Annotated in this window: 99 protein-coding genes and 3 pseudogenes (1 of these 102 running past the window's edge); 34 read left to right on the forward strand and 68 right to left on the reverse strand. The window is 70.0% G+C overall.

Going from position 1 to position 115,343, the window contains the following annotated elements:
- Positions 1-320: 320 nt before the first annotated feature.
- The 3 genes from ACZ3H8_RS30140 to thyX all read right to left on the reverse strand — a co-directional run bounded on the left by ACZ3H8_RS30140 (position 321) and on the right by thyX (position 4,047).
- Positions 321-2,006, reverse strand: a complete 1,686-nt coding sequence (locus ACZ3H8_RS30140) for a ribonuclease J (RefSeq protein WP_467407314.1) — start codon at positions 2,004-2,006, stop codon at positions 321-323.
- 168 nt (positions 2,007-2,174) lie between these two features.
- The gene (gene dapA, locus ACZ3H8_RS30145) at positions 2,175-3,074 is read right to left on the reverse strand and encodes a 4-hydroxy-tetrahydrodipicolinate synthase (protein WP_467407315.1); all 900 of its coding nucleotides are present in this window, start codon (positions 3,072-3,074) and stop codon (positions 2,175-2,177) included.
- A 232-nt stretch (positions 3,075-3,306) separates the two neighbouring features.
- On the reverse strand, positions 3,307-4,047 hold the full coding sequence (gene thyX, locus ACZ3H8_RS30150; protein ID WP_467407317.1) for an FAD-dependent thymidylate synthase: 741 nt from the start codon (positions 4,045-4,047) through the stop codon (positions 3,307-3,309).
- Positions 4,048-4,228: 181 nt separating this feature from the next.
- Here thyX and ACZ3H8_RS30155 point away from each other — a divergent pair, with 181 nt between their 5' ends.
- Complete coding sequence (locus tag ACZ3H8_RS30155; RefSeq protein WP_398993124.1) at positions 4,229-4,468, forward strand: hypothetical protein; 240 nt, start codon at positions 4,229-4,231, stop codon at positions 4,466-4,468.
- Between the two features lie 94 nt (positions 4,469-4,562).
- Positions 4,563-5,111, forward strand: coding sequence for a hypothetical protein (locus ACZ3H8_RS30160; protein ID WP_467407318.1), 549 nt, complete (start codon positions 4,563-4,565; stop codon positions 5,109-5,111).
- On the opposite strand, the gene ACZ3H8_RS30165 is transcribed toward ACZ3H8_RS30160, so the two are convergent.
- From ACZ3H8_RS30165 to eccD, 6 genes are all read right to left on the reverse strand, one after another.
- Complete coding sequence (locus ACZ3H8_RS30165) at positions 5,108-5,566, reverse strand: tetratricopeptide repeat protein (protein ID WP_467407319.1); 459 nt, start codon at positions 5,564-5,566, stop codon at positions 5,108-5,110. The two genes, ACZ3H8_RS30160 and ACZ3H8_RS30165, sit on opposite strands and share 4 nt — an antisense overlap.
- 5 nt (positions 5,567-5,571) lie before the next feature.
- Entirely contained in the window at positions 5,572-6,324 is a 753-nt protein-coding gene (gene dapB, locus ACZ3H8_RS30170) for a 4-hydroxy-tetrahydrodipicolinate reductase (RefSeq protein ID WP_467407321.1), read from the reverse strand.
- Between the two features lie 31 nt (positions 6,325-6,355).
- Complete coding sequence (locus ACZ3H8_RS30175; RefSeq protein WP_467407322.1) at positions 6,356-7,735, reverse strand: M16 family metallopeptidase; 1,380 nt, start codon at positions 7,733-7,735, stop codon at positions 6,356-6,358.
- On the reverse strand, positions 7,732-9,948 hold the full coding sequence (locus ACZ3H8_RS30180) for a polyribonucleotide nucleotidyltransferase (RefSeq protein ID WP_398993117.1): 2,217 nt from the start codon (positions 9,946-9,948) through the stop codon (positions 7,732-7,734). The genes ACZ3H8_RS30175 and ACZ3H8_RS30180 overlap by 4 nt, the downstream gene beginning before the upstream one ends.
- A 281-nt stretch (positions 9,949-10,229) precedes the next feature.
- On the reverse strand, positions 10,230-10,520 hold the full coding sequence (gene rpsO / locus ACZ3H8_RS30185) for a 30S ribosomal protein S15 (protein ID WP_003958228.1): 291 nt from the start codon (positions 10,518-10,520) through the stop codon (positions 10,230-10,232).
- Positions 10,521-10,699: 179 nt separating this feature from the next.
- Positions 10,700-12,172 (reverse strand): type VII secretion integral membrane protein EccD, encoded by a 1,473-nt coding sequence (gene eccD / locus ACZ3H8_RS30190; protein WP_467407324.1) that lies wholly within the window; start codon positions 12,170-12,172, stop codon positions 10,700-10,702.
- Between the two features lie 174 nt (positions 12,173-12,346).
- Here eccD and eccCa point away from each other — a divergent pair, with 174 nt between their 5' ends.
- Genes eccCa through ACZ3H8_RS30220 form a run of 6 tightly spaced genes read left to right on the forward strand, consistent with a single transcriptional unit; the run spans position 12,347 to position 20,094 of the window.
- Positions 12,347-16,300, forward strand: coding sequence for a type VII secretion protein EccCa (gene eccCa, locus ACZ3H8_RS30195; RefSeq protein ID WP_467407325.1), 3,954 nt, complete (start codon positions 12,347-12,349; stop codon positions 16,298-16,300).
- A gap of 21 nt (positions 16,301-16,321) precedes the next feature.
- Positions 16,322-16,849, forward strand: a complete 528-nt coding sequence (locus ACZ3H8_RS30200; protein ID WP_467407326.1) for a hypothetical protein — start codon at positions 16,322-16,324, stop codon at positions 16,847-16,849.
- The gene (locus ACZ3H8_RS30205) at positions 16,846-17,490 is read left to right on the forward strand and encodes a hypothetical protein (RefSeq protein WP_467407328.1); all 645 of its coding nucleotides are present in this window, start codon (positions 16,846-16,848) and stop codon (positions 17,488-17,490) included. Before ACZ3H8_RS30200 ends, ACZ3H8_RS30205 begins: the two co-directional genes overlap by 4 nt.
- The gene (locus ACZ3H8_RS30210) at positions 17,490-19,214 is read left to right on the forward strand and encodes a putative T7SS-secreted protein (RefSeq protein ID WP_467407329.1); all 1,725 of its coding nucleotides are present in this window, start codon (positions 17,490-17,492) and stop codon (positions 19,212-19,214) included. Before ACZ3H8_RS30205 ends, ACZ3H8_RS30210 begins: the two co-directional genes overlap by 1 nt.
- Positions 19,211-19,801: a type VII secretion system-associated protein gene (locus tag ACZ3H8_RS30215; protein ID WP_467407330.1), complete on the forward strand. Its 591-nt coding sequence runs from the start codon at positions 19,211-19,213 to the stop codon at positions 19,799-19,801. Before ACZ3H8_RS30210 ends, ACZ3H8_RS30215 begins: the two co-directional genes overlap by 4 nt.
- A 47-nt stretch (positions 19,802-19,848) precedes the next feature.
- Complete coding sequence (locus tag ACZ3H8_RS30220; protein ID WP_362687401.1) at positions 19,849-20,094, forward strand: DUF397 domain-containing protein; 246 nt, start codon at positions 19,849-19,851, stop codon at positions 20,092-20,094.
- Between the two features lie 75 nt (positions 20,095-20,169).
- On the opposite strand, the gene ACZ3H8_RS30225 is transcribed toward ACZ3H8_RS30220, so the two are convergent.
- The 4 genes from ACZ3H8_RS30225 to eccB form a co-directional block, all read right to left on the reverse strand.
- A complete protein-coding gene (locus ACZ3H8_RS30225; RefSeq protein ID WP_398993103.1) occupies positions 20,170-20,463 on the reverse strand; it encodes a WXG100 family type VII secretion target in 294 nt (97 codons plus the stop codon).
- Between the two features lie 44 nt (positions 20,464-20,507).
- Entirely contained in the window at positions 20,508-20,846 is a 339-nt protein-coding gene (locus ACZ3H8_RS30230) for a WXG100 family type VII secretion target (RefSeq protein ID WP_467407332.1), read from the reverse strand.
- A 148-nt stretch (positions 20,847-20,994) separates the two neighbouring features.
- Positions 20,995-22,251, reverse strand: coding sequence for a type VII secretion-associated serine protease mycosin (mycP, locus tag ACZ3H8_RS30235; protein ID WP_467407334.1), 1,257 nt, complete (start codon positions 22,249-22,251; stop codon positions 20,995-20,997).
- A 14-nt stretch (positions 22,252-22,265) separates the two neighbouring features.
- On the reverse strand, positions 22,266-23,807 hold the full coding sequence (eccB, locus tag ACZ3H8_RS30240) for a type VII secretion protein EccB (RefSeq protein ID WP_467407335.1): 1,542 nt from the start codon (positions 23,805-23,807) through the stop codon (positions 22,266-22,268).
- Between the two features lie 220 nt (positions 23,808-24,027).
- Here eccB and eccE point away from each other — a divergent pair, with 220 nt between their 5' ends.
- From eccE to ACZ3H8_RS30280, 8 genes are all read left to right on the forward strand, one after another.
- Entirely contained in the window at positions 24,028-25,323 is a 1,296-nt protein-coding gene (gene eccE, locus ACZ3H8_RS30245) for a type VII secretion protein EccE (RefSeq protein ID WP_467407336.1), read from the forward strand.
- Complete coding sequence (locus ACZ3H8_RS30250; protein WP_467407338.1) at positions 25,323-26,042, forward strand: hypothetical protein; 720 nt, start codon at positions 25,323-25,325, stop codon at positions 26,040-26,042. Before eccE ends, ACZ3H8_RS30250 begins: the two co-directional genes overlap by 1 nt.
- A 293-nt stretch (positions 26,043-26,335) precedes the next feature.
- Entirely contained in the window at positions 26,336-29,365 is a 3,030-nt protein-coding gene (locus ACZ3H8_RS30255) for an SCO5717 family growth-regulating ATPase (protein WP_467407339.1), read from the forward strand.
- Between the two features lie 196 nt (positions 29,366-29,561).
- Positions 29,562-31,385, forward strand: a complete 1,824-nt coding sequence (locus ACZ3H8_RS30260) for an ABC transporter substrate-binding protein (protein WP_467407341.1) — start codon at positions 29,562-29,564, stop codon at positions 31,383-31,385.
- A 3-nt stretch (positions 31,386-31,388) separates the two neighbouring features.
- Positions 31,389-32,438, forward strand: a complete 1,050-nt coding sequence (locus ACZ3H8_RS30265) for an ABC transporter permease (protein WP_467407342.1) — start codon at positions 31,389-31,391, stop codon at positions 32,436-32,438.
- On the forward strand, positions 32,435-33,364 hold the full coding sequence (locus ACZ3H8_RS30270) for an ABC transporter permease (RefSeq protein ID WP_467407344.1): 930 nt from the start codon (positions 32,435-32,437) through the stop codon (positions 33,362-33,364). Before ACZ3H8_RS30265 ends, ACZ3H8_RS30270 begins: the two co-directional genes overlap by 4 nt.
- Positions 33,310-34,329, forward strand: a complete 1,020-nt coding sequence (locus ACZ3H8_RS30275) for an ABC transporter ATP-binding protein (RefSeq protein WP_467407345.1) — start codon at positions 33,310-33,312, stop codon at positions 34,327-34,329. Before ACZ3H8_RS30270 ends, ACZ3H8_RS30275 begins: the two co-directional genes overlap by 55 nt.
- Before the next feature lie 73 nt (positions 34,330-34,402).
- Entirely contained in the window at positions 34,403-35,362 is a 960-nt protein-coding gene (locus tag ACZ3H8_RS30280; RefSeq protein WP_467407347.1) for an ABC transporter ATP-binding protein, read from the forward strand.
- Between the two features lie 99 nt (positions 35,363-35,461).
- Here the strand turns inward: ACZ3H8_RS30280 and ACZ3H8_RS30285 are convergent, their stop codons facing one another.
- From ACZ3H8_RS30285 to rimP, 9 genes are all read right to left on the reverse strand, one after another.
- Entirely contained in the window at positions 35,462-36,406 is a 945-nt protein-coding gene (locus ACZ3H8_RS30285) for a bifunctional riboflavin kinase/FAD synthetase (protein WP_467407348.1), read from the reverse strand.
- 41 nt (positions 36,407-36,447) lie between these two features.
- Positions 36,448-40,008, reverse strand: a complete 3,561-nt coding sequence (locus ACZ3H8_RS30290) for a trypsin-like peptidase domain-containing protein (protein ID WP_467407350.1) — start codon at positions 40,006-40,008, stop codon at positions 36,448-36,450.
- A gap of 204 nt (positions 40,009-40,212) precedes the next feature.
- Positions 40,213-41,139, reverse strand: a complete 927-nt coding sequence (gene truB, locus ACZ3H8_RS30295) for a tRNA pseudouridine(55) synthase TruB (RefSeq protein ID WP_467407351.1) — start codon at positions 41,137-41,139, stop codon at positions 40,213-40,215.
- Positions 41,136-41,579 (reverse strand): 30S ribosome-binding factor RbfA, encoded by a 444-nt coding sequence (gene rbfA, locus ACZ3H8_RS30300; RefSeq protein WP_467407353.1) that lies wholly within the window; start codon positions 41,577-41,579, stop codon positions 41,136-41,138. The genes truB and rbfA overlap by 4 nt, the downstream gene beginning before the upstream one ends.
- 29 nt (positions 41,580-41,608) lie before the next feature.
- Positions 41,609-41,902 (reverse strand): DUF503 domain-containing protein, encoded by a 294-nt coding sequence (locus ACZ3H8_RS30305; RefSeq protein WP_467407354.1) that lies wholly within the window; start codon positions 41,900-41,902, stop codon positions 41,609-41,611.
- Between the two features lie 162 nt (positions 41,903-42,064).
- Positions 42,065-45,169 (reverse strand): translation initiation factor IF-2, encoded by a 3,105-nt coding sequence (gene infB / locus ACZ3H8_RS30310; RefSeq protein ID WP_467407355.1) that lies wholly within the window; start codon positions 45,167-45,169, stop codon positions 42,065-42,067.
- 147 nt (positions 45,170-45,316) lie between these two features.
- Positions 45,317-45,595: a YlxR family protein gene (locus ACZ3H8_RS30315; protein WP_307660792.1), complete on the reverse strand. Its 279-nt coding sequence runs from the start codon at positions 45,593-45,595 to the stop codon at positions 45,317-45,319.
- A 91-nt stretch (positions 45,596-45,686) separates the two neighbouring features.
- Positions 45,687-46,706, reverse strand: coding sequence for a transcription termination factor NusA (gene nusA, locus ACZ3H8_RS30320; RefSeq protein ID WP_467407357.1), 1,020 nt, complete (start codon positions 46,704-46,706; stop codon positions 45,687-45,689).
- Positions 46,707-46,708: 2 nt separating this feature from the next.
- Positions 46,709-47,206, reverse strand: coding sequence for a ribosome maturation factor RimP (gene rimP / locus ACZ3H8_RS30325; protein WP_467407358.1), 498 nt, complete (start codon positions 47,204-47,206; stop codon positions 46,709-46,711).
- Positions 47,207-47,361: 155 nt separating this feature from the next.
- Here rimP and ACZ3H8_RS30330 point away from each other — a divergent pair, with 155 nt between their 5' ends.
- Genes ACZ3H8_RS30330 through ACZ3H8_RS30340 form a run of 3 tightly spaced genes read left to right on the forward strand, consistent with a single transcriptional unit; the run spans position 47,362 to position 49,189 of the window.
- A complete protein-coding gene (locus tag ACZ3H8_RS30330) occupies positions 47,362-47,859 on the forward strand; it encodes a hypothetical protein (protein ID WP_467407360.1) in 498 nt (165 codons plus the stop codon).
- Complete coding sequence (locus ACZ3H8_RS30335; protein ID WP_467407361.1) at positions 47,859-48,290, forward strand: ferritin-like domain-containing protein; 432 nt, start codon at positions 47,859-47,861, stop codon at positions 48,288-48,290. The genes ACZ3H8_RS30330 and ACZ3H8_RS30335 overlap by 1 nt, the downstream gene beginning before the upstream one ends.
- A gap of 23 nt (positions 48,291-48,313) precedes the next feature.
- Complete coding sequence (locus tag ACZ3H8_RS30340; protein WP_467407362.1) at positions 48,314-49,189, forward strand: aminoglycoside phosphotransferase family protein; 876 nt, start codon at positions 48,314-48,316, stop codon at positions 49,187-49,189.
- Positions 49,190-49,461: 272 nt separating this feature from the next.
- On the opposite strand, the gene ACZ3H8_RS30345 is transcribed toward ACZ3H8_RS30340, so the two are convergent.
- The 11 genes from ACZ3H8_RS30345 to ACZ3H8_RS30395 form a co-directional block, all read right to left on the reverse strand.
- Complete coding sequence (locus ACZ3H8_RS30345) at positions 49,462-51,156, reverse strand: proline--tRNA ligase (protein ID WP_467407364.1); 1,695 nt, start codon at positions 51,154-51,156, stop codon at positions 49,462-49,464.
- Between the two features lie 69 nt (positions 51,157-51,225).
- Positions 51,226-51,795, reverse strand: coding sequence for a GNAT family N-acetyltransferase (locus tag ACZ3H8_RS30350; RefSeq protein ID WP_467407365.1), 570 nt, complete (start codon positions 51,793-51,795; stop codon positions 51,226-51,228).
- Positions 51,796-51,825: 30 nt separating this feature from the next.
- Positions 51,826-52,668 carry a GNAT family N-acetyltransferase gene (locus ACZ3H8_RS30355; protein WP_467407635.1) on the reverse strand — a complete coding sequence of 281 codons (843 nt, stop codon included), beginning with the start codon at positions 52,666-52,668 and terminating at the stop codon, positions 51,826-51,828.
- Positions 52,669-52,841: 173 nt separating this feature from the next.
- Positions 52,842-53,999 (reverse strand): flavodoxin-dependent (E)-4-hydroxy-3-methylbut-2-enyl-diphosphate synthase, encoded by a 1,158-nt coding sequence (gene ispG / locus ACZ3H8_RS30360; protein WP_307660800.1) that lies wholly within the window; start codon positions 53,997-53,999, stop codon positions 52,842-52,844.
- 187 nt (positions 54,000-54,186) lie between these two features.
- Positions 54,187-55,488 carry a M50 family metallopeptidase gene (locus ACZ3H8_RS30365; protein ID WP_467407366.1) on the reverse strand — a complete coding sequence of 434 codons (1,302 nt, stop codon included), beginning with the start codon at positions 55,486-55,488 and terminating at the stop codon, positions 54,187-54,189.
- Entirely contained in the window at positions 55,485-56,735 is a 1,251-nt protein-coding gene (gene dxr, locus ACZ3H8_RS30370; RefSeq protein WP_467407368.1) for a 1-deoxy-D-xylulose-5-phosphate reductoisomerase, read from the reverse strand. Before dxr ends, ACZ3H8_RS30365 begins: the two co-directional genes overlap by 4 nt.
- A gap of 81 nt (positions 56,736-56,816) precedes the next feature.
- A complete protein-coding gene (locus ACZ3H8_RS30375) occupies positions 56,817-57,566 on the reverse strand; it encodes a hypothetical protein (RefSeq protein ID WP_467407369.1) in 750 nt (249 codons plus the stop codon).
- 72 nt (positions 57,567-57,638) lie between these two features.
- Positions 57,639-59,585, reverse strand: coding sequence for an acyl-CoA dehydrogenase family protein (locus ACZ3H8_RS30380; RefSeq protein ID WP_467407370.1), 1,947 nt, complete (start codon positions 59,583-59,585; stop codon positions 57,639-57,641).
- 211 nt (positions 59,586-59,796) lie between these two features.
- Positions 59,797-61,242, reverse strand: coding sequence for an aldehyde dehydrogenase family protein (locus tag ACZ3H8_RS30385; RefSeq protein WP_467407372.1), 1,446 nt, complete (start codon positions 61,240-61,242; stop codon positions 59,797-59,799).
- A gap of 310 nt (positions 61,243-61,552) precedes the next feature.
- Positions 61,553-63,118, reverse strand: a complete 1,566-nt coding sequence (locus ACZ3H8_RS30390) for a PucR family transcriptional regulator (protein WP_467407373.1) — start codon at positions 63,116-63,118, stop codon at positions 61,553-61,555.
- 107 nt (positions 63,119-63,225) lie between these two features.
- Positions 63,226-65,331, reverse strand: coding sequence for a type IV secretory system conjugative DNA transfer family protein (locus tag ACZ3H8_RS30395; RefSeq protein ID WP_467407374.1), 2,106 nt, complete (start codon positions 65,329-65,331; stop codon positions 63,226-63,228).
- Positions 65,332-65,625: 294 nt separating this feature from the next.
- Between ACZ3H8_RS30395 and gabT the strand changes: the two genes are divergently transcribed.
- Together gabT and ACZ3H8_RS30405 are read left to right on the forward strand one after the other, a co-directional pair.
- Positions 65,626-66,960, forward strand: coding sequence for a 4-aminobutyrate--2-oxoglutarate transaminase (gene gabT, locus ACZ3H8_RS30400; RefSeq protein ID WP_467407376.1), 1,335 nt, complete (start codon positions 65,626-65,628; stop codon positions 66,958-66,960).
- A gap of 158 nt (positions 66,961-67,118) precedes the next feature.
- Complete coding sequence (locus tag ACZ3H8_RS30405; protein WP_467407377.1) at positions 67,119-67,928, forward strand: phosphatase PAP2 family protein; 810 nt, start codon at positions 67,119-67,121, stop codon at positions 67,926-67,928.
- On the opposite strand, the gene ACZ3H8_RS30410 is transcribed toward ACZ3H8_RS30405, so the two are convergent.
- From ACZ3H8_RS30410 to ACZ3H8_RS30445, 8 genes are all read right to left on the reverse strand, one after another.
- Complete coding sequence (locus tag ACZ3H8_RS30410) at positions 67,879-69,681, reverse strand: chitinase (RefSeq protein ID WP_467407379.1); 1,803 nt, start codon at positions 69,679-69,681, stop codon at positions 67,879-67,881. The two genes, ACZ3H8_RS30405 and ACZ3H8_RS30410, sit on opposite strands and share 50 nt — an antisense overlap.
- 100 nt (positions 69,682-69,781) lie before the next feature.
- Positions 69,782-70,210, reverse strand: a complete 429-nt coding sequence (locus ACZ3H8_RS30415) for a hypothetical protein (protein WP_467407636.1) — start codon at positions 70,208-70,210, stop codon at positions 69,782-69,784.
- A 141-nt stretch (positions 70,211-70,351) separates the two neighbouring features.
- Positions 70,352-71,773, reverse strand: a complete 1,422-nt coding sequence (locus ACZ3H8_RS30420) for an NAD(P)/FAD-dependent oxidoreductase (RefSeq protein WP_467407380.1) — start codon at positions 71,771-71,773, stop codon at positions 70,352-70,354.
- A 20-nt stretch (positions 71,774-71,793) separates the two neighbouring features.
- Positions 71,794-72,591 carry an ABC transporter permease gene (locus ACZ3H8_RS30425; protein ID WP_467407382.1) on the reverse strand — a complete coding sequence of 266 codons (798 nt, stop codon included), beginning with the start codon at positions 72,589-72,591 and terminating at the stop codon, positions 71,794-71,796.
- Complete coding sequence (locus tag ACZ3H8_RS30430) at positions 72,591-73,526, reverse strand: ABC transporter permease (RefSeq protein WP_467407383.1); 936 nt, start codon at positions 73,524-73,526, stop codon at positions 72,591-72,593. The genes ACZ3H8_RS30425 and ACZ3H8_RS30430 overlap by 1 nt, the downstream gene beginning before the upstream one ends.
- The gene (locus tag ACZ3H8_RS30435) at positions 73,523-74,674 is read right to left on the reverse strand and encodes an ABC transporter ATP-binding protein (RefSeq protein ID WP_467407385.1); all 1,152 of its coding nucleotides are present in this window, start codon (positions 74,672-74,674) and stop codon (positions 73,523-73,525) included. The genes ACZ3H8_RS30430 and ACZ3H8_RS30435 overlap by 4 nt, the downstream gene beginning before the upstream one ends.
- A 38-nt stretch (positions 74,675-74,712) precedes the next feature.
- A complete protein-coding gene (locus ACZ3H8_RS30440) occupies positions 74,713-75,960 on the reverse strand; it encodes an ABC transporter substrate-binding protein (protein WP_467407386.1) in 1,248 nt (415 codons plus the stop codon).
- Positions 75,961-76,032: 72 nt separating this feature from the next.
- Entirely contained in the window at positions 76,033-77,547 is a 1,515-nt protein-coding gene (locus ACZ3H8_RS30445; protein ID WP_467407387.1) for a gamma-aminobutyraldehyde dehydrogenase, read from the reverse strand.
- 175 nt (positions 77,548-77,722) lie between these two features.
- On the opposite strand from ACZ3H8_RS30445, the gene ACZ3H8_RS30450 reads away from it, so the two are divergent.
- Positions 77,723-78,274: an NADAR family protein gene (locus tag ACZ3H8_RS30450; protein ID WP_467407389.1), complete on the forward strand. Its 552-nt coding sequence runs from the start codon at positions 77,723-77,725 to the stop codon at positions 78,272-78,274.
- Here the strand turns inward: ACZ3H8_RS30450 and ACZ3H8_RS30455 are convergent.
- Positions 78,271-78,987: a DUF4190 domain-containing protein gene (locus ACZ3H8_RS30455; RefSeq protein ID WP_467407390.1), complete on the reverse strand. Its 717-nt coding sequence runs from the start codon at positions 78,985-78,987 to the stop codon at positions 78,271-78,273. The genes ACZ3H8_RS30450 and ACZ3H8_RS30455 overlap by 4 nt on opposite strands.
- 178 nt (positions 78,988-79,165) lie before the next feature.
- On the opposite strand from ACZ3H8_RS30455, the gene ACZ3H8_RS30460 reads away from it, so the two are divergent.
- From ACZ3H8_RS30460 to ACZ3H8_RS30470, 3 genes are read left to right on the forward strand one after another with little or no spacing between them, the layout of a single operon-like run.
- Positions 79,166-80,191, forward strand: coding sequence for an adenosine deaminase (locus tag ACZ3H8_RS30460; protein ID WP_467407392.1), 1,026 nt, complete (start codon positions 79,166-79,168; stop codon positions 80,189-80,191).
- Between the two features lie 20 nt (positions 80,192-80,211).
- Positions 80,212-80,916: a glycerophosphodiester phosphodiesterase gene (locus ACZ3H8_RS30465; RefSeq protein ID WP_467407394.1), complete on the forward strand. Its 705-nt coding sequence runs from the start codon at positions 80,212-80,214 to the stop codon at positions 80,914-80,916.
- A 13-nt stretch (positions 80,917-80,929) separates the two neighbouring features.
- Positions 80,930-81,751 carry an SAM-dependent methyltransferase gene (locus tag ACZ3H8_RS30470; protein ID WP_467407637.1) on the forward strand — a complete coding sequence of 274 codons (822 nt, stop codon included), beginning with the start codon at positions 80,930-80,932 and terminating at the stop codon, positions 81,749-81,751.
- Between the two features lie 90 nt (positions 81,752-81,841).
- On the opposite strand, the gene ACZ3H8_RS30475 is transcribed toward ACZ3H8_RS30470, so the two are convergent.
- Positions 81,842-82,996, reverse strand: coding sequence for an ABC transporter substrate-binding protein (locus tag ACZ3H8_RS30475; protein ID WP_467407395.1), 1,155 nt, complete (start codon positions 82,994-82,996; stop codon positions 81,842-81,844).
- A gap of 162 nt (positions 82,997-83,158) precedes the next feature.
- Here ACZ3H8_RS30475 and ACZ3H8_RS30480 point away from each other — a divergent pair, with 162 nt between their 5' ends.
- Both ACZ3H8_RS30480 and ACZ3H8_RS30485 read left to right on the forward strand, forming a co-directional pair.
- A complete protein-coding gene (locus ACZ3H8_RS30480; RefSeq protein ID WP_467407639.1) occupies positions 83,159-83,521 on the forward strand; it encodes a DUF1304 domain-containing protein in 363 nt (120 codons plus the stop codon).
- Positions 83,518-84,087, forward strand: coding sequence for a TetR/AcrR family transcriptional regulator (locus ACZ3H8_RS30485; protein ID WP_467407397.1), 570 nt, complete (start codon positions 83,518-83,520; stop codon positions 84,085-84,087). The genes ACZ3H8_RS30480 and ACZ3H8_RS30485 overlap by 4 nt, the downstream gene beginning before the upstream one ends.
- A gap of 115 nt (positions 84,088-84,202) precedes the next feature.
- Here the strand turns inward: ACZ3H8_RS30485 and ACZ3H8_RS30490 are convergent, their stop codons facing one another.
- Complete coding sequence (locus ACZ3H8_RS30490) at positions 84,203-85,642, reverse strand: gamma-aminobutyraldehyde dehydrogenase (protein WP_467407640.1); 1,440 nt, start codon at positions 85,640-85,642, stop codon at positions 84,203-84,205.
- A gap of 180 nt (positions 85,643-85,822) precedes the next feature.
- Here ACZ3H8_RS30490 and ACZ3H8_RS30495 point away from each other — a divergent pair, with 180 nt between their 5' ends.
- The 6 genes and pseudogenes from ACZ3H8_RS30495 (at position 85,823) to ACZ3H8_RS30520 (ending at position 91,951) form a co-directional block, all read left to right on the forward strand.
- On the forward strand, positions 85,823-86,314 hold the full coding sequence (locus tag ACZ3H8_RS30495; protein WP_398993017.1) for an Lrp/AsnC family transcriptional regulator: 492 nt from the start codon (positions 85,823-85,825) through the stop codon (positions 86,312-86,314).
- Positions 86,299-87,678: an aspartate aminotransferase family protein gene (locus ACZ3H8_RS30500; RefSeq protein WP_467407399.1), complete on the forward strand. Its 1,380-nt coding sequence runs from the start codon at positions 86,299-86,301 to the stop codon at positions 87,676-87,678. The genes ACZ3H8_RS30495 and ACZ3H8_RS30500 overlap by 16 nt, the downstream gene beginning before the upstream one ends.
- A 280-nt stretch (positions 87,679-87,958) precedes the next feature.
- Positions 87,959-88,603 (forward strand): annotated as a pseudogene (locus ACZ3H8_RS30505) (ABC transporter ATP-binding protein); the annotation flags it as partial.
- Entirely contained in the window at positions 88,585-89,730 is a 1,146-nt protein-coding gene (locus tag ACZ3H8_RS30510; protein ID WP_467407400.1) for a hypothetical protein, read from the forward strand. The pseudogene ACZ3H8_RS30505 and the gene ACZ3H8_RS30510, both read left to right, overlap by 19 nt.
- An 89-nt stretch (positions 89,731-89,819) precedes the next feature.
- Positions 89,820-90,947 carry an LOG family protein gene (locus tag ACZ3H8_RS30515; RefSeq protein ID WP_467407402.1) on the forward strand — a complete coding sequence of 376 codons (1,128 nt, stop codon included), beginning with the start codon at positions 89,820-89,822 and terminating at the stop codon, positions 90,945-90,947.
- An 83-nt stretch (positions 90,948-91,030) separates the two neighbouring features.
- The gene (locus tag ACZ3H8_RS30520; protein ID WP_467407403.1) at positions 91,031-91,951 is read left to right on the forward strand and encodes a DMT family protein; all 921 of its coding nucleotides are present in this window, start codon (positions 91,031-91,033) and stop codon (positions 91,949-91,951) included.
- Between the two features lie 58 nt (positions 91,952-92,009).
- Here the strand turns inward: ACZ3H8_RS30520 and ACZ3H8_RS30525 are convergent, their stop codons facing one another.
- The 10 genes from ACZ3H8_RS30525 to rpsB all read right to left on the reverse strand — a co-directional run bounded on the left by ACZ3H8_RS30525 (position 92,010) and on the right by rpsB (position 103,005).
- The gene (locus ACZ3H8_RS30525; RefSeq protein ID WP_467407404.1) at positions 92,010-93,041 is read right to left on the reverse strand and encodes an ABC transporter ATP-binding protein; all 1,032 of its coding nucleotides are present in this window, start codon (positions 93,039-93,041) and stop codon (positions 92,010-92,012) included.
- Positions 93,041-94,657 (reverse strand): ABC transporter permease, encoded by a 1,617-nt coding sequence (locus ACZ3H8_RS30530; protein WP_467407406.1) that lies wholly within the window; start codon positions 94,655-94,657, stop codon positions 93,041-93,043. Before ACZ3H8_RS30530 ends, ACZ3H8_RS30525 begins: the two co-directional genes overlap by 1 nt.
- 38 nt (positions 94,658-94,695) lie before the next feature.
- Positions 94,696-95,787: a thiamine ABC transporter substrate-binding protein gene (locus ACZ3H8_RS30535; protein ID WP_467407407.1), complete on the reverse strand. Its 1,092-nt coding sequence runs from the start codon at positions 95,785-95,787 to the stop codon at positions 94,696-94,698.
- Positions 95,788-95,998: 211 nt separating this feature from the next.
- The gene (gene rlmN / locus ACZ3H8_RS30540; protein WP_467407409.1) at positions 95,999-97,135 is read right to left on the reverse strand and encodes a dual-specificity RNA methyltransferase RlmN; all 1,137 of its coding nucleotides are present in this window, start codon (positions 97,133-97,135) and stop codon (positions 95,999-96,001) included.
- Between the two features lie 555 nt (positions 97,136-97,690).
- Positions 97,691-98,155: an SRPBCC family protein gene (locus ACZ3H8_RS30545; protein ID WP_467407411.1), complete on the reverse strand. Its 465-nt coding sequence runs from the start codon at positions 98,153-98,155 to the stop codon at positions 97,691-97,693.
- A gap of 195 nt (positions 98,156-98,350) precedes the next feature.
- Positions 98,351-99,469 carry a phosphatidate cytidylyltransferase gene (locus tag ACZ3H8_RS30550; protein ID WP_467407413.1) on the reverse strand — a complete coding sequence of 373 codons (1,119 nt, stop codon included), beginning with the start codon at positions 99,467-99,469 and terminating at the stop codon, positions 98,351-98,353.
- Positions 99,469-100,026, reverse strand: coding sequence for a ribosome recycling factor (gene frr, locus ACZ3H8_RS30555; RefSeq protein ID WP_307660835.1), 558 nt, complete (start codon positions 100,024-100,026; stop codon positions 99,469-99,471). Before frr ends, ACZ3H8_RS30550 begins: the two co-directional genes overlap by 1 nt.
- Before the next feature lie 142 nt (positions 100,027-100,168).
- Positions 100,169-100,951, reverse strand: a complete 783-nt coding sequence (pyrH, locus tag ACZ3H8_RS30560; protein ID WP_307660836.1) for a UMP kinase — start codon at positions 100,949-100,951, stop codon at positions 100,169-100,171.
- Between the two features lie 160 nt (positions 100,952-101,111).
- Positions 101,112-101,948, reverse strand: coding sequence for a translation elongation factor Ts (gene tsf / locus ACZ3H8_RS30565; protein WP_398984758.1), 837 nt, complete (start codon positions 101,946-101,948; stop codon positions 101,112-101,114).
- A 106-nt stretch (positions 101,949-102,054) separates the two neighbouring features.
- Complete coding sequence (rpsB, locus tag ACZ3H8_RS30570) at positions 102,055-103,005, reverse strand: 30S ribosomal protein S2 (protein WP_467407415.1); 951 nt, start codon at positions 103,003-103,005, stop codon at positions 102,055-102,057.
- A 258-nt stretch (positions 103,006-103,263) separates the two neighbouring features.
- On the opposite strand from rpsB, the pseudogene ACZ3H8_RS30575 reads away from it, so the two are divergent.
- Positions 103,264-103,878 (forward strand): annotated as a pseudogene (locus tag ACZ3H8_RS30575) (M23 family metallopeptidase); the annotation flags it as partial.
- Positions 103,879-103,996: 118 nt separating this feature from the next.
- Here ACZ3H8_RS30575 and ACZ3H8_RS30580 read toward each other — a convergent pair.
- From ACZ3H8_RS30580 to rimM, 14 genes and pseudogenes are all read right to left on the reverse strand, one after another.
- The gene (locus ACZ3H8_RS30580; protein WP_467407641.1) at positions 103,997-104,554 is read right to left on the reverse strand and encodes a TetR/AcrR family transcriptional regulator; all 558 of its coding nucleotides are present in this window, start codon (positions 104,552-104,554) and stop codon (positions 103,997-103,999) included.
- Positions 104,555-104,615: 61 nt separating this feature from the next.
- The gene (gene whiG / locus ACZ3H8_RS30585; protein WP_307660839.1) at positions 104,616-105,452 is read right to left on the reverse strand and encodes an RNA polymerase sigma factor WhiG; all 837 of its coding nucleotides are present in this window, start codon (positions 105,450-105,452) and stop codon (positions 104,616-104,618) included.
- A 242-nt stretch (positions 105,453-105,694) separates the two neighbouring features.
- Positions 105,695-106,870 (reverse strand): DNA-processing protein DprA, encoded by a 1,176-nt coding sequence (dprA, locus tag ACZ3H8_RS30590; protein ID WP_467407416.1) that lies wholly within the window; start codon positions 106,868-106,870, stop codon positions 105,695-105,697.
- A complete protein-coding gene (locus tag ACZ3H8_RS30595; protein ID WP_467407418.1) occupies positions 106,870-108,486 on the reverse strand; it encodes a YifB family Mg chelatase-like AAA ATPase in 1,617 nt (538 codons plus the stop codon). Before ACZ3H8_RS30595 ends, dprA begins: the two co-directional genes overlap by 1 nt.
- Entirely contained in the window at positions 108,486-108,857 is a 372-nt protein-coding gene (locus tag ACZ3H8_RS30600; protein WP_467407419.1) for a YraN family protein, read from the reverse strand. The genes ACZ3H8_RS30595 and ACZ3H8_RS30600 overlap by 1 nt, the downstream gene beginning before the upstream one ends.
- Before the next feature lie 99 nt (positions 108,858-108,956).
- Positions 108,957-109,265: a DUF2469 domain-containing protein gene (locus tag ACZ3H8_RS30605; RefSeq protein ID WP_003965949.1), complete on the reverse strand. Its 309-nt coding sequence runs from the start codon at positions 109,263-109,265 to the stop codon at positions 108,957-108,959.
- A 55-nt stretch (positions 109,266-109,320) separates the two neighbouring features.
- Positions 109,321-109,818, reverse strand: a complete 498-nt coding sequence (locus ACZ3H8_RS30610; RefSeq protein WP_467407643.1) for an NUDIX hydrolase — start codon at positions 109,816-109,818, stop codon at positions 109,321-109,323.
- Between the two features lie 91 nt (positions 109,819-109,909).
- Entirely contained in the window at positions 109,910-110,698 is a 789-nt protein-coding gene (lepB, locus tag ACZ3H8_RS30615; protein WP_398984747.1) for a signal peptidase I, read from the reverse strand.
- Positions 110,699-110,770: 72 nt separating this feature from the next.
- Positions 110,771-111,700, reverse strand: a complete 930-nt coding sequence (lepB, locus tag ACZ3H8_RS30620) for a signal peptidase I (RefSeq protein WP_467407421.1) — start codon at positions 111,698-111,700, stop codon at positions 110,771-110,773.
- Positions 111,663-112,668 (reverse strand): annotated as a pseudogene (gene lepB / locus ACZ3H8_RS30625) (signal peptidase I); the annotation flags it as partial. The pseudogene lepB (ACZ3H8_RS30625) and the gene lepB (ACZ3H8_RS30620), both read right to left, overlap by 38 nt.
- Positions 112,661-113,464, reverse strand: a complete 804-nt coding sequence (gene lepB, locus ACZ3H8_RS30630; protein ID WP_467407422.1) for a signal peptidase I — start codon at positions 113,462-113,464, stop codon at positions 112,661-112,663. The pseudogene lepB (ACZ3H8_RS30625) and the gene lepB (ACZ3H8_RS30630), both read right to left, overlap by 8 nt.
- Positions 113,465-113,545: 81 nt before the next feature.
- Complete coding sequence (rplS, locus tag ACZ3H8_RS30635; protein ID WP_307660845.1) at positions 113,546-113,896, reverse strand: 50S ribosomal protein L19; 351 nt, start codon at positions 113,894-113,896, stop codon at positions 113,546-113,548.
- Positions 113,897-114,027: 131 nt separating this feature from the next.
- Complete coding sequence (trmD, locus tag ACZ3H8_RS30640) at positions 114,028-114,849, reverse strand: tRNA (guanosine(37)-N1)-methyltransferase TrmD (protein ID WP_467407424.1); 822 nt, start codon at positions 114,847-114,849, stop codon at positions 114,028-114,030.
- A protein-coding gene (gene rimM / locus ACZ3H8_RS30645; protein ID WP_467407425.1) for a ribosome maturation factor RimM crosses the window boundary here: on the reverse strand, positions 114,849-115,343 show its 3' portion. 60 nt of this gene lie beyond the right edge of the window; the window shows 495 of its 555 coding nt (coding positions 61-555); its start codon lies off the right edge, out of view; it ends in the stop codon at positions 114,849-114,851. Before rimM ends, trmD begins: the two co-directional genes overlap by 1 nt.

The raw sequence follows: 115,343 nt of genomic DNA on the forward strand, positions 1-115,343 counted from the left end.
TTCTCAAGGAACGGACGCTTCCTTCAGACCCTTTTCATGGGGCCCTCCGGGCGCTTCCCTTCGGTCTTGCGTTTCCAACCCTACCAGACTCTTTTCCCGTTCCGTTTCCGGTGAGGAATTCGAATCCAGTGACCGCTGGAGAGGTCTTTTGCCTTTCGGCTGGCCCGACTTTATCAGAGATTCTGAGTCGGAATTCCCGCTCCGTTCGGGAGAACCTTCCGGGCGCACAAGTACGCCGGGTTCCCGTTGGGCGGAGCCGTAAACGTACTGGAGCGGGGCGCCCCGATGCAAATCGAGGGCCCCGCTCCAGGTCGACGGCGTCAGACCTCGACGACGACGGGGAGGATCATCGGGCGTCGGCGGTAGGTGTCCGAGACCCACTTGCCCACCGAGCGGCGGATCAGCTGCTGGAGTTGGTGGGGCTCCACCACGCCGTCCTGGGCGGACTTGTTCAGGGCTTCCTCGATCTTCGGGATGACGGCGTTGAGGGCCGAGTCCTCGATGCCGGAGCCGCGGGCATGGATGTGCGGGCCGGCGGTGATCTTGCCGGTGGTGCTGTCCACGACCACAAAGACCGAGATGATGCCCTCGTCGCCGAGGATGCGGCGGTCCTTGAGGGAGGTCTCGGTGACATCGCCGACCGAGAGGCCGTCGACGTAGACATAGCCCGCCTGGACCTTGCCGACGATCTTGGCCTTGCCATCGACGAGGTCGACGACGACACCGTCCTCGGCGATGACGATGTGGTCCTTCGGGACGCCCGTCAGCGCGCCGAGTTCGGCATTGGCGCGCAGGTGGCGCCATTCGCCGTGGACCGGCATCAGGTTCTTCGGCTTGCAGATGTTGTAGAAGTACAACAGCTCGCCGGCCGAGGCGTGGCCCGAGACGTGGACCTTGGCGTTGCCCTTGTGGACGACGTTGGCGCCCCACCGGGTCAGGCCGTTGATCACGCGGTAGACCGCATTCTCGTTGCCCGGGATGAGGGACGAGGCCAGGATCACCGTGTCGCCCTGGACGATGCGGATCTGGTGGTCGCGGTTGGCCATCCGGGAGAGCGCGGCCATCGGCTCGCCCTGGGATCCCGTGCAGACCAGCACGATCTCGTGGTCCGGGAGGTCGTCGAGGGTCTTGACGTCCACGACCAGACCGGCCGGAACCCGCAGATAGCCGAGATCGCGGGCGATGCCCATGTTGCGGACCATCGAGCGGCCGACGAAGGCCACGCGGCGGCCGTATTCGTGGGCCGCGTCGAGGATCTGCTGGATGCGGTGCACGTGGCTGGCGAAGCTCGCCACGATGATGCGCTTCTGGGCGTTCGCGAAGACCGTGCGCAGGACATTGGAGATGTCCTTCTCCGGCGGGACGAAGCCCGGGACCTCGGCGTTCGTCGAGTCGGAGAGGAGAATGTCGATGCCCTCCTCGCTGAGCCGCGCGAAGGCATGCAGGTCGGTCAGGCGGCCGTCCAGCGGGAGCTGGTCCATCTTGAAGTCGCCGGTGTGGACCGCCATGCCCGCGGGGGTGCGGATGGCGACCGCAAGGGCGTCCGGGATGGAGTGGTTGACCGCGATGAACTCGCAGTCGAAGGGACCGATGCGCTCGCGGTGGCCCTCGGTGACTTCGAGGGTGTACGGGCGGATTCGGTGCTCCTGGAGCTTTGCCTCGATCAGGGCGAGGGTCAGCTTGGAGCCGATCAGCGGGATGTCCGGCTTCAGGCGGAGCAGGTACGGGACGGCGCCGATGTGGTCCTCGTGGCCGTGCGTGAGCACGATGCCGTCGACGTCGTCGAGACGGTCCCGGATGGTGGTGAAGTCCGGCAGGATCAGGTCGATACCGGGCTGCTCCTCCTCGGGGAAGAGGACGCCGCAGTCGACGATGAGCAGCCGGCCGTCGTACTCGAAGACCGTCATGTTTCGGCCGATCTCGCCGAGACCGCCGAGTGGGGTGATGCGCAGGCCGCCCTTGGGGAGCTTCGGCGGGGCGCCGAGTTCAGGATGCGGATGACTCAAAAGACTCTCCTCACCACGCACGCCACGTACCGCTGCGGCACGTGGCGTACATGACATTCGTGCACTTGCTGTTGTCTGTGTCCGGCCGTTTTGGTCGGATTACTTCGCGTATTCAGTTGTGAAGTCTGGGTTTGAAGCCGTTCAGGCCGTTGCGGCCATTCGGGATGTTCAGAGCTGTACCCCACCGGCAGCGAGGTCGATCTTGAGCTGCGCGGTTTCCTCCGGGGAGAGCTCCACCAGGGGGAGCCGGAGCGGTCCGGCCGGGAGGCCCTGGAGGGCCAGTGCCGCCTTGGTGGTGATGACGCCCTGGGTGCGGAACATTCCGGTGAAGACCGGGAGCAGCTGCTGGTGGATCTCGGTGGCCTTCTGGACGTCACCGGTGATGTGGGCGTCGAGGAGGGCGCGGAGCTCGGGGGTGACCACATGGCCGACGACCGAGACGAAGCCGACGGCGCCGACCGAGAGCAGCGGGAGGTTGAGCATGTCGTCGCCGGAATACCAGGCGAGACCGCTGCGGGCGATGGCCCAGCTGGCGCGGCCGAGGTCGCCCTTGGCGTCCTTGTTGGCCACTATGCGCGGGTGGTCGGCAAGGCGTACGAGCGTCTCGGTGTCGATCGGGACGCCGCTGCGGCCGGGAATGTCGTAGAGCATCACGGGCAGTTCCGTCGCGTCGGCGATGGCCGAGAAGTGACGGTACAGGCCCTCCTGCGGGGGCTTGTTGTAATACGGCGTCACGGCGAGCAGGCCGTGCGCGCCGGCGCGCTCGGCGGTGCGGGCGAGCTCGATGCTGTGGCGGGTGTCGTTGGTGCCGATGCCGGCGACGACATGGGCCCGGTCTCCGACCGCTTCCAGCACGGCCCGTACGAGCTGGTCTTTCTCCGCGTCGCTGGTGGTCGGCGACTCACCGGTGGTGCCGTTGATGATCAGGCCGTCATTGCCTGCGTCCGCCAGATGGGCGGCCAGTCGCTGGGCACCGGCGAGGTCAAGTGCGCCGTCCGCCGTGAAGGGCGTGACCATAGCGGTGAGGACCCGCCCGAAGGGGGTCTGCGGAGTGGAGATCGGAGCCATGGGTAACACGCTACTCGCTGCTCAGTACGCAGTGTCCCCTCGGGGGACGTGATGTACAAGGTGGCATGAGGAGCCCGGCACTGCCTGCTCGGGGGTTCAAGCAGTGCCGGGTCCGTTTGATCAGCCTAGATGAACTTCATGAAACACCGCAATGCGGACACTTCGCCGGGCTGTCCGTACATCTGTGCTCTACGGGTGCTCGGCGGGTACACGGCGGGTCCTCTGCGGGCGCCTACGGAGCCACGCGGCCGTTCGCATTGAAGGCGGCGTACGTGAGCGGCATGAGCTTCGCCCAGTGCTGCTCCATCTTCTCGCCGACCATTTCGATCTCCCGCTGCGGGAAGGACCCGACCTTCGCCAGCTCATGCTGGGTGCGCAGGCCGAGGAAGTGCATGAGTGAACGGGCGTTGCAGGTCGCGTACATGGAGGAGAACAGGCCGACCGGGAGGACGGCACGGGCGACCTCGCGGGCAATGCCCTCGGCCAGCATCTCCTGGTACGTCTCGTACGAGCGACGATACGAGTCGATCATGGCTTCGGACACGACCTTGTGCTGCTCCGGGGAGCCATCGATGAAGACGTACTTTCCGGGGCGGCCCTCCTGTACGAGCTTGCGGTCCTGGCCGGGGACGTAGAAGACCGGCTGCAGCTCGCGGTAGCGGCCGGACTCCTCGTTGTAGGACCAGCCGACCCGGTGCCGCATGAACTCGCGGAAGACGAAGATCGGGGCGCTGATGAAGAAGGTCATCGAGTTGTGCTCGAAGGGGCTGCCGTGGCGGTCGCGCATCAGGTAGTTGATGAGCCCCTTGGAGCGCTCGGGGTCCTTGTGGAGCTCCTCCAGAGACTGCTCGCCTGCCGTGGAGACTCGGGCGGCCCACAGCACGTCGGAGTCGCCGGCGGTGTGCTTCACCAGCTCGACGGTGACATCGCTGCGGAAGCTCGGCGTGGCTGTCTCGATGGGGGTGTCGGGCACCAGGGGTCCTTCCGGTTGAACGCTTCGGCGCCCACTTTAACGAGGGAACGCCGTGGCAGTATCTCGGCCCCCTTTGAACATTTCAGGTAACTCGGGCACCAAATGACAGTTTTTGACGTCAGTACCAGTAGAAGTGTCCTGTCACTAGATTCCAACCCCAGATTCCAAGGAGAGTGCCCTGATGTTCCGCCGGGGAGAGGCCGTCCCGTTCGCTTTCGTCGCCGAGGCCGACCGCTTCCGCAGTAACGTCACTCAGCCGCCCCGTGAGCGGCTGAGCGTCTCTGACCTCGCGGGCCGTACGCTGGTCGGGCTGACCATCGTCTCCGGACTCGTTGGCTCCCTGCTTTTCGGGCTTCCCGCGCTGGATTCCGGCCAGGCGCCGGGGCATTCGCAGCAGTCCGAGGCGTCCGAGAGGCGCTGACTCGTACGGCCCCCTGGGGTGGTCGGTCAGATGCCTCCTCGGTAGCCTCACCGGGCACAGCCCAACCGAGTGTGCTGGTGAGTGAGGATCAGTCGTGCCCCTGCCTTTTCTGACGGCCGACCGTGCATTTGGCACGACCGATGACGACGTCGCGCTGCCCTTCGACGACCACGACCACTGGCGGCGTCCGTACCGTCCGGGGCCCTGGCGGGTCGCCGCGGCGGCGTTGCTGCTGCTGCTCGCCTCGTTCGTCCTCATCGCAGCGATGATCATCGCGTTTGCCGGTGCGCTGCCGGGCGCGGGCGCGTGCCTCGGTCTGGGTCTCATACTGATCTTCGCGGCGCTGCGGCTGCTGCGCGCGGGCGTCTGGGTCAGCCGCCACGGAGTGCGGCGCGTGAACTTCTTCTCGACCACCACGGTGCCGTGGAACCACGCTGCCGCGCTGCGTACCGTTCAGCAGCCGGTCCGCTGGCTCGGGCTGCCGCGAACCGTGCAGGGGCAGGCGCTCGTCGTCGTACGGCAGAGCGGTGAGCCACTGCCCCTGCTGACCGATCACAACGCGGACTTCCTGTCGCGTCCCGAGGCCTTCGACCGGGCTGCGGACACGGTCGAGGCCTGGGGCGCGGAGTACCGGACCGCCTAGGTCTGGGCCGGGGCCGGCCTGCCGTCGTGCAGTGCGATCGCCCGCTGCATCGCCTTACGGGCGCGCGGGGTGTCCCGGGCGTCGTGGTAGGCAACGGCAAGACGGAACCAGCAGCGCCAGTCGTCCGGTGAATCCTCGGTCTCCGCTCGACGCCTGGCGAAGACCTCGTCGGCCGAGTCGCGGTCGATGCGCCCGCCTGCCGTACGCCTCGACTCGTCGACCGGCAGGCCGCCTTCGGCCTCCAACTCGCGGGCCAGCCGATGAGCATTGCGCGCGAACCGCGTGTTGTGCCAGAGGAACCACACGCCGACGCACGGCAGCAGGAAGGCCACCGCGCCCATCCCCATCGCGGCCGGCTCGCCGGTCAGCATGAGGAGCACACCCTCCAGCGCCACCACGCCGAAGACGATGACCAGCACGGTGGCGAAGAAGAAGTACGTGATCTTTCCGCCCATGGCCGTCAGCCCAGGTCGAGGAAGTGTTCCAGGCCGAAGGTGAGGCCTGGGGTGGACACCACGCGGCGGACGCCGAGCAGGATGCCCGGCATGAAGCTGCTGTGGTGCAGGGAGTCGTGCCGGATCGTGAGCGTCTCGCCCTCGCCGCCGAGCAGGACTTCCTGGTGGGCGAGCAGGCCGCGCAGGCGGATGGCGTGCACCGGGACACCGTCCACGTCAGCGCCGCGGGCGCCGTCCAGGGCGGTCACGGTGGCGTCGGGCTGCGGGGCGCAGCCAGCCTCCGCGCGGGCCGCCGCGATGAGTTGGGCGGTGCGGGTGGCGGTGCCGGAGGGCGCGTCGGCCTTGTTCGGGTGGTGCAGTTCCACGACCTCGACGGACTCGAAGTAACGCGCCGCCTGCTGCGCGAACTTCATGGTGAGGACCGCGCCGATGGAGAAGTTCGGCGCGATGAGCACACCGGTCTGTGGGGATGCGGCGAGCGAGGTGTTCAGCTGCGCGAGGCGTTCGTCGGTCCAGCCGGTGGTGCCGACGACCGCGTGAATGCCATGGCGTACGCAGAAGTCGAGATTGCCCATCACCGAGGCCGGGGTGGTCAGTTCGACCACGACCTGGGCGCCGGCCTCCACGAGGGCTTCCAGCTTGTCGCCCCGGCCGAGGGTCGCGACCAGTTCCATGTCGTCGGCGGCTTCGACGGCTCGTACCGCTTCCGAGCCGATACGTCCCTTGGCGCCGAGAACGGCCACGCGCAGCTTGCTCATTGCTCTTTCCTTAGGGGTTGGGAGACCGCTTCTAGGAGACCGCTTCATGGAGGCGGTCCGCCTGCTTGTCCTTGAGCGGGCCGATCACCGACAGCGAGGGGCGGTGTCCCAGCACCTCGCCGGCCACCGCACGTACCTCGTCGGGGGTGACGGCGGCTATCCGGGCGAGCATGTCGTCGACCGACATCTGCGCTCCCCAGCACAGTTCGCTCTTGCCGATTCGGTTCATCAGCGCGCCGGTGTCCTCCAGGCCCAGCACGGTGGAGCCGGAGAGCTGGCCCACGGCGCGGCCGATCTCCTCGTCCGACAGACCGTCCGAGGCGACCCGGTCGAGCTCGTCGCGGCAGATCTTCAGGACGTCGTGGACCTGGCTGGGGCGGCAGCCCGCGTAGACGCCGAAGAGGCCGGTGTCGGCGAAGCCCGAGGTGTACGAGTACACGCTGTAGGCGAGGCCCCGCTTCTCCCGCACCTCCTGGAACAGGCGCGACGACATGCCTCCGCCGAGGGCGGTGTTGAGCACGCCGAGCGCCCAGCGGCGCTCGTCGGTGCGGGCCAGGCCCGGCGTGCCGAGGACGACATGGGCCTGCTCGGTCTTGCGGTTCAGGAGCTCGACGCGGCCGGCGGTGCGGATGCTCCGCGAACCGTCGCGGGGAGGGGTCGGGGCCGCGTCCGTACGGGACAGGGCGCCGGCCTTCTCGAAGGCCTTGCGGACCTGGCGTACGACCGTGGCGTGATCGACGTTGCCCGCGGCGGCGACGACCAGGTGCGTCGGGTCGTAGTGCTTCTTGTAGAAGCGCCGGATGCGGTCGGCGGTCAGCGCGTTGATGGTGTCGACAGTGCCGAGGACCGGGCGGCCGAGGGGGGTGTCGCCGAGCATGGTGTGCGCGAACAGATCGTGCACACAGTCGCCCGGGTCGTCCTCGGTCATCGCGATCTCTTCGAGGATGACGCCGCGCTCGGCGTCGACGTCCTCCTGCAGAATCAGCGAGCCGGTGAGCATGTCGCAGACCACGTCGATGGCGAGCGGCAGATCGGTGTCGAGCACCCGCGCGTAGTAGCAGGTGTACTCCTTCGCCGTGAAGGCGTTCATCTCGCCGCCGACGGCGTCGAGGGCGGAGGAGATGTCGAGGGCGGAGCGCTTGTGCGTGCCCTTGAACAGGAGGTGCTCGAGGTAGTGCGTGGCGCCGTTCAGGGACGGCGTCTCGTCGCGGGAGCCGACGTTCGCCCAGATCCCGAAGGTGGCGGAGCGTACGGACGGCAGGGTCTCGGTGACGACGCGGAGGCCGCCGGGGAGGACGGTGCAGCGGACCGTGCCGATGCCGTTCTCGCCCTTGAGAAGCGTTTGGGTACGGGCGACGGCCCGCGCCTCCGAAGAGGTGCGGGCCGTCGTCCTGGAACTACGGGACGTCACTTGTCGGTGTCGTCCTTCTGGTCGTCGCCCTCTTCACCCTCGATGACCGGGATGAGGGAGAGCTTGCCGCGGGAGTCGATCTCGGCGATCTCGACCTGGACCTTGGAGCCCACCGCAAGCACGTCCTCGACGTTCTCCACGCGCTTGCCACCGGCGAGCTTGCGGATCTGCGAGATGTGCAGCAGGCCGTCCTTGCCCGGGAGCAGGGACACGAACGCACCGAAGGTGGTCGTCTTGACGACCGTGCCCAGGTAGCGCTCGCCGACCTCCGGCATGGTCGGGTTGGCGATGCCGTTGATCGTGGCGCGGGCGGCCTCGGCGGCCGGTCCGTCGGCGGCACCGATGTAGATGGTGCCGTCGTCCTCGATCGTGATGTCGGCGCCGGTGTCCTCCTGGATCTGGTTGATCATCTTGCCCTTGGGGCCGATGACCTCACCGATCTTGTCCACCGGGATCTTGACGGTGATGATCCGCGGGGCGTTCGGGGACATCTCGTCCGGGACGTCGATGGCCTCGTTCATCACATCGAGGATGTGGAGGCGGGCGTCGCGGGCCTGCTTCAGCGCGGCGGCCAGGACCGAGGCGGGGATGCCGTCGAGCTTGGTGTCGAGCTGGAGCGCGGTGACGAAGGTCTTCGTACCGGCGACCTTGAAGTCCATGTCACCGAAGGCGTCCTCCGCACCGAGGATGTCGGTGAGGGTGACGTAGTGGGTCTCGCCCTCGATCTCCTGGGAGATCAGGCCCATGGCGATACCGGCGACGGGGGCCTTGAGCGGCACACCGGCGTTCAGCAGCGACATGGTGGAGGCGCAGACCGAGCCCATCGACGTGGAGCCGTTGGAGCTCAGCGCCTCGGAGACCTGGCGGATGGCGTACGGGAACTCCTCGCGCGTCGGCAGCACCGGCACGAGCGCGCGCTCGGCCAGGGCGCCGTGGCCGATCTCGCGGCGCTTCGGCGAACCGACGCGGCCGGTCTCACCGGTGGAGTACGGCGGGAAGTTGTAGTTGTGCATGTAGCGCTTGCGGGTCACCGGGGAAAGGGTGTCCAGCTGCTGCTCCATGCGGAGCATGTTGAGGGTGGTGACGCCCAGGATCTGGGTCTCGCCACGCTCGAACAGCGCCGAGCCGTGCACGCGCGGGATGGCCTCGACCTCGGCGGCGAGCGTACGGATGTCCGTGACGCCACGGCCGTCGATGCGGACCTTCTCCTTGATGACGCGCTCGCGCACCAGGGTCTTGGTCAGCGAGCGGTAGGCGGCGGAGATCTCCTTCTCGCGGCCCTCGAACTGCGGGAGCAGCTTCTCGCCGGCCAGCGCCTTGACGCGGTCCAGCTCGGCCTCGCGCTCCTGCTTGCCGGCGATGGTGAGCGCCTGGGCGAGCTCGCTCTTGACCGCGGCGGTCAGCGCCTCGAGGACGTCGTCCTCGTAGTCGAGGAAGATCGGGAACTCGCCGGTCGGCTTGGCGGCCTTGGCGGCGAGGTCCGACTGCGCCTTGCAGAGGACCTTGATGAAGGGCTTCGCGGCCTCGAGACCGGCGGCCACGATCTCCTCGGTCGGCGCCTCGGCGCCGCCCTTGACGAGCTCGATGGTCTTCTCGGTGGCCTCGGCCTCGACCATCATGATCGCGACGTCGCCGTCCTCCAGGACGCGACCGGCGACCACCATGTCGAAGACGGCGTCCTCGAGCTCGGTGTGCGTCGGGAAGGCGACCCACTGGCCCTTGATCAGGGCGACACGGGTGCCGCCGATCGGGCCGGAGAAGGGCAGGCCGGCCAGCTGCGTGGAGCAGGAGGCGGCGTTGATCGCGACCACGTCGTACAGGTGGTCGGGGTTGAGCGCCATGATCGTCTCGACGACCTGGATCTCATTGCGCAGGCCCTTCTTGAAGGACGGGCGCAGGGGGCGGTCGATCAGGCGGCAGGTGAGGATCGCGTCCTCGGAGGGCCGGCCCTCACGACGGAAGAAGGAGCCGGGGATCTTGCCGGCTGCGTACATCCGCTCCTCGACGTCCACCGTCAGGGGGAAGAAGTCGAGCTGGTCCTTGGGCTTCTTGGAAGCGGTGGTGGCCGACAGCACCATGGTGTCGTCGTCCAGGTAGGCGACGGCGGAGCCGGCGGCCTGACGGGCCAGTCGGCCCGTCTCGAAGCGGATGGTGCGGGTGCCGAAGGAACCGTTGTCAATGACGGCCTCGGCGTAGTGGGTCTCGTTCTCCACTAGCGTTTTCTCCTCGTCTTCGTCCCCTCGCCCGTGTGGCGGGGGACGGTGGCCGAGAAGCTCTCGTTCTGCGGGCCGGTCTTCGATCGAAGCACCCGGGGCTTGGTTCTCCGGGGGCCACTACCGAGGACCGGCGGCGGGGAGGCAGCTTCTCGTTCGTTCGGTATTGCGTTGTTCCGGTATTGCGTTGTGCGACCAGACTAAATGCCGTCCGGTACGTCGCGCACGTACAGCAAAGGGAGCGGCCCCCTAAGAGTGGGAACCGCTCCCTTCACGGCGTCTTACTTGGCACCGCCGGCCGCACCGCGGCGGATGCCGAGGCGGTCGACCAGCGCACGGAAGCGCTGGATGTCCTTCTTGGCCAGGTACTGCAGCAGGCGGCGGCGCTGGCCCACCAGGATCAGCAGACCACGGCGGGAGTGGTGGTCGTGCTTGTGGGTCTTGAGGTGCTCGGTCAGGTCCGAGATACGGCGGGACAGCATCGCGACCTGGACCTCGGGGGAGCCGGTGTCGCCCTCCTTGGTGCCGAACTCGGCCATGATCTGCTTCTTCGTAGCGGCGTCGAGAGACACTCGGTACTCCTTTTTAGTGTTCGATGCGCCCACGAGTGCCCCTGGTCTTGATCTCAGGGGAGCTTCCGTTACTCGGAGGCGAAGGTCCGATGAGCGCAGACCGCAGAGCCCTGAGAGAGCTCCGGAGGTCGCGTACACAAACGGCCGTCACACAGCGTACCAGCCCCCGGGAGCGCTTCTTACTTGCTGGTCAGCGAGCGGGCCGCGTTGAAGACGTCGAGTACGGCCAGGCAGAGCGGGACCAGCGACAGCAGCACCGCGCTCTCGGCGAGGTCGAGCAGGCGGCCCCAGAAGGGCGAGAGGCCCTTCTTCGGGATGACCAGGCCGATCGCGGTGATCAGGGCGGCGCCGGCGGCGACGGCCGCGGTCAGCCAGATCGTACGGATGTCCAGGCCGCCCCGGTCGCTGTACATCAGGAGGTCCTTGACCAGGTCCACCGGCGGGTTCAGGGACAGGCCGAGGACCAGCAGCGCGATCGCGGCGATGCCGGCGACCAGGGTGCATGCGACCTGCGAGGTGTAGCGGAAGAGTCGGGCGCGCAGCAGCATCGCGAGGCCTGCGGCGAGAGCGAGGAGCTGGCCCCACAGGCTGCTGGAGAAGCCGAGTACGGCGGCGCAGCCGACGACGACCGCGGCGCAGCCGCCGACCAGGCCGAGAAGCATCTCGTGGCCGCGGCGGGCCTGGGCGGCGATCCGCTCGGCATCGACGGGCTGGGCGTCCGGGGTCTCGCTGAGGTCGGCGTCGAAATCGTCGTCGGCAGCGCTGCGCGGGGACGCGTAGCCGATGGGGAGGCGCGCGAAGCGGGCCGAGAGGCCGGGCAGGAAGGCGACCAGGGCGATGGCGACCGGGGCGACGACGGAGGCGGTCTCGGTTGCCGTGGACTCGGTGAGGATCGCCATGAAGGTGGCGAGGGTGCCGGTGGCGCCCAGGAAGGTGGCCGCGACGAAGGGGGCGTCGCCGCTCGGGGTGAGCGCGACGAGGGTGACCGAGGCGACCAGCACGGTCACGCAGCCGAGCAGGAACTGCAGACGCCCGGGACCGTCGCCGGCGTCCGGGCCGATGATCCCGGAGCCCGCGATGAGCAGCAGCGGCAGCGCGCCGAGTCCGAGGGCGACGGCGGTGGCCCGGTCCCCGTACACCCGGGCCCGGACGCCCGCGAAGGCGGTGAGCAGCAGTCCGGCCGCGCCCGCGATGATGCCGGGCAGGCTGTGCATGTCGTGGCGGACCGGGTCGGCGAACCAGAGCACGAAGCCCATCAGGACCAGCAGCAGGACACCGCCCACGAGGCCTGCGCCGCGCAGCAGTTCGTCGCTCCACAGATGCCGGTCGCGCGTCACGGCGGAGGCGACGGCATCGGAGACGTCGTCGAAGACGGCGGGCGGCAGCGACTCGGCGAAGGGGCGCAGGCTGAGCACTTCGCCGTCGAGGACCTGTTGGGCGGCGAGTGAGCGGGCGCCGTCGAGTACGGTGCCGTCGCGGCGCACCAGGTGATAGCCCGTCGGAGTGCCCGCGGACTGGGTCTGGCCGGTGAGGCGGAGTATTTCCGGGTAGACGTCGGCGACGGCGATGTCCTCCGGGAGGGCGACATCTATACGGCTGTCCGGCGCCACGACTGTGACGCGGCAGAAGCCGGTCGCTGCGGTCGTACTCACGTTCTGGACCCCCTGATTCGCGGTTGCGCACGGTGCGCGCGCCACCCTACCGGGACACGCCGGGTCGGTCTGCAAGTAGGATCACCGTCGCGCGGAGGGAGGCCGTCGCCACGGGGGCGTCGGTGCGGAACCTGCCCGTCCGTCTTGGGTCCGTATCGAGGGATTGATGCTCCGGTGAGCCAGATCGTCGTTAAACGCCCGCCGAGGTCACTGCCGCCTGAAGTGCCCACGGAGGAACTGGCTCTGGAGGCTCCTCCGGAGCTGCCGAGGGGTCAGCAGGAGGGCATGCTGATGCAGATCCTGCCGGTCCTCGGCATGGGCTCGTCAGTGGTCTTCTTCTTCTCGCCGCAGGCACCTCCGTTCATGCGGATCATGGGTGTCCTGATGCTGGTCTCGACTGTTGGCATGGTCGTCGCACAGGTCGTCAGATTCCGCCGCGGTACGCAGGGGCAAATGGCCGATGTCCGCCGCGACTACCTCAAATACCTCGCGCAGACACGGCGTACTGTGCGCAAGACCGCGCGCAAGCAGCGTGACGCCCAGCTGTATATGCACCCCTCCCCCGAGCAGTTGTGGTCGGTGGTGGCCGAGGGCTCGCGGGTGTGGGAACGCCGCGTGGGCGACAAGGACTTCGGGCAGGTGCGCGTCGGGCTCGGCGCACAGCAGCTGGCGACGCCGCTGATCGCGCCGGACACCGCGCCGGTTGACGAGCTGGAGCCGCTGTCGGCCGGTGCGATGCAGCAGTTCCTGGCTGTGCACGGCTCGTTGGACGGGCTGCCGATGGCGGTCTCGATACGCGCCTTCTACCACGTGACGGTCTCCGGTGAGCCGGAGTCGGCGCAGTCCGCGGCGCGGGCGCTGGTCTCCCAGCTGGTGACGCTGCACTCGCCCGAGGACCTGATGGTCGCGGTGGTGGCGGCACCGGGCGCGGTCGCGCGCTGGGACTGGACGAAGTGGCTGCCGCACACGCAGGTTCCGGGGCAGGTGGACGGCGCCGGTACGAAGCGGCTGTTCGGCGACGACCTCGGTGAGCTGGAGCAGCTGCTGCACAGCAGGCTCGACGGGCGGCCGCGGTTCAGCCGGGACAACCAGCCGGTGATGGACCAGCCGCACGTCGTCGTCGTACTGGACGGCGGGATGGTGCCGCCGGACTCGCTGTTCGCGGCGGCCGAGGGGCTGCAGGGCGTCACCATCGTCGAGGTCGTCTCCGGCGATCTGGATGAGCCGCGCGGCGGTCTTTCGGTGGTCGTCCGTCCCGGGCGGCTGCGTCTGGAGTCCGGGCACCGGGTGGCGTACGAGGGTGTGCCGGACGGGATTTCGCTGCCGGCCGCCGAGGCGCTGGCGCGTCAGCTGGCGCCGCTGCGGATGGGTGGGGGCGACGACGACGAACCGCTGCTCGCCAACCTGGACTTCACCGATCTGCTGAACCTGGGCGACGCCGCATCCATCGATGTGGCCCGCACGTGGCGGCCGCGGTCGGTGGCCGAGCGGCTGCGGGTGCCGATCGGCGTCGGCGAGGACGGTCAGCCGGTGATGCTCGACCTCAAGGAGGCCGCGCAGGAGGGCATGGGACCGCACGGTCTGTGTGTCGGCGCGACCGGTTCCGGCAAGTCGGAGCTGCTGCGCACCCTGGTGCTCGGTCTCGCGGTCACGCATACGTCGGAGACCCTGAACTTCGTCCTCGCGGACTTCAAGGGCGGTGCGACCTTCACGGGAATGTCGCAGATGCCGCATGTCGCCGCCGTCATCACCAACCTGGCGGACGACCTCACCCTGGTCGACCGTATGGGTGACGCGATCCGCGGTGAACTGCAGCGCCGGCAGGAGCTGCTGCGCTCGGCGGGCAACTACGCCAACATCCACGACTACGAGAAGGCGCGCGCCGCGGGCGCACCGCTGGAGCCGCTCGCCTCGCTCGTCCTCGTCATCGACGAGTTCTCCGAACTCCTCACCGCCAAGCCCGACTTCATCGACATGTTCATCCAGATCGGCCGGATCGGCCGTTCGCTGGGTGTGCATCTGCTGCTCGCCTCGCAGCGCCTGGAGGAGGGCAAGCTGCGCGGCCTGGACACCTATCTCTCGTACCGGATCGGTCTGCGGACCTTCTCGGCGGCCGAGTCGCGTACGGCGATCGGTGTGCCCGACGCGTACCACCTGCCGTCGGTGCCCGGCTCCGGCTACCTGAAGTTCGGCACGGATGAGATGACCCGCTTCAAGGCGGCGTACGTCTCCGGCACGTACCGCACCGGCGGTCCGGATCTGTCGGTGGGTCAGCTGCCGATCGAGCGGCGGCCCGCGGTCTTCACCGCGGCGCCGGTGCCCGTGGTGTACGCGGCTCCCGATCCGGCGGCCGTGGCCGCTGCCCGTACCGCCGAGGACGAGGCGCTCGCGGACACCGTGCTGGATGTGATCGTGCGCAGGCTGGAGGGGCAGGGCGTGCCCGCCCACCAGGTGTGGCTGCCGCCGCTGGACCAGGCGCCGACGCTGGACCAGCTGCTGCCGGGTCTCGCGCCGACCGCGGAGCGCGGTCTCACCGCGACCGAGTACACGCGCCCCGGCGGACTCACCGTCCCGCTCGGTCTGATCGACAAGCCCTTCGAACAGCGCCGCGAGGTGCTGTACCGGGACTTCTCCGGCGCAGCGGGCCACATGATGGTCGTCGGCGGTCCGCAGTCCGGCAAGTCGACGCTGATGCGGACGCTGATCTCGTCGTTCGCGCTCACCCACACCCCGAGCGAAGTGCAGTTCTACGCGCTGGACTTCGGCGGTGGCGGCCTGTCCTCGCTCTCCGACCTGCCGCATGTGGGCGGTGTCGCCTCCCGCCTCGACCCGGAGCGGGTGCGCCGAGCGGTCGCCGAGGTGATGGGCGTACTGAACCGGCGCGAGGAGTTCTTCCGCGCCAACAACATCGACTCCATCGCCACCTACCGGCGCAAGCGTGCCGCGGGCGAACTGCCCGGAGAGGCATGGGGAGACGTCTTCCTGGTCATCGACGGCTGGGGCGGTTTCAAGAACGACTACGAGATGCTGGAGCCGGTCGTCGCCGACCTCACGGCGCGCGGTCTGGGCTACGGCATCCATGTCGTCATCACCGCCGCCCGCTATATGGAGGTGCGTGCGGCGCTCAAGGACCAGATGCTGGGGCGGCTCGAGCTGCGCCTCGGTGATGTCATGGACTCCGAGTTCGACCGCAAGGTCGCGGCGAACGTCCCGCCCGGTGTGCCGGGTCGTGGCCAGGTCCCGGAGAAGCTGCACTTCATGACGGCTCTGCCGCGTATCGACTCGATCAGCAGCTCCGGCGATCTGTCGGAGGGCACGGCGGCCTTCGTGCAGGCGGTCAAGGGGAATTGGTCGGGCGCCCCGGCGCCGGCCATCCGGCTGCTGCCACGCCGGCTGCCGGCCGAGCAGCTGCCGAAGGGCTTCGAGTACCCGCAGCACGGCATCGCGATCGGCATCGACGAGACAAACCTGGAGCCGGTGTTCGTCGACTTCGAGTCCGACCCGTTCCTCCTCATCTTCGGTGAGAGCGAGTCCGGCAAGACGGCGCTGCTGCGTCTGATCGCCAAGCAGATCTCCGAGCGCTACACCCCGGAGCAGGCGCGGATCGTGGTCGGCGACTACCGCCGCACGATGCTGGAGGCCGTGCCGTCGTCGCATCTCCTGGAGTACGCGCCGATGACATCGGCGATGCAGATGCACATGGACGCGATCAACACGGTCATGGGCAAGCGCGCGCCGAAGCCGGACATCACTCCGCAGCAGCTGCGCGACCGCAGCTGGTGGACGGGACCGCAGCTGTTCGTGCTCATCGACGACTACGAGCTGGTCGCCACCAACTCCGGCAACCCGCTCTCGGTGCTGGTGGAGAATCTGCCGTTCGCCCGTGACGTCGGCATCCGCTTCATCATCGCGCGCAGCGCCGCAGGAGCTTCACGAGCCATGTACGAATCATTCATGCAGCGGATCAAGGAGCTTGGCGCGCAAGGCGTTATTCTCTCCGGCGACCCGGGCGAGGGCGACATCCTCGGCAACGTCCGGGCGCGTCCGATGCCTCCGGGCCGTGGCACCTTCGTGTCGCGCAAGCGGGGCGCACCGCTGGTCCAGGTGGGCTGGCTGCCGGATCAGTAAGACGGAAGGCACGGCACAGCGATGAACTTCGACGAGCTGTGGGGCGAGGTACGGGCGGAGTCGACCGGTCGCGTGGTACGCGGCGAGGCTCCTCCCGGAAGACGCGGTGACGCGGGTGCGGCCGGCCAGGCCGCCCCGCCGGGCCCGGACGTCCTGAACGGGATGACGGAGCAGGCCGTCGAGGAGGCGAGAGAAGCCGTCCTGGAGCGGATCGCCCACTTCCGCAGTTCCGTCGTGCTGGTGCCGCTGGACAGTGAAGGCGGCCTGTGGACCACCGATCTCGGCGGTATCAGCTGGATCTGCGCATTCTCCGACGACGCGGCGCTGGCCCGGTTCGCCGAGGCGCGTGCGGACGCGTCCCGGGAGTGGACGTACCGCAAAGTGCTCGGCTCCCGGCTGCTCGACGAGGTGGTCCCTGCCGTCGACTTCCCCTGCGGGGTGGCGCTGGACGCGGGCAGCGCGGGCGGGACGCTCTTCCCGCCGGTGACCGGGATCGTGCCGGACGCGGCTGCGGTCGACAACAGTGCTTACGGGGAGGGTGAGGCATGACCGGCAATGATCCGGACCTCGCGGCGGGCAAGGATGCCCTCGATCTGATAACCAAGGGCATCACCGGGGCTCTGGGCGAGCTCAAGGAGCTCGGTATGGTCGGTGAGGCGAGCATGGGCCGCGGCTTCTCCGACCTGGCGCTGACCGGCATGGAGACCGGGCACGACGGGCTGACGTCGACCCTCAGGACGTACTGCGAGCGCTGGGAGTGGGGGGTTCGCTCGCTGGTGCAGCAGGGCAACAGCTTCGCCCAGCAGGTCGGCCTGTCGGCCGGTGTCTTCCACGAGCAGGAGCAGTACATCGGCGGCGCCTTCAAGGTGCTGACCAACTCGGCCATGGGCAATCCGTATGCGTCCGAGGAAGAGATCATCAACAAGGACTGGGGCGAGGTGCTCTCCAGCAACTCCTACACCCACATCCGCGACGCCGACTACAGCGCCGAGTCGTTCCAGAAGTCCGGCGAGAACAGCATGCAGGCGTGGAAGGACACCGCCTGGGACGTCAGTACGTCCAAGGTGTCACTCAGCAACAACATCATCGACGCGGCCGGCCTGCGCGACGAGGTGGACGAGGGGATGCGGGAGACCCTGGGGCCGCCGCCGGAGGAGCGCGCCAAGCAGCAGCAGGCCGGGGGGAACTGATGGGCCTCGGGGATCTCGTCGACGGTGGCAAGGACCTGCTCAACAGCGGTCTGTCCAAGGTCGAGGAAGGCATAGACGCCGGCAAGAAGGCGCTCGGCGAGGGCGTCGACTGGACCACCGACCGGGTCGGCGACGGCCTGGAGTACGTCGGCGCCGAGGGCCTCGCGGACACCGTGGAGGACTGGGGCGACGACGTCGCGTCCGACCTCGGCGCCTCTGTCGGCGAGCAGCAGCTCGGCCAGACCGAGCAGGCCAATGAGCTGGTGCACGGCAAGCCGGACAAGATTCGGGAGAGCGCCAAGCATCTGAAGGACTTCCACACGGCCTTCGACCGCGTCGGCCAGGGCATGAAGAAGCTCGACTCCTCGCACTGGAAGGGCGCGTCCGCGGACGCCTTCCGGGAGAAGTTCGCGATGCACCCGGCCGACTGGCTGCACGCCGCGGACGCCTGTGAATCGGCGGGCAAGGCTCTGGACACATACGCCGACACGGTCAAGTGGGCGCAGGACAAGGCCCAGGAGGCGATCGACCTCTACAAGAAGGGCAAGGACGCCTCGGACAAGGCCGTCGAGACGTACAACCAGAGGGCCGAGGAGTACAACGCCAAGGGCAGGGCCGGACAGGAACAGGGCCCCAGGCCCGAGTTCAGCGACCCGGGCAAGGCCCAGCGCGAGCGGGCGCAGGAGATCCTGAACGAGGCTCGCAGGCAGCGCAACGAAGCCGCGGACACGGCGAAGAAAACCATCGACACGGCGATGGCGCACGCGCCGAAGGAGCCGCCGCCGCTGGACCGTGCGGCCGCGCTGGCGATCGACGGCTACGGCGCGCTGAATGTCGAGGCGGCCCACGTCGTGGGCGGCGTGGTCAAGGGCACCGCGGGACTGCTCAACTTCGCCCGCGGCCTCAACCCGCTGGACATCTACAACATCACGCACCCGGCGCAGTACATGCAGAACGTCAATATGACGCTCGCCGGTCTGGTCTCCACCGCCGCGCACCCCGAGCGCATTCCCGGCGCGCTCATCGACAGCTTCAAGAAGGACCCGAGCGAGGGCGTCGGCCGGCTGCTGCCAGAGCTCCTCGGTACGAAGGGTCTGGGCACCGCCCGCACCGGTCTGCGGGTGGCCGCCAAGGAGGGCCTGGAGAACGCCGCGGAGAACGCGATCCGCAGGGGCGCCGACGACATTCCGCCGACGCGGCACGTGCCGGATCCGCCGACGACGAACGACCCGCTGCACGCCGCGGCCGACCGCTCGGTGGATGCGTCGAAGCTCCCCGACGACGCGGTGTGGCGCACGACGGACGAACCGCTGTGGCGCAACGACGACCGTGGCCCGTCCGAGATCTTCCGGGACGGCTTCCAGCCGTGGAACAACTCGAACACGGACCTCAGCGGCTATGTGCGCAACAACGACCATTCCGTGTACGTCGGCACCACCCGCGACCCGGACCTGGGCTGGGGCTCGAAGTACCGGTACGACGTGGACGCGCCCGGCGGCATCGACGTCAACAAGTCGATACCTGACAACATCTTCGCCCGCGAGCAGGAGATCGCCTTCCCCGGCGGTGTGCGCACGGAGAACATCAAGGGAGCGTGGGAGCGGCTGCCCGACGGCTCGTTCGACAACTACATCCCGAACCCGCACTACAACCCGTCCGCGACGCCGGGCGGACCACCGGCGGCACCTCCCAGTAGCGTGTTGCCGCCCGGATGGACGAAATGACTGGAACCCCTGTGACCGAACAGAACAGCAACCGCCCGGAGCCCGAGCTCACCCAGGAGCTCAGGGACCAGGCCCTGCGCGCTCCGGGGAGCTGGCTCTACTCCATCGATCCGGCATACGACCCGGCGGGCGCGGTACCGCCCTTCGCGATCATCGGGGCCTGGCCGGTCGACGACAAGGGCGAGCCGGGACCGTTCACGCACAACCCCGACTACCGTCCGTCCCCGGTGACTCTGGGGCTTCCCGAGCCGACCGATCCGGTGGACGCGGCGCTGCAGCTCGCGGCCACGGGCCACGGCCCGGACCAGGCGGTGGTGGACGCGCTCGCCGTCGCCACGGTCTGTCTGCCGGCGGACGAGGGCGACGACATCGCGGTCTACACCGACGCGGAGGGCCGCTTCGTTCCCGTACTGACGGATCCTCGGCACGCTCCGCCGACGGTCGAGCGGCTGCGCTCCGTTCCGTGCGCCGAACTGCTGCGGCTGCTGCCCGCCGACATGACCCTGAAGCTCAATCCGGGATCCCGGGTCTCCGTACGCATTCCGGCCGCCGATGTGCGCGCCACGCTGGACCGTCTTGCCCAGTAGGGTAGTTGCGCACCTCGTTCGTCACACCTGTGGGAGGGACCGCGCCGATGGCTGACGCAAGCGAGAAGGAACGCCAGAAGGAAGAGCTGTACGCCCTCGACATCTCCGGTGTGGAGTGGCTCAGCGCGCCCGGCACGAGCAAGGACGAGGAGCGGGTCGAGATCGCGCATCTGCCGGGCGGGGCGGTGGCGATGCGCTCGTCGCTGGAGCCGGAGACGGTGCTGCGGTACACGGAGGCAGAGTGGCGTGCGTTCGTCCTCGGCGCGCGCGACGGCGAGTTCGACCTCAGGTAGGCGACACGGCAGTACGGATACGACGGAGGGGTTGCCCGCTCAGGCGGGCAACCCCTCTGTCTTGAACAGGGCTCGTCACATCATCATGCGGAAGCGAGCGGCGTTGCCCTTGTCCGTGTCCTGGTAGCCGACGACGGACTCGCCGAGCAGACGCGCGATCGAGTGCAGGTCCTGGGTCAGCCCGTCCATGTCGGTGGCGAGCTGGCTCTGGATGGCGACGTAGGCCTCCTTGGCCTCACCCTTCCACTTGCCCGCGGTCTCGTTGACGTGGTTCAGCAGGACCCGGAGCTGCTCATTCAGGTCCGTGGCGGTCTTGTTGGTGTCGCGGGCCGCCTGGGTCACCGTGTCGTAATTGACGGCAGTGGTCATCTTTTGCTCCTAGTGACGAAGTTCAGCGGAGGGATACGGACGGCTCACACGTCGAGAATGGCGCTGGCCTTGCCGTTCGACGTCTCCATGCCGGCGAAGGAGGACATGCGCCTCCGCTCCTCCTCGTCGAAGCCCTCGGCGCTCATCTTGACGAGCCTCTCGAGGTTCTCGAGGTCGCGCTGCACCGAGGCGAGCCTCCTGTTCAGGCGAGTCTGAACCTCGTCGTACTGCTGGCTCGCCGCGCCCTTCCAGCCACCCTGGATGAGGTCGACCACACGGTTCAGGTCGCCGATGCGGTCGCGCAGCGTGTTCTGAAACGTCTGGATCTTGCCAGAGAGGTCCGAAATTTCGGAACTGGTTACATTCAGGTCTTGACCCGACATCTGTGCCCCTTCTCCTACGACGGCGCTGTAGACGGAAGCCGAGTGGATGCCGCCCCCGTGCCGGACACCAGTCCTCACTGGGTCCTGCCGTCACTCTATCCACTTGATACGACAGTTCCAACTGCAAAGCCCCGTATGGAGACTTGGCTCACTGGGCCCTATTGCGCCGGGTGTCCCGGATGACCGTTGCCGCGCCGGCGACGACTGCCACCAGTACGACGCCAATCCCGAGCCCGTAGGTTGCGTACCGCTCCTTGCGTTCCTGAACGGTCTCGGTCATCGCCAGATGGGCGGGCTCCGGCGCGGGCGGCTTCGGCGGGCCCGGGTCCGCGCGCGGGGCCTCCGGCGGGCCGTCGTCGCCGTCCAGCGCGCGCACCGGGTCGATGACGCCCCAGCCGACGAAGCTGTCCTTGCCGTTGATGCTGCGCTCGGCCGTCTGCTCGATCTGCGCGATGATCTGCGGCACGGTCCACTTGGGGTACTTGGCCTTCAGCAGCGCGGCCACGCCCGCGACGTACGGCGCGGAGAAGCTGGTGCCGTTGTCGACGCACTGCCCGTTGCCGGGGACGGTGGAGACGACGTCGACGCCCGGGGCCGCGATGCCGACGAAATCACCCGCCTGCGAGAAGACCGCCCGCTCGTTGTTGCGGTCGGAGGAGGCGACGGCGAGAACGCCCGGGAAGGCCGCGGGATAGGTGTTCTTGAGTTTGCCGTCCATGCCGTCGTTGCCCGCGGAGGCGACCACGACGATGTCCTTCTGGATTGCCCGCTGTACGGCCAGGCCCAGCACCGAGTCGGGCGACAGGGGCTTCGTCGTGTCCTGGGAGATGTTGATGACGCCGGCGCCCTTGGCGATGGCGTGGTCGATGGCCGTGGCCATCGTCTTGTCGTTGCCGCTGTTCTTCTCGTCGTTCTGGCGGATCGGGATGATCGTGGCCTCGGGTGCCAGGCCGACGAAGCCGGTGCCCTTGCGGGGGCGCGCGGCGATGATCCCGGCGACCTTGGTGCCGTGGCCGACCTCGTCGACCGTGCCGTCGGTCTTGCCGCGCTTGTCGTCCGTTCCGGCCTCCTTGTCGGGCTTGAGGAGGTCCTTGCCCGCGGACGCGTCAACCGCCGACTTGAGCTGGACGTTGTCGTTGTCCACGCCGGTGTCGATGACCGCGACCCGTACGCCCTTGCCCTTGGTGTCCTGCCACAACTCGTCGAGCAGGACTCGCTGGAGCGGCCAGGGGATCCCCGCGATCTGCTCCTTCATCGGGAAGGTGCACTCGCCGCTGCCGTCGATGCCGAGTTCGTACGGGACGTCGTGGCCCTCGTCGGCGTACGCGGCCGGGGGCGCGGCCGCCAGGCCCGTCAGCGCCGCGGCGGCGGCCAGCACGGCAGTCTTTCTGCGCAGGTGCAGCATCGGTCGCACTCCCCTTACGAACCCTGCGGCTGACGCGCGCTGTTGGTGTCGAGCCGGGGTCCCTTGGACAGGAATTCCGACCAGGTGATCGGGACGAGGGTCGGGGTGACCTTCCCGTAGCCGAGCCGGATCTGCGCCTGGCTGGCCTCGGGGCGGCCGTCCTGCTGCTTCTCCTGGTCGCCCGTGCCGATGTCGGAGCGGTCCGCGTCGCTGTCGCCGTTCGCCTGGACCGCGTACCGCAGTCCGGTGTCGGTCACCAGGAAGAGCGAACCGTCGGGCTTGGTCTGCTTGCCCTGCACCTGGGTGTAGAGCAGTCCGGTGCCGGGGGTGACATAGGTGCTGGTGCCGCCCGCGGTGATCTCGGCGGGGTACTCGGAACCGGCCCAGGTCGACAGGGTCGTACGGCCCTTGTCATCGACCTCGCGCAGCACGCTGCAGACGGTGTCGCGGTCGCCGCTCGCGGAGTTGACCTGCTCGGCCTTCCGTGCGGGCCAGCGGTTCTCGGCGCCGAAGAAGTCGCTCTCCGGGGCGAAGGACGCCGCGTCGACGACGGTCGCCTTGCCGCCCATGTCGAGCCTGTCGGTCTGCGGGGAGTTGATCAGCAGCCAGGCGGTGAAGTCGGAGACCGGCTGGACCTTGCCGGGCAGGACCACGTAGTGCACAGGACCGGAGCCGGTCTGCGCCTGCAGGACCATGCCGACCCGGTCCTGTTCGGGCGTAAGACCGCTGCCGGCACCGGCCTTGGCCTGGACCTGGCCGGGGATCACAGGGAAGTCGACCGGGCTGCCGACGTGCAGCGTCGCCAGCCAGTCGTCGGTGACGGACTGCGGCTCCTTGCTGCCGACCAGGGCGCGGGTGAGGATCGCGGAATGGGTCTGGGTGCCGCGCACCAGGTACTTGGTGCCGCCGGCGTCCACGAGGTAGCGCAGACCGTTCTGCCCCTTGACGTAAAGGACTTGGCCGCCGCTCAGCTTCTGCTTGCCCTCTGTGCGGTTGAGATCGCGGTCGCCGAAGACGAAAGTCGCCTTCTGCACGGTGTTGCCCTTGCCGCCGCCGGGCTGCTCGCAGACCGCCCAGCGCTTGGACTTGGCGGCCTCCTTGTGGGTGGGCAGCCGGTCGGGGGCGTACGGAATGCCGAGGATCGGCCCGCGCGGGGGCTTGCCGGAGTCCAGGATGTCGTCGCTGACCGTGATCACCTTGAACTGGTCGGGGGTGAGCAGCAGTCGCGCGGAGGCGAGGTTCAGCACGGGGTGCAGCAGGGTCTTCTTGTTCTTGCCCTTGCCGGTCGACAGCACCACGTAGCGGGTGGTGGAGTCCTTGCCGACGATCACCTTCGTGCCGGGCGCCGCCCAGTCCTTGGGTGCCTTCGGCTTGAACATGCCGAAGGCGCCGAAACCCGCGAGGATCAGCGCCCCGACGATGATGCTGGGGAGGACGGCGCGCATCGGGCGCGGCGCCCCCTCCTCCGTACCCGTGGAAGAGGGTTGGAGGAATGCCGCCACCGTGCGCTTCTTCGCAAAGGTGTACGCGTTGAGCTCATCCCGCCGTGATGCCATGAGTCCCCATTGGTAAAGAAGGCACTGTCTCCCCGCGGGGCCTTGTGGTGAGCACGGTCCCCGGGCCCAGATTGTCGGACCGGCCCCCTACTATGCCTGTTGATCGATGGTGCTTGTGGGGCGGGTAGGGTGATCCAGCCGCCAAAGGCCTTGCTGGGCAGGGCCGGACAGGGGTGATCGGGATGAATTGGGGCCTAATGAACTGGGGGGTGCCGGAATAATGGCTTCCGCGACGCGCGTTCGGCCCACGGCCCACGGGCAGACCTCCGCACGGCCCCAACCGCCGTCCCACTCACCGGCCGCACCCCGACTCAAGGCACGACCCGGACACTTCGGTTCGTTCCGACTGCAACAACTCGTGCTGATCGAGATCGCCGCCGCGGTGCTCCTGGTCAGCTGGGTGATCGACCCCCTGATGCTGGTTCCGGCGTTTGTGGTGGCCGCGGTGCTGGTGCTGCTTGCGCTGCTGCGCAGGCACCGGCGCTCCCTGCCCGAATGGCTGGCCACCGTCTTCGCGCTGCGAGCGCGCAGGCGCAAGGCCGCGTCCCTGATCCTCCCGCCCGATACCGAACCGGGCCTGGCGCCCGCCGTCGAGTGCGACCCCGCCCTGCGGACGTACACCTACAGCGACCGCGACCGCCGCCCGGTCGGCATGATCGGCGACGGGACCTTCCTGACCGCGGTGCTGCAGGTCGAGGCCGACGCGACGGCCCTGCGGCCGGACCGCACCGCCAGGCCCCTGCCGATGGCTCTCGTACGGGACGTGCTGGACGTCGACGGCATCCGGCTGGAGTCCGCGCAGATAGTCCAGCACACCCAGCCCGCACCCGCCCCGCATCTGCCGCATCAGTCGGTGGCCGCGCGCAACTACGCACCTCTGCAGGCCCAGACCGGGTCCCCGGCGATACGGATCACCTGGATCGCGCTCAAGCTCGACCCTGAGCTCTGCCCCGAGGCGGTGGCGGCGCGCGGCGGCGGACTCGAAGGCGCGCAGAAGTGCCTGGTGCGTACGGCAGACCAGCTGGCGAGCCGGCTGACCGGCGCCGGCTTCCGGGCGACCGTACTGACCGAGCAGGAGCTGACGGCGGCCGTCGCCACCTCCTCCTGTGCCAGCCCCATGGCCATCGCCCAGGCAGGCCGAGCGGAGGCGCCCGCGCGGCGCACCCAGGAGACCTCGCGCACCTGGCGCGTCGACGACCGCCGCCACACCACGTACTGGGTGGGCCGCTGGCCCCAACTGGGCGGCGGCGGGGCTCCGATGCCGCAGCTCGTCGCGCTGCTCACCTCGATCCCCGCGCTGGCCACGACGTTCAGCCTGACGCTGGGCCACGGCGAACGGCAGGGCGTGTCGGTCACCGGACATGTCCGCATCACCGGACGCAGCGACGAGGAACTGGTCGCCGCGCGCCATGAACTGGAGCGAGCGGCCCGCGGGGTCAAGACCGGGCTCGTACGGCTCGACCGTGAACAGCTGCCCGGGATGCTCGCCACACTGCCGCTCGGGGGAGCCCGCTGATGCCTTCGTCTGTCACCAAGCCTCGTATCGGCTTCGGACTGATCGGACCCCGCCGCGACCGTCATGCGCTGTCGGTGGACCAACTGGCCGCGCTCGCGCTGCCGGTCGGCGACGACGGCGTGGTCATCGGCGTGGACGCCGATGGCCGGCCCGGGGTGCTCGGCATCAACCGGCCCACGCCGTACGACGTCACGCTCATCGGCGGCCTCTGGACCGCGCAGGTGCTCGCGCTGCGCGCCGCCGCGACAGGAGCGCGGGTCACCGTCGAGACGGGCCGGGCGCACGCCTGGACGACGCTCGCCCAGGCGGCGGGCGGTGGGACACAGGTCATCTCGCTGCACGACGTGGGGCGGGTGCCGCCGCAGGGCGCGTCGGCCGGCAGCCCGGTGGTCGTGGTGCGCGACTGCGGAATGCGGCCGCCGCGCGGCCGGGTGGTCTCGGGCCCCTGGCAGTCGGTGCTGACGCTGCTGCCGTATCTGAGCCCGGTGGCGCCGCGGCTGATGGAGAAGTCGGGCCTGGTCGGCATCCAGCGCGTCTCGCCCGACGAGGCCGCGCAGATCGGCCGCATCATGCATCTTCCGCGGCCCGAGACGGAGGCGCTGTCCACGCTCGCGGACGGCGTCACACTTTGGTGCACGGCGCGGGACCGGCAGTTCGTCATGACACAGGCCACGGATGCCGAGACCGGATTGTTGGGCAGCGCCCGCCGGATGGACTGACGGGCCGGCAGCCCTTCCGTACGTACGCAGTTGTACGGTTTTGACCCGTCGACTTCCTTACGCTGCGCCCCACCCGGACCACGTGGGGGCAGGCCGTGACGTACGGGACAGCAGCCGACGGGCGGTCGGCCCTGCCGGTCCGGCATTGTTGACGATTAGGGTGGGACAGGGCGCGGCAGAAGAACCTGCGGGCGTGTTGACCGCGTCCCTAGGGGGAGAGCCGGGCCGATCGGACGAAGAGGTCGCCCCCACCCACCACGGCACAAGGGTGCTCGACCACACCAGGAGGCAAAGTGAACGGCGATCGGGACGAGATCCACGGGGGCTGGAACATTCCCGTCGATGATCAGTCCGACGCGGATCCCGCCGAGCTGACGGGTGAGTTCACCATCGACTACACCCCGCCGGCCTGGTACACGCAGAACGCGTCGGGCGACATCTCGGGCGGGGGCTCGGGCCAGCAGGGGCACACGCCGCCTCCACCGCCGCCGAACGGGGCGCCGGTGGCCGTGCCGGGGCTGCCCGCGGGCAGCGGTTTCGAGCCCAACTGGGCGCCTGCGCCGACGCCTCCTCCGGCACAGGTTCAGGCGCCTGCGCCGACGCCCGCGCCTGCGCCCGTCCCAGCGCCCGTCCCAGCGCCAGCTCCCGCTCCTGTGCAGACGCCTCCTGCGGCTCCCGTTCCGGCTCCGGCTCCGGTTGCCGAGTCGGCCGCCGAGCCCGCGTCGCAGCCCTTCGGGGGCGGCGATGTGGAGAGCGGGGCGACCATGCGGTTCTCCCCGGCCGCGCTGAAGCGCGAGATGGAGGAGCGGGCGGCTGCCAAGGAGACCGACGAGAGCACCGCTGAGGGTTCCGGCGATCCCGGGGCCCCGGTCGCGGCCGGGTCGGACGAGGTCGCCGAGGCCTCGGCCGAGGACTCCGCTGACGAGTCCGCAGAGCCCGCGGACACCGACGGCCCCGAAGACTCCTCGGACGTACCGGACGTGGAGGTCCAGGACTCCGAGGTGCGGGACTCCGAGGCGCGGGACTCCGAGGTCCAGGACTCCGAGGTCCAGGACTCCGAGGTCCAGGACTCCGACGGCGGCGACGCCGAGCCGCGCGACGAGAGCGCCCCGCAGAGCGCGGGAGAGGTGACGGCCGACGAGCCGGCCGACTCCGTGCCCCAGGACACTCCGCCCGCGCCCGTACCGGCTCAGCCCTGGTCCCCGGCAGCGCCCCCGCATGGACAGGGGCAAGGACAGAGCGCCCCATTGCCGCCGCTGCCGCCCGCCTTCCAGCCCGCCGCGCCGCCGTCCGCGCCGCAATGGCCCGTGTCGCCGCAGACCGCGGAGCAGTCCGCCCCACCGCAGCCGCAGCAGCCGGTGCAGGGCGGCCCCCAGACCCCGCCCGCCTGGCAGACGCCCACACCTCAGCAGCAGGGCGGTTACGGCTTCCCGCAGCCCGGCCAGCCGGGGCACCCCGCCGCCCAGCAAGGCGGTTACGGTTTCCCGCAACCGGGACAGCCGGGTCAGCCGGCACCCGCCGCACCACTGCCGCCCGCCGTACCGGGCCCCAACACCCCGGCACCGCAGAGCGGTTACGGCTTCCCCCAGCCGGGGCAGCCCGGTCAGCCGGGGCACCCCGCCGCCCAGCAGGGCGGTTACGGCTTCCCGCAGCCGGGTCAGCCCGCACCCGCCGCACCACTGCCGCCCGCTGTACCGGACCCCAACACCCCGGCACCGCAGACCGGTTACGGCTTCCCCCAGCCGGGTCAGCCGGGCCAGCTGCCCGGCGCGAACGCGCCCGTACCGCTGCCGCCGCAGACGCCCAACCTGCCCGCGCCCGCCACACCCCATCTGCCCGCGCAGCAGTCCCACCCGCAGGCGCACCCCCAGGGCCCCCAGGGCCCGCCGCACCCCCAGACTCCGGTCGGTCCCACAGACCCGCGCACCGGTGCCGGCTGGCCGACACCGGTGACGCACGACCAGCGCGAGCGTTCCGTGCCGGGCGCCCCGCTCGGATACACCGCGGCCGTCGAGCTCTCCTCCGACCGCCTCCTGCGCAACAACAAGCAGAAGGCCAAGAGCAGCCGCAACCCCTCCAGCGCCGCCCGCTTCAAGCTCGGGGGCAAGAAGGAGGAGGCCGAGCGGCAGCGCAAGCTTGACCTGATCCGTACGCCGGTGCTGTCCTGCTACCGGATCGCGGTCATCAGCCTCAAGGGCGGCGTCGGCAAGACCACGACGACCACCGCGCTGGGCTCGACGCTGGCCACCGAGCGGCAGGACAAGATCCTGGCGATCGACGCCAACCCTGACGCCGGCACGCTCGGCCGCCGGGTGCGCCGCGAGACCGGGGCCACCATCCGCGACCTGGTGCAGGCGATCCCGTACCTCAACTCGTACATGGACATCCGCCGGTTCACCTCGCAGGCGCCCTCCGGTCTGGAGATCATCGCCAACGACGTGGACCCGGCAGTCTCCACGACCTTCAACGACGAGGACTACCGGCGCGCGATCGACGTACTGGGCAAGCAGTACCCGATCATCCTCACCGACTCCGGCACCGGTCTGCTCTACAGCGCGATGCGTGGAGTGCTTGATCTGGCCGACCAGTTGATCATTATTTCGACGCCGTCCGTGGACGGTGCAAGCAGCGCGTCGACGACGCTCGACTGGCTGTCCGCGCACGGGTACGCCGAGTTGGTGCAGCGTTCCATCACGGTCATCTCCGGGGTACGCGAGACCGGCAAGATGATCAAGGTCGACGACATTGTGCAGCACTTCCAGACGCGCTGCCGCGGTGTGATCGTGGTGCCCTTCGACGAGCACCTGTCGGCGGGCGCCGAGGTCGACCTGGACATGATGCGCCCGAAGACCCGTGAGGCGTACTTCAATCTCTCCGCGCTGATCGCCGAGGACTTCGTCCGGGCTCAGCAGCAGCAGGGGCTGTGGACGGCGGACGGCAACCCGCCGCCGCACCTGGCCCCGCCGATGCCGGGCCAGCAGCAGATGCCGGGCCAGCCGATGCCCGGTCAGCCGTACGTGCCTCAACAGCCGCAGCCCCCGCAGCAGCCCTACCCGCCGCAGGGCCAGCCGCAGCAGCCGTACGGAGGCCAGCCGCCCCACCAGCCGTACCCGCCGCAGGGTTGGCAGCAGTCGCTGCCCTCCCAGGCCCAGTCCCCCGGGAGCCCCGCCGGACCGCCGCCCGGACCGCCGGGACAGCCGGGTCACCCCGGGCAGCAGGGCCAGCCGGGTGGCCCCGGACAACCCGAGTTGCAGGGGCCCGTACCACCTGCCGGATGGCCGCAGCAGCAGCCCCCGCAGGCACCGCCAGCCCCTCAGCAGTAACGCGACAGAGGTCTGAACCAATGAGGGCCCGCACCGTCTCCACGGTGCGGGCCCTCAGTGTATTCCCGCAGCCCACACGGGGTTTGACGGCCCGTTGACGCAATCGACCGCCGCTGATAAACCTCGCTTCACCAATTGGCGAACCAGAGCTCAACCTGCCTTCTCCGAGCGAGTGATGACGCGAGGTCCCCGTCCTATGGTCACAAAGGTTCCAGCCCGCATCCGACTGCTTCTGGCCTCCAGCGCCGCCGCCGCACTGGTGGCCGGAACAGCAACCCCCTCGGCCCAGGCCGCCGACAACGGCAAGGACGACGGCGGCAAGAAGGTTCTCACCGTCGCCGTCTCGCAGAGCGTGGACTCCCTCAGCCCGTTCCTGGCGCAGAAGCTGGTCAGCACCACCATCCACCGACTGGCCTATGAGTACCTGACGAATTACGACGTCAAGGACGCTCACACGGTCCCGGGCCTGGCCACCGAGTGGAAGACGTCCCCGGACAAGCTGACGTGGACGTACACCATCCGGAAGAACTCCAAGTGGTCCGACGGGAAGCAGGCAACCGCCGAGGACGCCGCCTGGACCTTCAACAAGATGATGACGGACGAGAACGCCGCCACCGCCAACGGCAGCTTCACCGCCAACTTCAAGAAGGTCACGGCCCCGGACCCCGAGACGCTGGTCATAGAGCTGAAGAAGCCTCAGGCCACCATGACGGCGCTGGATGTGCCGATCGTGCCCAAGCACGTCTGGGAGAAGGTCGGCGACTTCTCGAAGTTCAACAACGACAAGCAGTTCCCGATCGTCGGCAACGGCCCGTTCGTCATCACCGACTTCAAGGTCGACCAGTTCGTCAAGCTCAAGCCCAACATGGACTTCTGGCGCGGCGCGCCCAAGTTCGACGAGCTGGTGCTCAAGTACTACAAGGACGGTGACGCGGCCGTCGCGGCGCTGCAGAAGGGCGAGGTCTCCTTCGTCCAGGGCCTCACCCCCGCCCAGGCCACGGCCCTGAAGAGCGCCGAGAACATCAAGGTCAACGACGCTCCGGGCCGCCGCTTCTTTGCTCTCGCCACCAATCCGGGGGCGAGGTCCAAGGACGGCAAGACGTTCGGCAGCGGCCACAAGGCCCTGCTCGACCCGGCCGTGCGCAGGGCGCTCTTCCACGCCACCGACCGCAAGACCATCGTCGACAAGGTCTTCCAGGGCCACGCCGTCGAGGGCGAGGGCTACATCCCGCCGCGCTTCGACTCGTACTTCTGGAAGCCCGGGGCGAGCCAGAAGATCGCGTACGACCCGGCGAAGGCCGCCGCCCTCCTCGACCAGGCCGGCTACAAGAAGAACGGCAGCGGCAAGCGCGTCGGCAAGGACGGCAAGGCCCTCGATCTGCGCATCCTCTGTCACGCCACCGACCCCAACGACAAGGCGATCGGCAAGTATCTGCAGGAGTGGTGGGGCGAGCTCGGCATCGGGCTCAAGGTGGACTGTCTCGACAATGTCTCCGACCCCTGGGTCAAGGGCGACTACGACCTGGCCTTCGACGGCTGGTCGGTCAACCCGGACCCGGACTTCGTCCTGTCCATCCACACCTGCGCCGCGCTGCCGGCCACGCCCAAGGACACCGGCGCGACCGACAACTTCATCTGCGACAAGCCGTTCGACGAGCTGTACACGCAGCAGACCGCGGAGTACGACGCGGCCAAGCGGGCCGGACTCGTCAAGCAGATGCAATCTCGCCTGTACGACACCGGATACATGAATGTCATCGCGTATCCGAACGCCGTCGAGGCGTACCGTACCGACCAGATCAAGTCCATCAAGACGATGCCGGAGGCCGCGGGCAATCTCTGGGGCCAGGACGGCTACTGGAGCTGGTGGTCGGCCGAGCCGGCCGCGGGCGACGGCAGCTCCGACAGCGGCTCCTCGACAGGTGTCGTGATCGGCATCGGCGCGGCTGTCGTCCTCGCCGCCGCCATCGGGCTCTTCGTCGCGATGCGCCGACGTACCACCGCGGAAGACCGTGAATAGTCGATGAGCACCACAAGCACGACCGGCACTGCCGCCGTGGTGCGGGCCCCCGAGGCCCGCGCCGCGAGCGGCGGCGCACGCGCCTATCTCCTCTATGTGGCGGGCAAGCTGGGCGGCGCGGCGATCTCGCTGCTCGCCGTGCTCGTCACCAGCTTCTTCCTCTTCCGGATCATCCCCGGCGACCCGGTCAAGGCGATGACGCACGGCATGCCGACCTCGGCCGAGCAACTGGCCTCGCTGCGCCGCCAGTTCGGCCTCGACCAGCCGATGTGGCAGCAGTTCACCGACTACTGCGGCAAGGCGCTGACGGGCGATCTCGGTACGTCGTACCAGTTCCACGCGCCCGTCGGCGAGCTGATCTCGCAGAAGCTGCCCGCGACGCTCCTGCTCACCGGGGTCGCCGTGGTGATCTACTCGGCAATCGGGCTCTGGCTCGGCACCCGCTCCGCCTGGCGGCACGGCAGCCTCGGCGACAAGCTCAATACGGGTGTGGCGCTGACCCTGTGGTCCGTGCCGTCGTTCTGGCTCGGCCTGCTGCTGATCATCACCTTCTCGGTCGGCGTCGGCCCGGTTCCCGGACTGTTCCCGACCGGCGGCATGGAGTCGGGTGACCAAACCGGCTTCGCGTACATCGGCGATGTCGCGCACCACATGGTGCTTCCGGTCATCACGCTGGTCGCGGTCGGGTATGCCCAGACGCTGCTGGTGATGCGCTCGTCGCTGCTGGACGAGATGGGCAGCGACTATCTGACGACGGCGCGGGCGAAGGGGCTGCGGGACGATGCCATACGCCGCCGCCATGCCGTGCCCAATGCGCTCCTGCCCACCGTCACGATGGTCTTCATCAATCTGGGCCATGTGGCGGCCGGTTCGATCCTCGTCGAGACGGTGTTCTCCTGGCCGGGCCTGGGCGGGCTCTTCTACCAGGCGCTGAGCGTGCCCGATCTGCCGCTGGTGCAGGGGCTCTTCGTGGTCTTCGCCGGCGCGATGATCCTGATGAATCTCCTCGCCGACCTGCTCTATCCGCTGCTCGATCCCCGGGTGGGCCGATGACGATCACGCCGGTCCCGAAGACCGCACGTACCACCCAGACCGCGCGCTCCCTCGCCTGGGCGCGCCGCCGCGATTCCGTGGCCCGCTTCTGGCACTCGTACCGCACACACCGGGCGGGCCTCTTCGGCCTTGGCGCGCTCGCGCTCATCGCCCTGATCGCGCTCGCCGCGCCGCTGCTGGTCGGCGGCGATGTGCAGAGCGTGACGAACGCGCCGGGCACGGCGCTGGAGTCGCCGAGCGGCGAATTCCCGCTCGGCACCGACCAGTTCGGGCGCTCGCTGCTCGGGCTGCTGGTGTGGGGGGCGCGGATCTCGCTCACCGTCGGACTGCTGGCTGCCGCGCTGTCGGTGGCCATCGGGACCCTGGTCGGCATCATCGCCGGTCACTACGGCGGCTGGTTCTCGACCGTCATCATGCGGATCACGGACTGGTTCCTGGTGATGCCGGCGCTGGTGCTGGCGATCGTGCTCGCGACCGTGATGTCCCGGAGCATCTGGACGGTGATCCTGGCGATCGGCGTCACCAGCTGGCCGACCACGGCCCGTCTGGTGCGGGCGCAGACGATCGCGGTCGAGTCGCGTCCGTACATCGAGCGCGCCAGGGCGCTCGGCGGCGGCCACAGCCACATCATGACCCGGCATGTGCTGCCCAACGTCATGCCGCTGGTCCTCGCCCAGACGACGCTCGGCATCTCCACGGCGATCCTGACGGAGGCGACGCTCGCGTTCCTCGGCCTCGGCGATCCGACGATCGTCTCCTGGGGCGGCATGCTCCAGGACGCGCGGGAGGCGGGCGCGGTCTCCTCCGGCCACTGGTGGTATCTGGCGCCGCCCGGGATCGCCATCGCGCTGGTGGCGCTGGCGTTCACGCTGTGCGGCCGGGCTGTCGAGGCCGTGCTCAACCCGAAGCTGGGGGTGGCTCGTTGAGCCTGCTCGAAGTCAAGAACCTGCGGGTGACGTACGGTTCGGGAGCGCGGGCCGTCCCGGCCGTACGGGGTGTGGATCTGAGCGTGGCCGCCGGGCAGAAGCTGGGAATCGCGGGCGAGTCGGGCTGCGGCAAGTCCACCCTGGCCCTTGCCCTCCTCCGCCTTCTCCCCGCTTCCGCCAAGCTTTCCGGCGAGATCCTCCTCGACGGGGAGGACGTCCTCACCATGAAGTGGGGGCGGCTGCGGGCCGTGCGGTGGGCCGGCGCGTCGATCGTCTTCCAGGGCGCGATGCACTCGCTCAACGCGGTGCACCGGGTCGGCGAACAGATCGCCGAGCCGATCCTGCTGCACCACAAGACCACGCCGTCGGCGGCGAAGAAGCGGGTCGCCGAACTGCTTCAGCACGTGGGGCTGCCCGTGTCCCGCGCGGACGCGTATCCGCACGAGCTGTCCGGGGGCCAGCGCCAGCGCGTCATGATCGCGATGGCGCTCGCCTGCGACCCTCAGCTCATCGTGGCGGACGAGCCGACCACCGCGCTCGATGTGATGATCCAGGCGCAGATCCTGCGGCTGATCGAGCAGCTGGTGGACGAACAGGACATCAGTCTGCTGATGATCAGCCACGATCTGGCGGTGCTCGCCGACACCTGCGACCGGCTTGCGGTGATGTACGCGGGCCGGGTCGTCGAGGAGGGCCCGGCGCAGGCGGTGTACAGCGCGGCGGAGCATCCGTACGGGCGCGCCCTGTCCGCGGCCTTCCCGCGCGTCGGCGACATCGCCTCGCGCCGGGCCCCACGCGGCCTGCCGGGCGACCCGCCCGACCCGTCGGCGCTGCCGAGTGGCTGTACGTTCCACCCGCGCTGCCCGGTCGCGCTGGACGCGTGCGCGCTGGAGGACCAGGTGCTCTCGGCGGCCGGTGAGGGGCACCGGGCGGCATGCGTCCACGTAGGGGCGGTGCCGCTGTGACACGCCGGTCCCGAACTCCGCTGTCCCCCAGCCCGGTTCACCGCGTCGCCGGGGCCGTACCCAGGAGCCAGTCATGACCACCACTCCCCTGCTCTCGGCCACCGGTCTGCACGTCACCTTCCCCGGGCGGCGCGGCGGGCCGGCCGCCCGTGCCGTCGACGGCGTCGACCTCGACATCGGCGCGGGCGAGATCGTCGCCCTGGTCGGCGAGTCCGGCTGCGGGAAGACGACGCTGGCTCGCTCACTGCTGGGCCTGGTGCCGCCTACGTCCGGCGCGGTCACCTTCGGCGGTGCGCCCCTGTCGTACACCTCCCGCGCGCTGAAGTCGTACCGCAGGCGCGTCCAGCTGGTCCTCCAGGACCCGAGCGGCTCGCTGAACCCGCGGCACACGGTGTACGACGCGGTGGCCGAGGGCCTGCGGATCCACGGGTACACCGGGGACGAACGCCCTGCCGTGGCCGAGGCGCTCTCGCGGGCCGGGCTGCGGCCGCCGGAGCGCTTCTTCCTGCGCTACCCGCACGAGCTCTCGGGCGGCCAGCGCCAGCGCGTCGTCATCGCCGGGGCGCTGGTCCTGGAACCCGAACTGATCGTCGCGGACGAGCCGGTGGCCTCACTGGACGCGTCCGTACGCGGCGAGATCCTCGCGCTGCTGCTGCGCCTGCGGGACGATCTGGGCCTGTCCGCGCTGGTGGTGACCCACGACCTGGGGCTCGCGTGGAACATCGCGGACCGGGTGGCGGTGATGTACCTGGGCCGGATCGTGGAGTGCGGCACCGTCGAGGACGTGCTGACGAGTCCCCAACACCCCTACACCCAGGCGCTGCTGTCCGTCCTCCCGGACTCGGCGATCCCCCCGGTGGTCCTGACGGGCGAACCCCCGGACCCGTCCCGCATCCCGGGAGGCTGCCGCTTCCACGCGCGCTGCCAGGTGCTGGCGTCGGGCGAGGCGGAGAGGGCGGGGGTGGCGGACAGGTGCCGGTCGGAGGAGATGGGAGTGCTGGGTGGGGCGGGGGTGGCGTGCCACTGGGCGTGAGAGGGCACATGGGGGGCTGACGCGGACCGGGGAGCACCGTCAGCCCAAGGGCCCGCGCCCCGGACCGGGCACCCGGAGAGGCCTCCGCGCCGCCCGGCGCTACGCCGCTGCTGTCAGCTCGCGGCACTTCTTGACGTCCGCCGCAATCGCATCCAGCAACGCCTCGATCGAGTCGAACTTCTCCTGCCCCCGCACATACGCCAAGAAGTCCACCGCCACATGCAGCCCGTACAGATCCAGCCCCACCCGGTCGATCGCGTACGCCTCCACTGTCCGCTCCGTGCCGTCGAACTGCGGGTTCGTGCCCACCGAGATCGCCGCCGGCATCCACTCGCCCGCCGCCGTCAGCCACCCCGCGTACACCCCGTCCGCCGGGATCGCCGTGTGCGGCAGCGTTTCCACGTTCGCCGTCGGGTAGCCCAGCTCACGGCCGCGCTGCGCGCCCCGCACCACCACGCCCTCGACGCGGTGCGGGCGGCCCAGGATCTCCGCCGCGCCCTCGACGTCGCCGGCGGCGATCAGGCGGCGCGTCAGGGTCGAGGAGAAGGGCTCGCCGCCGCCCGCCGCGCCGCTCACGAAGAGGTCGACGACCTCGACCTCGTAGTCGTACGTCGCGCCCAGCTCGGCGAGGAACGCGACATTCCCCGCCGCCTTGTGGCCGAAGCGGAAGTTCGGGCCCTCGATGACCGCGCACGCGTGCAACTTGTCGACCAGGACCTTCACGATGAAGTCCGCGGGCGACAGCTTCGAGAACTCGCTCGTGAAGGGAAGGATCAGCACCGCGTCCACGCCCAGCTCCGCCATCAGCTCGGCGCGCCGGTGGTGCGGCGCGAGCAGCGGCGGATGGCTGCCGGGGCGGACGACCTCGCTCGGGTGCGGGTCGAAGGTCACGACGACCGACGGCACCCCGAGCTCGTGTGCCCGTTCCACGGTCCGCCCGATGATCAGCTGGTGTCCGCGGTGGACCCCGTCGTAGGAGCCGATGGTGACGACGCTGCGTCCCCAGTCCTGGGGGATGTCCTCCAAGCCACGCCAGCGCTGCACTGTGACCGCTCCTCGCCCGAACCTGTGTACGTCATTGCCGGTTACGCAGGTCTAAGACTGCCATGCCCGCGACTGTCGGTTCGCATCGGCATCGGGCTGCCGAGGGTCTCGACCATCCGGCGCGCGCTCGGGCCGACCACCGCTGCCCACTCCTGCGGGGCCCGGTCCAGCCACCCCGCGACGAGCGCGGCGAAGCCGGGGACCTCGCGGGCCAGCTCCACGAGCCGCCGGTCGAAGCAGGTCGCGCCGTCGGGGGTGCGGACGAGGAGCAGACCGGCGCGGCGGACGAGCTCGCGGGTTCGGGCTTCGGGCCGGGTCGCGCAGCCGTGCGCGGCGGCCCGCAGCAGGGCGTCGAGGACGGCGAGGTCACGTGTCGCGTACTGCTCGTGGTCCAGCAGTACGTCGAGGAGCTCGGCCCGCAGCGGCCGCGAGGCCCGGCTGCCCGGTGCCGCGAGGACGGGCACGAGGGCCATCCGGACCCGGCCGGGCCGGCCCCGCAGCAGGCCGGTGACCAGTGGGAACAGGATGGCGCGGGCGGCCGGGCCGTGTTCCAGGCGGCGGTCGACGTAGGCGGCGGCGTGGGCCGCGCCTTCGGGCCGGTGGTCGATGTACTCGCCGACGAGCGCGGCGGCACGGCGGGCCGACGCGGGGGTGGTGACCTCGGCGAGGGCCCGCAGCACTTCCCCCGCGCCGTCCCCGGGCTGGTGCAGCCGCGCCCGGAAGGCGGCCAGGACGGGCTCGGGGTGCGTGGTGAGCGCGGCGGCCAGCGCGCTCGCGGGCAGTCCCGGGTCGCCGGCCCCGAAGGCCTCGAGCGCCCTGGCCAGATAGCGGGACCGGGTGTCCGGATCGTGGACCAGGAGGGCGAGGGCTGAGGCGTGCAGGGCGGTGTCGGCGGGTCTGGCGAGCAGGGCGAGGGCGGCGTACCTGAGCAGCTCGCGGTCGGCGTCGGTGGTGACCCGGGCGACGGTGGCCAGTCCGTAGGCGGCGGCCGCGACCCGCCGCTCGGGCCGCGGGTCGAGCGCCCAGCGGTCGACGGCCCGGCACAGGGCGGACGGCTCCTCATCGGCGAGCGCGGCCAGCAGCTCGTCGGCGCGGGGGTGGGCGGTCGCGACGAGGGCCTCGGTGAGGTCGTCGACGGCGAGGCCGCGGCGGGCGTAGAGGAGGGCCTGTGCGGCGGCGGCCACGGTGGGCCGGACCTCGGCATCGGGGCCGGCGGGAAGCGGCGTACTGTCGGTGAACCAGCGGCAGAGCATCGGCTGTACGGCGCTGGGCTCGGCGGCGAGCCGCGCGACGACGGAATCCAGATAGCGCGGCTCCGTGCGATGCCCCGGGACCGGGTCCGCGGGCACGAGCCGTCGCAGCAGATCGAGCCGCTGGGCCTCGGTCACCCGCAGCCGCTCCCAGAACCACGGCCCGAACTCGCCGAGCCCGCCCAGGTTTCGGGGCCCGCCTTCGCGTACGCAGCGCCGGGTGATCCGCTCCGCGAGCAGCCGAAGCACCGGGAGGTACGCCCCGGCGTCGGGCACCCGCAGCAGCGCCTCCCCCAACAGATGGGCTCCCCACCACCGGGCGTCGTCGAGCCGCGCGCCCGCCTCGCAACCGGGGTCCTCCAGCCCGTCCAGCGCTTCGACCAACTTCTCCAGCCTGCACGCCAGTTGCCCGGGGCCGTGCACCCGGTCGAGGAGCAGTAGGGCCTGCACCACCGGGCCGATGCGATGCCGCGGAACCGGCAGCGAGCGCGGTTCTGGCTCCCCCGAGCCGGGCGGCGGCGGCACATAGCCGCTCCCCCGACCGCTGGTCCCCGGCCGCGAAGGCAGCTCCACCGGCGCCGCCCGCGCGTGCCGGCGGTGGACCAGGGAGTGGAGCGCCGCATCGAGGTCGAGGTGCGCGCCCTGGACCCAGTCGGCGAACTCCTCGTGCGCGAAGCGGTAGCCGGCGCCCGCCGGAACCAGCAGGCCCTCGGTGAGCACTGCGGATGCCCACCCGGTTCCCCACGGGAAGATCTCCTCGAAGGACTCACGGTCCAGCTCCCCCAGCCCGGGCCCGAGACAGCGCCGCGCCGCCTCGTGGACCTGGCCCGCCACCTTCGCCGCGAGCCTGCGCACGGCGGAAGCCCGCAGCGGCGGCCGGGAGGCCGCGGCGACGCGGACCGCGATCCGCAGGCACAGCATGTCCAGATGCGCGGTGAAGACGTCCTCGCGGGACGGCCGCCCCGGCACCTCGCCGGGCAGCGCCTTCCGTACCTCCGCGAGCAGCCGCAGCGCGAGCGGATGCCGTTCGTCCGCGGTGGCGATCACCCCGGCCGGGAGCCCGTACCGCTCCCGTGCGCGCTCCGCCTCGCCGACCGACAGTGCGGCGATGTGCAGGGCGGGCGGCAGCCGGTGCGCGGGCGTGGCGGGCCGGTGCAGTACATCCGGCGGGTACAGCGCCCCGGCCTGCTCCCAGTGCTCGGGCCGGCAGCCGACGATCATCCGCACACCGCAGGAACTCAGCCAGTTCACGGTCCCCGCCGTCCAGTCGGGGAGCCGGTGGGCCAGTACGGGCGGCATCTCCTCGGGCCCGTCGAGCAGCACGAGCAGCGGTCGCCCGGCCTCACGGGCGCGGCGCGCGACCAGCTCCGGGGTGACGCAGTCCATGTCGCCGCGCGCGCCCGAAGCGGCGAGGATGCGGCCCGCCTGTTTGAGGGTGCGCGCGACGGCGTCGGCGACCGAGGTGTCGCCGGCGTGCAGATCGGCGCCGCGCAGCCACACGGTGGGTGCGGGTTCCGGTCCGCGGGCCCGCCGCGCGGCGAGCGCGGCGAGTTCGGTCGTGCGGCCCGTTCCCGGATCGCCGACGAGCCCCATCACCAGGGCGGTGAAGGAGGCGAACTCCCTTACCGTGTCCGGTCGTTCCACCGGATCGGGCCCGGCGCCCGGCCCTGCGGCCGACCCCACGGAGGTCGCGGTGAGCTTCAGCACGGCCGCGAGGTTGAGGTCGTGCCCGTAACCGGGGACGGTCGCCGCGTTACGCCGCAGCAGCTCGGCGAGCGGCCCGTCCGGCGGCCGGCCGGTGGCCCGCAGCGGCAGCGCGAACCCGGCCGCCCGGTGTCCGGATTGCAGCGCGGTGCCGAGGACGGCGAGCACCGCGCCGGTCGAGGAGTCGAGCACCGGTCCCCCGGCGGCCTCGCCGCCCAGCCGCAGCGCGTCGCTGCCGTCCGTCCCGATCGCCAACTCCAGGGCGTCGCCGACCAGATGGCAGCGATCGGCCGCGGTGTACGTCACCTGGGCAGTGCCGAGCACGCGCGCCTCACGCCAGCCGCGAGCGGCGAGCCGTACGTACGTGCCCGCCGCGACCCGCTCCCGCGCGCTGATCGGCAGCGGCCGCACCCCGAGCCCCTCGGTGCGCACCAGCGCCAGGCCGACCTCCGGCAGGGGGACGATGGCGTCGCCCTCGGCGAGGCAGGTGCGGTCGCCGGGCGCGTGCAGCACCACCCGTACCAGCCCGTCGACCGCCTCATGGCTGGTCACGACCGTGCCGAGCTCGTCGGCGACGAACCCGGTCCCGCGCGGCCGCCCCGCCAGATCGCAGATGTGTACCAGCGTCGCCAGGTCCCCGCGTCCCATGGTGTCGACGTTAGGTCGGCGGTGATCACCGGGAGAAGGAGGCGTACCGAAAGCGCCCCCTCAGTGCACCCTCGGTCACTCCGAGCGCCTGCCCGAAGGGGTGAATCCGGGGGCGGCGGCGGATAGACCTTCTCCCGAGGGGGATCGTGGAACGGGCAGTGACCCTGCCCGTTCCACGGTGGGGTCAACCCCGGGCCAGTGCGCTCAGCCGAAGACGGCGAGGCTCTTGGCCTTGCCCTTCTGCTCCTCCACCAGCGCCAGGAACCGCCCGTCGGGCCCGAAGGCCGCCACCGGCGCGGTGTCGAACGCCGGCATGTCCAGCCGTACACCGTTGGTGAGCAGCTTGGCGCGCTTCTCGTCCACGTCCCAGCGCGGGAAGGCGGCCGCGGCCGCCTCGGCGATCGGCATCACGGTCAGCTCCTGCTGGAGCTGCTCGAGCGTCTTCGCCGCGTCCAGGCCGTAGGGACCGACCCTGGTGCGGCGCAGCGCGGTCAGATGCCCGCCGACGCCGAGATCGGCGCCGAGGTCACGGGCGAGGGCGCGGATGTACGTACCGGAGGAGCAGACCACCGATACGACCAGGTCGACGACCGGCGTATTGTCCTCGGCCACCGTTTCCCGGACGTCGTACACCCGGAACGAGGAGGTGGTCACCGGACGGGCCGGGATCTCGAAGTCCTCGCCGCCGCGTACGCGCGCGTACGACCGCTTGCCGTCGATCTTGATGGCGCTAACCTTCGACGGCACCTGCATGATGTCGCCGGTCAGCTTGGCCACGCCCGCGTCGACGGCCTCCCGGGAAACCCCGGAGGCGTCCACGGACGACGTGATCTCGCCCTCCGCATCGTCGGTGACGGTGTTCTGCCCCAGCCTGATGGTGCCGAGGTACTCCTTCTCGGTCAGCGCGAGGTGCCCGAGCAGCTTGGTGGCCTTCTCGACGCCCAGCACCAGCACTCCGGTGGCCATGGGGTCGAGCGTCCCCGCATGCCCGACGCGGCGGGTTCTGGCGATCCCGCGCATCTTGGCGACGACGTCGTGCGAAGTGAAGCCGGACGGCTTGTCGACGATGACAAGGCCGTCCTGGGGGCCCCTCCCAGCGGTGGCCGGGGGAGTTTTGTTCTGCTGTGTCATTCCGAGGCTTCGTCCTCGTCCTCGGGCTTGCGGTACGGGTCGGCCTCGCCGGCGTACGTGGCGCCGGAGGAGGCTTCGCGCACCTTGGCGTCGGAGGCCCGCGCCTTGTCGAGGAGGTCCTCGATCGTCTTGGCGGTCTCCGGGAGCGCGTCCGCCACGAACGTCAGGGTCGGCGTGAACTTCGTCCCCGCCGCGGCGCCGACGGACGAGCGCAGGATGCCCTTGGCGCTCTCCAGCCCGGCTGCCGCGCTGGCCCGCTCCTCGTCATCGCCGTAAACCGTGTAGAAGACCGTGGCCTCCCGCAGGTCACCGGTGACGCGGGTGTCCGTGATGGTCACGTGCGTACCCAGGCGAGGGTCCTTGATGCCGCGCTGCAGCTTCTCGGCGACCACCTCCCGGATGAGGTCTGCCAGCTTCTTCGCCCGCGCGTTGTCGGCCACTGGTCCTTCTCCTTCTCTGCCTTGCTCATTCAGTCTTCGTCGCTGTGGAGCCTGCGTCTCACCGACAGCAGCTCCACGTCCGGCCGGGCGGCGACAAGGCGCTCGCACCGGTCGAGTACGTCTGTGAGGTGCCCCGTGTCCCCGGACACCACTGCCAGGCCGATCTGGGCCCTGCGGTGGAGGTCCTGTCCGCCCACTTCCGCCGCGCTCACCGCGTATTTGCGCTGGAGCTCGGCCACGATCGGGCGGACCACGGAGCGTTTCTCCTTCAACGACCGTACGTCGCCGAGGAGCAGATCGAAGGACAGTGTCCCCACATACATGTATGTCCGGATGTCCCGCCGGTACGGGTTAGAGGGCCCCTCCGTCACTTGGCAGGGACACAAGAACCGTACACGCAACGGCCGGGGCCGATCGACGGAAATACTCTCCGCCGACCGGCCCCGGACCGCAGTGCTGCCTAGGGGGCTACGCCCCCGGCCGCATCAGCCTCGCGGCTTCTCGCGCATCTCGTACGTCGCGATGACGTCGTCGACCTTGATGTCGTTGAAGTTTCCGAGGTTGATACCGCCCTCGAAGCCTTCGCGGATCTCGGTGACGTCGTCCTTGAAGCGGCGCAGACCCTCGATGTTGAGGCTCTCCGCGATGACCTTGCCGTCGCGGATGAGCCGGGCCTTGGTGTTGCGCTTGACCTCGCCGGAGCGGATGAGAACACCCGCGATGTTGCCCAGCTTGGACGAGCGGAAGACCTCGCGGATCTCCGCCGTGCCGAGCTCGACCTCTTCGTACTCCGGCTTGAGCATGCCCTTGAGGGCCGCCTCGATCTCCTCGATGGCCTGGTAGATCACCGAGTAGTACCGGACGTCGACGCCCTCGCGCTCCGCCATCTGCGCGGCACGGCCGGCCGCACGGACGTTGAAGCCGATGACGATGGCGTCGGAGCCCATCGCCAGGTCGATGTCGGACTCGGTGACCGCACCCACACCACGGTGGAGAACGCGGATCTCGACCTCTTCGCCGACGTCGAGCTGGAGCAGCGAGGACTCGAGAGCCTCCACCGAACCGGACGCGTCGCCCTTGATGATGATGTTGAGATCCTGCACAAGACCGGCCTTGAGCACCTTGTCGAGGTCCTCGAGGGACACCCGGCGGGTGCGCTTGGCGAAGGCGGCGTTGCGCTCACGCGCGGCGCGCTTCTCGGCGATCTGACGGGCCGTACGGTCCTCGTCGACGACCAGGAAGTTGTCGCCGGCGCCGGGGACGTTGGTGAGACCCAGGACCAGGACGGGGGTCGACGGACCCGCTTCCTCGACGTTGTTGCCGTTGTCGTCGAGCATCGCCCGGACACGGCCGTACGCGTCACCGGCGACCATCGTGTCGCCGACGCGCAGCGTTCCGCGCTGGACGAGCACGGTGGCGACGGCACCGCGGCCGCGGTCGAGGTGGGCCTCGATCGCAATACCCTGTGCGTCCATCTCGGCGTTCGCCCGGAGGTCGAGCGAAGCGTCCGCGGTCAGGACCACGGCCTCCAGCAGGCTGTCGATGTGCAGACCCTGCTTGGCGGAGATGTCGACGAACATGGTGTCGCCGCCGTACTCCTCGGCCACCAGACCGAACTCGGTCAGCTGACCGCGCACCTTGGTCGGGTCCGCGCCCTCGACGTCGATCTTGTTGACCGCGACCACGATCGGCACGTTGGCCGCCTTGGCGTGGTTCAGCGCTTCGATCGTCTGGGGCATCACACCGTCGTTCGCCGCCACCACGAGGATCGCGATGTCGGTGGACTTGGCACCACGGGCACGCATGGCGGTGAACGCCTCGTGACCCGGGGTGTCGATGAAGGTGATCTTGCGGTCTTCACCGTTGACCTCGGTGCCGACCTGGTACGCACCGATGTGCTGCGTGATGCCGCCGGCCTCGCCCGCGATGACGTTCGTCTTGCGGATGGCGTCGAGCAGTCGGGTCTTACCGTGGTCGACGTGACCCATGACGGTCACGACCGGCGGACGGGAGACGAGCATTTCCTCGCCGCCCTCGTCCTCGCCGAACTCGATGTCGAAGGACTCGAGAAGCTCGCGGTCCTCCTCCTCCGGGCTGACGATCTGAACCGTGTAGTTCATCTCGTCGGCCAGCAGCTGCAGCGTCTCGTCGGAGACCGACTGCGTGGCCGTGACCATCTCGCCGAGGTTCATCATCACGGCGACGAGCGACGCCGGGTTGGCGTTGATCTTCTCCGCGAAGTCGGTGAGGGACGCACCGCGCGACAGGCGAACGGTCTCGCCGTTGCCGCGAGGCAGCATCACACCGCCGACCGACGGGGCCTGCATGGCCTCGTACTCCTGGCGCCTCTGCCGCTTCGACTTACGGCCACGACGCGCCGGGCCGCCGGGACGACCGAAGGCGCCCTGCGTGCCACCACGGCCGCCGGGACCACCCGGACGTCCGCCGAAGCCGGGACGGCCACCGCCGCCACCGAAGCCGCCGCCACCACCGGGGCCACCGCCACCGGGACGACCGGCGAAGCCGCCGCCGCCACCGGGACGACCGCCACCGGGACCGGCGGGACGACCGGCGAAGCCGCCGCCACCACCGGGACGACCGCCACCGGCGCCGCCGGGACGACCGCCGCCGCCACCGGGGCCACGGCCACCGCCGCCACCGCCGGGACCGCCACCAGGACGGGGGCTGGCAGCGGGACGCTGCGGCATCATGCCCGGGTTCGGGCGGTTACCTGCGGGGCCACCGCCGGGACGGGGAGCCTGCGGACGCGGCATGCCGCCGGGGCTCGGACGGGCGCCGCCCTGACCCTGAGGCCTGGGAGCGCCGCCGGGACCACCCTGCGGACGCGGGGCGCCGGGACGGTCCTGACCGCCGCCGGGGCGCGGGGCACCACCCGGACGGGGCGCCTGCGGGCGCGCCATACCGGTGGAGCCACCCGAGGTGAAGGGGTTGTTGCCCGGACGGGGACCGGCCGGACGACCGCCGGGGCGCGGGGCGCCCTGACCGGCGGGACGCGCCGGACGCTCGCCACCACGGCCACCGTCACGGCCGCCGTCACGCTGACCGCCGGCCGGAGCCGGACGGGCGGGACGCGGGCCGGGAGTGGCACCCGCGGGACGCGGGGCCTGCGGCGCGCTGGGCTGTGCCGGAGCCGGGGCCGAGAACTCGGCCGCGGGCACCGGAGCCGCCGGAGCGGGCTTGGCCGGTGCGGGCTTGGGACCCGGACGCGGGCCGGCGGAAGCCGGGGCCACGGACGGGGTGCTGGGGGTGCTGCTCGCCGGAGCCTCGGCTGCGGCCGGCTTGGGGGCCGGGGCGCCGGGCTTGGGGGCAGCGGGACGGGCCGACGACGCCGGTGAGGGCGCGGCAGGCTTGGCGGGCGCGGCCTTGCGGGGCGCGCCGGGCTTGGCAGCGGACTTGCCGGCGGTGCCGCCGGGTCCCTGCAAAGCGTCAGTCAATTTACGTACAACCGGCGCCTCGATCGTCGAGGACGCCGAACGGACGAATTCACCGAGTTCTTGGAGCTTGGCCATGACGACCTTGCTCTCCACACCGAACTCCTTGGCGAGTTCGTATACCCGGACCTTAGCCACTTCGCTCCTTTTAGGTCCGGGTTACCGCCGGACCGTCGCTACTTCATGGGCGTACTCATCGCGTACTCATCGAGTGCTCATCGCAATCTCGACCTACTTCCAACTCGCGAGGTACCTGACCGCACGGGGTCCCGTGCCGTTCTCTTCTTACTGTGCTGCCTGCTCGACATACCGGCGTACTTCCGCGGTATCGAGCGGTCCCTTGGCCCTGAAGGCCCGGGGAAACGCCCGGCGGCGGACCGCCAGGTCGAGACAGACCAAGGCGGGGTGTACATACGCACCCCGGCCGGGCAGCGTACCGCGATCATCGGGGACGCACTCGCCACCGATCACCACGATGCGCAGCAGATCGGTCTTGGCCGCTCGCTCCCGGCATCCCACACAGGTTCGCTCAGGGCATACGCGGGCATGCGTCCGGCCAGACACGTTCAGTCTACCTCCCCGTACCGACCTCACCCCTTTGGGGCAAAAATCGAACGGTTGTTGTCTTGATCCAGGTGAGGCCCGCCGTCGGTCCTCAGTCCTGGTCGGAGCCCCGGTCGGAGCCGGGCTCGGCGCTCTGCTCCGTGTCGGGGCGGATGTCGATGCGCCAGCCGGTGAGGCGGGCGGCCAGCCGGGCGTTCTGCCCCTCCTTGCCGATCGCCAGCGACAGCTGGTAGTCCGGCACGGTCACCCGGGCGGAGCGGGCGGCAAGATCCACAACCTCGACCTTGCTGACGCGGGCCGGCGAGAGGGCGTTGGCCACCATCTCGGCCGGGTCGTCCGACCAGTCCACGATGTCGATCTTCTCGCCATGCAGCTCGGCCATGACATTGCGCACACGGCCGCCCATCGGGCCGATGCAGGCGCCCTTGGCGTTGAGCCCCGAGCGGGTCGAGCGGACGGCGATCTTCGAGCGGTGGCCGGCCTCGCGGGCGATTGCCGCGATCTCGACACTGCCGTCCGCGATCTCCGGAACCTCCAGCGCGAAGAGCTTCTTCACCAGGTTGGGGTGAGTGCGGGAGAGGGTCACGGACGGGCCGCGCACACCCTTGGCGACGCGCACGACGTACGTACGCAGGCGCAGGCCGTGGGTGTACTCCTCGCCCGGCACCTGCTCCTGCACCGGCAGGATCGCCTCAAGCTTGTCGTCCAGCCTGACCAGGACGTTCTTGGGGTCCTTGCCCTGCTGCACCATGCCGGCGACGACATCGCCCTCGCGGCGGGCGTACTCACCGAAAGTGACGTCGTTCTCCGCGTCCCGCAGCCTCTGCTGAATGACCTGGCGTGCGGTGGTTGCGGCGATCCGGCCGAAGTCGGAGGGGGTGTCGTCGAACTCCTTGGGCTCCTGGCCCTCTTCGAGGTCGGCCGGGTCCTCCTTCGCCCACACCGTCACATGGCCGGTGTCGCGGCTGAGCACGACACGGGCGTGGCGGCGGCTGCCCTCGGTGCGGTGGTATGCGATGAGGAGGGCCGACTCGATCGCCTCGACCAGCAGGTCGAAGGGGATCTCCTTCTCTTGTGCCAAGCCCTTCAGGAGCTTTACGTCGATGTCCACGGCTACGCCTCCTCTTCCTTCTTGTCCTTGCGGTTGAACTCGAGCTCCACGCGGGCCTTGGCGATCTCGGCGAAGGCGACCCGGCGGGCGGTGGGCTTGCGCCCCTTCACGCCCGGCACCTCGAGGTCGAGTCCCTCGTCGTCCACGGTGAGGATGCGGGCGACCAGCTCGCCGTCCCCGTGCAGATGGAGCCTGGCCAGTCGGCCGACAGCGCGTACGTAGTGGCGGTGCTCGGTCAGCGGGCGGTCGGCGCCGGGCGAGCTCACTTCGAGGACGTACTCGTCCTCGCCCATCGCGTCCGTCTCGTCCAGCTTCTCCGAGATCGCGCGGCTCAGCTCGGCACAGGCGTCCAGAGTGGCGCCCTCGTCGGAATCCACGACGATCCTCAGCACGCGTCGCCTGCCCGCCCGGGACACCTCGATCTCTTCCAGATCCAGGTCCGCGGCGCTGACGAGCGGTTCCAGCAGCCCGCGCAGCCTCTCGCTCTGGGTGGTGCTCATCCGGGTGACTCCTCGGCCGCGTGTGCTGTTGTTGGGATCGTCGCGTGTCAGATCAAAGGGTATCCGGTCCCGGGGGGTGTTGCCGTCCACCTGGGCCGGACCCGCAGGTACGCTCGCCTGCGGCGATGATCAGTGCGAGGTCCGAGGAGACAGGCGTGGGGCGCACGGGGACGACACGCAGGCGTGCGCTCATGGTGACAGGTGCGGCCGCGGCCGGAGTGTTGACGGGCTGTTCGACCGAGGAGCCGGAGCAACGGCGGACGTCCGGCTCGGCGGCGGACCCGGCTCGCGCGGAGGCGGCGCTGCGGCGTCGGCTGGCGGCGACGAGCGGGGCGCTGCGTGACCAGTACGACGCCGTCATCGCGCAACATCCCGCACTGGCAGAGAAGTTGGCGGCTCTGCGGGCGGCGGTGGCCGAGCATGTCACGGCGCTCGCGGGTCCGGCGGTGACCACCTTGCCCGCAGTCGCTCCGCCGGAAGTTCCCGCCGATCCGGCGGCCGCGCTGAAGGCGCTGGCCACGGCGGAGCGGCGGATCTCCGACGCGCACTCCGCCTCCCTGGTCGACGCGGAGCCTGAGCTGGCCCGGCTGCTCGCGTCGGTCGCGGCGGCCGGGGCCGCGCATGCGTACCTGCTGACGAAGAAGGGCTCGTGATGAGCACGCTGGACGCGGTACAGGCCGCGCTCGCCGCGGAGCACGCGGCGGTGTACGGGTACGGGGTCGTCGGCGGCCGGATCGGCGACGACCGCGAGGGCGAGGCCACCAGCGCGTACGCCGCGCACCGGGCCCGGCGGGACGCGCTGGCGCGCACGGTGCGCGACCTGGGCGGGACGCCCGCCGCGGCGGCGGCCGCGTACGCACTGCCCTTTCCGGTGCCGGACTCGGCGGCTGCCGTGCGGCTCGCCGCGGTGCTGGAGGACCGGGTCGCGGGCGTCTACTCCGATCTCGTACGGGCCGCGGAAGGACCGCTGCGGCGGGAGGCCGCGGGCGCGCTCCGCGAGGCGGCCGTACGTGCGGTGCGGTGGCGCGGCAGCGGCGTAGCCTTTCCTGGGCTCGCCGAGCGGACCGGGAGTCGAGCGCGCTGAAGCGGAAAGGGAACAACGGACGCATGGCTTTCGAACCGCCGCAGCGACTGGTCCAGGCGCTGGGCGAGAGTGACGGCTGGCTCGGGCAGCTGCCGAAGGCCGTCCAGGAGGCGGCGGACCGGTGGGAGCTGGACGTCGAGCGGGTGATGGCGCCGGGCGGCCGGAGCAGTCTGGTCGTGCTCGTACGGCAGCCGGACGGGTCGCCGGCGGCACTGAAGGTCGCCCCGCCGTCGGCCTCGCCCGAGCTGGAGCGCGCGGCCCTGGAGCACTGGGACGGCTGGGGCACGGTCCGTCTGCTCGCCTCCGCGGACGGCGCTCTGCTGCTGGAACGGCTGCACCCGGAGGTGTCGCTGCGGTCCCTGCCGGAGGCGAAGGCGCTCCTGGAGGCGGCGGGGACGGTGCGGCGGCTGTGGGTCGAGCCGCCGGCGGACCACAGCTTCGAGACGGTGGCGGAACGGACGGCGCGGCAGGCGGACGCGATGCGGGCGTTCGCGGACCCGGGCACGGCTTCGCTGGTCTCCGCGGCGTTGGCCGCCCGGGACGAGCTCACCGCGTCCGCCCGCGAACTCCTGCTGCTGCACGGCAACTTCCGCCAGGGCAAAGTCCTGGCGGCCGACCGCGCACCGTGGCTCGCGGTGGGCCCCGAGCCCCTGGTGGGCGAGCGCGCCTACGACCTGGCCCGCCTGGTCCGCGACCGCGTCGAGGACCTGATCGCCACGTCCGCGGGCGCGTCGGCGGCCCGCCGCCGGGTGAACAAGCTCGCGGACTCGCTGGATGTGGACCGGGAGCGGTTGCGCGGGTGGACGCTGTTCCGTGCGGTGGAATCGGGCACGAGAGCGATCACGACGGGGCGGCGCCGGGAGGGCGAGCCGGCGCTGGAGTTCGCGGGCTGGTTGTAGCCCCCACCCCGCCCCTTCCCGAACTGGGGCTCCGCCCCGGACCCCGCGCCTCAATCTCCCCCAGACTTCGTCCGGGGGGACCCCCACGGGGCCGGATTTGCCCGGGCGGGCTTCAAGTTTCGGCCGGACGGGCGGAAACTCAAGCCCGTCCGGCGATTGAGGACACGCCCGAAGGGCGTACGGGGGTCTGGGGGCTTGCCCCCAGTTACGGGAAGGGGCGGGGCGGGGGCTGTATCGATGTGCGGCTCCGCCGCGTGAGCCCGCCGCAGGCGTTACGCCCGCAGCCGCGCCACCGCCTCCGCCACCGACAGCTCCTCGCGCTCGCCCGTGCGGCGGTCCTTCAGTTCCACCACGCCCTCGGACGCGCGGCGGCCCGCCACCACGATCTTGGGGACGCCGATCAGCTCCGCGTCCGTGAACTTCACGCCCGGTGAGACCCCGGCCCGCTCGTCGACCAGCACCCGCAGGCCCACCGCGGACAGCTGGTCCGCGACCTCCAGGGCCAGTTCCGTCTGGAGCGCCTTGCCCGCGGCCACCACGTGGACGTCCGCCGGGGCGATCTCGCGCGGCCAGCACAGGCCCTTGTCGTCCGCCGTCTGCTCGGCCAGCGCCGCGACCGCGCGGGAGACGCCGATGCCGTACGAGCCCATGGTCACGCGGACCGGCTTGCCGTTCTGGCCGAGTACGTCGAGCTGGAACGCGTCCGCGAACTTGCGGCCCAGCTGGAAGATGTGGCCGATCTCGATCGCGCGGTCGAGCTTGAGGCCCGTACCGCACTTCGGGCAGGGGTCGCCCTCTTGGACCACGACCACGTCGAGGTACTCGTCGACCTCGAAGTCCCGCCCGCACACCACATTGCGAGCGTGCTTGTCCGGCTTGTTCGCACCGGTCACCCACGCCGTGCCCGGCGCCACCCGCGGGTCGGCGATGTAGCGGACCTTCTCCAGGCTCTGCGGGCCGACATAGCCGCGAACGAGATCGGGGCGGCCCGCGAAGTCCTCCGCGGTGACCAGCTCGACCTCCGCCGGCGACAGGTGCTCCGCCAGCTTGCCCAGGTCCACCTCACGGTCGCCGGGCACGCCCACCGCCGTGATCTCGCCGTCCACCTTGACCAGCAGGTTCTTCAGCGTCGCCGACGCCGGCACGCCCAGGTGCGCGGCAAGCGTCTCGATGGTCGGGGTGTCGGGGGTGTCCAGCTCCTCGACCGGGCCGTGGGACGAGGCGTCAGCCGCGACCGCGGTGAAGGTCACGGCCTCCGTGTTCGCCGCGTACTCACACGCCGGGCAGTCCACGAACGTGTCCTCACCCGCCGGCGCGGGCGCCAGGAACTCCTCGGACGCCGAGCCGCCCATCGCGCCCGAGACCGCCGAAACGATGCGGTGGTCGAGCCCGAGCCGCTCGAAGATCCGGATGTACGCCTCGCGGTGCAGCGCGTACGACTCGGCCAGGCCCTCGTCCGTGGTGTCGAAGGAGTACGAGTCCTTCATCTGGAACTCGCGGCCGCGCAGCACACCCGCACGCGGACGCGCCTCGTCCCGGTACTTCGTCTGGATCTGGTAGAGGATCACCGGCAGGTCCTTGTAGGACGTGCACTGATCCTTGACGATCTGCGTGAAGATCTCTTCGTGGGTGGGGCCCAGGAGGTAGTCAGCGCCCTTGCGGTCCTTGAGCCGGAACAGCAGGTCGCCGTACTCCTCGTACCGCCCGCTCGCGTCGTACGACTCCTTGGGGAGGAGCGCCGGGAGAAGCACCTCCTGGCCGCCGATCGCGTCCATCTCCTCGCGCACGACCCTGGTGATGTTCTCCAGGACCTTCTTGCCCAGCGGCAGCCAGCTCCAGATGCCGGCGGAGGTCCGCCGCACATAGCCGGCGCGCACCAGCAGCTTGTGATTGAGCGTCTCGGCGTCCGCCGGGTCGTCGCGCAGTGTCTTGACCATCAGACGGGACATGCGCTGGACCTGGGCCATGGGGAAATCTCCTGCGTCAAGAAAGGGTGATGCTCAGGAGATTAACCGGGCGGCCCGGGCGGGCGGAAATCACTTCTCGCGCAGCAGCGGCAGCGGGGCGCCCATTACGGCGTACGGACTGGGCGCGCTGGGGAACATCACCTGGCGCGCGAGGTCCTGGTAGCCGAGCGTGCGGTACAGGCCGCGGGCCGGGCTCTCGATGTCGATCGCGGAGAGGATGGAGCGCGGCTGGTCGGCGTCGTCGGTGATCGTGGTGATCAGCGAGCGGCCGATGCCCCGCCCCTGGTAGCCGGGGTGGACATGGAGTTCGGTGATGACGAAGGAGTCGTCGAGCCAGCTGTCGGTGCCGGTGCGGCGCAGATACGGCTCGACGACGGTGGACCACCAGTGGGTGCGGTCGTTCGGCATGCCGTAGACGAAGCCGACGAGGCGCCCCGACTCCGTCAGCGCGCCCAGCGCACGGGCCCCGGGGTACATGAGATGGCGGTAGACGATATGGCGGCGCACTTCGATCTCGTCCTCGCTGAGCCCGAAGGCGAGGGCCTGCACGGCCAGGGCTTCGTCGATCCGCGCGGCGAGATCGACGGGCCCGACCACGACGCTGGGGGTGTGGGGTCCGCCGCCTGAGAGTGCTGCCATGCGCGAAACCCTACTTGCCGTCGCGCACGGTCAGAACAGCACGCTCATGAAGGCGCCGACCTCGCGGAAGCCGACCCGACGGTAGGCCGCCCTGGCTGCGGTGTTGTAGTCGTTGACGTAGAGACTGGCGACCGGCGCGACGTCCTCGAGTGCGTAGCGCAGCACGGCCGACATACCGGTCTCGGACAGTCCGCGGCCGCGGAACTCCGGTGCGACCCAGACGCCTTGGATCTGGCAGGCCTGGGTGGTGGCCGCGCCGATCTCGGCCTTGAAGACGACCCTGCCGTCGTCGATGCGGGCGAACGACCGCCCCGCGCCGATGAGTTCGGCCACCCTGGCCTGGTAGAGCAGCCCGCCGTCGCCGGCCATCGGGGAGATGCCGACCTCCTCGGTGAACATCGCCACACAGGCCGGCATGATCACCTCCATCTCTTCCTTGCGGATGCGCCGGACGTACGGATCGGGCTCGATGGTGTCGGGGAGCTGCTCGGTGACCATGAGCGGCTGGTGGGAGCGGACATCCCTGGCCGGGCCCCAGCTCGGCTCGAGCAGACGCCACAGCTGGGTCGTGGGCTCGGCCGGGCCGACGATCGAGGAACAGCGGCGGCCGGTCCTGCGCGCCCGGTCGGCGAAGGCGCGCACGGCCTCGGGGGTGGCGCAGATGGGGACGAGATTGGCGCCGGAGTAGCAGAGCGAGCGCAGCCGCCCGTCCGCGTACCAGCCCCACATCTCGCCGCCGAGGCGCCAGGGGTCGAGTCCGGCGACCTGGACGCGGGACGTGACGAAGGCGTTCGCTACGGGCTCGCTCTCGAGGATGGCGAGCGCTGCGCCGAGGTCACTGGGCTCGAGGACCCGGGTGGTGGTCTGCGTCAACACGAGGGGGCCTCACCATACGGTCTGCTGATCTCCGCACTGTACCTGGCAGGTCTGCGGGGTGCCGAGCCCAGCGCAAGGCCCCGCCACACGCCAAGGGGCGAGCACGGGGCCCGTACGCAGTCACCGGCCGGCCGAGACCTCTGGCCGGACAGGAGCCTGTGACCGGGACGTCAGGAGCTGACCGACACCTCAGGCTCGCCCGAGAGGATGCCGTCCCGCTCCATCTGCTCGGCGATCTTCATCGCCTCTTCGATGAGGGTCTCGACGATCTTCGACTCGGGCACGGTCTTGATGACCTCGCCCTTGACGAAGATCTGGCCCTTGCCGTTTCCGGAGGCAACGCCGAGGTCGGCCTCGCGGGCCTCGCCCGGGCCGTTGACGACGCAGCCCATGACGGCGACGCGCAGCGGCACCTCCATGCCTTCGAGACCGGCGCTCACCTGGTCGGCGAGCTTGTAGACATCGACCTGGGCACGGCCGCAGGAGGGGCAGGAGACGATCTCGAGGCGGCGCTGCTTGAGGTTGAGGGACTCCAGGATCTGGATGCCGACCTTGACCTCTTCGGCGGGCGGGGCGGACAGCGAGACCCGGATGGTGTCGCCGATGCCCTCGCTGAGCAGCGCGCCGAAGGCGACGGCCGACTTGATCGTGCCCTGGAAGGCGGGTCCGGCCTCGGTGACGCCGAGGTGGAGGGGGTAGTCGCACTGGGCTGCGAGCTGCCGGTAGGCGTTGACCATCACGACCGGGTCGTTGTGCTTGACCGAGATCTTGATGTCGCGGAAGCCGTGCTCCTCGAAGAGCGACGCCTCCCACAGCGCGGACTCGACGAGCGCCTCGGGGGTCGCCTTGCCGTACTTGGCGAGCAGCCGGGCATCGAGCGAACCGGCGTTGACGCCGATCCGGATCGGGGTGCCGGTCTCGCCGGCGGCGCGGGCGATCTCCTTGACCTTGTCGTCGAACTGCTTGATGTTGCCCGGGTTCACCCGCACCGCCGCGCACCCGGCGTCGATCGCCGCGAACACGTACTTCGGCTGGAAGTGGATGTCCGCGATCACGGGGATCTGCGACTTGCGCGCGATGGTGGCGAGCGCGTCCGCATCGTCCTGGGTCGGACAGGCCACTCGTACGATCTGGCAGCCGGACGCGGTCAGTTCCGCGATCTGCTGCAGCGTCGCGCCGATGTCCGAGGTGCGCGTGGTCGTCATTGACTGCACCGATACGGGGGCGTCCCCGCCGACGGCCACGGAACCGACCTGGATCTTGCGGCTGACCCTCCGGTCGGCGAGCTTGGTCGGAACGGACGGCATTCCGAGAGAAATTGCAGTCATCTGCTGTGCAACCCCAAGGTGTGGATCGTGGTCCCGAGATCGGCGGGCTCCAGCCATCGAGATTACGGCACTGAGGTTCGGCCCAGCACATCGCGCCGTCGAATCCACTCAAAGGTGAATACAAAGGTGAACGCAGAGGTGAACGGCCGGACACAAAGGGTGTCCGGCCGTCGACACAGCGGTTTGCTCAGCTGATCTTGACCGGGTTGACGATGTCCGCGACCAGCACGAGCAGGGTGAAGCAGATGAAGATCCCCGCCACGACGTAGGCGACCGGCATCAGCTTGGCCACATCGAAGGGACCGGGGTCGGGACGCCGGAACAGCTTCGCGACATTGCGGCGTACGGACTCCCACAGCGCCCCTGCGATGTGCCCGCCGTCCAGCGGAAGCAGCGGCAGCATGTTGAACAGGAACAGCGAGAGGTTGAAGCCCGCGAGCAGCATCAGGAACCACGCGACGATGTTCTGCGTCGGGGCGTCCACGTTCATCAACTCGCCGCTGATTCGGGCCGCACCGACCACGCCGACCGGAGAGTCGTCCTTGCGCTCACCGTCGCCGAAGGCCGCGTTCCACAGGTCGGGGACCTTGGACGGCAGCGCGATGACCGACTCGGCGCCGTTCTGGATCATGTCGCCCATGCGGTCCATGGAATCGACGAAGGAGAGCGGGAGGATCTCGGTCTGCGCGGCGAAGCCGAGATAGCCGGCCGGGACGAATTCGCCGGGGACGGCCTCTCCGTCCGCGTCCTTCTTGACCACCATGTTCTGGGCGAGGGTGGCCTTGAGTACCTGCTCCTTGCCGTCGCGCTCCACGGTGATGGTGGCCGGGCCGATCGTTTCGCGGATGTGATTCGACAGCTCGGACCAGTCGGCGACGGGCTCGCCGTTGAAGGCGACGATCTTGTCGCCCTTCTGCAGGCCGGCGGCCTGGGCGGGCGAGACGGGGTCGCCCTTCTGGCACTTGTCGCGGTTCTCGTTCTGCGAGATGACGCACTTCTGGACGCCTGCCACCTCGGTGGTCTGGGTCGGGAAGCCGAAGGACATCGCCACACCGAGGAAGATCGCGACGGCGAGGACCAGGTTCATGAACGGTCCCGCGAACATCACGATCACGCGCTTCCACGGCTTGCGCGTGTAGAAGAGGCGGTTCTCGTCGCCGGGCTTCAGCTCCTCGAAGGCGGCCGAGCGGGCGTCCTCGATCATCCCGCGCCAGGGCGAGGTGGACCGTGCTTCGATCCGGCCGTCCTCCCCCGGCGGGAACATCCCGATCATGCGGATGTAGCCGCCCATGGGGATGGCCTTGATGCCGTACTCCGTCTCGCCCTTGTGCCGGGACCAGAGGGTCGGGCCGAAGCCGACCATGTACTGGGGCACGCGGATGCCGAAGAGTTTGGCCGTCGAGAGGTGACCGAGCTCGTGCCAGGCGATGGAGAACAGCAGTCCCACGGCGAACAGCGCTATGCCGAGGACCGTCAACAGAATCGTCATGCGCGAGCCTCCGCTGTTGCCTTCACTGCCAGTTCCCGGGCCCGCGCCCGGGCCCAGGTCTCCGCTTCCAGGACGTCCGCCACCGTGAGCGAGGTTCCCTTGGCGGGCTCACCGTGCTCGGCGACGACTTCGGTGACCGTATCCATGATTCCGTTGAACGGCAGCCGCCCGGCGAGAAACGCGTCCACGCACTCCTCGTTCGCGGCATTGAACACCGCCGGGGCCGTTCCGCCCAGCTCCCCCACGTGCCGGGCGAGTCCCACCGAAGGGAAGGCCTCGGTGTCGAGCGGGAAGAACTCCCACGTCGAGGCCTTGGACCAGTCGAAGGCGGGGGCTGCGTCCGGGACCCGCTCGGGCCAGCCGATGCCGAGGGCGATGGGGCCGCGCATGTCCGGCGGGGTGGCCTGAGCGATGGTCGAGCCGTCCGTGAACTCCACCATGGAGTGGACGTACGACTGGGGGTGGACGACGACCTCGATGCGGTCGAAGGGGATGTCGTAGAGCAGATGCGCCTCGATGACCTCAAGCCCCTTGTTGACCAGGGTCGCGGAGTTGATCGTGATCACCGGGCCCATCGCCCAGGTCGGGTGCGCGAGGGCGGCCTCGGGGGTGACGTCCGCCAGCTGCGCCTTCGTACGGCCGCGGAAGGGGCCACCCGACGCGGTCACGACGAGCTTGCGTACGTCGGCCCTCGTCCCGGCCGCCAGGGCCTGGAAGAGGGCCGCGTGCTCGGAGTCCACCGGGATGATCTGGCCCGGCTTGGCGAGGGCCCTGACCAGCGGCCCGCCGACGATGAGCGACTCCTTGTTGGCGAGGGCGAGGGTCCGGCCGGCTTCGAGCGCCGCGAGGGTGGGGGCGAGGCCGATGGAGCCGGTGATGCCGTTGAGCACGGTGTGGCAGGCGGATGCGGCGAGCTGGGTGGCGGCGTCAGGCCCGGCCAGGATCTCGGGCAGGGGCTCGGTGCCGAACTGCTCCGCGAGCGCCTCGCGCAGTGCGGGCACGACGTCCTCGCGGGCCACCGCGACCGTGTCGACCCGCAACTGCCGTGCCTGCTCGGCCAGGAGTCCGACGCGGCCGCCGGCGGCGGAGAGCGCGGTGACTCGGAAGCGGTCGGGGTTGCGCAGGACCAGGTCGATGGCCTGAGTGCCGATGGACCCGGTGGAGCCGAGGACGACGATGTTCCGGCGGCCTTCGGTCGCGTCGAAGACGATATGCGGGTCGGCGAGGGGGGATGGGCTGTCGCTCATGACCCCATTGTGGCCGCAAGTCCTGTCCGGCCGGACAGTGCGTCCCCGCGTACGCCCCTCTGTACGCCCCCGTACGCTTCCCTACGCGCCGGACTTACGGCCCGCCTCGAACTTCTCCCACTGCGCCGTCATGACCTCCGCGGGTACCGCACCGATGTCCTTGGTGCCGAGGAAGTCGGCACGGAAGGAGAGCGTGGTCGAGCCGGAGCGGACGACGGTGAGGTACTCGTACAGCTTCAGCTTCCCCTTCACATCGAGGATGGTGAAGCGGTACGCCTTGGCCTCGTCCCCGAATGCGGGCGCCTTGGCGGGCTCCACCTTCAGGTATTTCGCCTTCGCGATGGCGCGCTCCTCGACGAAGCCGCCTGCGCATTGGGTGCCGGCCGCGGCGAGGGCCTTCATGACGGCGGCGGCCTCGCCCCTCGCGTACGAGCGCAGCTGTACGGCGACGCCGATTCCGGCCATCTCGTCGGCGACGTCGACCTCGCGGTTGACCTCGGCGGCGGGGTCGTGCGCGGTGGCGCCCTCGGCGAGGCTGACGAGGGGCTGGCAGACGGCGGGGTCCGCGGTGTAGTCCTCGCCGAGCGGAGCGCCGAGGGTGAACTCCGACGCGGTGTACGGGCCGATCTTCTCGCCGTCGGTGAAGGAGACGGCCTTGAGCTGCGCCTCCGTCAGCGCCTTGGGGGCGGACGCGGACGGCTTGTCGTCGGCCTCGCCGCTCTTGCCGCCCTTGTCGTCACTGCCGCCGCAGGCGCTGACACCGCCGAGGACGACCGCCACAAGCAGGGCGACCGCCCGCCGCCGACCGCACTGATTCCCCGCCCCGAACATCCCTGCCCCGTTTCCGTGTTGACCGTGATCGAAGGTCGATTGTGGGGCAGGGACACCAGTCCGGTCGAGTTCTCAGCGGATCGGGCGGTGCACGTTGTCCCGTTCGGCCGGACCCGGGGTCGCGTCCGCGATCCAAGGGCCTTCGCCGCTCGGGTCGACGATGCCCTGCTCCAGCCAGGTGTACGTACCTGACATGACGCCGTCCACGACCTTGCGGTCGAGGTCGTCGGTGTTGGACCACAGTCGGGTGAAGAGCTCTTCGACGCGAATGCGGGACTGGCGGCAGAAGACGTCGGCCAGTTGGTACGCCTCTTGGCCGTGCTCCCCGGTGGTGCGCAGCAGTTCCGCGCGTACGCAGGTCGCGCTCATCGCGAACAGTTCCGCGCCGATGTCGACGATCCGGCCGAGGAAGCCCTGCTTGGTCTCCATCCGGCCCTGCCAGCGGGACATCGCGTAGAAGGTGGAGCGGGCGAGTTTGCGGGCGGAGCGCTCGACGTAGCGCAGATGCCCGGAGAGGTCCGGAAGCCCGGCCGGGTGGAACTCGCTGTACGTACGCGGGAGTTGACCCGGTCCCGTGACCAGCTTGGGGAGCCAGCGGGCGTAGAAGGCCGCGGCGTTCGCGCCCGCCTTCGCCTTGGCGGACAGGGGCTTGTCGGGGTCGATGATGTCGCCGGCCACGGCGAGGTGGGCGTCGACCGCCTCGCGGGCGATCAGCAGATGCATGATCTCGGTCGAGCCCTCGAAGATGCGGTTGATGCGCATGTCGCGCAGCATCTGCTCGGCGGGAACGGCCCGTTCACCGCGGGCCGCGAGGGAGTCCGCCGTCTCGAAGCCGCGGCCGCCACGGATCTGGACCAGCTCGTCGGCCATCAGCCAGCCCATTTCGGAGCCGTAGAGCTTGGCGAGCGCCGCTTCGATGCGGATGTCGTTGCGGTCCTCGTCGGCCATCTGCGAGGAGAGGTCGACGACCGCTTCGAGGGCGAATGTGGTCGCGGCGATGAAGGAGATCTTGGCGCCGACGGCCTCGTGCTTCGCGACCGGCTTGCCCCACTGCTCCCGGGCAGCCGACCACTCGCGGGCGATCTTCAGGCACCACTTCCCGGAGCCGACGCACATCGCGGGCAGCGAGAGGCGGCCGGTGTTGAGGGTGGTGAGGGCGATCTTGAGGCCGGCGCCCTCGGGGCCGATGCGGTTCGCGGCGGGGACGCGCACCTGGTGGAAGCGGGTGACGCCGTTCTCGAGGCCTCGCAGGCCCATGAACGCGTTGCGGTTCTCGACGGTGACGCCCTCGCTCGCCGCCTCGACGACGAAGGCGGTGATACCGCCCTTGCGGCCCTCCCCCTTGGGGACGCGGGCCATGACGACGAGGAGGTCGGCGACGACGCCGTTGGTCGTCCAGAGCTTGACGCCGTCGAGGATGTACGAGTCGCCGTCCGGGACGGCCGTGGTGGCGAGGCGGGCGGGGTCGGAGCCGACGTCCGGCTCGGTGAGCAGGAAGGCGGAGATGTCGGTACGGGCGAGGCGTGGCAGGAACGCGTCCTTCTGCTCCTGCGTGCCGAAGATCTTCAGCGGCTGCGGTACGCCGATCGACTGATGGGCGGAGAGCAGGGCGCCAAGCGCCGGGTTCGCCGAGCCGACCAGGGCCAGCGCCTTGTTGTAGTACACCTGGGTGAGGCCGAGGCCGCCGTACTTGATATCGATCTTCATGCCGAGTGCGCCGAGCTCCTTGAGCCCGTTGATCACCTCGTCGGGGATCCGCGCCTCGCGCTCGATGAGCGCACCGTCGATCTTCGTCTCGCAGAAGTCGCGGAGTTTCGAGACGAATTCCTCGCCCCGCCGGGTGTCCTCACCAGCGGGCATCGGATGCGGATGGATCAGATCCAGGCGGAAGCGGCCCAGGAACAGCTCCTTGGCGAAGCTTGGCTTGCGCCAGTCCTGTTCGCGCGCGGCCTCGGCGACCTGTCGTGCTTCGCGCTCACTGACCTTCGGTGGCTGGGTCTTCTGGAGTGGAGCGGACATGAGGCTCACCTCGCCGCGAGTCGGGGACTTCCGGGGCTTCGGCCGGGGGCACGGAGGCGCGCCGTACCGACCGGTGCTACTCGTCCGTAGTACCCGATTCCTGCCCTCTCCACCAGTCTCCGTACGGCACTGGAGGTACGGCACCGGCGCGATGACGACGGCCGGAGCCCCCGCACAGTGGGCTCCGGCCGTCGTCCGTGGCGTACGGGCGTTACAGCGCCAGACCGGTGAGGACCAGCACCCGCTCGTACGTGTAGTCGTCCATCGCAAAGCGCACGCCCTCGCGGCCCACGCCGGACTGCTTGGCGCCGCCGTAGGGCATCTGGTCCGCGCGGTACGACGGCACATCGCCGATGATCACGCCGCCGACCTCGAGGGCCCGGTGGGCACGGAAGGCGGTCTGCACGTCATGCGTGAACACGCCTGCCTGCAGGCCGTACTTGGAGTCGTTGACGGCGGCGAAGGCCTCGGCCTCGCCGTCGACCTTCCTGACCGTGAGGACGGGTCCGAAGACCTCCTCGCAGGCGATGGTGGAGTCCGCGGGGACGTCGGCGAGGACGGTGGGCGCGTAGGACGCTCCGTCGCGCTTGCCGCCGGCCAGCAGCTTCGCACCCGCCTGGATCGCCTCTTCGACCCAGGACTCGACGCGCTTGGCGGCGTCCTCGCTGACCAGCGGGCCGACGTCGGTGGCGGAGTCGGACGGGTCGCCGGTGACCTGGGCCTCGACCGCCGCGACGATCTTCGGCAGCAGACGGTCGTAAACCGTGGCGTCGGCGATCACACGCTGCACGGAGATACAGGACTGGCCGCCCTGGTAGTTGGAGAAGGTGGCGATACGGGTCGCCGCCCAGTCCAGGTCCTGCTCACCGGCGAAGTCGCCGAGGACGACGGCCGCGCCGTTGCCGCCCAGCTCCAGGGTGCAGTGCTTGCGCGGCACCGAGTCCATGATCGCGTAACCGACCTTGTCGGAGCCGGTGAACGAGATCACCGGCAGGCGCTCGTCCTGCACGAGGGCGGGCATCTTGTCGTTCGGGACCGGGAGCACCGACCAGGAGCCTGCGGGGAGCTCGGTCTCGGCCAGCAGCTCGCCGATGATCAGCCCGGACAGCGGGGTCGCCGGGGCGGGCTTGAGGATGATCGGCGCGCCGACCGCGATCGCCGGGGCGATCTTGTGGGCGCAGAGGTTCAGCGGGAAGTTGAACGGCGCGATGCCGAGGACGGCGCCCTTGGGGAAGCGGCGGGTCAGCGCGAGCCGGCCGACTCCGCCGGCGTCGGTGTCCAGGCGCTGGGCCTCGCCGCCGTTGAAGCGGCGGGCCTCCTCGGCCGCGAAGCGGAAGACGGAGACGGCGCGGCCGACCTCGCCGCGGGCCCACTTGACCGGCTTGCCGTTCTCGGCGGAGATCAGCTGGGCGATCTCCTCGGTGCGCTCGACGAGGCGGCGCGAGACATGGTCGAGAGCGGCGGCGCGTACATGGGCCGGAGTGGCCGCGAACTCGTCCCGCACGGCGTGTGCGGCGGCGACGGCCGCCTCGACCTGGGCGTCGGTCGGGACGGAAACCTGACCGACGAGACGTCCGTCCCAGGGGGAGGTGACGACGAAGGTTGCCTCGCCGGTGGCCTGGCGGCCGGCGAGCCAGAAGGCGTGGGTGGAAGTCATGTTCGGGTCCCGGCCCTTCCGAAGTAGTGGGGTTGTCTCCGCCCCACGGTAGGACCGTGGGGGCGGATGGTCGTTTGTCCGGCGTGGAGTGTGGGGGTCTGCGGGCACGCCGAATTGGCGGGGAGGGGAGCTTTTCCCGGGGCGGGCCGGTGTCCCGGGAGCCGGGAGGCCCACGAGCTGCGGCGGTCCGCCGGGGGCAGCTTCGACCGCCGGCTGCGGCGGTCCGCCGGGACGAGTCCGCCCGCAAGCTGCGGGCGTCCGCCGGGCGGCTTCGCCCGCCCAGCGAGGGCCCGCAGCTCGCCCAGGTGCCCTACTCGGAGGCCGCCGCCGATGTCGTCTTCAGGGCCAGCCACAGCTCCATACGCACGTCCGGGTCGTCCAGCGAGCGGCCCAGGATCTCCTCGACCCGGCGCATCCGGTAGCGCAGCGTATGGCGGTGTACGCCCAGGTCGGCGGCTGCAGCGTCCCACTGGCCGTGGCGCGAGAGCCAGGCGCGCAGGGAGGCGACCAGGTCGCCGCGGCCGGTCGCGTCGTGTTCGTACAGCGCGCGCAGCATGCCGTCGGCGAAGGCGCGCACCGCGTCGTCGGCGAGCAGCGGGAGGACCGATCCGGCGGCGAGTTCCTCGTGCTCGACGAGGGCGCGGCCGCGCCGCCGGGCGACCGAGAGCGCCTGTTCGGCCTGTTTGTACGCGCCTGCGGCAGCTATTGGCCCGGTCGGCGCGGAGAGTCCGACCACCACCTCGGCGTCCTCGGCCTCTTTGTCCGCGTACGCCGCGGTGCATGCCGCGACGACCGCACCGCCGTCCGCGGCCAGCACCACCAGCCGGTCGTCCATGTCCGGCACGTCGAGCAGTGGCTCCCCCGCCTTGGCCGCCGCCGACTCCAGCGATTCGGCGAAGGCCTGGAGCGGGTGCTCGGCGGCCGGTTCCGGCTCACCCGCGGGCTCGGCGATCAGCAGCCGGAAGGGGGCGTCGAGCAGCCCGCCGTAGAGGTCTCCGGCGACCGCGCGCGCGTGGTCCTGCTGGCCGGAAAGCAGCATGCGCAGCACCGCCGCGCCGAGCCGCTGTTCCGCCTCCTGGAGCGAGCGGGAGCGCTCCGTGGAGAGGGTCAGCAGGGCGACGGCGGAGTGCACGGCGTACCGCTCGGCGGTACCCAGCGGCGCTCCGGTGCCGACGGCCAGCGCGCCGCGCACCCGCCGTCCGGTGCCCAGCGACTGCAGTTCGACCCGGTCGTCGTCGGTGTCGCCGACCACCGCGCTCGCGGGCGCGGACCGCTCGCGCAGCCGCTCCACGTCGGCGGTGAGCCGGGCGGCCCGCCGTGCGGCCCATTCGGGCGCTGCCGCGACGACGGCGCCGGACGCGTCGTACAGGGCGGCCCAGCCGTTGACATGCGCGGCGAGGCGGGCGACGACGCCGTCGGGGCCCTCGGCGAGCGCGGCCCGCGTCAGCTCCCGCTGTGCCTCGAAACCGGCTGTCACCGCGCGGTACTGGTCGGCGGCGATCGCGGCGGAGACCGCCTTGCTGATGGCGAGGAAGGGGGTCCTGCGCGGTACGGCGAGGAGCGGAAGGTCCTCCTCCTTCGCCGCCTCGACGAGCGCGTCCGGGATGTCGTCGTAGTACACGCCGACCGCGAAGCCGAGCCCGACGACGCCCGCGCCCACCAGTCTGCGCACATAGCGGCGCATCGCCTCGCGGTCCTCGGCGTCCAGGGTCATCGCCGTGACGAGCAGCAGTTCGCCGCCCTCCATGTACGGCACGGGGTCGGCGAGTTCGCTGACATGCGCCCAGCGTACGGGCGTCTCGAGCCGGTCCTCCCCGGCGCGCACGGTGAGTCTGAGCGCCGAGTGCTGGACGAGCGAGGCGAGCGTGGGCGGCATGGGACCGTGAGCCCTTCGAACAGACGCGCAGAGGTGCAGATGATTTCGCCGTCCCGTATGAACGGCGTACATCGATTCTGCCAGGGCGTAGCAGTGCGTGGCTCGGGTCAGGTCCTCAGATCCACCAGAAGGGGCGGCGCGTGCTCGCCCCGTACGGTCGTCAGCGAGAGCACCGCGTGCCCGGCGGGCACGGCGTGCGCGAGGTCGGACGCCGACCAGCGGGCCCGCTCGACCTCCCGCACGGTGATCGCCTCGGCGGTGGCCGCCTTACCGGTGACCAGGCGGCGCATCATGTGCAGCGCCTTGGTGAGGGGCTCGTCGGAGATGATCTGCCGGTTGGTGACGTCCCGGGTCTGCACCCATTCGGTGCCCCAGGTCTCGGCGAACCGGCCGCCGTCCCAGGGCGCGAGCCCGGCGAACGCCATCCGGCAGCCGACCGCGCCGAGCAGCGGACCGCGCAGCGGCTCAGGCACGTCCTCCAGGGTGCGCAGCGCGAAGACCACGCCGGCGTTGGCGGAGCGCAGCCGCTGCACCGCGCGCACCGAGTCGGCGGTCACGGTGTACGTCGCGTCGTCCAGCACGAGAGCGGCGAACAGGGACCGGTCGGAGCGGGTCAGCGCGGCCTCGGTGAACTGGGCGAGGACCAGGCGCGCGATGATCCGCGAGGCCTCGGCGTGGCCGCGCTCGGGCAGGTCGACGCGGACGCGCAGCGGGTGCTCGATGGCGCGCAGCGAGAACTGCCGGCCGCCGCCGTCGGTACGGAAGAAGTGCGCGAAGGCGGGCCGGTCCAGGAAGGAAATCCGCTCGGCGAGCAGTACGCCGATGTCGTCGGCGCGGGCCGACTGCCGTTCCCTGGCGTCCAGTTCACGCAGCTGGGCGGCGGCGCCGGGGTCGGCGGTGGCCTCCAGGGCGGTGCGCAGCGCGCCGACCGCGGCGGGCGCGCCGCCGAGCAGCTCACGCAGCTCGGGTACGGCGGGGAAGTGCCCGTGGACGCACTGGTACGGCCCGATCAGCTGGGCCAGCGCGGTGGCGGCGCGCCTGCTGTCACCGCCGGGAAGGGTGGCGGCGAGATCCCCGACGAGGGCCTCCGCGAGCATCCGGGCGGCCTCGTCGGGGTCGTCGGCGCCGCCGTAGAGGTCGAGGTCGTGGGTGGAGTCGGGGCGGCCGACGCCGATGACGAGGTCGAAGGCGTCGTCGGGGGCGAGGCCGGTGCCGTACGCGGTGACGGCGACGACGGCCGCGCGGTTGGCGAGCGCGAGCAGGCACATCGACTCGACGACGGGCCGCACAAGACGCACGCTCTTGCCGGAACCGGAGGGCCCGACGGCGAGCAGCGAGGTGCCGAGGAGGGCGGGTTCGAGGGCGACGCCGGTGGTGCGGCGGGCGTAGGGGTTGCGGGGGTCGTCGACGGCGGTGCCGATCTTGACCTGGGCGGTGGCCAGGTCGTGGGTGGCGGTGCGGACGGGCAGGTCGCGTCCGCCGGAAGGGTGGGCGCAGGCGGCCGGGCCGTGCTTGCGCACGGTGTCGGTGAAGGCGGCGAGCCGTTCGGGCCGGGCGTGGACGCCCTGCCAGGCGCGCCGGATCCGTGCGTAGTCGACATCTCCGAGCACGCCGGAGCGGGTGGCTTCGGCGAGGCTCTGCGCCGCGTCGGCCAGGCCGGCCGCGCGCAGCTCGGGCCAGTCGGCGGGGTCGGCCTCCGGAGGCGGAGGCGGGGCGGTGACCGGCTTGTCTGCGCGGCGCACATAGCGGTGCCAGATCTCCGGTACGTGGCCGATCCGGGCGAAGAACACGAGCAGGGCGCCGCCGACGATCGCGTAGTAGATGTAGCTGGCCGTTGCCCATGTGGGCGGGTCGGAGCGCCAGGAGTCGGGAGTCAGGACGAGGAGCGGCCAGATCCAGTAGCGGCCGAGGTAGCCGTTCCACAGCAGGGACCACAGCAGCCAGCCGCTGAGCAGTGCGATGACGGCGCCGGCGAAGAGGCGGCGGGCCGGGACGAGCTCGGGCTCCTCCTCGGGGCGGGCGCGGTGGCCGAGGCGCCAGATGCCGGGGGCGGCGGCCGGGCGCGGGGTGCGCAGCCAGTCGGCGACGGCGGGGCGGGTGGTGGGCGCGTGGCCCGGGACGGCGGGGATCCCGGGGACGACTGGTGGCCTCGCCTGCCGTGGCACCGGGTTGGACCGCGTGCCGCGTGCGTCGAATGTGCCTTCGGAATCCATGAACCGCTGCCCCCTGACCAGCCAGGCCCGCTCTGTGCACCCGTCAATCTAGTGCCACTGCCGGGGTAGTTCACTGATTCACCTCGCCCTGACGGTCCGGGCACGTGCCTGCTGCCCTGCATCTCGGCCGGGCGCCCAGGCACGGACCCGCCCGCCCTGTCCCCGCCCGCCTATGTCCGGCGCGGACAACGACACACCCCCAACACTCCCGAACGGCGCATGCCCGGCCCCCTCTCCCGCGCCTAGCCTGCGGAGAAAGAGAAGTAGCGTCCGGAACACCCCCAGGAGCCCCTCATGACCGCAATCCCGCAGGAGCGCCGCGTCGTCACCGCCATCCCCGGCCCGAAGTCGATCGAGCTGCAGGCCCGCCGTACCGCCGCGGTCGCCGGCGGTGTGGGGTCCGTGCTGCCCGTGTTCACTGCCCGCGCCGGCGGCGGTGTCATCGAGGACGTGGACGGCAACCGCCTCATCGACTTCGGCTCCGGCATCGCCGTGACCTCCGTCGGCGCCTCCGCCGAGGCCGTCGTACGCCGCGCGTCCGCGCAGCTCGCCGACTTCACCCACACCTGTTTCATGGTCACGCCCTACGAGGGGTACGTCGAGGTCGCCGAGGCGCTCGCCGAGCTGACGCCGGGCGACCACGCGAAGAAGTCCGCGCTGTTCAACTCCGGCGCCGAGGCCGTCGAGAACGCCGTGAAGATCGCCCGCGCCTACACCAAGCGCCAGGCCGTCGTCGTCTTCGACCACGGCTACCACGGCCGGACCAACCTCACGATGGCGCTGACCGCCAAGAACATGCCGTACAAGCAGGGCTTCGGGCCGTTCGCGCCCGAGGTCTACCGGGTGCCCGTGGCGTACGGCTACCGCTGGCTGACCGGCCCCGAGAACGCCGGCGCCGAGGCGTCCGCGCAGGCCATCGACATGATCAACAAGCAGATCGGCGCCGAGAACGTCGCCGCGATCATCATCGAGCCGGTCCTCGGCGAGGGCGGCTTCATCGAGCCGGCCAAGGGCTTCCTGCCCGCGATCTCGCAGTTCGCGAAGGACAACGGGATCGTGTTCGTCGCGGACGAGATCCAGTCCGGCTTCTGCCGCACCGGCCAGTGGTTCGCCTGCGAGGACGAGGGCATCGTCCCGGACCTGATCACGACCGCCAAGGGCATCGCGGGCGGTCTGCCGCTCGCCGCCGTGACCGGCCGCGCCGAGATCATGGATGCCCCGCACGCGGGCGGCCTCGGCGGCACCTACGGCGGCAACCCGGTGGCCTGCGCCGGCGCGCTCGGGGCCATCGAGACCATGAAGGAGCTCGACCTCAACGGCAAGGCGAAGCACATCGAGGAGGTCATGAAGGGCCGCCTCACCGCGATGGCCGAGAAGTTCGACATCATCGGCGACATCCGCGGCCGCGGCGCGATGATCGCGATCGAGCTGGTCAAGGACCGCGCCTCCAAGGAGCCGAACCCGGCCGCCACCGCCGCGCTCGCCAAGGCCTGCCACGCCGAGGGTCTGCTGATCCTCACCTGCGGCACGTACGGCAATGTGCTGCGCTTCCTGCCCCCGCTGGTGATCGGCGAGGACCTGCTCAACGAGGGTCTGGACATCATCGAGCAGGCCTTCGCCGGCGTGTGACGAGCACCTGACCGACCTCCGACGGACGTCCGACCGACGTCCGACCGACGTCTGGCCAAGTGGAACAGTCAGGGCCTGTGAAGAAGCTGTGGGGGGCCGATGGCGGGATGGAGATCCGCCTGTCGGTCCCCCCGGCCCCTGCCGTACGGTTTCTGCAGATGAGAGAAACACCCCGCTCGCAGGAGACTGCGGGCGACACCACGGCGGAGCATCCCCAGCCCCGCCTTGGTTGTGCCCTCGCGCACACCACTGGAGCTTCCGGCTCCGGAACTCCTCACCGATCGGATGGCCGCCCGCCCCAAACCCCCCGGGGCGCGCGGCAAACCGGTCCGGCCGGCCCCCTCGGAACTACCCCCCCTGTTCCGAGGCGGCCGGCTTCTCTTCTTTCCGCATCACTTGTGGCGCTGTGCGCCGTCCTCTTCGCGGTGATCACCTGGCAGGTGGCCGCGGACGGGCCGTTGCGGTCCCTGGACGAACGCGTCGAGCTCAGGCTCGCCGGCCACGGTCCCCGGACGCTGACCGGTCTGCTGGCCGACCTCGGCAGTATGGAGGTCGCGCTTCCTGTTCTGGGCGCGGCCATCGTGTACGCGGTGTGGCGCGGCCATCGGACCGAGGCGCTGTACGCCGCCCTCGCCATGGCCGCCGTTCCCGCGCTCGTCGTGCCCCTGAAGGCCCTGATCGACCGCCAGGGCCCGCTCACCGAGGTGACCGGCTTCTACCCTTCCGGCCATACGGCGACCGCGATGGTGGCCTACTGCGGCGCGGCGATGCTCCTCACCCCGTATCTCAGGCGCAGATGGGCGATGCCCGTCGCCGTGGTGCTGACCCTGGCGACGGGCATCGGACTCGTCCTGCACGGCTATCACTGGCCGCTGGACGTCATCGGCAGCTGGTGCCTGTGCGGAATGCTGCTGATCGTCAACTCCATCCGTAGGCGTCGAAGTTCTTCGAGAACTCCCACTGGTTGAATCGGTCCCAGTTGATCGACCAGGTCATCAGGCCACGCAGGGACGGCCAGGTGCCGTGGGTCTGGTACGAGCCACAGCTCACCTTCTTCGTCAGGCAGTCCAGCGCCTTGTTCACCTCCGCCGGCGTGGTGTGGCCGTTGCCCGCCTGGGTGGATGCGGGCAGGCCGATGGCGACCTGCCCGGGGTGCAGGGCGGGGAAGACCTTGGTGGTGTCACCGGCGACCGGGAAGCCGGTCAGCAGCATGTCGGTCATGGCGATGTGGAAGTCCGCGCCGCCCATGGAGTGGTACTGGTTGTCCAGGCCCATGATCGAGCCCGAGTTGTAGTCCTGGACGTGCAGCAGGGTGAGGTCGTCGCGCAGGGCGTGGATGACCGGCAGGTACGCCCCGGCCCGCGGGTCCTGGCCGCCCCAGGGGCCCGAGCCGTAGTACTGGTAGCCGAGCTGTACGAAGAACGTCTCCGGGGCCATGGTGAGCACGAAGTCGGAGCCGTACTTCGCCTTGAGGGTCTTGATCGCCGAGATCAGGTTGACGATCACGGGTGAGGTCGGTGAGCGGAAGTCCGTGTCGCCGGTGTTCAGGGAGAGCGAGTGGCCCTCGAAGTCGATGTCCAGGCCGTCGAGCCCGTACTCGTCGATGATCTTCGAGACCGAGGAGACGAAGGTGTCGCGGGCGGCCGTGGTGGAGAGCTGGACCTGGCCGTTGGCGCCGCCGATGGAGATCAGGACCTTCTTGCCGGCCGCCTGTTTGGCTTTGATGGCGGCCTTGAAGTCGGCGGTCGATTCGACGTTCGGGCACTCGGACGCCGGGCAGAGGCTGAAGCGGATGTCGCCGGAGGTGACCGAGGTCGGTTCGCCGAAGGCGAGGTTGATGACGTCCCAGGAGTCGGGGACGTCGGCCATGCGCGTGTAGCCGGAGCCGTTGGCGAAGCTGGCGTGCAGATAGCCGACGAGGGCGTGGGCGGGCAGCTCGCCGCCGCTGCCGCCGCCGCCCGAGGTGGTGGTCGCGGTGACCGCCGCCGACTTCGCGGACTCGCCCGCCGTATTGGCCGCGGAGACCTGGAAGCTGTACGAGGTGGAGGGGGCCAGTCCGGTGACGGTGACCGAAGTCCCGCTCACCGTTTGGACCTTGGTGCCGCCCCGGTAGACGTGGTAACTGGTGGCGCCGGAGGACGCGTACCAGCTGAGCGGGACCGAGGTGGAGCCGGGGGAACCCGCTGTGAGGCCGGTGGGGGCGGCCGGGATCTGGACCGGATCGCCGCCGGGGCCGAGCAGGGAGAGGTCGTCGGCGTAGTAGGTGGGGGTGCCGTACCAGCCGTGGGTGTAGATGGTCACCGAGGTGGTGGCCGCACCGGTGCGGAAGGTCGTGGTCAGCCGCTGCCAGCTCGGCGCGGACGCCGTCCAGGTGGAGACGTCGGTGGTGCCGGTGCCCGCTGCGCCCAGGTAGACATAGCTGCCCTGGACCCAGCCGCTCAGCGTGTAGTCGGAGTTGGGCTTGACCGTGACCGTCTGGCTGCACTTGGCGTTGTCGCTGCCGGCAGGCGTTGCCTTGAGCGCGGAACTGCCGCCGTGGGCCGGTGAGTTGACGACGGCGCCGCTGCCCGACGTACAGCTCCAGCCGTCGAGGCCCGCCTCGAAGCCGCCATTGCGCGCGAGTTCGGTGTCGGCCGCTCCGGCGGAGGTCGCCGTGGCGACAAGTCCGCTGATGGCGAGGGCGGCCGCCGACAGGGCGGCCAAAAGTCTGGTGCGGTCCACAACTGCCTCCGGGCGTGGGGGAATTCAAGTGGGAGCGCGCACAACATGGTCCAGACCAATTGCTGTTGTCAAGACCTCTGGCAGCTCCCGGGCCGCCTCACTACCCGCCACCGCGCGCAAGGCCCGCCGCCGCCTCGTGCATCGCGAGCTCCAGCAGCAGGGGATCGGTGAGCGTGCCGGTGCCGTCGGGCGGGACCAGCCAGCGCACACCGTCGCCGGCCCGACCCGGATACGGGACGACGATCCAGGTCCCCAGGCCCGCGCTGCGTACGCCCGTGCCGACCCAGCACCCGGCTGTGCCCGGCGGTACGAAGAAGCCCATGCGCGCATCGTCGAAGTCGGCGAGGACCGGCCCCGGCCGGTCGACCAGCCGGGCCAGTACGTCGAGCGTCGGACAGCCCAGCTCGGTCTTGAGGATCAACACGTCCCAGCGCCGGCCTGCGGGCAGGAGGGCGACCCCGAGGGGGTTGCGCTCCCATTCCCACCGGCAGGCGTCCGGGTCGGGCGCCACCGATGCCAGCCACTCCATCGCAGCCTTGGCCCCCGAGCCAGTCACATTGCCCGGCCTCCATTCCGTGTCCGCAGACGGTGCGTTCACACGGGGAGAGCGGGGTGGGCGCGCGGGATTACGCGGGTTCCGGCTACCAATCGGCGGTGCACCGCGTCCCCTCTAGCTGTCGAAGCCGAGGCCGAGCCTGTCCATCGCCCGCAGCCACGCATTGCGGCGGCCGCCGTTGGCGTCCGCCCTGGCCAGCGCCCATTTGGTGAGGCCGATACCGGCCCAGGCGACGGGCTCGGGCGGGAACGGCAGCGGCTTGCTGCGCACCATCTCCAGCTCGGTGCGCTCGGTGCGCTCGCCGGAGAGCAGATCGAGCATGACGTCCGCGCCGAAGCGGGTGGCACCGACGCCCAGACCCGTATATCCGGCGGCGTAGGCGACCTTGCCGCCGTGCGCGGTGCCGAAGAAGGCGGAGAAGCGCGAGCAGGTGTCGATCGCGCCGCCCCACGCGTGGCTGAAGCGCAGGCCCTCCAACTGCGGGAAGCAGTGGAAGAAGTGGCTTGCGAGCTTCAGATAGGTCTCGGGCCGGTGGTCCATCTCGGCGCTGACCTTGCCGCCGTACGGATAGATCGCGTCGTAGCCACCCCACAGGATGCGGTGGTCGGCGGTGATCCGGAAGTAGTGGAACTGGTTGGCGCTGTCGCCGAGCCCCTGCCGCCGCTTCCAGCCGATCTCGGCGAGCTGCTGAGCGCTGAGCGGTTCGGTCATCAGAGCGTAGTCATAGACCGGGACGGTGTACGCGCGCACCCGCCTGACCAGCGACGGGAAGACGTTGGTACCGAGCGCGACGCGGCGGGCGAGGACCCTGCCGTACGGCGTGCGGACCACCATTGAGGTGCCGGAGGTGCCGGAGGTGCCGAGTTCGAGGCCCTGGGTGTTCTCGTAGACGCGTACGCCGAGGTCCATGCAGGCCTGCTTGAGACCCCAGGCGAGCCTGGCGGGGTGCAGCATGGCCACCCCGCGCCGGCTCCACACACCGCCGAGGAAGGTCGGGGAGTTCACCTCGGCGCGTACCGCGTCCTGGTCGAGGAGTTCGAGGCCGTCGAAGCCGAGCCGGGTCGCCTCCTCGTACATCTCATGCAGCTCGTCGACCTGGTAGGGCTCGGTGGCGACGTCGATCTCGCCGGTGCGCTCGAAGTCGCAGTCGATGGAGTACTCCTTGACCGCGGCCTCGATGGCGTCGAGGTTGCGGTCGCCGAGCTCCTCCAGTCTGGCCAGCTCACCGGGCCAGCGGGCGAGTCCGTTGCCGAAGCCGTGGGTGAGGGAGGCGGCGCAGAAGCCGCCGTTGCGGCCCGAGGCGGCCCAGCCCACCTCGCGCCCTTCGATCAGTACGACGTCCCGGCCGGGGTCGCGCTCCTTGGCCAGCAGCGCGGTCCACAGTCCGCTGTAACCTCCGCCGACAACGAGGAGGTCACACTGTTCGTCACCGGTGAGCGCGGGGAGCGCGCCGGGCTTCGCGGGGTCGTCCAGCCAATAGGAGACGGGCTGGGCGTCGGAGAGTGATGAGGCAAAGGTCATGGCAGCTGGGGCCATGGTTTCCACTCCTTCGGGGCCTACTTGGGTAGTGCGGTCTTCTTCCGCCTGCTGCTGATCAACTGGGCGGAGACCACGATCAGTACGGCGATGACGAACATGGCCGTGCCGATGACGTTGATCTGGACGGGCGTACCGCGCTGGGCCGAGCCCCACACGAACATGGGGAAGGTGACGGTGTTGCCCGAGTTGAAGTTGGTGATGATGAAGTCGTCGAACGAGAGCGCGAACGCGAGCATCGCGCCGGCGGCGATGCCGGGAGCGGCGATCGGCAGCGTGACCCGTAGGAACGTCTGCACAGGACCGGCGTAGAGGTCACGCGCGGCCTCTTCCAGGCGGGGGTCCATCGACAGCACACGTGCCTTGACCGCCACGACCACGAAGCTCAGGCAGAACATCGTGTGCGCGATGAGGATGGTCCAGAAGCCCAGCTCCGCGCCCAGGTTGAGGAAGAGGGTCAGCAGCGAGGCGGCCATGACCACCTCGGGCATCGCCATCGGCAGGAAGATCAGCGAGTTGATCGCGCCACGCGCCCGGAAGCGGTAGCGGACCAGCGCGAAGGCGATCATCGCGCCGAGGACGGTGGCGCCGATCGTCGCCCACAGGGCGATCTGGAGGGACAGCGCGAGCGAGCCGCACAAGTCGGCGACGCCGCACGGGTCCTTCCACGCATCGGTGGAGAACTCCTGCCAGGAGTAGTTGAACCGGCCGGCCGGCTTGTTGAACGAGAACACCATCACGACGATGTTCGGAAGGATCAGGTACGCGAGCGTGATCAGGCCCGCGATGACCACCAGGTGGTGCCGTATCCAACGCATCAGACGAGATCCTCCGTCCCGGCCCGGCGGATGTAGACAGTGACCATGATCAGCACGACCGCCATGAGAATGAAGGACAGCGCGGCCGCGGTCGGGTAGTCGAGAACGCGCAGGAACTGCGACTGGATGACGTTGCCGACCATCTTGGTGTCCGTGGAGCCGAGCAGCTCGGCGTTGACGTAGTCGCCGCTGGCCGGAATGAAGGTCAGCAGCGTGCCGGAGACGACGCCCGGCATGGACAGCGGGAAGGTCACCTTGCGGAAGATGGTGGACGGCTTCGCGTACAGGTCGCCGGCCGCCTCGTGGAGCCGCGGGTCGATCCGCTCCAGCGAGGTGTACAGCGGCAGGACCATGAACGGCAGGAAGTTGTACGTGAGACCGCAGACCACCGCGAGCGGGGTGGCGAGCAGCCGGTTCCCCTCGGTCATCCCGAGCCAGCTGGTGACGTCCAGAAAGCCGACGCTGCCCAGCACATCCACCACCGGGCCGCCGTCCGCGAGGATCGTCTTCCAGGCGAGCGTGCGGATCAGAAAGCTGGTGAAGAACGGCGCGATGACCAGGACCAGCAGCAGATTGCGCCAGCGGCCCGCCTTGAACGCGATCAGATACGCGAGCGGGTAGCCCAGCAGCAGACACAGAATCGTGGCCGTGCCGGCGTACAGCACCGAGCGCAGGAACTGCGGGTAGTACTCGGTCAGCGCGTCCCAGTACGTCTGGAAGTGCCAGGTGACCTTGAAGCCCTCTTCCAGGGAGCCCGTCTGCACGGAGGTCGACGCCTGGTAGACCATCGGCAGCGCGAAGAAGACGAACAGCCACAGGATGCCGGGCAGCAGCAGCCAGTACGGGACGAGCTTGCGCCGGACGGACTGCCTGCGGACGACCGGCTCGACCGGCTGGGGAGCGGGCGAGGCGGGCGGTGCCTCGGTGACGGTCATGGCGTCACCTCCACCGTCTCCACACCGGCGTCGATGTCCTGGGCCGCGTCGAGCCCGAAGGTGTGCTCCGGGTTCCAGTGCAGGACGACCTCGGCCCCGGGGACGAGCCGCGAGTCACGCTCGATGTTCTGTACGTACACCTCCAGCTCCGGACAGACCGGGCTGTCGATGACGTACTGCGTGGACACGCCGATGAAGCTGGAGTCCGCGATCTTGCCGGTGAACCGGTTGCGGCCCTCGGCGATCGTGCCCGCGTCGTCCGCGTGCGCCAGCGAGATCTTCTCCGGACGCACGCCGACCAGCAGCTTTCCGCCGGTGCGCGGCTGGGTGGCACAGCGCTCGGCGGGCAGCCGCAGCTTGGCGTCGGCGGCCGTGACGACGACCTCGCCGCCGCTGTTCTCGGCGACCTCGGCCTCGATGAGGTTGGAGGTGCCCAGGAAGTTGGCGACGAAGGTGGTCTGCGGGTTCTCGTAGAGCTCGGCGGGCGCTCCCAGCTGCTCGACACGTCCTGCGTTCATCACCGCGACGGTGTCGGCCATGGTCATGGCCTCTTCCTGGTCGTGGGTGACATGGACGAAGGTGATGCCGACCTCGGTCTGGATGCGCTTGAGCTCCAGCTGCATCTGGCGGCGCAGCTTGAGGTCGAGCGCGCCGAGCGGCTCGTCGAGGAGCAGCACCTGTGGGTGGTTGATGAGCGCGCGGGCGACGGCTACGCGCTGCTGCTGGCCGCCGGAGAGCTGATGCGGCTTGCGCTTGGCGAAGTCGCCCAGCTCCACGAGGTCGAGCATGTCGCCGACCTGCTTCTTCACCGACGTGATGCCGCGCCTGCGCAGCCCGAACGCGACGTTCTCGTAGATGTCGAGGTGCGGGAAGAGCGCATAGCTCTGGAAGACCGTGTTGACGGGGCGTTTGTGCGGCGGCAGGCCGGTGACGTCCTTGTCGCCGAGGAACACGGTTCCGGCGGTCGGGTCCTCAAGTCCGGCGATCATCCGCAGGGTGGTGGTCTTTCCACAGCCGGAGGCGCCGAGCAGGGCGAAGAAGGAGCCCTGCGGGACGGTCAGGTCCAGCGGGTGGACGGCCGTGAAGGAGCCGTAGGTCTTGCTGATCCCGGAGAGACGGACGTCGCCGCCTTTTGTCTTTTCAGTCATGGGTCGCAGTCCCGGTGTGTCGAAGGGAGCAGGGGAGGTCAGGCGCCGATGAGCTTGGCGAACTTCTCTTCGTACGCCGTCTCTTCCTTGGAGGAGAGCGAGCGGAAAGAGTGGGACTTGGCCGCCATGGCCTCGTCCGGGATGATCAGCGGGTTCTTGGCCAGCTCCGGGTCGATCTTCGCGAGCTCCGGGCCGACTCCGGCGACCGGGGTCACGTAGTTGATGTACGCGGCGAGCTGGGCTGCGACGGGCAGCTCGTAGTAGTAGTCGATCAGCCGGGTGGCGTTCTTCTGGTGCCGGGCATGCGCCGGGACCAGCAGATTGTCGGTGGCCGTCATGTAGCCGGCGGCCGGGATCGAGAACTTGATGTCCGGGTTGTCGACCTGGAGCTGGATGAGGTCACCGGCCCAGGCGACGCAGGCGGCGATGTCGCCCTTGTCGAGGTCCGAGGTGTAGTCGTTACCGGTGAAGCGGCGAATCTGCTTCTTGTCGACGCCCTTCTGGAGCCGGTTGATTGCGGCGTCGTAGTCGGCGTCGTTGACCTTGGCGGGGTCCTTGCCCATGTCGAGCAGGGTCAGGCCGACCGTGTCCCGCATCTCGGTGAGGAAGCTGACCCGGCCCTTGAGGGTGGGGTCGTCCAGCAGCTGGGTGACGGAGTCGACCTTGCGGCCGCCGGTCGCCTTGACGTTGTAGGCGATGACGGCCGGAATTCCGGTCCAGGGATAGGAGTAGGCGCGCCCCGGGTCCCAGTCCGGGCTGCGGAACTGGGGCGAGAGGTTGGCGTACGCGTGCGGGAGGAGCGACGCATCGAGCTTCTGCACCCAGCCGAGCCGGATCATCCGGGCGGCCAGCCAGTCGGTCACATTGATCAGGTCGCGGCCGGTGTCCTGGCCCGCCGCAAGCTGCGGCTGGATCTTCCCGAAGAACTCGACGTTGTCGTTGATGTCCTCGGTGTACTTGACCTTGATCCCGGTGCGCTTGGTGAATTCCACCAGAGTGGGACGGCTCTTCTCGTCCTCGCTGATGTCCATGTACTCGGTCCAGTTGGAGAAGTTGATCTGCTTCTCCTGGTCCGAGTGGTCGTCCGAGGCGGCCGCTCCGGCCTCCCGCTTGGCGGGCGGGATTCCGCAGCCGCTCAATATGCCGGCGCCGCCGACCGCAAGCGCGCCGACGCCCGACGCGCGCAACAGTGAACGGCGGGAGAGTGCGCCTCGCCCGTTCGCCAAGCTGCGTCGCACGGCGGCCAGTTGGGCCGCGGAGAGACGGTCCGGCTCGTTGTGCTCCATGCGCTGTGCCCTTTCGGGATGGTGGCCGCTGGTCGGGCGGCCGCGCGGCGGTGGCCGCAAACGGATGCTGAGCTATCGGTCCCCGAAGATCGTGCGGTGCCAGTCCTTCCTGACCACCGCCGTGTTGTCGTACATCACGTGCTTGACCTGCGTGTACTCCTCGAAGGAGTACACCGACATGTCCTTTCCGAAGCCGGAGGCCTTGTATCCGCCGTGCGGCATCTCGCTGATGATCGGAATGTGGTCGTTGATCCAGACGCACCCGGCCTTGATCTCCCGGGTGGCGCGGTTCGCGCGGAACACGTCGCGGCTCCAGGCGGAGGCGGCGAGGCCGTAGGGGGTGTCGTTGGCGAGCGCGATGCCTTCGTCGTCGGAGTCGAAGGGGAGGACGACGAGGACCGGGCCGAAGATCTCGGACTGGACGATCTCGCTGTCCTGGGCGGCGCCTGCGACGAGGGTGGGGCGGTAGTACGCGCCGCTCGACAGCTCTCCCTGGGGCGCTTCGCCGCCGGTGACGACGGTGGCGTACGCGCGAGCCCGGTCGACGAAGCCCGCGACGCGGTCGCGCTGGAGATGCGAGACGAGCGGGCCGAGGTCGGTGGCGGGGTCGAGAGGGTCGCCGAGGCGGACGGTGGCCATCAGGTCGGCGACGCCGCTGACGAAGGCGTCGTACAGGGACCGCTGGACATAGGCGCGGGTGGCGGCCGTGCAGTCCTGGCCGGAGTTGATGAGCGAGCCCGCGACCGCGCCGTGGACCGCGGCCTCCAGGTCGGCGTCGTCGAAGACGACGAAGGGGGCCTTGCCGCCCAGTTCGAGGTGGAGGCGCTTGACGGTGGCGGTGGCGATCTCGGCGACGCGCTTGCCGACGGGGGTGGAGCCGGTGAAGGAGGTCATGGCGACGTCCGGGTGTCCGACCAGATGCTCGCCCGCGTCCTTGCCCGCGCCGTTGACGACGTTGACGACGCCGTCGGGGATCCCGGCCTCCTTCGCCGCCTCGGCGAACATCAGCGAGGTGAGCGGGGTGATCTCGGCGGGCTTCAGCACGATGGTGTTGCCCGCGGCGATGGCCGGCAGGACCTTCCAGGCGGCCATCTGGAGCGGGTAGTTCCAAGGTGCGATGGAGCCGACGACGCCGATCGGCTCCCGGCGTACGTACGAGGTGTGGTCGCCGCTGTACTCGCCGGCCGACTGCCCCTGGAGATGACGGGCCGCGCCGGCGAAGAAGGCGGTGTTGTCGACGGTGCCCGGGACGTCGAACTCGGTGGTGAGCTTGATCGGTTTGCCGCACTGCAGGGACTCGGCGTACGCGAGGTCGGGGGCCTGGTCCGCGAGGACGGACGCAAAGCTGTGCAGTGCGTCGGAGCGCTCGCCCGGGGTGGCGCCCGCCCAGCCGGGGAAGGCCCTGCGGGCGGCGTCGACGGCCGCGTCGACGTCGGCGGCCCCTGCCAGTTCATAGCTGTGGACCGTCTCGCCGGTGGCGGGGTTCACGATGTTCTGTTTGCGTCCTGAGGTGCCGGGCCGCAGCCGCCCGCCGATGAACTGTGCACCGTCCGCATAGCGGTCCTGCACCTGGAAGCGGTTGCCCATGACGCTCTCCGTAGTTCCAGATCGAATTGAGTGCCGATCCTGGCAGAGCACCGGCTCTCCAACAAGTGATTCCGTTGTTGCCTTTTGGTTACGCGACGGAATCAGTCGACCATGTGTCGCGTCGGTCCGGCAATACCCGTACGGAGTGTCAGTGGTGGATGCCAGACTCGCGTGCATGGGGATGGAGGAGCTGATCGAGCAGGTCAGCAGCAACAGGCGAATCAAGTATCTGTTTTTCTGGGGGCATGCGCCGCGCCGGGACGGATCGATCGGCGCAAGCTGTCTGAGCCAGTGGTGGCCGTCACCCTTCGTGGTCGACGGCGTTCGGTACGCCACGGCGGAGCACTGGATGATGGCGGGAAAGGCGCGGCTCTTCGGGGACGCGGAGGCCGAGCGGCAGGCGCTCGATGCGGGCAGTCCGGCGGCGGCCAAGCGGGCCGGGCGGCTGGTGCGCGGTTTCGACGACGCGATATGGGAGCGCGAGCGGTCCGCGATTGTGCGCGCGGGCAGTGTGCACAAGTTCGGTCAGAATGCCGAGCTGCGCGATTTTCTGCTGGCCACGGGGGACAGGGTGCTCGTCGAGGCCAGCCCGCTTGACCGGGTGTGGGGCATCGGGCTGGCCTCGGACGACGCGCGGGCCCAGGATCCCGCGCTCTGGCGCGGGCTCAATCTGCTGGGGTTCGCGCTGATGGAGGCGCGTGAGGAGTTGCGGGGCCGGTCCGGCTAACGCCTGACGCCGTCGATCACGAGAGAGTTGGAGTAGTCGTCGTAGACGTTGTCCTTGTCCCGCTCCTCGTTGATCGCCCTATTGATCCCCCAAGCCATCACACCGACGATGATGAGGCCGATGACGATTCCGACAGAGCCGAGGATGATGCCGGCCAGAGCCATTCCGCTGTTGGTCGCCTCGCCCCGCTGGGCGCGCTTCCTGCCGAGGATGCCGAAGATCAGGGCGAGCACACCCAGGATGATCCCGACGACCCCGTACAGACAGAACAGACAGACGGAGAGGATGCCGAGCACCATCGCGGTGGTGCCCATGCCGTTCGCCGGGGCGGACTGCCACGCGGTCTGGCCGTAGTTCTGATAACCCGGGTATCCGGGGTAGCCACCGTAGGGATCACCCACGCCCGGGCCCACGCCGGGGCCGGGCTGCGGGGCGCTCGGGGCGGCGGGGTAGCCGTACGGTCCGGCGGCGGGCTGTGCCGGTCCGCCCGGGGCTATCGGAGGAGGCGGTACGGCACCCGCGTCGGCAGTGAGCCCGGTACTGGGCATCGACGTCACCGTCGGCTGGTCGTGCACGGGCGCCACCGGCGGCGTCGGGGCGGCGGGCTTGTGCAGCGGCACCTTGTTCTGTGCCGCGCTGCTCTCCGGAGGAGCCCAGGGATCGCGGTCGCGGGGCTCGGGCCCGCCCGGCGGCTGGGCCTGGTTGTCAGACATGGTTCTCCCCCATCGTGGTTCGGTCATGCTACGGGCTGCGGCCCGCGCTCGACCCAGGCCCCCCTACGATGATCCCTGACCCGAACGGTGGCCCCCGACCCGAACAGCCGGTCGCACCGCCCTCGCACCCCGCCCTCGCGCACCTTGGTGCTTATCCCATCGCCCGTGGAGGACCCCGATGACCGATCTGCACCCCTTCATCGCGGGGCTTCCCAAGGCCGAGCTGCATGTGCACCATGTCGGCTCCGCCTCCCCGCGCATCGTTGCCGAGCTGGCCGCCCGCCACCCCGACTCCAAGGTCCCCACCGACCCCGAGGCGCTCGCCGACTACTTCTCCTTCACCGACTTCGCGCACTTCATCGAGGTCTATCTGTCGGTCGTGGACCTGATCCGCACACCGGAGGACGTACGGCTGCTCACCTTCGAGGTGGCCCGCGACATGGCCCGGCAGAACATCCGCTACGCCGAGCTGACCGTCACGCCGTTCAGCTCGACCCGCCGCGGCATCGACGAGTACGCCTTCATGGCAGCGATCGAGGACGCCCGCAAGGCTGCCGAGGCCGAGCTCGGCGTCGTACTGCGCTGGTGCTTCGACATCCCGGGCGAGGCCGGTCTCGAGGCCGCGGAGGAGACCGCGCGGCTCTCGGTGGACCTGCGCCCCGACGGCCTGGTCTCCTTCGGGCTCGGCGGCCCGGAGATCGGAGTGCCGCGGCCGCAGTTCAAGCCGTACTTCGACCGCGCGATCGCGGCCGGCCTGCACTCCGTGCCGCACGCCGGCGAGACGACAGGGCCGCAGACGATCTGGGACGCGCTGAACGACCTGCGCGCCGAGCGCATCGGCCACGGCACCAGCGCGACACAGGACCCGAAGCTGCTCGCCCACCTCGCGGAGCACCGGATTCCGCTGGAGGTGTGCCCCACCTCGAACCTCGCGACCCGCGCGGTCCGCGACCTGGACGAGCACCCGGTCAAGGAGATGGTGGACGCCGGAGTGCTGGTGACCATCAACAGCGACGACCCGCCGATGTTCGGCAGCGACCTCAACAACGAGTACGCGGTCGCCGCCAGGCTGCTTCAGCTGGACGAGCGCGGACTGGCCGACCTCGCGAAGAACGCCGTGGAGGCGTCCTTCCTTGATCCGGCCGGCAAGGCGCGGATCGTGGCGGAGATCGACGCGTACACCGCCGCATGGCCCGCCCGCTGACCGGCCCCGACAATGGGCCCATGCGCACCGTCAGTGTCGTGGGCCATCGTGGCGATCCGTACCGCGTCCGTGAGAACACCCTGCCCTCGCTCCGCTCGGCGATCGAACGGGGCGCGGACGCGGTGGAGATCGATGTACGCCTCACCCGTGACGGCGTGCCCATGCTGCTGCACGACGACTCGCTGAAACGGCTGTGGGGTCACGACCGGCCACTCGCGAAGCTCACCCGGGCCGAGGTCGACGAGCTGACCCTCGGCGGAGTGCCCACGCTGCGCGAGGCGCTGCTCGCGGTCGGCGCGCACCGCGTGATGATCGATCTGCCCGGGGCCTCGGAGGAGTCGGTGCGGACGGTGGTCGGCACCGTCCGCGAATCCGGCGCGGGCGAGCGGGTGTACTACTGCGCGGGCCCGGTCACCATGCTCGCGGTGCGGGCCACCGACTCCGCGGCCGAGATCGCGATGACATGGACGACTCTTGCGCCGCCGCGTCCCGCGCTGCTCGACGCGGTGGGGCCGCGCTGGCTCAACTACCGTTTCGGGCTGCTCGGTCAGGAGCTGACGGACCGCATCCACCGGGACGGGCTGCTGGTCTCCGCCTGGACGGTGGACACCCGGCGCACCATGCGCCGGCTGATGAAGTACGGCGTCGACGCGATCACCACCAACCGCGTGGACACGCTGCACTCCACGGTCCGGCCGAACTCCCCTGGCGGCAGGCCGTCTTGATCCGTCCGGCATGATGGCCCTGACGCAGCCGGCCGAGGAGCGACACGTGACCGACAGGATCCGCACCGACGTAGCGCACAACGCCAGGGTCTGGAACCACTGGCTGGGCGGCAAGGACAACTATCCGGTCGACCGCGCGGTGGGCGACCACGTCACCGGGCTGTACCCGAGCATCGGCGAAGTGGCGCGCGCGGACCGGGCGTTCCTGGGCCGCGCGGTCACACACCTCGTGAGTGAGGCGGGGGTACGCCAGTTCCTGGACATCGGCACCGGTCTGCCCACGGTCGAGAACACCCATGAAGTCGCCCAGCGCATCGCGCCCGACGCCCGGATCGTGTACGTCGACAACGACCCGATAGTGCTGGCGCACGCGCGCGCCCTGCTCACCAGCTCTCCCGCAGGCGCGACCGAGTATCTGGACGCGGATGCGCACGACCCGGAGTCGATCGTCAGCTCGGTCGAGGCGACACTGGATCTGAAGCGGCCGGTGGCGGTGATGATGCTCGGCATCCTGAACTTCGTGATGGATACCGACGAGGCGCGGTCGATCGTGCGCAGGCTGATGGAGGCGGTGCCGTCCGGCAGCTATCTCGTACTCACGCATCCGACGCTGGAGCTGGGCGGCGAGGGCAACTCCGAGGCGATGGCGTTCTGGAACGAGAACGCGACACCGCCGATCACCGCGCGCAGCCGCGCGGAGTTCGCCTCGTTCTGCGAGGGCCTCGACCTGCTGGAGCCGGGCATCGTGTCGTGCGCACGCTGGCGGCACGACCCGGCGACCGGCGCCGAGCCGGTACAGGTGGCGCAGTTCGGCGCGGTCGCCCGCAAGCCGTAGCTGCGAGCGGCGGCGTCGCCCTCGGCGGCGTGCGGGGCCCGGGCCGCGAACAGTCCATGTGCGACAGGCGAGTTCATGGTCGCGGGCCTGCTACAGGCCGACGATGGAGTTCCACCGCTCGGCGAACTCCGTGCGCTCCTCGGATGTGATGTCCCTCGCGATCGCCAGGCGCTTGCGCATCTCGTCGTCGGGGAAGATCAGCGGGTCTTCGGCAAGAGCGGCCGTCTCCTCGTCCTTGAACGAGGCCAGGACGTCACGGGCGGCCGGCACCGGGCAGACGTAGTTGACCCAGGCCGCGAGCGCGGCGGCGACCTCCGGCTCGTAGTAGTGGTCCACGAGCGCCTCGGCATTGCGCTTGTGGCGGGCGAGGTTGGGGATCATCAGGCTTTCCGCCCACAGCTCCGCGCCCTCCTGCGGCACGACGAACTCGATGTCCGGGTTGTCGGCCTGGAGCTGGATGACATCGCCGGAGTACGCCTGGCAGGCCAGCACGTCGCCGGTGGAGAGGTCCTTGATGTAGTCGTTGCCGGTGAAGCGCCTGATGTGCTTCGCCTTCACCAGCCGCTCCACCTGCTCGCACACGGTGTGGAAGTCGTCGGCGGTCCAGCGGGTGACATCGACGCCGTTGCCCTGCATAAGCAGCGCGAAGGATTCATCGAGGCCGGACAGCAGCGTGACCTTGCCGCGCAGGTCGTCCGCCCACAGGTCATCGGTGTGCTGGATCTCGCGGCCGAGCCTCCTGCGGTTGTACGCGATGCCGGTGATCCCGGACTGCCAGGGGACGCTGTGCAGCCGCCCGTCGTCGAAGGCGGGTGAACGCAGCTGCGGGTCGAGGTACTTGGCGACGTTCGGCTGCTTGGCGCGGGCCATCTCCTGCACCCAGCCGAGCCGTACGAAGCGGGCGGCCATCCAGTCGCTGACCACGATCAGATCCCGGCCGGTCTCCTGATGGTTCATCAGCGCGGGGCTGATCTTCCCGAAGAACTCGTCGTTGTCGTTGATCTCCTCGGTGTATCGGACGGAGATCCCGGTGCGTTCGGTGAAGGCGTTGAGGGTGGGGCGCTCGGAGGTGTCCTCGTAGTCCGTGTCGACGTACAGCGGCCAGTTGGCGAAGTCGACGCTCCGGTCGCGCTCGGAGTCGTCGCGCCGTGCGCGCTCTGAGGGCTTCACGTACGCCGCGGGCACCCCGCATCCGGTGAGCGCGGCGCCGGCGGCGAAGCCGAACAGCAGGGACCGCCGTGACATGGGGTTCATCCGGATCGCTGGCACGTCCGAAGAATGGCGGGCGGGAGCTACGCGCAGCAATGGACGCTGCGTCGATCGGTACGTGCTTCGGGCGGCCACTCTGTCGATCATGGACATGTGTCTATACTTACTGGACACCTGTCCAAGAAGTTGAGGTCAATGATGAACACAACGGCACATGTCCTGGTCGGCCTCGTGGCCGCGCTCCACGCGTACATCCTGGTTCTGGAGATGTTCCTGTGGCAGCGCAAGCCGGGCCGCGGCCTCTCCGGCTTCGACTCGGAGATGGCCCGCGCGACGGCCCCCCTCGCCGCGAACCAGGGCCTGTACAACGGCTTTCTGGCGGCGGGCCTGGTCTGGGGCCTGATCGCCGCGGACCCGACGGGGTACCGCGCGCAGGTCTTCTTCCTCAGCTGCGTGGTGATCGCGGGCCTGTACGGCGGCTTCACCGCGAACCGGCGCATCCTGGTGGCTCAGGCGCTGCCGGGGGCGCTGGCACTGGCGGCGGTCCTGGTGGCCGGATGAGCACGAGCTCCACCGGCGACCCGCGCGCGGAGCGCACCCGGGCCAGGCTGCGCGAGGCGCTGCTGGAGGAGTGCGCGGAACAGCCGCTGGAAGAGGTGAGCGTCGCGGCCCTGGTGCGCAGGGCGGGCCTGGGCCGGGCCACGTTCTATCTGCACTACCCGGACCTGCAGGCGCTGGCGGTCGACGCCTGCGCGGAGGTGGTACGAGACGCGGTGGAGGCCCTCCACGCCTGGCGCGGCACCCCCGACCCGAGCGCTCCCCCGCCCGCCCTGACGGCCTTCTTCACCGGGCTGGCCCCGCATGCCGCGCTCTACCGCACCCTGCTGCGCGAGGGTGGCAGCGGCCCGCTGGGCGACCTGCTCCACCGCGAGCTGCGCGAACGCAGCCGCAAGGAACGCGAGTTGGCGGGTGCACCGGCCCCGGACCTGATCGCCTCGGCGGTGGCATCGGCGTTCGCGGGCGTCCTGGCGGACTGGCTGCACGGCACGATCGCCGCGACGCCGGAAGACATGGCCGCCCAGGTCTGGCGCCTCCTGGTGACGCTCCACCGCACGCCAACGAGCTGAGCGGCAGGGAGTCCGGGCGAGGCCGGCGCCGCGGGGCGCCCAGGCGTCCGGCGGCGCAGCCCGCGGTTTTCGGGAAGGGGCGGGATGGGGGAAGCCCCCACCCCGCCCCCGAGAACTACGCGTTCAGCGACGTCATCACGTGCTTGATCCGCGTGTAGTCGTCGAACCCGTACGCCGACAGGTCCTTCCCGTACCCCGACTTCTTGAAGCCGCCGTGCGGCATCTCCGCCACCAGCGGGATGTGCGTGTTGATCCACACACACCCGAAGTCCAGCGCCTTGGACATCCTCATCGCCCGCGCGTGGTCCTTCGTCCACACCGACGACGCCAGCGCGAACTCCACGCCGTTCGCCCACTCGAGCGCCTGCTTCTCGTCCGAGAAGGACTGGACCGTGATGACCGGACCGAAGACCTCGTTCTGGATGATCTCGTCGTCCTGCTTCAGGCCGGAGACGACCGTCGCCGCATAGAAGTAGCCCTTCTCGCCGACCCGGTGGCCACCCGCCTCGACCTTCGCGTGCGCCGGCAGCCGGTCGATGAAGCCCGAGACCTGGGCCAGCTGGTTCGCGTTGTTCAGCGGGCCGTACAGCACGTCCTCGTCGTCCGGCATGCCCGTCTTCGTGTCCGCCGCCGCCTTCGCCAGCGCCGAGACGAACTCGTCGTGGATCGACTCGTGCACCAGGACGCGCGTCGCGGCCGTACAGTCCTGGCCCGCGTTGAAGTAGCCCGCCACTGAGATGTCCTCGACGGCCTTGGCGATGTCGGTGTCCTCGAAGACGACGACCGGCGCCTTGCCGCCCAGCTCCAGGTGGACGCGCTTGACGTCCTTGGCCGCGGACGCGGCGACCTGCATGCCCGCCCGTACGGAACCGGTGATGGACGCCATCGCCGGGGTCGGGTGCTCGACCATCGCGCGGCCGGTCTCCCGGTCACCGCAGATGACGTTGAAGACGCCCTTGGGCACGATCGAGCCGATGATCTCGGCGATCAGGACCGTCGACGCGGGCGTCGTGTCGGACGGCTTGATGACGACGGTGTTGCCCGCCGCCAGCGCCGGCGCGAACTTCCAGACGGCCATCATCATCGGGTAGTTCCACGGCGCGACCTGCGCGCAGACGCCGACCGGCTCACGCCGGACGATGGAGGTGAAGCCCTCCATGTACTCGCCGGCCGACCGGCCCTCCAGCATCCGCGCCGCGCCCGCGAAGAAGCGGATCTGGTCCACCATCGGCGGGATCTCTTCGGTGCGGGTGAGCTCGAGCGGCTTGCCGGTGTTCTCCGATTCGGCCGCGATCAGGTCCTCGGCCCGCTCCTCGAAGGCGTCTGCGATCTTCAGCAGGACCTTCTGGCGCTCGGCCGGGGTGGTGTCGCGCCAGCCCGGGAAGGCGGCCGCGGCAGCGTCCATGGCGGCGTCGACGTCTGCCTGCCCGGAGAGCGGCGACGTGGCGTACACGTCACCGGTGGCCGGGTTGACGACCTCGATTGTCCGCCCGTCGGCGGCGTCCCGGAACTCCCCGTTGATGTAGTTGCGCAGACGACGCAGCTCGGTGGTCACTGTTGCCACCCCTCCTGTCAGATGTCCGATGGGTGAGACCTCCACCCTAATCTCCTACGTGACGCTTTCGACAGCCCCAACCCCCCGCAACTTCGGATTCGGTGAAATTGCGGCCCCAGAACAACGAATATCATCGCTCAGGGCTTGCGGGACAGACGAGTCGCAGTGCAGAGTGAGCTCGTGGCCAGTCGTAACGCAGACTCCAGGAACGGCAGCGGATCATCTCCGACGATCGATGCCGTCTCCCTCGCAATCATCGAACAGCTCCAGGAGGACGGGCGTCGTCCGTACGCCGCCATCGGCAAGGCCGTGGGCCTGTCCGAAGCGGCCGTCCGGCAGCGCGTCCAGAAGCTGCTCGACCAGGGCGTGATGCAGATCGTCGCCGTCACGGACCCACTCACCGTGGGCCTGCGACGCCAGGCGATGGTCGGCATCACGGTCGAGGGCGACGTCGACCCGGTGGCCGATGCGCTCACAGCCATGGCCGAGTGCGAGTACGTGGTGATGACCGCGGGCTCGTTCGACCTCATGGTGGAGATCGTCTGCGAGGACGACGACCACCTGCTCGAAGTGATCAACAAGCGGATACGCGCGCTCCCCGGCGTGCGCACCACCGAGAGCTTCGTCTACCTCAAGCTCAAGAAGCAGACCTATATGTGGGGAACCCGATAGCCGTGAGCAAGGACCTCTCCAAAGCCGCCTACGACCACCTGTGGATGCACTTCACCCGCATGTCGTCGTACGAGAACGCACCCGTCCCCACCATCGTGCGTGGTGAGGGCACCTACATCTACGACGACAAGGGCAAGCGCTACCTCGACGGCCTCGCCGGCCTCTTCGTGGTCAACGCCGGCCACGGCCGCGTAGAGCTCGCCGAGACCGCGTACAAGCAGGCGCAGGAGCTCGCCTTCTTCCCGGTGTGGTCCTACGCCCACCCGAAGGCCGTCGAGCTCGCCGAGCGGCTGGCGCACCACGCCCCCGGCGACCTCAACAAGGTCTTCTTCACCACCGGCGGCGGCGAGGCTGTCGAGACCGCCTGGAAGCTGGCGAAGCAGTACTTCAAGCTGCAGGGCAAGTACACCAAGTACAAGGTCATCTCGCGTGCGGTCGCCTACCACGGCACCCCGCAGGGCGCCCTGTCCATCACCGGTCTGCCCGCGCTCAAGGCCCCCTTCGAGCCGCTGGTCCCCGGCGCTCACAAGGTGCCGAACACCAACATCTACCGCGCGCCGATCCACGGCGACGACCCGGAGGCCTTCGGCCGCTGGGCCGCCGACCAGATCGAGCAGCAGATCCTCTTCGAGGGCCCCGAGACGGTCGCGGCGGTCTTCCTGGAGCCGGTACAGAACGCCGGTGGCTGCTTCCCGCCGCCGCCCGGGTACTTCCAGCGGGTCCGTGAGATCTGCGACCAGTACGACGTGCTGCTCGTGTCGGACGAGGTCATCTGTGCCTTCGGCCGACTCGGCACGACGTTCGCCTGCGACAAGTTCGGCTACGTACCGGACATGATCACCTGCGCCAAGGGCATGACCTCGGGCTACTCCCCGATCGGCGCGTGCATCATCTCCGACCGCCTCGCCGAGCCGTTCTACAGGGGCGACAACACCTTCCTGCACGGCTACACCTTCGGCGGCCACCCGGTCTCCGCCGCGGTGGGCCTGGCCAACCTCGACATCTTCGAGCGCGAGGGCCTCAACCAGCACGTCCTGGACAACGAGGGCAACTTCCTGTCCACGCTGCAGAAGCTGCACGACCTGCCGATCGTCGGCGACGTACGCGGAAACGGCTTCTTCTACGGCATCGAGCTGGTGAAGGACAAGGTCACCAAGGAGTCCTTCACGGACGAGGAGACCGAGCGCGTGCTCTACGGCTTCCTCTCCAAGGCGCTGTACGAGAACGGTCTGTACTGCCGGGCCGACGACCGCGGTGACCCGGTCGTGCAGCTGGCGCCGCCGCTGATCGCCGACCAGTCGACGTTCGACGAGATCGAGCAGATTCTGCGCACGGTCCTCACGGAGGCCTGGACGAAGCTCTGACCTTTGGTCGCTTACGGCAAACGGCCCGGGGCACCCGGCATCTCATTCGGCCATCCGAGTGGGATGGGGTGCACCCGGGCCGCGTGCTTCCCGATACGCCGGTTCTGAATCCATACCGTGCCGAGTGACCGATCGGCCCTGTCTTCGTTCCCCCGTACGGGGGAGGAGAAATCTGATCAGAACCGAGGTGTACGCCATGGTGGCCCCGCCGGACAACGATGTGCTCTGGGCACGTTCCCTGCACCACTCCCACAGCGGCTCGCCCGCGCTCGTCGGCGTTTCGCTGGGTGTGCGCGAGGGCGAGATCCTCGCCGTGTACGGCCCGCGCGGCAGCGGAAAGACCACGCTGCTGCGGTGCCTGTCCGGCCAACTCGTCGCCGACAAGGGCGAAGTGTGGTTCAACAGCTCCCCCGTGCACACGCTGACCCCGCTGCTGCGCGAGCGGCTCCGGCGCAACCGGTTCGGCTGGATCGACCCCGAGCCGACGCTGGTCCCAGAGCTGACGGCGTGGGAGAACGCGGCCCTGCCGCAGCTGCTGCGCGGCGCGTCGCACCGCAAGGCGAAGGCCGCGGCGATGGAGTGGCTGGAGCGGCTCGACATCGGCGCGTGCGCCCGGCTACGGCCGCATGCGCTGCTGCAGGCGCAGCGGCAGCGGGTCGCCACGGCACGGGCGCTGGTCAGCACGCCACTGGTGGTGTTCGCCGACGAGCCGACGGCGACGCTGCACCGCGCGGACGGGACGGGGGTGCTGCGTACGTTGATGGCCGCGGCCCGCTCGCACCGGATCACCGTCGTGCTCGCCACGCACGACCCGGAGGTGGCAACGCGCGCGGACCGCTCGGTCACGCTCGTGGACGGCCGGCGCGTCAATTCGCTCGCGACCGCCGACGCGGAAGGCCGAGCCGAGTGCTCGCTCTCCGTCTAGCCCGCGGTACGCACCCTCTCGTCCTGCTGCGCCGGCTGATGGTGGCGGCGGCGTCGGCGGGTGTGGGCTTCCTGCTGCTGTGCACGCTGACGTACGCGCTGTCCCATCCCACCGACTCGGGCACATCGGGGCTACGGCTGCTCTGGTGCCTGATCCCGCTCGCGGCGACGGTGCACTTCGCGGTGGCGGTGGCGCGTACGGATCCGAGTACGCGGCCCAGGCCCGGCCTCTCGGCGGTCGGCCTGGGGCCCGCCAGGCTCACCGCGCTGGCCGCTGTCTCCACTGCCGTCTCGGGCACGCTCGGCAGCATGCTCGCTCTACTCATCTTCCTTCATCTGCGGGGCGATCTGACGGGGCTGCCGTTCGACGGGGCGACGGCCGAGCTGCTGGCCGCGGACCAGCCGCTGCCGCTGGCGGCCGCGCTGACGCTCCTCGCGCTGGTGCCGCTGCTGGCCTCGGTCGCCGCGGCACTGTCCCTGCGCCCGCGCCGGGTGCCCCCGCCGCCGGACGCGGCGTCCTCCGCGCCGACCGAGCTGCCGTGGGGCGTCGCGCTGATGGCCATCGGCATGGCCGTCGAGACGTACGCGGGCCGCGGTGGCGCCGGCTCACCGCTCCCCGTCCCGGGCGAGATCGACGGCAACCCGGCCGGCGTTCTCGTCGGCTGGACCCTCACCGCCCTGGGCCTGGCCCTGGCGGGCCCGGGCATCACCCACTTCAGCGGCCGGCTCCTCCAGTCGCTGCGCCCGGGCGCGACCCGTCTGCTGGCGGGCCGCATCCTGATGGAGGAATCCCGCCGCATCGGCCGCCCTCTCGGCGTGGTCTGCGCGGTCGCCTCTGCGGCGATCGAGGCCGCCACGCTGTACGGCGGTACGGCCGAGCAGCCCATCGGCCTCCTGACGGGCCTGGGCACGGCACTGGTGATGACGTGCACGACGGCGACACTGCTGGTCTCGGCCCTGGAGGCAAGGCAGACCCGCGCCACGAACACGGACTCCCTCCGCAGCATGGGCATCCCCGCGACGGTCCTGCGCAACGCAACCGCTCTGCGCGCGGCGGCACTTCTGGCGGTCTTCGCCCCCCTGACGTGGGCGGTGACGGCCCTGGCAGCGGTCCCGTTCTCAAACTGAGCGCGCGGTGAGCAGCAGCCAGCCGTACACCGCCCGCGGGGAAAAGACCCGCCCCGCGCCGCCCCACCCGCAGGGCCTATCGTGGCCGCATGGTGCATGGACACGGACCGCAAGCCCACAGCCACGACCGCGAGATAGAGACCCTCGAGGAGTTCGACCACGTCGTCGCCCACGGCTCACTCGTCGGTCACCGCGTCCAGTCCGTCGACCTGACAGACCGCACTTTCGCCCTGCTCTCCGCCGACACCACCGGCGCCGTCTTCCTCGGCTGCCCCATGCAGCCCGACGCCGCCGCCAAGGTCAGGGCCGACGGCGCGCTCGTCTTTCCGCCCGTCCCCGATCTGCCCTTCGACCCGTACCGCGGGCTCCTGTACTCCCCTGACGAGCTCTACGAAGGCCTCGCCGCCGGCGGCTACGAAGCCACCCCCGACGCCCTCGCCTACGACTGGTTCCAGCGGACCAAGGCCGACGGCGACATCTTCGCCTCCATGCTCCGGTCGATCCACGACGACGCGATCTCCGACGCTCTGGACGAACTCCTCGTCGGCGCCCGCGTCGTGGGCGTGATGGGCGGCCACGCGATGGCCCGGGGCACCGACGCGTACGCAGGCGCCGCCCGCCTCGGACAGGCCCTCGCGAGGGCCGGATTCACCGTCGCCACTGGCGGCGGACCGGGTGCGATGGAGGCCGCGAACCTCGGTGCGTACGCCGCCCCGCGCCCCGACGAGATGCTCGACGAGGCGCTCGAACTCCTCGCCAAGGCCCCCTCCTTCATCCCCTCGATCTCCGACTGGGCGGGCGCGGCCTTCGAGGTGCGGGACCGCTGGCCCGGCGGCGGTGACTCCGTCGGAATCCCCACCTGGTTCTACGGCCACGAGCCGCCGAACGCCTTCGCGGGCCACATCGGCAAGTACTTCGCCAACGCCACCCGCGAGGACGGCCTCCTCGCCCGCTCCAACGCCGGTGTGATCTTCCTGCCCGGCGCCGCCGGCACAGTCCAGGAGATTTTCGACAGCGCGACCCCGAACTACTACGAGTCCCGCGGCGAGCCGACCCCCATGGTCCTCGTCAACCGCACGCACTGGACGGAGCGGCTCCCCACCTGGCCGCTGCTCCAGTCCCTCGCGGCGGGCCGCTCGATGGAGTCCCGTATCGCGCTCGTCGACTCGGTCGACGAGGCGCCCGACGCGCTGCGCCGCCTCACCGGCCTCAGGTAAAGAGCGGCACGAAAGCAGAAGCAACTTCCGGCCCCAAACTCACGTCTGGCAGTTGGACTGACCCCACGTGAACGGAGCTCCTGGTGCTGATCGGCCTACTGACCGCTGTCGCGGCCTCGATCTGTTACGGCACGGGGTCGGTGCTGCAAGCCGTGGGATCCCGCAAGGCCGCCCGCCGCGAGGCGGCCGCGGCGGGCGTCACCCAGCACGGCGGACCGAGCCTGTCCTCCACGGCACAGGCCGCGATGACCTGGGAGTTCATCGTCGGCACGATCCTGGACTTCGTCGGCTTCGGCCTGGGCGCACTGGCCGCCCGTCTCCTCCCGCTATTCCTCTCGCAGACCGTGATCAGCGCGAATCTGGTGATCACGGCGGTGCTGAGCGTGAAGCTGCTGGGCATCAAGCTGAACCGCGCCGAGTGGACCTCCATCGCCGTCGTCTGCTCGGCCCTGGTGTTGCTGGCCACGGCCGCGGGCCCGGAGGGCAGCGGCCACACCCCGATCGCGACCCACTGGTGGCTGCTGGCGATCTCGCTGCTGCTGATGGTCGGCGGCACCGTCGTCGTACGCCTCCTCGGCGCGCGCGCCGCGATCCTGGCGGGTCTGCTGTCCGGCCTCGGCTTCGGCGCGCTGGGCGTCGGCGTACGCGTCCTGAACGGCATCGACCCCTTCGATCTGGGCGCCCTGCTCTCGGACCCCGCGCTCTACGCGATCCTGGTGGCCGGGATCGGCGGCATGTATCTGCACACCGTCGCACTGCAGATCGGCTCGGTGAACGGCGCGACCGCGGCGCTGGTCGTGGGCGAGACCGTACTGCCGGGCATGATCGGCGTGCTGTGGCTGGGCGACTCGTCCCGCCCCGGCTTCGCCTGGATGGCGATTCTCGGCTTCGTACTGGCGGTGGCGGGCGCGGTCGCGGTGGCCTGGTTCGGCGCGCCAGAGGCCCATGGCACGGAGCCGCAGCCGACGGACTCGCACCCCGATGAGCTGATCTCCGTCCCCTAGCCGCCCCGTCCATTACCCGGCGGGGTGATCGGCGATTCCCGCAGCGAGCAGCAAGTGCTCACCCGGCCGGGTCCAGTACCACCACATCGGCGGCGGCGAAGACGACCCCCACCTCGGCCCCTTCATCCGGCGCGTCCCGCAGCGAGCATTCCGCCTCCAGCGGCGGCCCGTCACAGGGCCGCAGCTGTACGGCGACGTGGTTGCCCCGGAACGTACGCCCCTCGACCGTGCAGGGCAGCCCGTCCGAGGCGTCGGCCAGCCGCACCCCGGCGGGCCGGACCAGCACCTTGCACTCGCCCTGCGGCGAACCCTCCGGCACCGGGATCTTGCCCCACACCGTGTCGGCGGCGGCACCGCCCACCGTCGCCGGCACCACATTGTCGAAGCCGAGGAAGCGGGCCACGAACTCGGAGGCGGGCCGCTCCCAGACCTCCAGCGGCGTGCCCGCCTGGGCGATCCGTCCGTCCCGCATGACGACGACGCGGTCGGCGAGCGCGAAGGCCTCGCCCTGGTCGTGGGTGACGGCGAGCACGGTGGTGCCCAACCGACCGAACAGCCCGCGCAGTTCGACGACGAGACGCTCCCGCAGCCCGCGGTCCAGCTGGCCGAGCGGCTCGTCCAGCATCAGCAGCCGGGGCTCCGGCGCGAGCGCACGGGCCAGCGCCACCCGCTGCTGCTCCCCGCCGGACAGCGAGGCAACGGCCCGGCGCTGCGCGGCCGGCAGCCCGACGAGCTCCAGCAACTCGTCGACGCGGCGGGCCTGTTCGGCCCGGCCGCTGCCGTGCATCCGCAGCCCGAAGGCGACGTTGCCGCCCACGTCGCGCTGCGGGAAGAGCTGGTGGTCCTGGAACATCAGGCCCACACCGCGCCGGTGCACCGGCACCCCGGCCTGGTCCGCGCCGGACAGCAGCACCCGCCCGGCGTCGGCGGTCTGCAGCCCGGCGACGATCCGCAGCAGCGTTGACTTACCGCTGCCGCTCGGCCCCAGCACGCAGACGATCTCGTGCTCGGCGACCTCCAGATCCACCGAGTCGAGCGCCGCCCGCGCCCCGAACCGTACGGTCACGCCCTCAAGCCGCAGCAACGCCATCAGAACTCTCCGGAGGTCTTGTCGGTACGGATGCGTTCGAGGAGCAGCAGCGCCGCCGCGCACACCACCATCAAGATCGTGCTCAGCGCCATCGCCTGCCCGTAGTTGAGCTCACCGGGCCGGCCGAGAAGCCGGGCCACGGCCACCGGCAGCGTCGGATTGTCGGGCCTGGCGATGAACACGGTCGCCCCGAACTCGCCGAGCGACACGGCGCATGCGAACCCCGCGGCGATCAGCAGCGCCCGCCGCACCAACGGCAGGTCCACCTCCCGCCACACACGCAGCGGGGACGCGCCGAGCACCGCCGCGGCCTCGCGCAGTCGCTCGTCCACCGCTCGCAGCACCGGCAGCATGATGCGTACGACGAAGGGCACTGCGACCAGCGCTTGGGCGAGGGGCACCAAAATCCACGACCCGCGCAGATCGAGCGGCGGCTTGTCGAGGGTAATGAGGAACCCGAAGCCGACGGTCACCGCGGAGACGCCGAGCGGCAGCATCAGCAGCGCGTCGAAGCCGCGCACCAGCCGGCCGGCCTTCCGGGTGAGCGCGGCCGCGGCGAGGCCGCCGACGGTGAGCGCGATGGCGGTCGCGACGAATGCGTAACTCAACGAGTTCCACACGGCGTCGATGGGCGGCACGAGGAAGGCCCCACCGCTCGCATCGCTGGAGGCGAGCGCCCGGTAGTAGCCGAAGCCATAGCCTCCGGGACCGTCGAAGGAGCGCTCGACCAGGACGCCGAGCGGGGCCAGGACCAGCAGCAGGATCGTGGCGAGCACCGCGCCGAGCAGCACCCACTGCCCCGCGCCACTCGGTCGGCGCGCGGTCTGCGCCGGGTCCACCAGCTTCAGCGCGGTCTCCCGCCGCCGTACCGTCCGCGCGTGCACGGCGAGGATCGCGCCGACCGCGGCGAACTGCAGCAGCGTGAGCACCGCCGCCGTGGGCAGATCCAGCAGTTGAGCCGTCTGACGGTAGATCTCCACCTCAAGTGTGGAGAAGGCCGGCCCGCCGAGGATCAGTACGACGCCGAAGGAGCTGAAGGTGAACAGAAAGACCATCAGGGCGGCCGCCGCCACGGCGGGCGCGAGCGCGGACAGCGTCACCCGCCGCCAGGCCGCGAACCGCCCGGCGCCCAGGACTCGCGCGGCCTCCTCCTGACGCGGGTCGAGTTGCGACCACAGTCCGCCCACGGTCCGTACGACCACCGCGTAGTTGAAGAAGACATGGGCGAGCAGGATCGCCCAGACGGTCGTGTCGAACCTGACGCCCCACAGCTCGTCGAGCAGCCCGCCGCGCCCCAGCAGCGCCAGGAACGCCGTCCCTACGACGACGGTCGGCAGCACGAACGGAACGGTGACCACCGCCCGCAGCAGCCGCTTCCCGGGAAAGTCGAGGCGGGCGAAGACGTACGCGCCGGGCAACGCGATCAGGAGGGTGAGCGCAGTGGAGGCGAGCGCCTGCCAGATGGTGAACCACAGCACCTGCTGAATGTCGGAACGGCCCAGCACCTCGCCGATCCGCCCGAACTGCCATACCCCGTCGATCTCCAGACCGCGGCCCACGATCGCGACGACGGGATAGGCGAAGAAGACCGCGAAGAACGCGACGGGCCCGGCCATCAGCCCGAGCCGCGCCGCATTCCCGCGGACGGACCTGCCTACTTCAGCACGAGCGAGGACCACGACTGGACCCACTGCTCACGGTTCTTGGCGATCTTGTCAGGCGCGACGGTCTCCGGCTTGTCGACGACCGCGCCGAACTTGGTGAACAGCTCGGGCAGCTTCGCGTCCTTCACCACCGGGTTCACGAACATGTTCAGCGGCATGTCCTCCTGGAACTTCTTGGAGACCAGGAAGTCCAGCAGGGCCTTGCCGCCCGCCTCGTTCTTCGCACCGTCGAGAAGACCCGCGAACTCCGTCTGGCGGAAGCAGGTTCCGGTCGCGACGCCGGTGGGCGCCTCGGTCGGCTGCGGCTTGGCGAAGAGCACCTCGGCGGGCGGGCTGGACGCGTATGAGACGACCAGCGGCCGGTCCGCCTCGGCCTTCTTGCCACCGGCCGAACCGGAGAACTCCTCGTTGTACGCCTGCTCCCAGCCGTCGACGACCTTGACGCCGTTGGCCTTCAGCTTCTTCCAGTAGTCCTGCCAGCCTTCGTCGCCGTACTTACCGACGCTGCCGAGGAGGAAGCCGAGACCGGGCGACGAGGTCGCGGCATTCTCGGTGACGAGGAGGTTCTTGTACTCGGGCTTGATCAGGTCGTCGAAGGACTGCGGGGGCGCGAGCTTCTTGTCGGCGAAGTACTTCTTGTCGTAGTTGACGCAGATGTCGCCGGTGTCGACGGGCGTGACGCGGTGTTTGTCCTTGTCGAGCTGCGCCTCGTCGGACACCTGGCCGAGGCCCTTGGCGACGTACGGCGTGAACAGGTCGTTGTCGAGCGCCCGCGAGAGCAGGGTGTTGTCGACGCCGAAGAAGACATCGCCCTGCGGGGAGCCCTTGGTGAGGATCTCCTTGTTGAGGGCCGCGCCCGCGTCACCGCTCTTGAGCACCTTGACCGTGTAGCCGGTCTCCTGGGTGAACTCCTTCAGCACGGCCGGGGAGGCGGCGAAGGAGTCATGGCTGACGAGCGTCACGGTCTTGGACTCCGAGCCGCCGGAGGAGGAGTCCTTGGACTCCCCGCCGCAGGCCGCGAGGGTCGAGATGCCGAGAGCGGCGGCGACGGCGGTAACCGTCAACTTCTTGGTGGTGCTCACTGAAATTCCTCCTGGAGTGACCAGGAAGAGACGCGGCCCTGCTCACAAAGTGAGCAGGGCGCAACAGCTTGAGTGGTGACCGAACTTCCTACCCAGAATGACCTGGGCAAGGTTCAGAGGGTCTGCGACCGCTGTGCTGTTTCATAGCGGTGGTCGCACTCTCAGCGCTGTGGCGCTCCCCTGTCGGAATATGTAAATGTTCGAGCCAAGATTACCGCTCGGAGGCCGCGAGCTGTCCGCACGCTCCGTCGATCTCCTGGCCACGGGTGTCGCGGACGGTGACGGGCACGCCATGGGCCGCGATGGCCTCCACGAACGCCTTCTCGTCCTCCGGGCGGGAGGCCGTCCACTTCGATCCCGGCGTCGGGTTGAGCGGGATCAGGTTCACATGGACCCGCTTGCCCTTGAGGAGGCGGCCCAGCAGGTCGCCCCGCCACGCCTGGTCGTTGATGTCCCTGATCAGTGCGTACTCGATGGAGATGCGGCGGCCCGACTTCTCCGCGTACTCCCAGGCGGCGTCCAGCACCTCCCGTACCTTCCAGCGGGTGTTGACCGGGACCAGGGTGTCGCGCAGCTCGTCGTCCGGCGCGTGCAGCGAGACGGCGAGACGGCACTTGAAGCCCTCGTCGGCGAAGCGCAGCATGGCGGGAACCAGGCCGACGGTCGACACGGTGATGCCGCGCTGCGAGAGCCCGAGCCCGTCCGGCTCGGGGTCGGTGAGGCGGCGGATGGAGCCGACGACCCGCTTGTAGTTGGCGAGCGGCTCACCCATACCCATGAAGACGATGTTGGACAGCCGCGCCGGGCCTCCCCCAGAGCCTTCGGCCTGGGAGGTACCCCCAGGCACCTCACCGTCACGCAGGGCGCGCATGCCGTCGACGATCTGGTGCACGATCTCGGCGGTCGACAGATTGCGGTCGAGCCCCGCCTGCCCGGTGGCGCAGAAGGGGCAGTTCATCCCGCAGCCGGCCTGCGACGAAATGCACATCGTCACCCGGTCCGGGTAGCGCATCAGGACGGATTCGACGAGCGTGCCGTCGTGCAGCCGCCACAGCGTCTTGCGGGTGGTGTCGTCGTCGCACGAGATGTGCCGGACGACCGACATCAGATCGGGCAGCAACTCGGACGCGAGCTTCTCTCGCGCGGCGGCGGGGATGTCGGTCCACTGGGTGGGGTCGTGGGCGTACCGCGCGAAGTAGTGCTGCGAGAGCTGCTTGGCGCGGAACGGCTTTTCGCCGATCGCGGCGACGGCGTCCTTGCGCTCGGCGGGCGTGAGGTCGGCAAGGTGCCGCGGGGGCTTCTTGGCTCCGCGGGGCGCGACGAAAGTGAGTTCTCCGGGCTTGGGCATGGTGCTATCAGTGTCGCAGACCGAATCTCGTGACCTGCGGCCGTTGCCGCCCGGGGTGGGCATTGACGGTCGTTGTTGGTCACTGCTGGGCACCCTCGGACGGCCCACAGACGGCCCAGCCGAAGGGCGTTCTGGCTGGCCAGCACGCCAACGGGCAGCGCCGGCGTTACCGCTGAAGCCGTCGACCACAACATGGCGAACCTCTCCCCCGCTGGTCTCTCTGTCGAAACCGGGCCGCCGGGACCTAGACTCGAACGTACGTCCGAGCCTGCGATCGCAGCAGGATTCATTGCCGAGCCCGGGGAGGGGGAAGCCTACTCGTCCGCCCGCGAGCACGGGATGCATGCCCTGCGGCACTTCTACGCCTCGGTGCTGGTGGACGCAGGAGAGAACGTCAAGGCCGTGAGCGAGTACGTGGGGCACTCCGACCCAGCCCTGACCCTGCCGGTGTACGCGCACCTCATGCACGAGTCGAGAACGAACGCGCAAGGTGGTCGACCGGGTGTTTTTGCGGGGTACAAGAGAGGCCGCCGACAATCCCTGAGCAGTAACGGGCTAGCCGCTGCGGCTTTCCACCGCGGCGGCGACATCGTCGAGGTCCTTCGCGATCGCCCTGCTCACGGCCCTGACGCCGAGGCCGCCGAGCAGCTTGGCGAGCAGACCCATGAAGCCGCCGGGCGGGACGGCCGAGAATGTCATCCGCACGGTCGTCGCCTCCGGCCCGGCGGTCAGCAGCGCGAACTCCGACACATAGTGGGTGCCTTGGGAGTCGGCCTCCACCACAAAACGCTCGGGGGGCTCGCTGGCGGTCACACACATCTCCTCGGTGGCCTCCTTCCCCAGCATCCGCCGGGTCTCACGCCACCGTGTGCCCACGCCGAAGCCGCCCTCGGTGAGGACCTCGATCCGCTCCACACCGCTGAGCACGCGCTCCGCGCCCTCAAGGTCGGTCAGGGCCTCCCACACCCGCTCGGGAGACGCCCGGATCACGCGCTCGACGACGACAGTCCTGGTTGCCATGGACCCCATGGAACCACCGGGCCGCGTCAGCCGCATGATCGTGGGCGCAGTCAGCGGCGCCTCCGTGGCAGCAACCTCGTACGCCGGAATCAAGGCTGACGGCCCAGAGACGTGCCGGTGTCGCAGAGCTACGAAGAGGGGCCCGCCGCCTGTGGACAACGAGCCCCTCACGTATAAAAGCGCAGGTCAAATGGGTCAGCCGAACCCGACGAAGATCACCATCAGCAGCCACACCACCGGAGCCGTGGGCAGCAGCGAATCCAGCCGGTCCATGATGCCGCCATGACCCGGCAGCAGCGTGCCCATGTCCTTGATGCCCAGGTCCCTCTTGATCATCGACTCGCCCAGATCGCCGAGCGTGGCGCTGACCGCGACCGCGAAGCCCAGCAGCAGACCCTGCCACCAGGTGCCGTCGTCGATGAGGAACTGCATGCACAGCGCACCCGCGCCCATCGCGAACGCCACCGCGCCGCCGAGGCCCTCGCGGGTCTTCCCCGGGCTGATGCGCGGCGCGAGCTTGTGCTTGCCGAAGCGCCAGCCGACGGCATACGCACCCGTGTCGCTGACCACGGTCAGCATCAGGAAGGTGAGCACCCGCCAAGGGCCGTCGTCCGCGGTGAGCATCAACGCGACGAAAGTTGCCAGGAAAGGAACGTAGAAAGCTGCGAAGACGCCCGCCGTGACGTCCTTCAGATAGCCCTCGGGAGGCTCCGTCATCCGCCAGACCAGCACTGCGAGCGCCGTGAGCGCCATGGCGACCCAGGCGCCCTCGGCGCCGCGCACATAACCGGCCACGACCATCGCCGCGCCGCCCACCGCGAGCGGCACCAGCGGAGCCTTGATCTGCTTGCGCTCCTCCAGCCGCGAAGTGAGTTCCCACAGCCCGACCACGACGGCGACCGCGATCACGCCGACGAACACGGCCTTGACGATGAAGAGCGACGCGACGATCACAGCGCCGAGACCGACGCCGACCCCTATGGCCGCGCGCAGATCACGGCCGGCCCGTTTCTTCTGCGGCGGCTCGGGGGCCGACGGCGGGGTGGGCATGGGCTCCTGCGGAATCTCGTCGCGGAACAGGGGGCCACCCAGCCGAGCGGCCCCCCGGTCGCGGTCGTTGCTGTCGTCGCGGTGATCGCGGTCGTCGCGGTCTCCGGCGTCTCTACCTGCGTCGGGAAAGTCCGGCACGATGGGCATGGGCCGAGTTTGCTGTGCGTCATGCTCATCGTATGCGGGACCCGCCGGGGCAGGCCCCTGGTGGGGCGGTCCCCAGAAACCGGCTCTCGGCGGGGCCCCCCAGGAAGAGTCGTTCATCAGACCTCGAGCAGCTCGGCTTCCTTGTGCTTGAGCAGCTCGTCCACCTGCGAGACGTACTTCGCGGTGGTGTCGTCGAGCTCCTTCTCCCCGCGGCGGCCCTCGTCCTCGCCGACCTCGCCGTCCTTGATCAGCTTGTCGATGGTCTCCTTGGCCTTGCGGCGCACGGAGCGGATCGAGATCTTGGAGTCCTCGGCCTTGGTCTTGGCGACCTTGATGTACTCCTTGCGGCGGTCCTGCGTGAGCTCCGGGAACACCACCCGGATGATATTGCCGTCGTTGCTCGGGTTGACGCCGAGGTCGGAGTCGCGGATTGCCTGCTCGATGTTGCGCAGCGCGCTCTTGTCGAACGGAGTCACCACGGCCATCCGCGCCTCGGGAACCGAGAACGAGGCCAGCTGGTTGATCGGGGTCAGCGCACCGTAGTAGTCCGCCACGATCTTGTTGAACATCGCCGGGTGCGCACGTCCAGTGCGGATCGCGGCGAAGTCATCCTTGGCGACCAGGACGGCCTTCTCCATCTTCTCCTCGGCCTCGAGGAGGGTCTCTTCGATCACCACTTGCTCCTGCGTGTCTTGAGTAGGCCCGGCGTCAAACTGGGCCGGCGGAACCCTGTGTCGCGTCTTCCCCTGCACGGTGTCCGACCGGCAGGACTTTGTCTATCCCTCGAGGGGCGTCCCCCGAGGGACGTCCCCCGAGTCAGGCCCGGGTGCCCTGGTCGCTCACGAGCGTGCCGATCTTCTCACCCTTGACGGCCCGAGCGATATTGCCCTCGGCGAGCAGTTCGAAGACAAGGATCGGAAGAGCGTTGTCGCGGCAGAGCGTGATCGCGGTGGCGTCGGCGACCTTGAGGTTGCGGGAGAGCACCTCGCCGTACTCCAGCGCGTCGAACTTCACCGCGTCGGGGTTGGTCTTGGGGTCGGAGTCGTAGACCCCGTCGACGCCGTTCTTGCCCATCAGCAGGGCCTCGGCGTCGATCTCCAGGGCGCGCTGCGCCGCGGTGGTGTCGGTGGAGAAGTAGGGCATGCCCATACCGGCGCCGAAGATAACGACACGGCCCTTCTCCAGGTGGCGTACTGCGCGCAGCGGGATGTACGGCTCCGCGACCTGCCCCATGGTGATGGCGGTCTGGACGCGGGAGTCGATGCCCTCCTTCTCCAGGAAGTCCTGGAGGGCGAGGCAGTTCATCACCGTGCCGAGCATGCCCATGTAGTCGGAACGGGCCCGGTCCATGCCGCGCTGCTGGAGCTCGGCCCCGCGGAAGAAGTTGCCGCCACCGATGACGACCGCGATCTGAGCACCGTCGCGGACAACCGCGGCGATCTCGCGCGCCATTGCGTGTACGACGTCGGGGTCTACGCCGAGTCCTCCACCGCCGGCGAAGGCCTCACCGGACAGCTTCAGCATGAAGCGCCCGACCTTCTTGACGTCGTGGTCGCTCTTGTCGTCGGCAGCCTGTTTGGCGTCCGCGCCCTTGTTCATGGAGATCTCCTCGTGCACATACGAAGAAGGCCATTGCCGTGGGTTACTGGTATCCCTGTCGGCAATGGCCTCCTCGTCAGATCTGCGGTCGTCCGGCGCGAGCGCGACCGGCGACTGCGTAAGGAACCCTAGCGGGCTCCCGTGTCGATCGCTTAACGGGTCAGATGCCGACCTTGATGCGCGCGAAGCGCTTCAGCGTGACACCGGCCTCGTCCAGGACCTTCTGGACAGACTTCTTGTTGTCGAGCGCGTACGGCTGGCCCAGGAGGGTGGCCTCCTTGAAGAAGCCGTTGACGCGACCCTCGACGATCTTCGGGAGGGCGGCCTCGGGCTTGCCCTCGGCGCGCGTGGTCTCCTCGGCGACGCGGCGCTCGGCCTCGACGACCTCGGCCGGGACGTCCTCACGGGAGAGGTACTTCGGCGCGAAGGCGGCGATGTGCTGCGCGACGCCCTTGGCGACCTCGGCGTTCTCCTTGTCGAGCTCGACGAGGACGCCGATCTGCGGCGGGAGGTCAGGCATGGTGCGGTGCATGTACGCGGCGACGTACCCACCGGTGAACTGCGCGAAGCGGTCCAGGACGATCTTCTCGCCGAGGTTGGCGTTGGCCTCGTCGACGTACGCCTGGACGGTCTTGCCGGGCTCGATCTCGGAGGCGAGCAGCGCCTCGATGTCGGCCGGGGAGCTCGCGGCGACGTGGGCGGCGAGCGCGGCCGCGACGGCCTGGAACTTGTCGCCCTTGGCGACGAAGTCCGTCTCACACTTCAGCTCGACGAGGACACCGGAGGTGTTGTCGTCCGAGATGAGGGAGACGACGGCGCCGTTCTCGGCGGAGCGGCCCTCGCGCTTGGCGACGCCCTTCTGGCCCTTGATGCGCAGAGCCTCGACGGCCTTGTCGACGTTGCCGTCGGCCTCGTCCAGCGCCTTCTTGCAGTCCATCATGCCGGCGCCGGTGAGCTCGCGGAGCTTCTTGACGTCAGCGGCGGTGTAGTTCGCCATGTCCTTGAATCTCTCTCGAAAGTCGAAAGTCGAAGATCTACGGGTGAGCGGCGGGGGCCGGTGCTTGTGGCACCGTCCCCCGCCGTCAACTACCGAACCTGAGCGGTCAGGCCTGCTCGGCGTCCGCGGCCGGCTTCTCGGCCTCGGCGGCCGGGGCCTCGGCAGCCGGAGCCTCGGCAGCGGGCGCCTCGGCGGCAGGGGCCTCGGCAGCGGCCTCGGCCGGCTTCTCGGCCTCGGCGGCGGCCGGAGCCTCGGCAGCCTCGTCGGAGTCCGCCTTCTTCTCGCCCTCGAGGAGGTCGCGCTCCCACTCGGCGAGCGGCTCGCCGGCGGCCTTCTCGCCCGGCTTGGAGTCACCGGTGGCGACGCCGGAACGGGCGATGAGGCCCTCGGCGACGGCGTCGGCGATCACGCGGGTGAGCAGGGTGACGGAGCGGATCGCGTCGTCGTTGCCCGGGATCTTGTAGTCGACCTCGTCAGGGTCGCAGTTGGTGTCCAGGATCGCGACGACCGGGATGTGGAGCTTGCGCGCCTCACCGACGGCGATGTGCTCCTTCTTGGTGTCGACGATCCAGACGGCGCTGGGCACCTTCTGCATCTCGCGGATGCCACCGAGGGTCTTCTCCAGCTTGGCCTTCTCGCGGGAGAGAACCAGCAGCTCCTTCTTGGTGAGGCCGGACGCGGCCACATCCTCGAAGTCGATCTGCTCAAGCTCCTTCAGACGCTGAAGGCGCTTGTAGACGGTGGAGAAGTTGGTGAGCATGCCGCCCAGCCAACGCTGGTTGACGTACGGCATGCCAACGCGCGTCGCCTGCTCGGCGATGGCCTCCTGGGCCTGCTTCTTGGTGCCGACGAACATGATGGAGCCGCCGTGAGCGACGGTCTCCTTGACGAACTCGTAGGCGCGGTCGATGTACGACAGCGACTGGAGCAGGTCGATGATGTAGATGCCGTTGCGCTCCGTGAAGATGAATCGCTTCATCTTCGGGTTCCAACGACGGGTCTGGTGACCGAAGTGGACGCCGCTTTCCAGCAGCTCCCGCATCGTGACGACGGCCATGGCCGTATCTCCTTGGATTCTCGGTTATGTCCTGACGCCCCGACGCGCCGTGCCACAAGGGACCGAGGAGCGCGGCCACCGACCTGAAGAGGGTGTGGTGGCGGGGCGTGCGAAGTCGACCCGGTGACCCGGATCGCCAGAAGAAGTGTACGGGACCGGCGCGGTGCCGGGTGACGGCGCTGTCCACAACCGGTCAGTACTCCACAGATCGGGACCATGATCCACGCGGTTGCGGGGTTCCGCGGGACGGTCTGTGGCATGTACCGCCGCATCCGCAGACTTCTCGTACCTGTAGTCGCCGTTGTCGTTGCCCTTGCCGCTGCCCTGCTCATTGTGGGTGCGCCCCCGGCGTCTGCCCTCGATCGCGACCGGAGCTGGCCGGTGGGTCCGCCGCGGCCCACCGTCGTACGCGGCTGGGAGCCACCGGACTCGGTGTACGGGCCGGGGCACCGCGGCGTGGATCTGGCCGCGCCGCCGGGCACCCCGGTGCGCGCGGCGGCGCCCGGCCGGGTCTTCTTCGCGGGCCGGGTCGCGGGCCGCGGCGTCCTCTCCCTCACCCTCACCGGTACGGGTGAACCGCCGCTGCGCACGACGTACGAACCCGTGCGCCCGCTGCTCCCCGAGGGAACGGAGGTGAGCGCCGGCCAGGTGGTGGCGACCGTCGAGCCGGGCCCTTCGCACTGTGCGGCGGGCTGTCTGCACTGGGGGCTGCTGCGCGGCGCGGAGTATCTGGATCCGCTGTCCCTGCTGCCGCCCTGGCTGCTGCGCCGATCGCCGTCCCGGCTGCTGCCGGTGTTCGGCGTCCCGCCTCTTGAGGCGACTGTCGCTCCGGTCGCCGCACGGATTGCCACGCCCGTTCTCGCGGGGTCGTCCGGGACAGCGCTGCACGCGGCGTTGCTGCTGATCACTGTCGCCCTGACGCACCGGGGCCTGCGCCGGGCTCGGGAGCCCGGCCTACCGGGCCCTCCCGGTCCGCGAGGCCCTTGCGGGGTCAGGCCTGCACGCCCCGCAGGGCCATCGACACTGCCGCCTCGGCGATCGCCGACGGGTCCTCCGCCGCGCCGATCTCGATGCGGCGCACCGCGGCGTCCACCACACCCTGCAGCAGCATCGCCGCCAGCCTTGGCTGGTCGTGACCCAGCTCGCCGAGCGCCTCCACGATCATCGCGATCAGCCCGCCGTGCGCGGCACGGATCTTCTCCCGCGCCCCGGCGTCCAGCTCACTCGCGGAGATCGCGACAACGGCCCGGTGGCGCCGGTCGCCGACGAGCTCCAGCTGCTGGCGTACGTACGCCTCGACCTTGCCCTCTGCCGTGTCCGCCTGCTGCATCGCGGCCTCGACCTCCGCCGCCCAGACCGGGAAGTCGACCGCGCAGAGCTCCTCGACGACCGCGGCGCGCGAGCGGAAGTACTCGTAGACGGAGGACCTGGCCAGGCCCGTGCGCTCGGCGAGGGCGGGGAAGGTCAGCGCCTCCGTACCACCTTCGGACAGCAGGGAGCGCGCGGCGTCCAGCAGGGCGCCGCGCTGCATGGTCCGGTGCTCGGCCACGGAGGCCGCTCGAATCCTGGGCACGCCTCCACTCTACGGATGAGGCAGGGACGATTCAGCGTCAACGTCCGACGTCGGCCAGCTTCGCCCGCAGCTGAAGCACCGACTTCGTATGGATCTGACTGACCCTGCTCTCCGTGACGCCGAGGACATTGCCGATCTCGGCGAGGGTGAGGCCCTCGTAGTAGTAGAGGGTGACGACGGTCTTCTCGCGCTCCGGCAGGGTGTTGATGGCGCGCGCGAGCAGCCGGCGCAGCTCCCGGTCCTCTGCCACCTCGACCGGGTTGTCGGCGGCGGTGTCCTCGAGGGTGTCCATCAGGCTGAGCCGGTCGCCGCCCTCGCCGCCGACGTGCAGCAGCTCCTCCAGCGCGACGACGTTGGCCAGCGACAACTGGCTGAAAACCACATGCAGTTCCTCGACCGCGATGCCCATCTCGGCGGCAACCTCGCACTCCGAAGGTGTACGTCTCAGCTGCGCTTCGAGCGTGGCGTAGGCGCGCTCCACGGCCCTGGCCTTCTGCCGCACGGAGCGCGGGATCCAGTCGAGCGCGCGGAGTTCGTCGATCATCGCGCCGCGGATCCGGGTGATCGCGTATGTCTCGAACTTGATGGACCGTTCGATGTCGAACTTCTCGATGGCGTCGATGAGTCCGAAGACTCCGGAGGAGACGAAGTCCGCCTGTTCGACGTTGGGCGGCAGCCCGACGCTCACCCGGCCCGCGACGTACTTCACCAGCGGTGAGTAGTGCAGGATCAACTGCTCCCGCAGCCGCTCGTCACCCGTGGCCTTGTACGACCGCCACAACTCGTCGAGCGACGAGGGAGCGGGGGGCCGCACGGTGCCACGGGCAGCGGGTGGCACTGCCGCGCGGTCAGACCCGGAGGTGTGCTGGGGCATGCGTTGCCTTGAGCCGTTCTGCTGTGAGGGGGGAGGGGACGAGCGTCTGGGCCGGAATCGAGGTGAGCGTAGCGTGACTGCGGTGTTGCGGTGGGCGAAGGACGGGGGAACGAACCTGTGCGGGTACCTGCCGTCGCCCATACCTTCGAACCGGTGCCGACGCCGCCGGCGCCGGCCCCTCAGGTGTCGCCGACAGGCCTGCAAAGGTCATCGCCATCACCTTTTCACCCGAATGCTCCAGGTCAAGGACCGCCTCGCCGCGCGTTCGAACCGCCGATCGCGGTGTGCGTCAACTGCCAGCCGTCCCCGTGCCGTTCCACAAAGCCCAGCGAGTGCAGTTCGTACAGCCTGCCGAGCGTCTCGTCGGTCGTCGTCCCGGCGTCGCGGGCCACCCGCTCCCCGCCGACCGCGCCATGGGCCGGAAGGGCCTCAAGAACCCGTGCGCTCATGGGATCCAGCAGATCCCTGGGGAGCACAGGACCACGTCTGTCCGGTGCCAGCTCGCCGATGCCGCCGACCAGCTCGGCCACTTCGTCGGCATCGGTGACCAGCACGCCCTCACCGCGCAGGAGTTCGTGCACACCGGCCGAGAGCCCGCTGGTGGCAGGCCCTGGAACTCCCATCGTGAAGCGTCCGAGCTTCTGCGCGCTGCGCGCCGTGACCAGCGAACCGCTGCGGTACTCGGCCTCGACCACGACGGTGCCCCTGGTCAGCGCTGCGATCACCCGGTTCCGCAGGACGAATCTGCTGGGCGTGGGATGACTGCCCGGCGCCAACTCCCCGATGACCAGCCCCTGTTCCGCGATGCGCCTGATCAATTCGGCATGGCCGCGCGGATAGACGACATCGACACCGCAGGCGAGTACGGCGACGGTGGCCCCGCCCGCGGACAGTGCGCCGCGGTGCGCGGAGCCGTCGACCCCGAACGCCGCCCCCGACACCACGACCCAGCCGCGCTCCGCGAGCCCGGAACCGAGGCTGGCCGCCATGTGCGCCCCGTACGGCGTGCAGGCTCTGGCCCCGACGACGGCGACGGAGCGCAGCGCCCATTTCCGCAGGTCGGCCCCTCCTCGCGTCCAGAGTCCGATGGGTCTGGCGTCCCCGAGGTCGTCGAGCTGGGTGGGCCATTCCTGGTCGCCGGGGCAGATGAAGCGCCCTTTGACCGCGGCGACCGCCGCCAGATCCCGGTCCGGCTCGGCCGCCGCCGCCCGTATCCGGTAGCCCGCCAGCCGCCGCGCCGTGGCCCCGGCAAGCGCCGCGTCCTCGTGCTCCGCCGAGGTGAGCCGCGCCAAGAGATCCCTGGCCCCGAACTCGCGCAGCCACCGCCCGCCGTGCTCGTCGCCCGGCTCGATCACCCGCGTCAGCGCGGCCCGCGCGATCCGCTCCTGCTCCCCCGCGCCCGCCCCCGATTCGCGCATCAGTGCACTCCCCCGCCGACAGGCATGGGCGCACCGCGCGAGATCCCGGTGCGCAGCTCCAGGGCCAGGTCCACGTCGTACGCCTGCGGCCGGTCCCGTGCCGCCAGATCCGCGATCGTCCACGCCACCCGCAGCACCCGGTCGAGTCCGCGCGCCGTGAGCAGACCCCGCTCCAAGTCCCGCTCGGCCGCGGCCAGTGCCCCGGGCGCGACCAGCCAGCGCGTACGCAGCTCATGGCCCGGCACTTCGCTGTTGGCGCTCCAGGGGGTGTCCCGCAGCCGGACCGCGGCACGCTCCCTGGCCTCCCGGACCCGTGCCGCGACGGCCGCCGTCGGCTCGCCCCGGCCGCCCTGGCAGAGCAGATCGCTGCGATTGACGGGCTCGACCTCGACCCGCAGATCGACCCGGTCGAGCAGCGGCCCGGACAGCCGCGCCTGATACCGCCGGATCACCGACGGCGGGCACTCGCACCCCGCCCCCTGCAGGGTGTGCCGCCCGCAGGGGCAGGGGTTGGCCGCGAGGACCATCAGAAAGCGGGCCGGCAACCGCACCACCCCCGCGCTGCGCGCCACCACCACATGCCCCGACTCCAGCGGCTGCCGCAGGGCGTCCAACGCCTTGCCCGAGAACTCGGGAGTCTCGTCGAGGAACAGCACGCCCCGGTGGGCCAGCGACACCGCTCCGGGCCTCGGCAGCCCGTTGCCTCCGCCGACCAGCGACTGCATCGTCGCCGAGTGGTGGGGCGCGCAGTACGGCGGCGTACGCACCAGGGGCTCCCCCGGCGGCAGGATGCCCGCCACCGAGTGCACTGCCGTGACCTCCAGGGACTCCCGTCTGGTCAGCGGTGGAAGCACCCCGGGCAGCCGTTCCGCCAGCATGGTCTTGCCCGCGCCCGGCGGTCCGTGCAGCAGCAGATGGTGACCGCCCGCGGCAGCGACCTCCAGAGCCGTGCGTGCCGCGCGCTGCCCGGCGACATCGGCCAGGTCGGGGCCGTCCGCCGGATCCCTCGCCAGCCCCGTGCCCACCCCCGTGCCGGGCACCATCAGCCCGGCCAGCATGGGGTCCGGGCTGCCCTCCGGGACCGGCTCCTCCTCGGGCACCGGTCCATTGGTCAGTACGGCGATGAGCTGCCGCAGGCTCCGCACACCGAGGACCGAAACTCCCGGCACCAGTGAGGCCTCCCCCGCGGTCTGCTCGGGGACGACCACCTGCCGGTAGCCCGCCTCGGCGGCCGCGAGGACGGCGGGCAGCACCCCGCGCACCGGCCGCACCCGGCCGTCCAGACCCAGCTCGCCGATCAGCACCAGATCGGCGATGTCCTTGGGGTCGATGCGCTCCGCCGCACCGAGCACGGCACAGGCCACGGCAAGATCGAACCCGCTTCCGCCCTTCGGCACGGACGCCGGGCTGAGCCCCACGGTGAGCTTCTTCTGCGGCCACTCGGCGCCGGAGTTCACCACCGCCGCCCTGACCCGGTCCCGGCTCTCCACCAGGCTCTTGTCCGGTAACCCCACCAGGGTGAACGCGGCCACGCCCGGCTCCAGGTCCGCCTGGACCTCGACCACCACGCCCTCGACGCCCACCAGCGCCACGGAACAGGAACGCGCGAACCCCATCAGGCCACCCCCCGCGCATGCTCGACGAGCGGTGCGCCGCGTCTGGGCAGGACCACGCCCACGAGATCGATACGCACCCCGCCGGGCGGCGGTCCGCCATGCCGCTCCAGCCAGCATTCGGCGAGCTGTCTCAGCCGCTCCGCCTTCGTCGGCGTGACCGCGGCCATCGGATGCTCATACGGTCCGTCAGCACCGGCTCTGCGGGTCTTGACCTCGCAGACGACCACCGCGTCGCCGTCCCGGGCGACGATGTCGATCTCACCGGCCCGCCCACAGCGCCAGTTCCGTGCCAGCACAGTCATGCCGGCACCGGCTAGCAGCTGCGCCGCCAGATCCTCGCCGTACCGCCCCAGTGCCCCCGTCGCGTTCATATCGGCACCACCTCCGGCACCGACTGTGACGCGTCAGACCATCCCTAGTTGATCTTGGTGGATAACCCGTCCATTGTGGATAACTCAGCCACCCGAGCGTCAGCCGCCGGGAAGCTCGAGATCGCTCTTGTTCAGCTCCTCGATATTCACGTCCTTGAACGTGAGCACGCGTACCTGCTTGACGAACCTGGCCGGTCGGTACATGTCCCAGACCCAGGCATCCGCCATCGATACTTCGAAGAAAACCTCGCCCTGTACGGAGTGCACCTGCATCTCGTAGTCATTGGTGAGGTAGAAGCGACGCTCGGTCTCGATCACGTATTTGAACAGCCCGACGACGTCTCGGTACTCCCGGTAGAGCTTCAGCTCCATCTCGGTCTCGTACTTCTCGAGGTCCTCGGCGCTCATGGCATGTTCCCCTTCAGCCGTGCGTCCCCCTATTGTGCTCCAGCCCCCTGCGCCCCTAGACGATTTCTGGGGCCAGGACCACGGGTGCACTCGGAGGACCCTCGTCGAACAGCGTGCGCAGCAGCTCGGCGAGCCTGGTCGGATACACCGTCTCACGCGCCGCCGACAGTTCGGCGTAGGTCCACCACCTCAGCCCAGCGACACTGCGTTGCTCGAGCTCCGTCAGTCCGTGCGGGGCCGTCACCGTCTGTGCGGTACGTGCCAGGAAGTACCACTCGTCCTGGTCCCAGCGCCGTCCGTCGAACGGGAATGAGCAGGTCCGGCGCCACAGCACCGGGCCCAGTTCCACCTCTGTGATCCCGGTCTCCTCGGCCAGCTCGCGCAGCGCGGCCTCCTGTCGGGTCTCGTCGCCCTCCAGGCCGCCGCCCGGTGTGAACCACCAGCGGTCGGCCGGATCCTCGGGCTCGTACCCGTGCATCAGCAGAATGCGGTCCTGCGGATCGAGCAGCACGACCCGTGCGACCTTCCGCAGCTCGCCCTCGCGGGCCCGCAGCTCGCCCTCGGGAGCCCGCAGCTCCTTCTCAGGGGCCGACCCGCCATCACGGTCCCGCAGCTCCCTGTCGTGGTCCCCGCCCTCGCGGCCCTCAGCCGACACCGGCGGCCGCCGTTCCGCGCCCCGAGCCCCCGCGTCCGCCGCCACCGGCGCCCGAGGCCCCGCGCCCCTTCCTCGAAAGCCGTCGCGCGATCGGACCGTAGGTCGCACCGCCCACGATCAACAGGGCCCCGACCACCACCGCCCCGACCACCAGCTTCACCGGGCCCAGCTGCGACACACCGCCCGGCAGCACAGCGAAGCCCTGCGGCCGGTCCAGCAGACCGCCGTCCAGCGGCCATGCCACGGCGTCCAGCCGCGCCGTCACCGCCGAGCGCGGCACCGACCCCTGCCCGGGGTCCTGGAGGTGGACGCGGGAGTCCAGCGAGCCTCTGCGCTCGTCACCCAGCAGGAACAGCTGCCCCTTGGGGACCGTGGCCGTGAAGCGGTCCGGCGAAGCGAGCCCCTTGTTGCGCAGATACGGTTCCTCAACCGCCGTGCCGTTGACCGTCAGCTTGCCGCCGTCGCCGCAGCAGGCGATCTTGTCGCCACCCACGCCGACCACCCGCTTCACCATCGGCATATCGCCCCACTGCGCATCGCGGAACACCACGATGTCGCCGCGCCGCACCTGGTCGCCGTCTATCCGCTGCGCCAGTACCCGGTCACCCGCCATCACGGTCGGGGACATCGAGTCGGTCGGCACTGTGTACGGCTGGTAGACCACGGCCCCCCAGATGAACCCCCCGAGGAAGAGCACACAGCCGACGGCCACGGCCAGGCCCGACAATGCACTGCCGAGCCGGCCACGGCCGTCGTCCGTACGTACTGTTCCGCTCATCCCAGCGCTCCCCACCTCGGAGATTCGGTCCCCAAGAGCCATCCTCGGAGATCGGCGATCTGGGACGGCACCCTACCCGGCGGTATGCCCCGCGGTCAGCTTCCTGCGGCGCCACAGCGCGAAGGGCAGAACGCCCAGGACGGGACCGGCCGACATGACAGCGGCAGCGGTGTTGATCCCGGGCTGGTCGAAGGTGCCGGGCACCGGCAGCGTCGACCAGCGGTTCAGCGGCCAGGCCACCACGACAGCGCGTCCGACGACCTTGTCGACCGGTACGAAGCCGTTGTTCACGTCTTCCATGTGGTAGCGGGAGTCCCTGGAGTTCTGGCGGTGGTCGCCCATCACCCAGATCCGGTCCTTGGGCACCTTGAACGGGCCGAACGCCTGGTCGTCGCAGGGGGTGTCGCCGGGGTAGATGTACGGCTCGTCGAGCGCCTTCCCGTTGACCTTGACCGGGCCGCCCTTCTTGCACTCCACCGTGTCGCCGGCGATCGCGATCGTCCGCTTGATCAGGTCCTTTTCCTCGGACGACGGCATCAGGCCGATGAAGCTGAGGAAGTTCTGCACAGGGTTCGGTTCGGGGGTGGGCTCACCCTCCAGCCAGCCGCCCGGGTCGTGGAAGACGACGACCTCACCGCGCTCGGGCTCCGAGCCGAACCACGGGGTGAGCTTGTCGACCAGCACCCGGTCGCCGCGCTGCAGGGTGTTCTGCATCGAGTCGGAGGGGATCGAGAAGGCCTGCACCAGGAAGGTCTTGATGAGCAGCGCGAGAAGCAGCGCGATACCGATCAGGAGCGGCAGTTCCTTCCAGAAGGATCGCTGCTTCTTCTGTCCCGTACCACTGTCCTCGGAGGATCCGCTCTCGGCATCCACCGTTCCCGCCGTCCCCGGCGTCCGAGCCGCCGCTTCGTCCGTTACGGCCGCGGGCGGCTCGGCGAGCTTCCCCGGCCTTTCCTCCGGCTCATCGTGTCCGGATCGTGCGCCGACGGCCACATCCCCCACATCCACTCCTCACTCCGTGCGAACCGCCTGCCCCGAAGTCGGAGCAAGCCCACCACTCCCATAACGAGCGGGAGTTCCGCAGGGCTCGGGAGCAGGATCATCCCGTTCAGATCCTGAGGTGACACCCTATTCGACGGGGAGAGCGCTGAGGTCGACCCGGCACGCGCGTTCGGGACGGATGCGTATGTCTCCGGCTCTTCGAGTTTGCGCCAGTGGCTGACCGGCCAGGCGATGACGACCGCTCGCCCGACGACCTCCTCCTCCGAGACGGTGCCCCGGTCCTTCTCGTCGAGGTGGAAGCGCGAGTCAGCCGAGTTGGCCCGGTGGTCGCCCATCACGAAGATCCGCCCGGCCGGCACCTTGACCTCGAACTTGAGCGTTGAGGGAACGTTTCCGGGGTTCAGATACGGCTCGATGAGCGGTACGCCGTTGACGGTGACCCGCCCGTCCTTGTCGCAGCACTTGACGGTGTCCCCGCCGACCGCGACCACCCGCTTGATCAGGTCCTGCTCGTCGTCCGACGGCAGCAGCCCTATGAAGGTCAAGCCTTGCTTGACCTGTTTGACGACGATCGGGTCGTCCTTCTTGGGGGCCTGCTCCTGCTGGAGCCAGCCGCCGGGGTCCTTGAAGACGACGACATCCCCGCGCTGCGGCTTGGAGCCGAACCACGGGGTGAGCTTGTCCACCAGTACACGGTCCTGGATCCGTATGGTCTGCTCCATCGAGCCCGACGGGATCACGAAGGCCTGCACCAGGAACGTCTTCAGGACCAGCGCGATCAGCAGAGCCACGGTGATCAGGAGGGGTATCTCCTTCACGGCCGACCGGCGACGCTTGCGCTTCACCTTCTGCGCGAGCCTGCGCCGCTCCGCCCGGCCGGGCAGCGTCCTGGCGCCGTCCGTCGGCCGGGTCCCGGTCGGCAGCCGGGTGTCAGCCCGGTGACTCGCACGACGCCCGCGGTTACCCATGGGCGCCGCCCGGCATTCGTTCCGCGTCAGGTACGCCCACGAAGAGGTCGGTCCCCTCCAGCGAGGTCCAGCGCCCGATCGGCCAGCCGACCCAGTCCGCCCGTCCGATCACCTTGTCGACGGGCACCATGCCGCCGCCGGGCTCCCCGAGATGGTCGCGGGAGTCACGCGAGTGGCTCCGGTGGTCTCCCATGACCCACAAAGTGCCCTGCGGAACGACGATGTCGAAGGGGACCTCGGACGGGACGTCGTCGGGATGGAGATATCTCTCGTCGACCGGTACGCCGTTCACCTCGACCCTGCCCCCCTTGTCGCAGCAGACCACTCTGTCACCGCCCACACCGACGACGCGCTTGACGAAGTCGGTCTCGGCGGGCTCGGCCAGCCCCAGCGCCGCGAGCGCACCGCGCGTCAGGGCGCTGACCGGATTCTCCTCCAGGCCCTCCTGTACGAAGGATCCTGTGCCGTCGAAGACGACGACGTCCCCCCGCTGGGGCCCGGAACCGAAACGGTACGCCAGCTTGTTCACCAGCACCCGGTCGCCGACCTGAAGGGTGGGCTCCATGGAGCTGCTGGGGATCTGGAAGGGCTGCACCACGAAGTGACTGAACAGCAGCACGACGACGGTGCAGACGACGCCGAGCAGCCCCGCCCTGCGCCAGGACATCCCGGAGAGACGTTTTCCCAACTGTCCGGAGCGGCTCGATGAACGCACAGAACGCGACCCCTCTCCCTCTTCCCCGGCTTCGGGGGCGGAAGAGCGGTCGCGCTCCGTGTGCTTCGCTTCGGTGTCCATCGGGGCCAGAGCCTATCCGGCGGCCCTGTGAACCCGGCGTCAGTGTGAGCCGAAGCTCAGGCGCGAGAGGCGAGCCGAAGCTCAGTTGTCGCGCTTCTCCTTGATCTTGGCGGCCTTGCCGCGCAGGTCGCGGAGGTAGTACAGCTTCGCGCGACGGACATCACCGCGGGTGACGAGCTCGATCTTCTCGAAGATCGGGCTGTGCACCGGGAAGGTGCGCTCGACGCCGACGGAGAAGGAGACCTTGCGGACCGTGAAGGACTCGCTGACGCCCGAGCCCTGGCGGCGGATGACAACGCCCTTGAACTGCTGGATACGCGAGCGGTTGCCCTCGATGACGCGAACGTGGACGTTCACGGTGTCGCCGGGACGGAAGGCGGGAACGTCGCTGCGCAGCGACGCGGAGTTGACGGAGTCGAGCAGGCTGGCCATGAAGGTCTGCTTCCTCGCCGATGCCACAGGTCATCAGCGGAATGATCGAGATGAGAATCAGAGTGCCGTCCACGTCGAGCGGGCGTCGTTCCCCCTGTGGCAGGGGCGCCCGCTGGACGTACAGCAGCGCCCTATTCTTCCACGGCCTCGGGGCTGCGCCAAAATCGGCCGCCGGGCTCCGGCGCCCAGCCCAGGATGGAGAGGATCTCCCGGTCCTTCTTGTCGAAGACGGCCGGGTCGCAACGCTCAATCAGGTCGGGCCTGTTGAGGGCCGTACGGCGGAGCGCCTCGTCCCGCCGCCAGCGGGCGATCTTCCCGTGGTGCCCGCTGATCAGCACCTCCGGAATGGCGCGTCCGCGCCACTCGGGCGGCTTTGTGTAGACGGGGCCTTCAAGCAGATTGGCCATCGCGCCGGGCGCGAAGGAGTCGTCCCGGTGCGATTCGGCGTTGCCCAGGACCCCGGGCAGCAGCCGCGCCACGGCCTCGGTGATCACCAGTACGGCGGCCTCGCCGCCGGCCAGGACGTAGTCGCCGATGGACACCTCGTAGACCGGTATCCGGGTGGCGTACTCGTCGATGACCCGGCGGTCGATGCCCTCGTAGCGAGCGGGGGCGAAGATCAGCCACGGCCGCTCGGAAAGCTCGACGGCGAGCTCCTGTGTGAAGGGGCGGCCGCTGGGTGTGGGCACGACCATGACCGGGCCGTGCGCGCCCGCCTCGTAGCCGCTCGCCAGCGCGTCGTCGAGGGCGTCGCCCCAGGGCTCGGTCTTCATGACCATGCCGGGGCCGCCGCCGTAGGGGGTGTCGTCGACGGTGTTGTGCCGGTCGTACGTCCACTCGCGCAGGTCGTGCACATGGACATCGAGCTGCCCACGCGCGCGTGCCTTGCCGACGAGCGAGACGTTCAGCGGTTCCAGGTACTCGGGGAAGATCGTGACGACGTCGAGCCGCATCAGGCATCGTCCTCGGCATCGCGCGACGATGCGATCTCCGCCTCGCTGTCGTCGATGAGCCCGGGCGGCGGGTCAATGACGGCGCGCTGCTTCTCGAGGTCGATCTCGGTCACGATCTCCTCGACGAAGGGGATCATCACGTCGCTGCCGTCGGGCCGCTCGACGATGAACAGGTCCTGCGAGGGCAAATGGCTGATCTCGGTGATCCGGCCGATCTCGGTACCGTCGGCGAGGACGACATCGAGGTCCATCAGCTGATGGTCGTAGAACTCCTCGGGGTCCTCGGGGACTTCTGCCGGGTCCACCTCGGCGATCAGCAGGGTGTTGCGCAGGGCTTCGGCGGCGTTGCGGTCCCGTACGCCCTCGAAGCGCAGCAGCAGCCGGCCGCTGTGCACCCGGCCGGTCTCGATCGTCAGCGGTCCGGTGGTGGCCGGGTCGGTGGCCAGTACGGCGCCGGGCGCGAGCCGCAGTTCCGGCTCGTCCGTGCGCACCTC

It is taken from the genome of Streptomyces sp. NPDC002868, assembly GCF_055563295.1.

Bases quoted from the DNA above. Each gene is read 5' to 3' on its own strand.
- dapA (WP_467407315.1), bottom strand. From the start codon at position 3,074: ATGGCTCCGATCTCCACTCCGCAGACCCCCTTCGGGCGGGTCCTCACC.
- ACZ3H8_RS30155 (WP_398993124.1), top strand. From the start codon at position 4,229: ATGTTCCGCCGGGGAGAGGCCGTCCCGTTCGCTTTCGTCGCCGAGGCC.
- ACZ3H8_RS30165 (WP_467407319.1), bottom strand. From the start codon at position 5,566: ATGGGCGGAAAGATCACGTACTTCTTCTTCGCCACCGTGCTGGTCATC.
- dapB (WP_467407321.1), bottom strand. From the start codon at position 6,324: ATGAGCAAGCTGCGCGTGGCCGTTCTCGGCGCCAAGGGACGTATCGGC.
- ACZ3H8_RS30200 (WP_467407326.1), top strand. From the start codon at position 16,322: ATGAACTTCGACGAGCTGTGGGGCGAGGTACGGGCGGAGTCGACCGGT.
- ACZ3H8_RS30205 (WP_467407328.1), top strand. From the start codon at position 16,846: ATGACCGGCAATGATCCGGACCTCGCGGCGGGCAAGGATGCCCTCGAT.
- ACZ3H8_RS30210 (WP_467407329.1), top strand. From the start codon at position 17,490: ATGGGCCTCGGGGATCTCGTCGACGGTGGCAAGGACCTGCTCAACAGC.
- ACZ3H8_RS30215 (WP_467407330.1), top strand. From the start codon at position 19,211: ATGACTGGAACCCCTGTGACCGAACAGAACAGCAACCGCCCGGAGCCC.
- ACZ3H8_RS30220 (WP_362687401.1), top strand. From the start codon at position 19,849: ATGGCTGACGCAAGCGAGAAGGAACGCCAGAAGGAAGAGCTGTACGCC.
- ACZ3H8_RS30225 (WP_398993103.1), bottom strand. From the start codon at position 20,463: ATGACCACTGCCGTCAATTACGACACGGTGACCCAGGCGGCCCGCGAC.
- ACZ3H8_RS30230 (WP_467407332.1), bottom strand. From the start codon at position 20,846: ATGTCGGGTCAAGACCTGAATGTAACCAGTTCCGAAATTTCGGACCTC.
- mycP (WP_467407334.1), bottom strand. From the start codon at position 22,251: ATGCTGCACCTGCGCAGAAAGACTGCCGTGCTGGCCGCCGCCGCGGCG.
- eccB (WP_467407335.1), bottom strand. From the start codon at position 23,807: ATGGCATCACGGCGGGATGAGCTCAACGCGTACACCTTTGCGAAGAAG.
- eccE (WP_467407336.1), top strand. From the start codon at position 24,028: ATGGCTTCCGCGACGCGCGTTCGGCCCACGGCCCACGGGCAGACCTCC.
- ACZ3H8_RS30250 (WP_467407338.1), top strand. From the start codon at position 25,323: ATGCCTTCGTCTGTCACCAAGCCTCGTATCGGCTTCGGACTGATCGGA.
- ACZ3H8_RS30260 (WP_467407341.1), top strand. From the start codon at position 29,562: ATGGTCACAAAGGTTCCAGCCCGCATCCGACTGCTTCTGGCCTCCAGC.
- ACZ3H8_RS30265 (WP_467407342.1), top strand. From the start codon at position 31,389: ATGAGCACCACAAGCACGACCGGCACTGCCGCCGTGGTGCGGGCCCCC.
- ACZ3H8_RS30270 (WP_467407344.1), top strand. From the start codon at position 32,435: ATGACGATCACGCCGGTCCCGAAGACCGCACGTACCACCCAGACCGCG.
- ACZ3H8_RS30280 (WP_467407347.1), top strand. From the start codon at position 34,403: ATGACCACCACTCCCCTGCTCTCGGCCACCGGTCTGCACGTCACCTTC.
- ACZ3H8_RS30290 (WP_467407350.1), bottom strand. From the start codon at position 40,008: ATGGGACGCGGGGACCTGGCGACGCTGGTACACATCTGCGATCTGGCG.
- truB (WP_467407351.1), bottom strand. From the start codon at position 41,139: ATGACACAGCAGAACAAAACTCCCCCGGCCACCGCTGGGAGGGGCCCC.
- ACZ3H8_RS30305 (WP_467407354.1), bottom strand. From the start codon at position 41,902: ATGTATGTGGGGACACTGTCCTTCGATCTGCTCCTCGGCGACGTACGG.
- rimP (WP_467407358.1), bottom strand. From the start codon at position 47,206: ATGAGCACCACCCAGAGCGAGAGGCTGCGCGGGCTGCTGGAACCGCTC.
- ACZ3H8_RS30335 (WP_467407361.1), top strand. From the start codon at position 47,859: ATGAGCACGCTGGACGCGGTACAGGCCGCGCTCGCCGCGGAGCACGCG.
- ACZ3H8_RS30340 (WP_467407362.1), top strand. From the start codon at position 48,314: ATGGCTTTCGAACCGCCGCAGCGACTGGTCCAGGCGCTGGGCGAGAGT.
- ACZ3H8_RS30345 (WP_467407364.1), bottom strand. From the start codon at position 51,156: ATGGCCCAGGTCCAGCGCATGTCCCGTCTGATGGTCAAGACACTGCGC.
- ACZ3H8_RS30350 (WP_467407365.1), bottom strand. From the start codon at position 51,795: ATGGCAGCACTCTCAGGCGGCGGACCCCACACCCCCAGCGTCGTGGTC.
- ispG (WP_307660800.1), bottom strand. From the start codon at position 53,999: ATGACTGCAATTTCTCTCGGAATGCCGTCCGTTCCGACCAAGCTCGCC.
- ACZ3H8_RS30365 (WP_467407366.1), bottom strand. From the start codon at position 55,488: ATGACGATTCTGTTGACGGTCCTCGGCATAGCGCTGTTCGCCGTGGGA.
- dxr (WP_467407368.1), bottom strand. From the start codon at position 56,735: ATGAGCGACAGCCCATCCCCCCTCGCCGACCCGCATATCGTCTTCGAC.
- ACZ3H8_RS30375 (WP_467407369.1), bottom strand. From the start codon at position 57,566: ATGTTCGGGGCGGGGAATCAGTGCGGTCGGCGGCGGGCGGTCGCCCTG.
- ACZ3H8_RS30380 (WP_467407370.1), bottom strand. From the start codon at position 59,585: ATGTCCGCTCCACTCCAGAAGACCCAGCCACCGAAGGTCAGTGAGCGC.
- ACZ3H8_RS30385 (WP_467407372.1), bottom strand. From the start codon at position 61,242: ATGACTTCCACCCACGCCTTCTGGCTCGCCGGCCGCCAGGCCACCGGC.
- ACZ3H8_RS30390 (WP_467407373.1), bottom strand. From the start codon at position 63,118: ATGCCGCCCACGCTCGCCTCGCTCGTCCAGCACTCGGCGCTCAGACTC.
- ACZ3H8_RS30395 (WP_467407374.1), bottom strand. From the start codon at position 65,331: ATGGATTCCGAAGGCACATTCGACGCACGCGGCACGCGGTCCAACCCG.
- gabT (WP_467407376.1), top strand. From the start codon at position 65,626: ATGACCGCAATCCCGCAGGAGCGCCGCGTCGTCACCGCCATCCCCGGC.
- ACZ3H8_RS30405 (WP_467407377.1), top strand. From the start codon at position 67,119: ATGAGAGAAACACCCCGCTCGCAGGAGACTGCGGGCGACACCACGGCG.
- ACZ3H8_RS30415 (WP_467407636.1), bottom strand. From the start codon at position 70,210: ATGGAGTGGCTGGCATCGGTGGCGCCCGACCCGGACGCCTGCCGGTGG.
- ACZ3H8_RS30420 (WP_467407380.1), bottom strand. From the start codon at position 71,773: ATGGCCCCAGCTGCCATGACCTTTGCCTCATCACTCTCCGACGCCCAG.
- ACZ3H8_RS30425 (WP_467407382.1), bottom strand. From the start codon at position 72,591: ATGCGTTGGATACGGCACCACCTGGTGGTCATCGCGGGCCTGATCACG.
- ACZ3H8_RS30430 (WP_467407383.1), bottom strand. From the start codon at position 73,526: ATGACCGTCACCGAGGCACCGCCCGCCTCGCCCGCTCCCCAGCCGGTC.
- ACZ3H8_RS30435 (WP_467407385.1), bottom strand. From the start codon at position 74,674: ATGACTGAAAAGACAAAAGGCGGCGACGTCCGTCTCTCCGGGATCAGC.
- ACZ3H8_RS30440 (WP_467407386.1), bottom strand. From the start codon at position 75,960: ATGGAGCACAACGAGCCGGACCGTCTCTCCGCGGCCCAACTGGCCGCC.
- ACZ3H8_RS30445 (WP_467407387.1), bottom strand. From the start codon at position 77,547: ATGGGCAACCGCTTCCAGGTGCAGGACCGCTATGCGGACGGTGCACAG.
- ACZ3H8_RS30450 (WP_467407389.1), top strand. From the start codon at position 77,723: ATGGGGATGGAGGAGCTGATCGAGCAGGTCAGCAGCAACAGGCGAATC.
- ACZ3H8_RS30455 (WP_467407390.1), bottom strand. From the start codon at position 78,987: ATGTCTGACAACCAGGCCCAGCCGCCGGGCGGGCCCGAGCCCCGCGAC.
- ACZ3H8_RS30460 (WP_467407392.1), top strand. From the start codon at position 79,166: ATGACCGATCTGCACCCCTTCATCGCGGGGCTTCCCAAGGCCGAGCTG.
- ACZ3H8_RS30465 (WP_467407394.1), top strand. From the start codon at position 80,212: ATGCGCACCGTCAGTGTCGTGGGCCATCGTGGCGATCCGTACCGCGTC.
- ACZ3H8_RS30470 (WP_467407637.1), top strand. From the start codon at position 80,930: ATGGCCCTGACGCAGCCGGCCGAGGAGCGACACGTGACCGACAGGATC.
- ACZ3H8_RS30475 (WP_467407395.1), bottom strand. From the start codon at position 82,996: ATGTCACGGCGGTCCCTGCTGTTCGGCTTCGCCGCCGGCGCCGCGCTC.
- ACZ3H8_RS30480 (WP_467407639.1), top strand. From the start codon at position 83,159: ATGAACACAACGGCACATGTCCTGGTCGGCCTCGTGGCCGCGCTCCAC.
- ACZ3H8_RS30485 (WP_467407397.1), top strand. From the start codon at position 83,518: ATGAGCACGAGCTCCACCGGCGACCCGCGCGCGGAGCGCACCCGGGCC.
- ACZ3H8_RS30515 (WP_467407402.1), top strand. From the start codon at position 89,820: ATGGTGCATGGACACGGACCGCAAGCCCACAGCCACGACCGCGAGATA.
- ACZ3H8_RS30525 (WP_467407404.1), bottom strand. From the start codon at position 93,041: ATGGCGTTGCTGCGGCTTGAGGGCGTGACCGTACGGTTCGGGGCGCGG.
- ACZ3H8_RS30530 (WP_467407406.1), bottom strand. From the start codon at position 94,657: ATGGCCGGGCCCGTCGCGTTCTTCGCGGTCTTCTTCGCCTATCCCGTC.
- rlmN (WP_467407409.1), bottom strand. From the start codon at position 97,135: ATGCCCAAGCCCGGAGAACTCACTTTCGTCGCGCCCCGCGGAGCCAAG.
- ACZ3H8_RS30545 (WP_467407411.1), bottom strand. From the start codon at position 98,155: ATGGCAACCAGGACTGTCGTCGTCGAGCGCGTGATCCGGGCGTCTCCC.
- ACZ3H8_RS30550 (WP_467407413.1), bottom strand. From the start codon at position 99,469: ATGAACGACTCTTCCTGGGGGGCCCCGCCGAGAGCCGGTTTCTGGGGA.
- pyrH (WP_307660836.1), bottom strand. From the start codon at position 100,951: ATGAACAAGGGCGCGGACGCCAAACAGGCTGCCGACGACAAGAGCGAC.
- tsf (WP_398984758.1), bottom strand. From the start codon at position 101,948: ATGGCGAACTACACCGCCGCTGACGTCAAGAAGCTCCGCGAGCTCACC.
- rpsB (WP_467407415.1), bottom strand. From the start codon at position 103,005: ATGGCCGTCGTCACGATGCGGGAGCTGCTGGAAAGCGGCGTCCACTTC.
- whiG (WP_307660839.1), bottom strand. From the start codon at position 105,452: ATGCCCCAGCACACCTCCGGGTCTGACCGCGCGGCAGTGCCACCCGCT.
- dprA (WP_467407416.1), bottom strand. From the start codon at position 106,870: ATGCGCGAATCGGGGGCGGGCGCGGGGGAGCAGGAGCGGATCGCGCGG.
- ACZ3H8_RS30595 (WP_467407418.1), bottom strand. From the start codon at position 108,486: ATGGGGTTCGCGCGTTCCTGTTCCGTGGCGCTGGTGGGCGTCGAGGGC.
- ACZ3H8_RS30600 (WP_467407419.1), bottom strand. From the start codon at position 108,857: ATGAACGCGACGGGGGCACTGGGGCGGTACGGCGAGGATCTGGCGGCG.
- ACZ3H8_RS30605 (WP_003965949.1), bottom strand. From the start codon at position 109,265: ATGAGCGCCGAGGACCTCGAGAAGTACGAGACCGAGATGGAGCTGAAG.
- lepB (WP_398984747.1), bottom strand. From the start codon at position 110,698: ATGAGCGGAACAGTACGTACGGACGACGGCCGTGGCCGGCTCGGCAGT.
- lepB (WP_467407422.1), bottom strand. From the start codon at position 113,464: ATGGACACCGAAGCGAAGCACACGGAGCGCGACCGCTCTTCCGCCCCC.
- rplS (WP_307660845.1), bottom strand. From the start codon at position 113,896: ATGGCCAGCCTGCTCGACTCCGTCAACTCCGCGTCGCTGCGCAGCGAC.
- trmD (WP_467407424.1), bottom strand. From the start codon at position 114,849: ATGCGGCTCGACGTCGTCACGATCTTCCCCGAGTACCTGGAACCGCTG.